The sequence below is a fragment of the Devosia submarina genome, assembly GCF_003056345.1.
Taxonomy (GTDB): Bacteria; Pseudomonadota; Alphaproteobacteria; order Rhizobiales; family Devosiaceae; genus Devosia; species Devosia submarina.
In genome coordinates this window covers 222,258-331,445 of the sequence record NZ_PYWB01000004.1, presented here as the reverse complement: position 1 = coordinate 331,445, position 109,188 = coordinate 222,258, and the positions used below count along the sequence as shown (strand labels likewise).

Here is a 109,188-nt window from a genome sequence, read left to right as displayed (position 1 = left end):
GATTACATCGAAATGTTCTACAACCCAACACGCAAGCACGTCCGCAACGGCATGCTCTCACCCGTCGAATTCGAACGGCGACACCAAATCTAACCCCGAAGGTGTCTACAGAACGCGGGGCTATTCAGAGTACGCTGACCGCCCTTCCGGCAGCAGAGTTTGCTTACTGATTGGAATTTACGCAGCATTGATCATGTGATGGTGGTGGATGGTAGGCCGATTTCAACACGTGCGCCCAAGCTCCTAATGTCACTGCGGGTTTCAACACAACTAAGCTGAATGCAGGAAGACTCGTTGAGGATCGCGCCGCCGGTAGGCTACAGGAAGTAAACCACGATCCCGAACAGCACATATATGGGTGCAGACGCATAAAAGTCGTTGCGGTCTCCAAGCACCCGGTCAACCATGCATCTCAATATTTAAGGGGATAAGCATGGGCTACGAAGTCGATTTTCTCTCTGTGGGAGACAGTAACGGTGACGCCATATGCGTGAGACATGGCCACGCATCAAGTGCGTACCAAATACATGTTACTGACGGTGGCTACGCTGATACCGGTCAGCGCATCATTGATCATATAAATACATATTACGATCACCCAACGCACATCGCGAATGTAGTGTTGTCGCACCAGGACGCAGATCACGTAACTGGCTTGTTAGAGGTCGTGCGGCATTTCAGTGTCGGTGCTCTATGGATGAACAGGCCATGGTTGTACGCGTCCGAAATACTGCCCGCTTTCCATGGGAACTATACTGTGGCCGGACTTACTAAGGCCATCAAAGATGCCTATCCGCTGCTCGTGGAATTAGAGCAAATTGCAGTTTCGAAAGGCACACCGGTTTATGAAGCTTTTGCATATGCCCAGATAGGATCTTTCACGGTGTTAGCACCTTCGAGAGACCGTTACCTTGCGCTAATTCCCCAATTTGACCGTACTCCGACCAGCTACGCCAAGCCGAACAAGAGTTTGTTTGACAAACTTTTTGAATCGGCAAAAGCGTTAGCCCAATTCTTTGAGACTTGGGGTTCTGAGGCGCTGGAGGAAAACCCATCTCCTACTTCTCCATCCAATGAGTGTTGTGTGGTTCAACTCGGGGAGTTTGATGGCCGAACGGTACTGCTCACGGCCGACGCCGGTCCCGAGGCGCTCAATGAAGCCGCTGATGTTGCGCAAATCTTAGGAAGGCTGAGTCCTCCTACATTCGTCCAAGTTCCTCATCACGGAAGCCGAAGGAATGTGACGCCGTCGGTACTGGATCGGTGGTTGGGCTCAGTCCTGCCCCAAGGTTCACCAGAGCGAGGCACTGCATTCTGCTCTGTAGGGGCAAACAAACCTCAATACCCAAGGAAGAGGGTTTCAAACGCATTTCTACGTAGAGGGTATCCGGTGTACCGCACGGAAGGAGCTTGGATCCGTCATAATTATGAGATGCCAGATAGGATTGGCATGACGGGCCTCACACCTGTGCCGTTCACAACGTCATACGAGGAATAACGTGGACTTGCTTGACAGCTACGTGCTTCGCGCACGGCTTTTTCCAGCTATTTTGGCTGCAGCCCCTGCTATAGTCTTTCTTTTGGCCAATGTGGCTGCTTCTCTTGATAGTCTTGGCTTGCCTCAGGTTCTTCTTACGGTAGCTATCGCCGTACTATTCTTCGCCCTAGCAGATCTCGCCAGAAGGCTCGGTCGGCGCGAGGAGAAAAGCTTGTTCAACTCTTCAGGCGGGCGTCCATTTCCGACGGTGCTTAGACATATTGACGAGGTGCTTGATGCGAAATCCAAGGCTCGTTACCTTGCCTTCCTTTCTGAGAAGCTGGGGGAGCGAGCACCGTCAGCGAACGCGGAACTAAAAGATCCCGCCAAAGCTGATGCTTTTTACGTATCAGCGGGGAACTGGATCAGAGAGCACACTCGTGACACGACCAAGTTTCACCTCTTGTTTGCGGAGAACGTTGTTTATGGGTTTAGGCGGAACTTGTTCGGGCTCAAACGCATCGGATTGGCCCTGAACCTCCTAACTGTGATGATATCCTTATGGCTTCTTTGGCACGACAACTGGAATAACATGTCGCAGTACAGCGCCGTACTCGTAGTCGCAGCATTGCACGCCGCGTACTTTTTATTTGGTGTCACGAAGCAAAGTGTGCTGCAGGCGTCTGAACAGTACGGCCGCCAACTAGCGCTTTCCTGTGACACCTTGATGGATATTCAGGCCGCAAGTTCGGCACATTAATCTCCTAACAGCAAAACGTGCATAAGCCACGTGTCACCTCAAGGTTTAAAGATGACGATCGCATGTCACAAGCGGCTGGCTTCAACTTAGATGTGACGGTGGGCTGCGCGTTAGGGTTACGTCACGCCTAGGTACGCCCTTATGTGACGTTCGAATGGGCGCAGTGCTGAACGATCATGGTGGAAACCGCCACTAGTACTTCTAGAACTTCTTCCGAAGGTGATCTGGCATCGGCGCTTTTGCGATTTGCGCAAGCCAAGCACAAAGCGCCCATGTTGCAATCCCTCCTACGATCCCGAAGTAGGCCCACGCAATCAGCCCTGCGAAAAAGGCAATCACTACCAAAATTTGCGATATACGAGCGGTGAGTATGTAGGCTTGAGCAAGTTGACGCTCGGAATGATTTGGATTCGTCATGGCCGCGATACAACACTGAAACGGTTACAAGGATATACACCCAGCAAATACACACTGGGTCTCAATAACCTGTAACACTGCTGCTCGAATTTTATGGATTGTAGGAATGGATGAACCCCATGCCCTTGGTAACCAAGGACCATGCTTTGGTGGCCCTTCAGAATGCATGGCCGTTGATCGTAAGCGAGACCCGACAAGTTCTGGCCGGTGAACTGCACTACCAAGCTATGATCTACCACGCGCTGCGGGTCGCTGGTCCGGTGCCCCTAATGCAGTTGGGGATGAACGTGAAGCAATGGATCACCAACGTTACCACTGATTTGTTCAAACAGCTTGACCTGAGGCACGCGGAAGGATTTGGCGGCGGTTTCGAACCAATTCCAGATGTTGTGATTTTCGGAACAGGTGCAGCAGGGAACTGGCAGCGACGCTCTTACGAGGCAACGCTCCAGCACATGTTATTGGCTGTAGAAGTAAAGGCCTCTGAGCGACACAAGTCTCGCCTCAGATCGAAAGACATCCACTTTGATATCCGCAAGCTGGCTGCTCACAGGGACGAAGTTCGCGCGCGGGGCGGCGATTTCGAGCCGGTGATGATGATAATCGACGTAGCCAAGGATCCACAAGAGAGAATGGACAGCAGGACCTTGGCATTGTCCCGTGAACTTGCTGGTTCAATGGGAGTGTCGCTGTTTTATGTGTCGCCCGACAGTGAGTTTGCCGATTTCCCGAGCGGGGGTGAAAGCGAGCACAGCTGAAGGGTTGTTACTGACTAAGGAATAAACCATTTGGAAACCTGCTTCAGTTCGGCCGCTGAGCCAGCGTTGCAGTATTTGGGTCGTAGACATACTCGGTGATAGTGCCGTTCTTTATCTTCTCCACTGCATCATCGACGACGAAGCGAGGCACAAGAAACCACTCCCGGGGTACAACCGGGCTTCCAAAACGATCTTTGATTTCGATGTGCAGCCGTGCCGGTTCGAAAACACGATGGATCAGGTTTTCCAGTCGGGCGCGGTTGATATTGTAGAGTGTGTAGGTGGCGACAATCTCCGCGTCAGCCATCAAGAATGTGGGGTCCAGCTTTGCGTTGGCAATACGACGGGCAACGTCGCCGCCAGTCACACCGATCTTGTGAAGCACGTCGCGGTTCGCGACCACCATGGGATGGTCAGATTTGCTGCGGAGGACATAGATGGTACCGCTGACGAGGTCACCTTCCTCACTTTCCTTCGCGAACAAGGGACCAGCCACGTGGTCAGTAATGCGCCGCCCGGCTTCGTCTTTATAGAGCGCGCGTTGGAGTGACCTGAGCAGGAGGTTGCTCTCGGTGCCGTTGGAGTAGACGACCCGCAGCCGCGCATCGGATTCGCCATTTGGGGCACGGAACGTTTCGCCGACTTCGGCAACATACGCGACCTGACCGCCAAGGATGAAAAACTGGCCTTGCGAAATTTCTGCCTTCATGAAGCCCGCGTCTTTGACAAACGGCCGTGTTGTTCGAACGTTTTGGTCAAGGTCCAGCCGCACCTGTTCGAACAAGGGCTTGAATCGTTCGAAGTCTGGGCATGGCTCACGGTTTGCAATCTCCTCGGCGGCGCGCTTCTCAGCCGTCGAGCGAACGTGGCGAAGTTCGGTGATTTCGCCACCACCAGCCGCACCGGCGAGTTCCGCCATGAGTGCGTCAGCGTCCATCTCCTCGGCGGGCACAGGCAAATCGCTGTGCGCTAGGTCCAATAAGCCTTGATGATCGATCGGTGAAAGCAGGGCGCGACACTCTTCTAGCTTGCGAAGCCGGTCGAGACGCACCGCATATAGCCGCTCAAAAATGTCGCGATCTTCGCCATGCTGTGGCGCACGGCCATGTTCGTCGGCGAACCGCTGGATATCCTCGAAGCCCGCGATGATGCGCTCCTCGCGCGGCGTGCGTCCACCTTTCTTCTCCCGCTGGGCAAAGTCGGCCAGTTCAGCGCGGAGTTCATCAAGATCGAGGTCACTCATAGCGCCCCTCATCCTTGAAGCGGACGAAGGCGGCAGCACCTTCAGCCATACGCTTCTCCCAAGCGTCGGTTGAACTGATCGAAGGGAGGCGTCCGCGCTCCTTTTTGAACTGCACGGCACGGGCAGCAAGCTGCTTGGCGTCCTCCGGTGTAAGGTTCGTGCGGCGCGCAGCGATGGCGGCAGCTACCTGCTTTAGGCTTTCCTCACTCATTGTTTTCGCGAGGATTGAATAAGCTTCACCAAACGGGTTGATCCGATCGATGAGGTCAATGTCCAGCTCTCGCACGTCCATGGCAAACTTCCGCACACCGTTGATAAGCGCTCGGTTCACGCCCGGTTCTCCATCAGAACCGTCACCACCAAAAGCAATCTTCTTGGCTTGCTGGGTGATGTTGATGGCGGCAATCGCGTGCTGTCGCACCGCCTCCTGATCTTCCTCGTCCAGCTCCGGGTACTTGTCCTTGATAATCTTGCCCAGCCGAACCTGCGTCAGCTCCTCAGGCACCAGCTCCTCATCAAACAAGCCGCGCTCGATGGCAGGCTTATCCTGCACGAAGGCCGCTATCACCTCGTTCAGATCCTGCTGGCATATGCGTTGCGCTTCTTTACTCTTGGGTTCGACAAGCCCCTTGATCTCGATCTGGAACTGGCCTGTCGCCTCGTTGAAGCCAACATTGGTCTTGCTCGGATCATAGCCATCGTCGCCGTAGATGAACCCCTCAACCGGCCCGCTTTGCGGATTTTTAGGCTTGAACTCGAAGCGCGGCGCAAGCACCTGCTCCATGAGCAGACTGGCCGCGATAGCCTTCAGCGTATCGTTGACGGCTTCGGTAACCGCCTCCTCGGAAGCATCCGGTTCGGCGATGAGGTTTGTGAAGCGTGCGCGGGTTTTGCCCGGCGCATCTCGGGTCGCACGTCCAATAATCTGCACGATCTCAGTTAGGCTTGAGCGGTAGCCGACGGTCAGGGCGTGTTCGCACCAAATCCAGTCAAAGCCTTCCTTCGCCATGCCGAGAGCAATGATGATGTCTACATGGTCACGATTGTTCTTCTGGCCCGAGTCCTTGAGCGACGCAGAGACGCGGTCGCGTTTGGCCGCGTCATCATCCACAAGGTCGGCAATGCGCAGCACCCGCCCTTCTGGCGTCTTGACCAACTGGAAGCCCGTTGTCGGATCGACACCTTGCCATTCACCGAGCGCCTCAATGATGTGTTCGACTTCCCTGATCTTGTCCTTGGTGCTCTCCCGCGAATTGACGCTGGGAATATGCACGATTGTTTTTTCGGTAGGCTTCAACACCGCCAGAATGTCGTCGGAGTAAGCGCCGGAATAGAAGAAGTAGCCTATATCAAGCTGCTTCAGGTACTCGTACCCATTAAGCTGCTCATAATAGGTGTAGGTGACTGTCTGAAATTTTGCCTCGTCCTGCGGAGCAAGGACGGCTTCGGCATCGCCACGGAAGTAGGAACCCGTCATGGCGACGATGTGCACCCTATCGCGGGCGATGAACGCGCCGAGGTGAGCACCTAGCTTGTTCTCTTCATTAGCCGATACGTGGTGGAACTCGTCCACCGCAATCAGTCTGTCATCGAATGCCTCGATGCCAAACCTATCCACCGCGAAGCGGAAGGTGGCGTGGGTGCAGACCAGCACATTATCATCGCTCTCTAAGAACGCGCCGACCGACTTGACCTTGCCGCCATCCTCGCCGGGGGCGTTGCAGAGGTTCCATTTCGGCGTCACGGTCCAGTTGGACACGAAGCCATACTTGCTCAGTGGCTCGTCCGCGAAGCTAGATCCGATGCTTTTTTCCGGCACCACGATGATGGCCTGCTTCAGCCCTTGATTGGCCAGCTTGTCGAGCGCGATGAACATCAGCGCACGGCTCTTGCCTGATGCGGGCGGCGACTTGATCAGAAGATACTGCTCGCCGCGCTTCTCATAAGCGCGCTCCTGCATGGGCCTCATGCCCAGAGCATTCGCTTTGGTCGTGGTGCCGTTGCCGGCATAAGAGACGGAGACTGACGGCACAGAGTTTCTGTCGATGATCATGTTGCTGCCCCCGTCTTGCGCTTCTTCGTCGTTCCGGCCGACGTGGTCATCTTAGTGTAAAGGTCGAACAGCTTCTCCAGCCGTTCGGTATCGTTGCGGAACCGCCGCCCAATGTAGATGCGCTCAAGCACTTCGTCGTTTCGCTCATGCGCCTCCCGCAGGTCAGCGGGCATGTTGTCCGGTTCATACAGATCGGCAATCGTCGCGGGGAAATGCGCTTCCCGCGCCAACAGGATTTCCTCGGCGCAACGCGCTAGATCAGCCTTGTTCTTCTCTGTGAGCGTGGGAACTGGGAAGGTGTTCCAGCCGAGCGTGTTGGAATAGCGAATATCTGTTTTCAACTTGCCGCAGACAGCCTCCACCCATGCTGTGTGCAATCGAGATGAAATGAGTGCAAGGGTATATAACTCTTGAGCGGGCGCTTGAAAATGTGGAGCAAGCACAAGGTCATCTTCGGCCAACAATCCGCAAGTTATGTAGTCTCGTGCCTCGGACATCACCTGTGGGACAAACAACTTTTTACCTCTGAAGTGGCGGTCTTCAGGAAATTCAGATGGACGGTTTGCGAACTGCTGCGTAGCTTTCTTTTTACTTGAAAACCGGAATTGCGAAACTCTATCCAGTATAGGTGCGCAAAAGATAGCAACTTTATCGTCGTTTAATGTTTCGCGCGTCGCCTTCACAATCCATCGCGTATTGCCGCGTATGAAGTCGGCACCGCCGATTGCTCTATGGAAAATAGATCGAACTTCAGGATGCTGCGCGACAGCAGCCTCGTACGCCCGCTGGTCAAAAAAGAAAGACCCACCATCGGTTGGCGCACTGCCACGATCTAAGGCTTCAAGACCAGAGACGTGGCTTCCACGAGCCACGACAAATACATCTTTCGATGGTGCGAGATACGCATTGATGTTAGCTACTTCGCTGGCAAGTGCCTCACCTGCCGTTGACGATGAGTATATCTGTTTCGATCGCAAGAGCTGCCTTGATATACCAATCACGACGACAATGACGCCTGCGTTATGGCTGGCGAGGTTGGCCCATTTGAAAGAAGTATGCGCAAAAACAATTTCGTGGCCCGTCCCCAAAATGAGGGGCCAAAGGATAGGAACTTGCTGACCCTGACAAATGGAGTTTGTGGAAACGAAGGCTGCCGCAGCGTTGGTGTGAGTTCCGTAGTCCGCTGCCTTCATGAACCATCCGGCAACATAGTCTAAAACGCCAATACCTTCGGCAGACTTACCAAAAATTGCTATCAAGTCGTCCTTCTGGGCCGGCGTCTGCGCCCGACTTCCGAGATAGGGCGGATTCCCACAGATATATGTCTCCCCACCTTCGTTCTCAAAGTCGATCTGCGCCTGATTCAGCGGCGTATGAAACAGGTCGTCGGCCCTATGCTTCACGCCGGTCCCGGTCGGCGGGCAGATGCTCAACCAGTCGAGCCGGAGCGCGTTCCCGCAGGTAATCCAATTTTGTGCAACAAGCGGCAGGAAGTCCTGCAGGGCATCTTTCTGCCCACGATAGAGCACATCGCATTGAAATTCTGCGATAATCAGCGCCAGTCGGGCGATCTCAGCAGGGAAGTCGCGTAGCTCAATCCCCCGAAAGTTGGTTAGCGGAATATCCGACTTTCTCCCTTCCTCACTACGACGCTCATTGATGATCGCCTCGAAGGCCCGCATTTCCTTGTAGGCAATAACAAGAAAATTGCCGCTGCCACAGGCCGGGTCGAACACCCTAATGCGCGCGATGCGATTGCGCAGGTTAAGGAGCTTGCGGCTGTTGCCGCCTGCTTCTTCGAGATGTTGCCGCAGATCATCCAGAAACAGCGGATTGAGCACCTTCAGGATGTTGGGAACGCTCGTGTAGTGCATTCCAAGCGCGCCGCGTTCTTCATCGTCGGCCACGGCTTGGATCATCGACCCGAAGATGTCGGGGTTGATCTTCCGCCATTCGAGGCCGCCGATGTGGAGTAAATAGGTTCGGGCGATCCGACTGAAGCGCGGCACGTCGGGTCTGCCCCCGAACAGCCCACCATTCACATACGGGAATGTGTCAGCCCAGCGCGGCAGCATCGCCTCTTTCCGCGCTGCAATGGCAGTGTCCATGGCACGGAAAATCTCACCGATCACCTCATGCGTGTTGGACGAGTCGCGCGCGCTCATCTGGTCAACTGTGGTGGTGAACAAGCCGGTGCCGTTGAAGATGTCGGTATCCTCCGCAAAAAAGCAGAAGATCAACCGGGCCATGAAGTGGTTCATGTCCGGGCGGCGCTCGGCCGTGCCCCATTCAGGATTATCTTTCAGCAGTTCGACGTACAGTTTGTTCAGGCGGCTGGTGGCGCGGATATCGAACGAACTGTCCCGCACCTGTTTTACCGTGGTGATACCAGCGAGCGGCAGAAAAAAACCAAAATGGTTCGGGAAGTCGGCGTAAGCGCAGGCGACGGTTTCGCCGGAGCCTAGTTCCTCTGCCTCAAATGTGTCGCCATCGGTCGCCAGTATGAACTTGGCTTTCCAGCGCCCAGTCGCGGCGCTCGCCCTTAGCGCAGCCCGCGTTTGGGTCACTGCACCCGGCGCGGCGACAGCTATGTGAATGTTGTCGCGCTGTAGTACACCGCCGACATCCGACCTGTTCGACTCGCCCTTGCGCAGCTTGCGCAAGGTGGTGTCCTTGGCACCAAAGGCTTGCAGGAAGGCGAACGGGAACTCAGCGGCATCGAACGGCTGTTCAGCCAGCGTGGAGATGGCCTCTTCGATTTCGACAGCGTTCATTTACTTCCTTTCACTCTAAGCGACTCGCCGACCTACCATGTGCACCGGGGTGACGCCTTGGTTTCCGCCACTCGCCATCCCCACCTCAAGTCCATGCAGCTACCATGGTACGCGCACCACGCTAACGCAATTTTTCATGCTGGACTAAGCCGATCCGGTGCGTCCCGTACCGGACGCTTGCGTTAGCTGCACCTAGCGCAACGAACCGAGTTGAAGCGCCAATCCACCTCTGACTGACGGGAGGTCTGGGTATTGATCCATCATTGCGCGTGCCTGCTCGTGCAGGATCACACGATCAAAATAGACAAGCCGCGGATCTTCGATAGTCTCAGCGCCGCAAAAGAGCACCGTTGTCCAAGCGTCATGCGGATTCACGGCTTTCCGTTCGTCGTATGTTTTAGCAAAACAAGCCGCCCGCAGGGGGTAGCCCTCGGGCTGCCCGTAGCGGAAAGCCTCTCCAGCATGTTTAAACTCCACGTGGACTGCGAGAGTGGATCCCCCCTGATTGCGGAAGAAAAAGACTGCGTCGCTTTCGAGCGATTTGCTCCCGGCAATCCGGCAGGTGCACCTACTATCCAGTCCACAGAAATAGTTGGCCCAAAACGGCTGTTTTGTAGGGCGGGCGTGCCATCTGACCAACCGCTGCTCATCTATGAGAACAGTACTTCCAGTGAAGGCATAGGCCGCTGGAGTTCCTGAGATAAGCCAATCCCTGACATGCTGATGTGCAAACACATTAAAGGCGATCACATCCAAAAAGGGCTGTGCCTTCACAGAATAAGAAGCCATCTTTGCTCCCTCACGCATCGCATGACATTGGTGGTTGAAAGATTTTCTGGTGAACTTCATCCTAAAAGCTAATGCTGACAACTGTCCTCACGGCATTGCCCATCCTACGGTGGCCACAGATTGGGAAACAGCGCCCTTTAACGTTCCTCAGCCGAAAGGGCTTGTCGGCACCAAGTCTCAGGTTCCTTCTCCTGAGATAGGCAACGTCGTCCACATCTGGGTTAATCAAGAAAGTCGCAACGTTGCACAGCGGGGTAACGGTTACGCCGGTTGCGGGATCATTTCCTCAGTTGAAGAACGGATTGAGACCAGTAAGCCTTCGCTGAAGCTGATGCTGCGTTCAGTTCGGCTTACAGCAGCCCTAGTCGGTGGCGGGCTATTGAATGACTCTGCCCCGGAGCCGATGCGCTCCCTTCATAAATTCCGTCTTGTGCAATTACTGTACGTCGATGATGCGCTTTCCAAGGTGTTTGAAGAGACAGTTTTGAGGGCGCAGGCTGCAGACACCCGTGCTCAGCTTGAGCAGTACGAGCAGGAAATCAGAAACGCATTCAAAACCCGCGTTGGGCAGGTGTTGTCACGAACTGCTCAGCGGCCTTTCCGTCGCAGTCTCATAGCATCATACGGCCTAAACTGCTGCGTGACCGGGCCTGCACCCGAAGCGGTACTACATGCAGCACATATCATACCTATTGTGGAACATCCGCCACTTCACCGCTTCTTTGGCAATGGCTTGTTGATGAGAGCTGACATTCATTTGCTCTTCGATGCCCAGCTACTGGCAATAAACCCAACAACGTTCGAGGTGGAGATTTCCTCAGTGTTACAAGGAACCTTGTATGAAGGGCTTGCAGGAAAACGCATCGCCGTTCATGCAAGTCAGGTGTTGTTAGATCGCCGGTATCAGCAGTTCCGCATAAGCAATGAGCATCAGCAATGACATCAATTTATCTGCCAAGCCGTGGCGCGGGTGATTGGCAGTTATTGCTCGCTGACCCGGTCAAGCACTGGCGCACCGGCTACTCAGCACGAACACTCGCACATTGCTGGGAAGCTGCTGCCGGTCTACCGCCCGAGATCAAACGTCTCTTCGGAGAACGGGCAGAGTTGCTCATAGCCATTCCCGAGCACAAGGTCCCGCTGCCGCGAGGGCGTGAAAGCCAAAGCGACCTTTTCGCCTTGATCAGCGTCGGCAGAGAGACCGTGGCAGCTACCATCGAAGGCAAGGTGAACGAAAGCTTCGACAAACTTGTCTCAGAATGGCTCGTTGATGCTTCAGATGGAAAACTGGAGCGCCCAGACTACCTGTGCACCATGCTGGGGCTAAACAGCGCAACGGTCGGCCACCTGCGTTACCAACTATTACATCGAACGGCATCAGCCATCATCGAAGCCCGGAGGTTCAAGACTGACCGAGCAGCAATGGTGGTTCATTCGTTCTCACCAACGCGCTTATGGTTTGGTGATTTTGCGCAGTTTGTCGCAGCGATAGGCGGGAAGGCTGAACCGGATGTGCCGTGCGCTGTGCAATTATCGGACGGCATGAGGTTGATGCTTGGTTGGGCGAGTGGTGATGAGCGTTTTTTGCAGGTCTAAGCGAGTCAAACGATCAGTGCTTTGTATGCCGCATCGGAGAATATGTCATAGCATCGCAAAAACGAACAAGAGCAATCTTCTAAGCATTCAAAACCCCTTTATGAACTAAGCGAAACTAACAGTAGCTAGCCTTGGCTCCGGCTGAGCATGGCAGTTTCGCGCCAGCACTTTCCGAGCACACCAAGAGAGAAACATGTCCTACAATGGCGCTACGCAGCAGCGTCAGTTCGTTCCTTCGGCAAAGTTCGTAGCCATAAAACATCTTCTCAGACCAAAGTAACGCGGTTGCGCACCGTTCTGAGGGTTAAGTTCTTAGGATGCGGCTCTTCTGCGCGACGAACTCTTCCTCAGTTAAGACCCCTCTGGCACGAAGTTCTTGTAGCCGTTCCAAGGCATCCACTACGTTGTCTGATCCCTTAACCCTTGACTCGTGATCGGGAAAAAGTTGGGGCTCTCGCCGTTCCGACGCCGCTCCTCGCGATATCCCAACCTGCACCGCTCCCCATGTGTCGCCAGCGTTGCGGCGACCAAGTCCTGTTGGATTGCCCGCCAATGGGTCGGCCCAGCTTTTGTCGCTGGGAAACACTGCCCACACCAAAGCTGCCACCCAGCAGAGGCCGGTCCAGCCACCTGCTAATGTTAGTGCGAATATGACCCACTTGTACGTGTGCGATCGCCTGAAAGCGATGATAGCGGGGAGGAAGTATAAGGCGATTAGCAGCCCATAGCCCACGAGATATAGGAGGACTACTATTAGGCCCCCACTGTCAGATCCGCTCACCTAGCAACGCTCCTCGCAATTCTTCTGTCAGATAGATGACTACCTGAGGCCAGCTTTTCACTCAGAAGAGCCGTCGCAACCCTCTAAAGCATCCTCTAAAGTACCTCGAGCATTACGTGTTGAGAATGTAATTTCTATTTGCGATCGAGGGAACATAGCGGCGAACGTTCGTTCATCTGTATTCCTGAGACTTGAAACGAGACGCATCAGTAGGTTGAAGCCATCGAGCGAGGGGTCCCTAGCGTCGCTTCCCTCCAGTACAAATGGGTACGTTTCGCCATCGAGTAGAACGTTCATCTCCGTAACGCCCGTCTCTTCAAGGTGCGGCGACGAAACTGAAATCCAGCATGGCGGTTCGTCGCTAAGCTCTGCGCCCACCGCATTCACTATGGCGAAGGTGTCACCCTCAAGTGTGCTTATGCCATACTCGCTAATGCCCCTATTGCCGCCGCTGCTCCAAGCTTCGGTAGCGGCTAACGATTGCCCAGTGTTTGTTATGGCAAACATAAATATTGAAACGCCTGAGCAGACGACTTGCAAGAGTGGCTTCATCTTGAAGCTCTCCTTTACGTTCAATCACGTCGAATCAAAGGCTAGTACCGCGAAATTTTCGGTACTATTCAAAGCCACCGTGCCCTATGTGGCTCTCCCTGCTTTCGAAAACTAACGATCAAAGAGCGGGCACATCGCTTCGAATTGGGAGGTTGATGCGGCGTCGTTACACGCACCGCAGCTCCCAATCTCTTCGCGTGCATCTAGGTCAAACCATCGAGCCGTCCCAAACTCATCTTTCCCAACGTATTGCAGCGTTCGACCGGAGGCGTCTTTCAGAAGACCGCGGGAGCAATCGGCAGAAGCAAAAAGGTTCGCTGCGAAGTCGGCGTTGATAGTCTGCTGGACACATTGCTCAAGCGTAAGCGAGCCACCATAGGCAGTGGTCATGCCGCCTGGATCACGCTCGCAGTATTCTCGCGCTCCAACATCAGACACGCGGGCCTGAAGCGTCGCATTGTCAGTACCCACTCCGTTCAGTTCTACAATGCTTGCAGAGGGGCCTTTGCTCGAGATGTAAATTTCCTCGGTCGAAAGTCCCGCGGATACATCGCTGAGGCTGTAGCTTCGCTTCGCGTATTGATCAGCGCATTGGTAGAGCATCGTCAGCGCGCGACTCGAGCCATCAAGCTCCGCCTTCAGGCGGATACCCTCTAATGAGATTTCGATACTACCCGATCCTGCAAATGGAGCGGCCAGACCTCCTTCCTCACCATGCGACTCGAACATAACAAGCTTTGAGTTCTCAACCCGGCCTTCCAACATGTGCGTATGAACGCGGTCGAAGGTAAGGGAGCCGTATATTGGTCGGCTTGCAGATAGGTCCCACGAACCTTTCACAACACCAATGCCGAACCCTTCTTGTCCATTACCGTACGCGACGAGATGAAGGTCTCCTCCCGCGCCCTTCGACATTCGACACCCGAAATCGGGGTCGTCCTCAACCTCGTAGCCCACCCACCCTTGGTACTCGAATACCTGTGCGTTCGCTCCACCAGATAGAGCGAGAAACACGAGCACTGCCGCAAGCGGACATCGCATGGCTTGTTATCCTCTAACCCATGCGAGTATGAGGAATTGTCGCCACTGATCAATAGCCGATGCGGCAAATGGATGATGCAATGTTCTCGACAGAGCAGGAGTAGGATGGCTATGAAACACACAACCATGCTTGGCGCTTTTATGGTCTGCATCTTGCTTACATCTGCCGCACTCGCACAAACCGGGTGGTCTGGAGAATCAAACGAAAGCGGAGGGATCGTAAGCTATGGATATTTGCTGGGTCCCGAAGATCAAGATTTCGACCCAGAGATGGCGGAAAACGAAACTTTTAGCGTGCGCTGCGATGGATTCGATGGTCGGCTATCGATAGCATTCGCTGGAAACGTTGATCCCGCTGATGGGCATAAGCACAACGTAATCTTTGAAATCGATCGCGACAGATTTGAGCGTAGTGGACCAATCGAGGAAGGCGGTCTTTATCCGGGTGCCCCGATCGCGTTGTTGAAGCGCGGAGATCCACTGATCGAAGCCATGATGGCAGGTTATAGCCTGCGCCTACATGTTGGAACGGAGCGACCGTTGCCCGTTATGGAAATAATGCTTACCGGTACCCGGGAGGTGTTCACGCGCCACCTTCAAGCGTGTCTATAGACGCCGCGAATGGAACGTCGTCGCCTAAAAGGTCGGGACTCGGGCGGGCGCACGGTAGCTGACGTCACTTGCGCCGGTTGTCCCGATGCTGGCGACTACATCGTCGCTGACTTTCCACGCCTCGTTCCCATTGCGTTAGAGCGAGCTGAACAGGTTCGGCACCATTGTGGCTTGCAACGCATTGCTGTGGTTTTTGACCGATGAGTCGCTCTGGCGAAGCGAATGAGGAATGCTCGTTTCCGGCGAAACAGTGCATTCGCAGAGCGTCTGCCTAGCTGTTGGCTTCAGCGGCAAGCTCGGGATAGTTCTGCAAGAAAGCGTTGGCATCGCTCGCTTCAGCGAACTCAAGCCAAGCGCTATATGTGGCTATGCGCCCTGAGCGGCTGCGGCTTTGAACAAGCCTGAAAGTGCCATGGCAGCCACTGCGAAGGCCACTGGCGGCCTTTGCACCAACAGCGTGCTTCAACGCTCGAAAACTGGTGAGTACGGTTTGCTCAACCTCGTCCCGGCCTTTCTCAACACCCATGGCAAATACTGGAATGGATCGGGTCACAGGTGCGCCAACAACTAGCCGGTGCGGCAGGTGTTCGATGAGAGTCTGATTTGCCGCTGCGGGGCGGCGTTGACCGGTCGATTGTAGTGGTGCCTTACCCATCTCGCTGCCTCAATATTCTTCAGCCAACATCAGGGTCATCACTCGGCGAGTGACAGCAGGGTCCGCGGGGTCTGGCGAGTGGTAGCGCAGATCGCGGTCATAAGCATCGATCTTAAAGAACAAGGTTTGATCCTCAATCCCGACCGCACCAAAGTCGTGCTCACCATATGGATCGTTGTCAGGTGTGAAGGCGTCAAAACTTGCCACAGCTTGTTGTATCTGCCTGAGCGCGTCTGGTCCAAAGGCAAGTACGCCTCGGGTGATCACAACCCTGCCGCCAATGCCCCGCTGTCGTAGCAAGTCATTCAGGCTGCGTATGGCCTCGCCATTGTCGTTTACTGCCGCCATGGTCGTCCTCTGGGGTTTTCTGATGAGGTGCCCGAGCTGTTGAGGCTCGGGCATGGTAGGTTCAAGCGGGTGGTGTTGGTTCAGGGTCAAGCGCAGGCTCGGGCTGACGTGATGGGTGCAGCAAGCCGATCTTGGACACGTGGTGCACAAAGGCGGGTTCGCTGGGCCAATCGCAGTAGCGAAGTTTGTACTGGTCCTCGCCTTCGGCGCTCAAAACGAGGCACTCGAACCAGTCCATTTCGCCGGGCACCGCAGCCGACAACACGATTGACCCAACCTGAATGTCATGCCAGCCGGTGGGTTGAGGAACCGCCGGTGTCATAGCAACAACTGAAGGTGCAGGTTCATCGTGCGCGGCCAAGGTAGTTGATGCGTTGCTATCGTCCGAGCTGCTTTCAATCACAGGCGCAGCTACGGCCTCGTTGGCTAGCGCAATCGCTTCGATCTTGGCGAACAGGTCGGCTTTCACGAACGGCACAAAGCCCTTGCCGCTAGCGAAGACTTTGCCTTTTGGCACCATGGCGGCAAGTGCTCGCAGATCATCCGTTTGCACAGGCAATAGGCGCATCCCCATCAGGGCAGCCGCCTTGGTCGCCAGCCCAACATCAGGTTGCGCAAATGACGAAGCGTGCGGTTTACCGGTGTCGTCCTTTCCAAAAATCACCAAGGCTGGCGTGTAAGAGGTTTCGGCTTGAACTTGGGCTTCAGCGGTCATTTGCGCCCTCCTGAAACGAAAAGGAGGCGCTTGGCCCCCTTTATCAACTCACTAGCGGTGTACTGGTTTGGTCGCGGTCGCTGACCGCATATGGTGCTCAACATGATGGTATTTCCTACTATGATGCGGCCCAGCCAAATGCCGAGCCGCTGTCAGCATATAGAAAAAAGATATTAAAATCAAGTACTTAGTATATGTTCACGGAATTTCGCCGGAGCGCTGGAGATCAGTCAATCCATTTAGGCTAGCTACGGTCCACGCTACCGTGGTGCCAAATCCCCCAGAAATCAGACCTCGTCTACTTTCCGTCTCCTCTCGGCAATCACCGAAGCGATTGAGTAACTTCAGGGCTTGTCTAGGGCACGGAAGTGCTGGTTTATCGTCGCTACGACAAAAGCAGTTTGAGGCGCTATGACCGATTCACTGGCTCTCCTAATCGATGGAGACAACGCTTCACCCAAGATCATCGGCGGCCTTCTGGCAGAAATAGCAAACTATGGCACCGTCAGCGTTAGACGCATCTACGGCGACTGGACGAAACCCAACCTGAACGGTTGGAAGGAATGCCTGCTTGAGCATTCAATCCAGCCTGTACAACAGTTCGCGTACACCACCGGTAAGAACGCGACAGATGGTGCAATGATAATTGATGCAATGGACCTTCTTTATGCTGGCCGCTTCTCGGGTTTTTGTATTGTCTCTAGCGACAGTGACTTCGCTCGACTGGCCTCGCGTATTCGCGAGCAGGGCGTGACTGTCTACGGGTTCGGCGAACGCAAAACCCCTCGTCCCTTCATCACCGCTTGCGACAAGTTTATCTACACAGATGTCCTCGCCAACCCCGCAGGAGAACCAACGAAGGGTGCCACGCTAGTACCGGCGGCTGCGGAGGAAGCAAAGGCAGCACCAGCGACAACCGTCATGGCGAGTCCAGCGATGCTTCGGCCCATCTTGTCCGGCGCTGCAGGTGGCAAACTGGATAGCGCCGCATTGCAGATGCTGGAAAAGGCAGTTGAATCCTCTGCGGACGAAGACGGTCGTGCCAATCTGGCGCGAGTTGGCGCTCACTTGGCAAAGCAGTCGCCCGACTTTGAAGCTAGAAACTACGGTTTTGCGCGACTAAGTGACCTAGCGGAGGCTTCCGGCATTCTTGAAGTCGAGCGAGTGGGGGATCAACCTAAGGTCGTAATGGTGCGCCTAAAGAAGCGTTAGGTGCGGCATTCCTACCGCCGAGGCTGTGTGTAGCTGGCTTTGTGAGGCACCATTCGATCTGTTGTAATCCCACCAAGGTCATGCTGATAGCTACCGCGTCAACTCTGGTCATACAGCGCTACCCTGTCGCAGTCCCGAAATGCTGGACAGGTAGTGTTCCGGCAGCGGTCGCGGTCATTGATGCGAAGGCCATTGCAATGACTCAACTCGCTCGTCGAGCAGAGCCGCCACACGCCGAACTGAATAAATCGCGGGAAGTGAGCAGGAAAATCGGGGTTAAACTGGCGCGCGTCCACACGTGTGGCTAACCCACGCAAGAGGTCGGAACAGCCACCCTTTGCATAACACCGACTTCCATAAGCGTGGTCAGCAGCGAAGCGCCGAAGTACGCCGGTACGATGCAAAAAGTTGTGCAGCAAGCTATCGACCACGACCATCCCGGCCCCAGTTGTGACCCATCTTTCCCTTTTCGGATCACCAGCCAGAAGCAGGTCGGCAAGCGCCATGCTCCAGACCTTACTACCGATACCTTGTACTTCGGTCAGGGCTTCCAGTACCGCCGTCCCCATCGTCACTGCCCTGTCAGGGTCGTGCAAGCCGGGGTCGGCACCAGCAAGGCGGTCGTCCAGCCATCCAATGAAATCGCCGCCGCAGACGTCCCTAAGAAACAAGTACAAGGAATAGGCTGCGACGATCAGGGCACCCTTGCGAGTTGGGTGGTCCGGCACAGTGCAACGATCAAGATGACGTGGTTCCGAACACCGCTGGAAGCTGGTCTGCGACGCGCTCGGCGTAAGGTTGCCCTTGCGATAGGAGCACTGAGAATAGTGCCAGTAGGATTTCGAGCGCGGACAAGTCGGGGATGAATTGAGCGCCGACTGGATGTCCCAGAAGCTGACCAGTCCGTTTTTAGCAGTGAACGTGGCAGCGCTTCGGTCGCTAATGCCCTGCATTACAGACACGCCCACCAGAGAGTTAAAGATGGATGCGGTGTCATGTCGTCGGACAGCAACAGGGATACCATTGTGAAGCAAGCTGGCCCGTATGTCTGCTAGATAGCTGGGCGGCGCGACCGCCAATGCGGGGCGGGTGACCGCCTCGAAGTGATTCCAAGCTGATGTTCGATTCATGTGTAACCCCGTGCCATCGGCAAATGGTGGCACGGGGTCAATAGTGGAGGTCAAGCGTGGGCCTGCCCGCTGGTCTAGTCTTTCTGATCGCCCAAAGCGCGCAACTGGCCGGGGCTATCAGGCAGGCGAATGCAATAGACTCTGCCAGTGGGGCATAACCACCTTGGAGACTTCGTAGTCAGCTTGGGGAACTTGCCGCCTTCTGTTCGGGCGTGACCACTGTCTCGAAGCGATTGCATCATCGCGCGGTATTCGGGGAACGCTGCCTGCAAGCGACTAGACGGGATCAGCAGTTCGGTTTCGCCATCAGTCTGACGCCAAAAGCCGGGGGTTGCCTCAAACTCGCGTTCTGGTATTGCCTCCGCCAGATCATCAAACGAAATCATCTCGCTCCAGTTTGCTGCGGCATAATTTCTGATGGAATCGAGACCGTCGTTTTCAACATCCTTTGGTGCGGTCGCGACGGTTTCATGAACGCGGCGGATAGTATCGAGCAACTCCCAAGAGGTACCGGGGACAAGCCCACATTTTTGCGCTAGCGAACCGGCAGCGAAGGTGATTGCGAACGTTTTTGTGATCCGCGGCGGACTGCGTTCCGACTGGCTGCGGGCATGTGCTTCGTAGTGTTTCATTCGATGGCGCACGCTTGCCGGTAGGTCGTTCTGCGGGTGGCTATTCCAGAGCTGCAAACGGCGGACGAACTCGCGACCCGCAACCCCGTAGTCAGCATCACTGGCGCTACGAAGAGCTTCGATCACAGCCCTCGAGTTTGTAAATCCGCGCGGCAGACTGTCCAAAACCCCGAATTTGCTTTCTGGAATGATCGTGACCATCCGCTGCTCGATTGCATCTTGAATCGTCTCGCGTGCTGCTACGAGTTCCCTTACGGGCAGGTTGGTCGTGCTCAGGGTAGCGTGCCGAAGATGGTCTGTTGAACCATTGTCAGTGTAGCGGCGCTTTACTTCGGTGCTGAACAGAGCAAACACTGCGATCTGCAGAAGCACACCGCGTTCGCTTGGGTTGCTGCCGAGCAAGTTTCCCTCGTCAAGGGTAAGCTGGCAATCACTGTATGTCCGCCTGATCGGATCTAGTGAATTGAGTGTCACCTTCCAGCTTTCACCACCCCCAACATCACTGCCGGGATTACCACCCCAGACCGACGAGGCCATGACACCCAAAGTTGACTTGCCCGTGCCGGGGTCACCAACGAACTCGACAAGTGGGTTATGGAGATCCGGTGGGGCGAACTGCAACAATGGGCCAATGAAAGAGTACGCCAGCGCGAACATCGGAAAAGTTTGCCCGCGAACGAGCGGGTGAATACCTTGCTTCCACCCCTTCAGAGTTCCACAGGCGTCGAACTTACGATTTGGTTCGAAGCCTACGATCACAGGGCGATCATCATCGGACTGGGCTTCACACTCGCCGTTGCCATATACATACACGCCGCCGACCCAGCCTGGATGCGACGCGACCAATGCCTCGCGGTAGTCTTCATGCGCTTCAATCAGATTCATGAAACGATTTTTGGTCGATGTTGCTAGAAAAACCATTCCGGGACCTGCAAGGCGACCGAAGACGGACTGAGGCGAAAGCTGGAGATCGGGGAGTGAGAACCACAACGCGCGGTCCGACGTGCCATAGCGTATCCAATGGTCGCCATGCTGGTCGCGGACAGCGTCCAAAATGCCCGCTGGGGCTGTGTCCGATAGTTTAGTGCGGACGCTGCCGCCTGTCGCCATTTTGTCCGGTGTGAACTTCTTAGGCTGAGACATGATTACCTCCAAGCGTGGGCACTGCGAGTTGCGGATTACCCACGTTCCCACCCTTCCCCCCGCTGATTTCGAACTGGTGTTTGCATGTTGATGTAAGCTTTGCAGTGTTGCACGAGGCATTTGCCAACAGCCCTCCCGACGCCATCAACACGGCCACCGACACCGCCAACATGGCCCCTAGGCGCATCGCGGCCATTTTCACCCAAGTTTGGTGACGACTAGAAAAATGATGGACCATCACCAGTTCACCTCGCGAACAAGGGTGAATTGGCCAGTGCCGCCACGTAGGCCACGGCGGCGCAAACCCTTCAGTATGAGCCGGGAGCCAAGTGGAAACCGGTCAAGGAACAGCGCCAGTTCCGCGACCTCGGCGCTACGAAGCGACTGACCATCGACGTTCGTAGAACGCTTGCCGGTCTTCCACTTCACTTCGCCGTATTGCGAGCGCCGGTAGAACCTCGCCTTGTAGGCATACAGGAGCTTGGCATTGAACGTTGCGCGGTCACGCGCACTCAACAACAGTGAACGCGATGCGCCATTATGCAGGGGGCAGTGGCGCTTTAGCGCCGACCGAATCCCATCACGGACAGACCGCTTAAAAATGTCGAAGGCTGGCGGCAGGATCACGTATCCGTAAAGGTGCTTGCACCAGTGCGGATCGGCGTTGTTGAAGGTGTTCAACGATATGTCCACGCCGCCGAAGAACATGGCCTCGGCAGGCAGGGCGCGGGCGATAGCCCGCTGGCGGCTCGTCACCCATGTTTTCAGGTCAACGGCTGAGAGTTGCCCAACTTCTACCCGGCAAGTAGCAGGGATGAGCGACATGGCAAGGAAACCAGCACCGATAGGTGCGGCTTTCACCCCTCCTGAGTGGAGTCGCTTGCGAAACGAGCGCACGCATACTGGGCACGCTTCGGAGCCGCATGGTTGGTAATCAACACAGGCGAAGAGTTTATCCGCAAGGCTGTTCGCTTCGGTCGAAGCCAGCCGACGCAGCGCATTGATGATAATCGCAGCGTGGTCGGCGGCATCCTCGATGGACTCAAAGTCTGGGGGAGGTGGAACGGCATATCGTTTTGGTGGCATTTGTTGTCTCCAGTCGCGGCCCTGCCGTTTACCCGAGGAGTAAAGGGCAGCCGCTCTCGATGCCGCAATGAAGCGGCTGGTTAGTTTCACAGGTGAATTGGGAAGCGGGGAGCGGGGAGCGGTAGGTTGCCCCGCCGTTGCCTAGTTGAGCCTAGTCGCTTTTCTTGCGGCGGAAGAAACGTGCCCATTCGAGAATATGGGCGATGTCCGCTGAGGTGAGTTCGTCGTGATCTTCTGGCTCAGACAGTATAAGCGATTGGCGAAACTGGATGTCCGAACAGCATTCGCGGCTCATATTGTCAGACCAACCTTTGATGTCACGCATCGTCCACCGGATCACATGGTACAGCGCATCCGGTAAGTCCGCGTCTATGGGCGCCTTCAAACCATGATCTTTGAGCAGGTCTTGGAAGTCGTACCATGCCCATGAGTCGCGCTTGAGAGCGTTCGCAAGGGGGATGGCCGCAAACAGGCGCTCGCTTACGGCTTGTTCAAACCTATCTAGTGCGGAGCGGCAATCAAGCGCCGCTATGTGGTGAAAGAGGTTCGGGGAAGCCACTGCTGTTGCACTCACCGGCAATCCAGCCTTCAGGCTTTGTGGCTGATCATCAATCGGTTTGCCGAAGCGACCGAAAATAACTTCACCCATGGCTGCCCCTCTCACTGGCAGGGGTCACGTTGGAACCAGTCCTTTCACTCTGATGTATCGAGGTAGGGTTTTCTGGCTTATCGGCAGCATCAGTGAGGGAAAGTGCAACAATTAAGGCAGCAGCTTCCTCCAACATTTCAGTCGTCACGACGGTGCGACGACCAATCTTAGCAGTCTTGATGATCTTGCGTTTGACGAGCGAATAGAAGGTGGTTCGACCAACATCAAAGAAGTCGCAAGCGTAGGCTACAGAATGGAATTTTTTGGAAAGTTGCTGGCTGTTCATGTGCTGATTGAACCGCAGTCGGATGGCAAAATCCAACCAACACGGCTGCAAAATGCGCGAAAGTCTGTTGGATGAATGTCAACGTTCCCTGAGTAGCACAGGAGAAGTCAGGTTTTTTGCCCGCCACTGCCTCACCACCGCACCTGCCAAGTTCCTGAGACTATGCTCTTTAGGAGTTGAAGCTTCCTCTTCATCGATGCCCATAGCGTCAATGTACGCGACGAGCGCGTTAAAAACGTCAGTGACTACCCCATGTTGGTCTTTCGGCTGTGCTATCGCCAAGTACCGCCATGCCGCTGCCTGTAATTCGTATAGAAGCCGCCTCCTATAAATAATCGCGGGGAAGCGTCGCTTCGGCTCCGTCAGTTCAACTAAGGGGAAAATCGCGTCAAGAGACGCATTGGCGTCTAAAACCCGAAGCGGCAATCCTTGAAGATCGCTTAGGTCAGGTCGTAGCTGGTTGAGAGTGCGTACGTTCGAGCGTGACCCTAAGCTCTTTAGTAATGCAGTTAGATAACTTGCAGGCACATCAGCTAGACCAGTTTTCAACGGCTGAGTGTCGCGGTGCTCCTGCCAATAAGAAGCCTCAACTATGAAAAGCCCGTCAACTGGGCCACCAATAGGCTCGACATCGTCGTCATCAAGATCGTCGTCTTTGACGTCTTTACTCGGGTTTGGTGCCTGCCACGTGAGGTCTGCATCTTCAACAGAAGGTAGTTCTAGGCGAATCACACCGGAGGCGGTTTGAGGTTGGTCGTTGCGACAGGCTGGAATCTTTATAGGGACCACGCACCGGACCTCCCCTAAAGCTAGCGCATCTAAAACATAACTTAAGAGCCATGCTTCATTCTTAACGCTGGTCGAGGACTGGCCCATCCACTCAGACACGCTCGGGCTAAAAGCCTGACGTGCATTTTCAACGAAAGTCGCAAGCGTTGGAAGCCCTCCTAGGTTACTTCGCATGATTCAGCCCCACCTATGCTCCCCGATGATACACAGGATCCATGACCGAACAATGCGGCCCCCAAGCGGCCCCCAAGAAGAAAACAAAAAGGCCCGCCGAAGCGAGCCTTTTGTTTAGTGGCTGATAAACAACCAGTTTTTGGAGCGGGCGATGGGATTCGAACCCACGACCCTAACCTTGGCAAGGTTATGCTCTACCCCTGAGCTACACCCGCGCTCCGTTGCCTCCGACCACACTTGATGTCCGGCGACGCGGGCCTATATGCCCAAACACGATTGCCTTTGCAACCCACAATTTTGCCTCTGAGTCATCTTAGAGCATTGTTGTGGGTTCGGGGGCTTGTCACAGGGCCGTTTCCGGGCGCAATAAGTGCCGCCAATACGCCGTCTTTTGCCAAGAGCTGCAAGGATCTTTGCCCCAATGTCCACTCCGTTCACCAGCGCTAATCCTTCTTCTGCCGCCGTGCCGCCCGGAGCCTTGATCAAGGATTCGAGCGATCAGGCCTTCAAGGCCGATGTGATCGATGCATCGCTGGAGCAGCCGGTCCTGGTGGATTTCTGGGCTCCATGGTGCGGACCTTGCCGTGCGCTGACGCCAGCACTGGAAAAAGTGGTCAATGAGAAGGCTGGGGCGATGCGGCTGATCAAGATCAATATCGACGAAAATCCGCAGATTGCTGGTCAGTTGGGCATTCAATCGATCCCCGCCGTGTTCGCTTTTGCCGGTGGCCGGCCAGTGGATGGCTTCATGGGCGCGATGCCGGAGGGGGAAGTCCGCCGCTTCGCCGAAAAGGTGATTGCCGGAGCGCCAGCGCCGCAGGCGGCTGAGGGTTCGCTCGAAGCCCAGATCACTGCGGCCCTTGCCGCGGCCGACGAAGCTTTGGGAGGCGGCGATCTGGGGCGCGCTGCCCAGATCTATGGCATGGTGGTGCAGCACCAGCCAGATCATGCGCAAGCCCTGGTCGGTCTTGCCAAGGTTTACCTGGCGGCTGGCGAAGTGGAGCAGGCGAAGGCGACGCTGGATATGGTCCCCGAGGCCGAGCGCAAGGGTGAGAGCTACAACTCGACGGCGCAATCGATTCGCCTGCTGACCGAGGCGGCGGATCTATCGGAAACAGCGTCGCTCCAAGCGGCCGTTGACGCTGATCCGGACAACCATCAGGCACGCTATGATCTTGCGCTAGCGCTCAATGCAGAGGGCAAGCGCGTGGAAGCCGCGGAGTGCCTCGTAGCCATTTTCAAGCGCGACCGCACCTGGAACGAAGATGGCGCACGCAAGAAGCTGCTGGAGTTCTTTGATGCGTGGGGCCCTAAGGACCCGGCGACCAACAAGGGCCGGCGCATGCTGTCGGCAGCTCTTTTCTCCTGACGGGAGGCCCTATGCTCAAGCGTCCTCAATCAGTGGCTGACCTGCCCAGCTCGGTTCCGCTTTTTCCCCTGAGCGGCGCATTGCTGCTGCCGTTCTCCCACCGCCCACTCAACATTTTCGAGCCCCGCTATATCGAAATGGTGGATGCAGCGCTCCGGGGTGACCGGTTGATCGGGTTGATCCAACCCGAGGATACGGAGGAGGAGAGCCCGCGTGGCCGTTCTCCCTTGCAGGCGATCGGTTGCCTGGGCCGCCTCACGCATTTCGAGGAAAGCGGAGACGGGCGCTATTTTATTATCCTCGAGGGCATAACACGGTTCCGCCTGGCGCAAGAGCTGACCGTGATGACGCCGTACCGGCAGGGCATCATCGATGCGGGGGAATTTACCAGGGATTTCGAGCGTGACTTTGGGGAAGAGCTGGTTGACCGGAACCGCTTCGTCAAGATGATGCGCGACTATGCCGAGTTCGCCAATATTGAACTGAATTGGGAAGAGATTGAGCGGACAGGCACGGCCGACCTCGTCAATTTCTGCTGCATGGTAGGGCCCTATGGACCGGCGGAAAAGCAGGTGCTGCTGGAAGCCAAGACACTGGAGCAGCGCGCGGAAACATTGATTGCCATGACCGAATATGAAATTGCCCGCGGCGGTACCGGCGCGGCGCCACTGAATTGACCGATATGCCAAGCGTTGATCCGCGGCATCAGTTCGATCGCAGGACGCTTGAAATGCTGGTGTGCCCGCTGACCAAGACCCGGCTGACCCTGTCGGCGGATAAGCGGGAGCTGATCTCGGTCGCAGCCCGGCTGGCATTCCCGATCGTCAAGGGCGTGCCGCTGCTGAGCCTGGATGAAGCCCGGACCGTGGATCCCGAAGCCTTGCGGCGCCTGCCCGAGCTCAAGGGCTCGCCGGACTAACCATTCCGGCTAAAGCGGCAGGCCGCTCAGCAGCCGGGGACCATTGCTTGAAACGCCCGATGCTGCACGGATCAGTGCTGATTTGACCGGCCCGGTTCGATCAACCAGTTCCAGGCCGAGATCGCGCGCGGCGCGAAGCGGGGCAATGTCGTTGGAAAAAAGGGCGTTAAGGGCATGGGTCATTGCCGCCATGCTTGATGTGTCGAGCCGACGCCAGCTTTGGTAGCGCTCCAAAACATCATCACTACCGTGATCGAGCCCGAGCCGTATGGTCTCAACGACGACTTCGGCCAGGGCGGCAACGTCCTTGAGGCCCAGATTAAGCCCCTGCCCAGCAATGGGGTGCACCACATGGGCGGCGTCGCCCACCAGCGCCAGGCGCTGGCTTACAAAGGAGCGGGCGATCTGGAGGCGCAAGGGATAGCCCACCAGCGTGTCCTCGAGCTTTACCGAACCCAGGACATGGCCCATCGCCGCCTCGATCTCGGTTGCGTTCTGTTCGGCATCCAGCGCCAGCAGGCGCTTGGCTTCCGCTGTTGTTTCCGTCCAGACCAGCGATGAGCGTTTCCCCGGAAGCGGCAGGCTCGCAAAGGGACCGGAGGGGCGGAAATGTTCATAGGCTACGCCCGCGTGCGGCAGTTCATGGCTGATGGTTGCCACAAGGCCCATCTGTTCATAAGGCTGACCCAGCACCGCAATCCCAGCCATCTCGCGCAAGGCAGATCGGGCGCCATCGGCTGCCACGACGAGCGGCGCGCGTAGCTCAGTCCCATCGGCAAGGGCGAGCCGCCCCCATCGTCCGTCAACGCTCATGCCATGGATCTGTGCGGGCGCGATCACATCGATCTTGTCTTGTACGGCGTTGAGAAGCACCTCTCCCGTGACCCTGTTGGGTACCATGTGGGCAAAGGCTTCGCCCGGCGCGACATCGCCGTCAAAAGTCAAAAAGCTCGGGCGTGTGATATCGCTGACACCGGAATCGGTGATGCGCATCGCCGTTATCGGCTGCGCTTCGCCCAGCATGAGCGGCCAGACACCCAAGGCCTCAAACACACGCCGAACGCCCGCAGCAATGGCCGAGGCACGATTGTCCTTGGGAACGCTGAGGGCGCGCCGATCCACAAGGCCAATGCGCATGCCACGCGCGGACTGAGCCAGCGCGAGCGCCAGGGTGAGCCCCACGGGTCCGCCGCCGACGATCAGTACGTCAAATGTTTTCTGCCCTGACATCCCAAGTCTCCGTTTGCCCTCATTGTGCCGTTCGGCCCCGCTTGCGCAAGCGGCTGCAACGTCACAGCGTGCCTTATTTTTGCTCAAACAAGCGCAGCCTTGCGCAAGAAATAAGCATCCGACGATCACCCAAGACGCCCAGAAAAGCGGCACGAACATAGGCCATTGTTTTTCCTTAATATTTTCACGCTGCTGCCACTTGGCACACTGTTTGACTCTCTTGAGGCATTCAGACCAGCGCCAGCCGAAAAGGGGCATACATGAAACTGGTGATCGCAATAATTAAGCCATCGCGCCTCGAAGAGGTCCGTCAGGCTCTCAACTCCCTGGATGTCCACGGCATGACCGTGACCGAGGTGAAGGGCTATGGCCGCCAGAAGGGGCATTCGGAGATCTATCGCGGCACGGAATATGCCGTCCATTTCCTGCCCAAGCTCAAGATCGAGATCGCGGTCGACGATGCACTCGCCGATGCCGTCTCCACCGCTATTCGTGACAGCGCCCAGACGGGCCGGATCGGCGACGGCAAGATTTTCGTGCTCGATCTGCTTGCCGTTACTCGCATTCGCACCGGTGAAACCGGCGCATCTGCCCTTTAAGCGTCTTGGGAGAGAACTAGAGATGAAGATAACCAAAATCATGGGGAGTGCGGCTCTTGCCTCCCTCTTGCTGGCCTTGCCGGCCCTTGCCCAGGACGCGGCAGCGCCGACTGCCGAGATCGTTGAAGAGGCCGTGGCTACGATCGATACGGGCGATACCGCCTGGATGATCGTTTCGACCCTGCTGGTCATCCTGATGACCATTCCGGGTGTTGCCCTGTTCTATGGCGGCCTTGTGCGCTCCAAGAACATTCTTTCGGTCATCACCCAGGTGTTCGGTGCCTTTTCGATGATCGCGCTGCTCTGGGTTGCCTATGGCTATTCGCTCGCCTTTTCGGGCCCGAGCGAAGGTGGACTCTCTGCCTTCATCGGCGATTTCTCCAACTTCTTCCTGGCCAATGTGAACCCCGACTCTGTGTCGGGCACTATCCCTGAGCTGATCTTTGTGGTGTTCCAGCTCACCTTTGCCTGCATCACCGCCACGCTGGTGGTGGGCGGCATTGCCGAGCGCATGAAGTTCGGCGCGGTGATGGCCTTTCTCGCGATCTGGTTCAGCTTCGCCTATCTGCCCATTGCCCATATGGTGTGGTCGGGCGCGGGCCTGTTCTTCCAGATGGGTGCGCTGGACTTTGCCGGCGGCACGGTCGTGCACATCAACTCGGGCGTTGCGGCGCTGGTGGCTGCCATCGTGCTGGGGCCACGCCTTGGCTACATGAAGGAGCCGATTGCGCCCCATAACCTCGTCTTCACCTATATCGGTGCCTGCCTGCTGTGGGTTGGCTGGTTTGGCTTCAACGCCGGCTCGGCGCTAGGTGCCAATGGCGTTGCCGCACAGGCATTCCTTAACACGATCACCGCTCCGGCGGCTGCAGGCATCGCCTGGGCTGTCGGCGAAAAGATCACCCGCGGCCATGCCTCGGCCCTGGGCTTTGTTTCGGGCGCCGTCGCCGGCCTCGTTGCGATCACCCCGGCAGCTGGCTTTGCCGGCACGTTCGGTGCGATCGTGCTGGGTGCAGTTACCGGCTTTGTGTGCTTATGGGCCGTCGTGACCCTCAAGCCGATGCTGAAGTATGACGATAGCCTCGACGTGTTCGGCATCCATGGCATAGGCGGCATTGTTGGCGCCATCGGCACTGCCATCGTTGCAGACCCTGGCCTGGGCGGCTTTGGTGCGGAGGGTTATGCCATGGGCGGTCAGCTGGTCACCCAGATCATGGCCGTGGTCGTTGCCATCATCTGGTCGGGCGTGGTGGCCCTTGTCGCCATGCTGGTGGTCAAGGCGATCTTTGGTGGGGCTCGCGTCACCGAATCGAGCGAAACCGACGGGCTGGACCTCTCCAGCCATGGCGAGCGCGCTTACAATTAACCAACAAAGCAGGTGGCGTCCTTAGCGCCACCTGCATCTCCCGTTGATCTTGGTGTGCGGCTCGTGTCCCTCTTGGCCCGCCACAGAGGCTTCCCACTCGCAAACTGCACGGGCCGCACTCCACGATCAATTATCCGCTTTCCGCAGCCACCGCCCTCCCTCGCCTGTGCTGCGGCGATCTGGCCCGCCCCTTGTGGCGGGCCTTTTCTTTGCCGGCTTGCCACAAGAGCAAGCGCCAGGGTGGGCATGGTTAGCCTTGGGTTAACCCGAGCCGATTAGTGTTGCGGCACAATGGCCCCAGTCCTTTTTCGGGGCGTATCGAGATTGCCCATGCCCAGCTCACCCTCGCCCGTTCTTGACGAAATTCGCTCTGTTCCGCAGCGCGGTACGCGCAGCGGCAGCAAGCCGGCCGTTCCCGCAGCGCCGCCCGCGCTGGCCATCCGCATCCCGCTTCGCGTGGCGGGCTTTTTCCTGATCGGCGTCGTAGCCGTATGCCTCTTGGCGCTGAGCTCATGGTCGGTGGACGATCCAAGCTTTTCCTATGCCACCACCAAGGCTCCCGCCAATTGGCTGGGTTTCCCCGGCGCGGTGATCGCCGACACGCTGTTTCAGGTATTTGGGCTGGCCGCCTTGATCATGCTGGTGCCACCCGCAATTTGGGGCTGGAATTTCTCGCGCCGCTGCATGCCAACAAGCCTGGGCCTGCGCTTCACCGGCTGGATCGGGGCGACGCTGCTGGGTGCGGGCGTGCTTTCCTTTGTCGCCATGCCGCCCAGCTGGCCGCTGCCAACGGGCCTGGGTGGATTAATCGGAACAGGCTTCACCACGCTTGCAACCATGGTGACTGGCGAGCAGCCGCAGGCGGTTACCGCAGCGTTGTTTGCGATCATCATCGCCATCCCGGCCTTTGCCCTGTTCTGGATCGCCATGGGCCTGGGCAAGTCGGTGTCCACCGGCCCTGCCAAGGGCAAGGCCGCTGCGGCAGCCACAGGGCGCAAGGGCTTTGTGGCTGAACCTGCTGAAGAAGACGAGCCGGAAACAAACCCCCTGGTGGATGTTGCGCTCGGAGCCATGGTGCACATGGGCTATTCCCTGCGTACGGCATTCCGGCGCGCACGGGCGAACCATGCTGAAAAGCGTGCGGCTGATGGCGCGAACTGGCGCGATGATGACCTTGAACCCAGCCTTGATAGCGCCCCCGTGGTCGAGCGTCGGGAGCCGGTTGTGGCCGCGACGCAGCGGCGCATCCATGCGCCCGTCGAGCCAGTCATGGAGCCGGCCTTCGAGCCCGCGCTTGAGTCGGAAATCTCGCCCCGCATCAATGCGCGCCCGAGCTATGACGAGACCGAGCTCGACTATCCCGATGAGCCGCAGGACGAGGACGACATGCCATTCGTGGCGGATCTGCCGACGCCGGTGGTCAACCACCGCCAGCAGGGCGATTCGCGCTTCCATCCGGCCGATCCGACCAAGCCGCGCGTGACGGCACCAGCGCCCCGTCCGGTGCAAGGCAACCGCGTTGCGCGCGAAGCGCAAGCCTCGTTCCTGGACGAGCCCGGCGGGTTCGAGCTGCCACCCCTCACCTTGCTCTCCGAGCCCAGGCATAGCGGGCCGTCGCCCGAGCATGCGCCAGAGCGCCTCGAAGCCATGGCGCGCAAGCTCGAGGAAGTGCTGCAGGACTTTGGCGTTAAAGGTGACATCATCAATGTCCGCCCCGGTCCTGTTGTCACGCTGTTCGAGCTCGAGCCCGCGCCGGGCATCAAGTCTAGCCGCGTGATCTCGCTGGCCGATGATATTGCCCGCTCCATGTCCGCCATCTCGGCCCGTGTGGCCGTGGTGCCTGGGCGGAACGCCATCGGTATCGAGCTGCCAAACCAGACGCGCGAAACCGTTTATTTCCGCGAAATGCTGGCCTCGTCCGATTTCGAGAAGATGAAGGGCAAGCTGCCTATTTGCCTGGGCAAGACCATTGGCGGCGAGCCGGTGATTGCCGACCTTGCCCGCATGCCGCACCTCCTGATTGCCGGTACCACCGGTTCGGGCAAGTCTGTTGGTATCAACACGTTTATCCTGTCGCTGCTTTACCAGATGACGCCCGAGCAGTGCCGTCTCATCATGATCGACCCCAAGATGCTGGAACTGTCGATCTATGACGGCATCCCGCACCTGCTGACCCCTGTCGTGACGGACCCGCACAAGGCCGTGGTGGCGCTCAAATGGGCGGTGCGCGAGATGGAGGATCGCTATCGCAAGATGAGCAAAATCGGCGTGCGCAATATCGATGGCTTCAACCAGCGCGTCACCGAATCCAAGGCCAAGGGCGAGGTCATCACTCGCACGGTGCAGACCGGATTCGATCGGGAAACCGGGGAAGCGATCTTTGAATCGGAGGAATTCGATCTCGAGCCATTGCCCTATATCGTGGTGATCGTCGACGAAATGGCTGACCTCATGATGGTGGCGGGCAAGGACATCGAAGGCGCCATCCAGCGCCTCGCGCAGATGGCCCGTGCCGCCGGTATCCACATGATCACCGCGACGCAGCGTCCATCGGTGGACGTGATCACCGGTACGATCAAGGCCAACTTCCCAACCCGTATTTCCTTCATGGTGACATCCAAGATCGACTCGCGCACCATTCTGGGCGAGCAGGGTGCCGAGCAGCTGCTGGGCAATGGCGACATGCTCTACATGGCCTCGGGCGGCCGCACCAAGCGCCTCCACGGCCCGTTCGTGGCTGACTCCGAGGTGGAGTCGGTGGTGAACCACCTCAAGGCTCAGGGCGCCCCCGATTATCTCGACTCCATCACCGAGGAAGAAGGTGAAGGCGGCGAGTTTGGTGGGGAGAGCGCGGGCGGCGGCGATGATTATGCCGGCTCGGGCGACGAGCTCTATGACAAGGCCGTGCAGATCGTCCTGACGGACAAGAAGGCTTCCACATCCTATGTCCAGCGGCGCCTTGCCATTGGCTACAACAAGGCAGCGACCTTGATCGAGAGGATGGAGCGCGAAGGGGTGATTTCCCAGGCCAATCATGCCGGTAAGCGCGAAATCCTGGTGGGCTCGGACTAGGAGGCAGATCGCAGCAAACTTGAAACCCCGGATCACAAGTCCGGGGTTTTTGTTTGCTCGGCGTCGTGCCGAAGGGCTGGACGGAACCAGCTGTTGCCGCAATTGTTTCCTAGGTTAGCTTCAGCAGTATCTTTTACCCAACGGGACGCCCATTCATGATTCGCCGCGATGCCTTGTTGCTCGGCTTTTCCGCCGCCCTTGCCCTTAGCGTGCCAGCCTGGGCACTTGATCGTGCCCTAACGGCCGAGGAACAGCAGCTGATCGCGGACATCAACGCCCACAACTCCCAGATCCGAACCATGGTGGGCCGATTCCTGCAGATCGATACCGATGGTGGGCGCACTGAAGGAACGTTCTTCCTGGAACGGCCAGACAAGATCGCCTTCCGCTATGCGCCGCCCAGCCGGGAAGAAATCGTTTCGGTGGGTCGAGGCTTTTATGTGCTCAACCGGCGTGACGAGACCTATTATGCCTATCCACAGGACACGATCCCGCTGCGGCAGTTTCTGGGCAATAATATCGACCTGCTGAACGCCAATGTGGTCGGAGTTACGACGGCTGACGGGTATATGACGATCACCGTGATCGACGAGACGGTGGCGGGAACCGTGCAGGTGTCGCTGATTTTCGATACCGATACCAAGGATCTGGCGCAGTGGAGCCTGGTGGAGCCGAGCGGGGCGGAGCTGACCTTTTCGCTTTATGACGTGGAAAAGGGCGTGCAGATTCCGCGGGCGTTCTTCTCGATCCCGGCGACCTACAAGGCTATCGAGCAGTAGGCTTGGCTTAGACTATCCCGGAGGCCTCATGGTGAGCTTGCCGAACCATGAGGTCGGGAGGAGCGGACGCGTGCGTGCCACGACCTCGTCCTTCGGTAGGCTCAGGATGAGGTCTACTGCGGGTTATGAGGTCTCTGCAGTTGGCGGCTAGCGCATGACAAAGAGCGCGACGAGGCCGGCGCCGCCGACGGCGATGCGCCACCAGGCGAAGGGGGCAAAGCCATAGCGGCTGACGAAGCTCAGCAGGTACCGCACGACCAGGGCCCCGGCGACAAAGGCGGCGGCAAAGCCAATAGCGACATTGAGGGCAATGGAAGCGTCGATCAGGTCGCGGCTTTTATAGAGATCATAGCCGAAGGCGCCGACCATGATCGGCAGGGCGATAAAGAAGGTGAACTCGGCAGCGGCGCGCTTGCTGGCGCCAAACAGCATGCCGCCCACGACGGTGGAGCCAGAGCGCGAGACGCCGGGCACTAGCGAGAGCATCTGGAACAGGCCGATGATCAGCGCCAAATGCCAGGGAAAGCGATAGATATCATCATAGCGCGGCTGCAGGGGCAGCCGGTCGACGATGAGGAGGACCACGCCGCCGACCAGCAGCGTGATGCAGATCAGCATGGCGGATTCCCAGAGGTCACCCTGGATGAAATCGCGCAGCAGGACGCCGGTGACCACGGCCGGCAGGCAGGCCAGGACCACCGCTAGCGCGAACTGCCAGGCATAGCGCTTGCCAAGGAGAGCATCGCGGAGCAGCATGCCCAGCTTGGCGAAATAAACGGTGATGACCGCCAGGATAGCGCCGAGCTGGATCAGCACGATAAAGGTGGTCGGCTGGGTCAATCCGAAGAAATGGCCAGCCAAAAGCAGGTGGCCGGTGGAACTGACGGGAAGGAATTCAGTAAGCCCTTCAAGAATTCCAAGGATCAGCGGCACAAAAAGACCTTGATCGGCGTTCATTTGATCCCCTAATCAGCCTATCGGGCTTCGAATTTTGGCAAGCACTAGCGCTGTTCGACCCAAGCGCCAAGCGGCCAGTCGACAGCGGCCCCAAAAAGAGTATGAGCGTCACATGCCAAGCTTGCTGCACCATCCCCTTGATCCATCCTCCCGCCTGATCCGGCTGATGTGCGCCGAATATGGCGTGCCGCTCGACATGGAGGAGATCAAGCCCTGGCTGCGCACGCCCGAACTGCTGGAGATCAATCCGGCCGCCACGCTGCCGATCATGCTGGACGAAAGCGACCAGCCCATCATCGGCGTTCTGGCCAATATCCACACTATCGAGGATCTTTATACGCCCAGCGTCGTGATGGGGCTGGTGCCGGCCGATCCGGTGGCGCGGGCCGAAATGTGGCGGATGATCGAATGGGTGATCTTCAAGCTCAATGATGAAGTGACCCGCTATATCCTGGAAGAAAAGATCATCAAGCGGGACCAGCCAGGGGCGACACCGGACCCGGCCGTGTTGCGGATCGCCAAGGCTAACCTCAACGAGCATATGCTTTATTTCAATTGGCTCTTTGCCAATCATTCATGGCTCGCCGGCCACACCATGACGCTGGCCGACTTCGCACTGGCCGCGCATCTGTCGACGCTGGATTATCTGGGCGACATCGACTGGGGCAAGGCTGGGGAAACGCGGGACTGGTACTCGCGCATCAAGTCGCGCCCGGCATTCCGCACGCTTTTGAACGACCGGGTGGTCGCGATGCCGCCGCAGCGGGGCTATGCGGATCTGGATTTCTGAGACACCCGCACGCTCGCTTGATTGTGCATCGGGCCTTGTTTTGAGCTAGAAGGGCCGGGTTTGCAGGGCCTGCCGGTGCGGGCTCACCATGAGGTCTGTTTGAGCATCGCCCTACCCAATTCCGAAAACCTTGTTGCCGAGCTGCGCGCGCGGGCGATGGCGCTTGGGTTTGGCAGTTTCGGGATTGCGGGCGCCGATGCGCGGCCAGATTTGCCGGAAAAGCTACGGCAGGCGCTTGAGGCGGGCTGGCACGGGGACATGGAATGGATGGCCGAAACAGCGGAACGCCGGGGAAGCCCCAAGGGGTTGTGGCCCGAAGCCAAGTCATTGATCCTGCTTGGCTATAATTACGGACCGGAAAGCGACCCGCTTGGCATTCTCGAGGAGAAATCGCTAGGATCTATTTCCGTTTATGCCCGCAATCGCGATTACCATGAGATCATCAAGGGCAAGCTCAAGGAACTAGCCGGATTGCTGGCGCGGCGTTCGGGTGAAGCGGTCAAGGTGTTCGTCGATACAGCGCCCCTGATGGAAAAGCCGCTCGCGGAAGCGGCTGGATTGGGGTGGCAGGGCAAGCATACGGTTCTGGTCAGTCGCGATTTTGGCTCCTGGTTGTTTCTGGGGGCCATTGTAACCTCGGCGGACCTGCCCGTGGACAAGTCGCATCCGCAAAGCTGCGGGCGGTGCACGCGGTGCCTCGATGTGTGCCCAACACGGGCCTTTCCCGGGCCTTTCCAGCTCGATTCCCGCCGGTGCCTCGCCTATCTCACCGTGGAGCATAAGGGGCAGATCCCGGTTGAATTCCGCGCGCCCATGGGCAATCGCATCTATGGGTGCGATGATTGCCTGGCGGTGTGCCCATGGAACAAGTTCGCGTCGATTGCCCATGAAGCAAAGCTCAGGGCGCGGGATGACCTTGAGCGGCCACGTCTCGCAGATTTGGTGCAGCTGGATGACCAGGGGTTTCGGCAGATGTTTGCTGGCTCGCCGATCAAACGGATCGGGCTGGGGCGGTTTTTGCGTAATGTGTTGATAGCCATAGGCAATTCCAGGGATCAAAGCCTTGTGCCACTGGCCGAAGCAAAGCTTGTGGACGAAGATCCGCTGGTGCGGGGGGCGGCGATCTGGGCCATGCGGCGGCTGGCGCCGGCGCGGGCGGAAATGCTCAGGCTTTCCTTTGAACCGTGGGAAAACGATGCGGCAGTGCGGGTCGAATGGACAGGGGAATTGGCATGAAGGCGTTCTTTTTCGGGCTCGGATTTTCCTCGCTCGCGGCGTTAGCACAGCTGCGTAGATGTCAGCAGACTGTTAACGTTGAAGGCACCGTTCGCACCACCGAAAAGGCCTTGCGGTTAAAGCAGGAGGGCATCGGGGCGCATGTGTTTGACGGCACAAGGCCGGGGGATACGCTGGGGGAAGCGGTGCGGGCGGCGAGCCATGTGGTGTTCTCGATTGCGCCGGGTGCAGAGGGCGATCCGGCGCTGCAGCACCATCGGGCTGATCTGGATGCGGCCGACAATCTGCAATGGCTGTGCTATTATTCCACGGTTGGCGTTTACGGGGATTTCGGGGGCGAGTGGATCGATGAGCGTGCACCGCTGGTGCCGCGCAATGAGCGATCCGATCGTCGGGTTCTGGCCGAGCAGGCGTGGCGCGACTATGCGCGCGAGCGTGGGGTGCCGCTCACTATATTGCGGCTGGCGGGGATCTATGGGCCGGGGCGTTCGACCTTTGACAAGCTTGGGGATGGAACGGCGCGGCGGATCGTCAAGCCGGGACAAGTGTTCAACCGCATCCATGTGGACGATATCGGCCGGGTAACGGCGCTGGCGGCCGAGGCACGGCTCGATGGCACATTCAACCTTGCCGATGACGAGCCGGCGCCGCCACAGGATCTGGTGACCCATGCAGCCGAAATGATGGGGGTGGAGCCGCCGCCCGCCATTGCGTTCGATCAAGCAGAGATGACGCCCATGCAGCGAAGCTTTTACGCGGACAACAAGCGGGTGAGCAATCGCGCGATCAAGGAGGCGCTGGGGATCGAGCTGCTTTATCCCAATTACCGGGCCGGGCTGGCGCAGATCTGGGAGGCCCGGCGATGAGTGTCCAGCCGGCCAAGGGGGCGCCTGAGCGGATCGTGCTCGAGGGGCGCTATGTCAGGCTCGAGCCCGTCGAGCAGCGGCATGCGGCTGACCTTTATGAGGTTTCCACCATGCCAGGCGCGGCCGAGCGCTATCGCTGGCTGCCCTCCGAGCCACCCGAGAGCCTCGCAGCCGTGGCGGCCTGGATCGAGGCGAGTGCTGCGGGACAGGACCGCTATGTTGCGGTGGTGGACAAGCGGACCGGCAAGGCGGTGGGGCGGCAGGGATGGCTGCGGATATTTCCCCAGCATGCTTCCATTGAGATCGGTGGCATCTATTGGGGCTTGCCCATGGCGCGGACGCCCTTGGCAACCGAAGCGCTGTTCCTTTTTGCCCGGCACGCGTTTGATGAGCTGGGCTACCGGCGCTTTGAATGGAAGTGCAATAATCGCAATGGGCCATCCAAGGCCGCGGCAAGGCGGTTCGGGTTTCAGTATGAGGGGCTGTTCCGGCAGGACATGATCGTCAAGGGCGAGAGCCGGGATACGGCTTGGTTTTCCATGATCGATGGGGAATGGCCGGGGTTGAAGGCGGAGTTCGAGCGCTGGCTGGCGCCGGAGAATTTTGACGAGAACGGGATGCAGCGCACGCGGTTGGGCGGGCGGTAGGAAGCTCCACTTGAGCGGCCTCGTGGTTCGACGGGCTCACCATGAGGCCTTTGAGGGGGTCGTGGGTGCGGAGTGGTGGGTTGGTCGTCCACTTTGCCGAAGCTGACATCTCAGGATGGGTGCCGGCTCAGGGCCGGCATGACATCGGGGGTGGGGCAAACCACGGGGACATCGCATCTGACCCTCCACTCGCTCGGCCTCGTGGTTCGACAGGCTCACCATGAGGCCTTTGAGGGGCTCGTGGGTTGGAGGGGCTGGTGAGTTGTTGCTGCGGTCGTTATCACCGCGCTTGGCTTGGGCGCCCTGCATGCTCCGCTCCACGTTTTCTCAGCAGACCTCATGGTGAGCCTGTCGAACCATGGGGGCGTGGCACTTCAAACTGCACTCGCGCAGCCTTGTGGTTCAACGAGCTTATCAGGGGACCTTTGAGAAGTCGGGGTAATGGGGTGATTTCTTGTTGCCGGCCCGATCGTCAACCTTGGGCTTGACCCAAGGGGATTGCACTTATGGTGGGATGGGGAAGTGCAGGGCCTCGGGTCCAGCCCGAGGGTGACGGCCGGTGGGTGAGGTGGTTAGGCCGTCTTACCCGGCCGGACGTGCCGGGTTCTAGGGTTTTCAGTAGACCTCATGGTGAGCTTGTCGAATCATGGGGGCGTGCACGGGGCTCCACTCGCTCGGCCTCCTGGTTCGACGGGCTCACCGTGAGGCCTCTGAGAGGTGGGGTGGGGGCGTATTGTGCTCGACCCTGAGCGCATAGCAGTCAGCGTAAAAAATCCCGGCGCGGGGCCGGGATGTTTTCGTTTTCTAGTTTTCCTCGGCGCCGAAGATGATGTCCATCAGGGTGCGTTGGGCGCGTTCGTTCTGGATGGGCGCGGGCTGGACCATGATGTCGGCGGGGGGCTGCATCTGGGCCGGGGTGCTGGGCACCCAGACTTGCTGGCCGGTGGCAGGGTCGGTGACCAGGGTCATGGGCTGGCCCGTATTGGCGTCGATCGGGGCCTGACCGACGCCTGGGTTCTGCTGTTGAAGCGGATAGCCGGTGACCGGGTCGATGGCCTGGGGCTGGACGACCTGGTTGCCACCCACGACCTGGCCCACGGGCATGCCGGTGGCTGGATCGATCTGGTTGCCATAGGCGTCCACGAGGTAGCCGCCAGTACTGTTGATCGGCTGGCCCGTATTGGGGTCGATCTGGGCGCCATTGCTGTAGGCCGCATTGGGATCGCTGACGCCGGCCTGCCCGGTGGGGGCAAGGGCTGTTGCAGGGTCGGCGGCAACATATTGGCCGGTTGCGGGATCGATGCGCATGAGCTGGCCGGTGGCCGGATCGGTCACGGTCTGGACAGGCTGGCCGGTGCCGGCATCCACATATTGCACCATGGGCTGGCCGGTATTGGGATCGATGGCGACCTGGCCGGTGGCGGGGTCGATCACCTGCTGGGCGACCAGCTGGCCCTCATAGGAGCCGCCCGGAAGCGGCGCGGGCTGCTTGCCGGAATGAGCCTTGGTCATGAATTCGGACCAGATGGCCGCCGGCACGTTGCCGCCCGAGAGGGTGGTTTTGGTGTCATCATCGTTGCCGAGCCAGACGCCGGTGACCATGGCAGAGCTATAGCCCACGAACAGGGCGTCACGGGCGTTCTGGCTGGTGCCGGTCTTGCCCGCGAATTCCCAGCCGCTGAGATTAGCGCCCTTGCCGGTGCCCACTTCCACGGCGGTCTTGAGCATGTCGTTCATTTCGGCAAGAACATTGGGCGCAATGACGCGGCCGGGGCCGGCATCGGAAGCTTCATAAAGAACGTCGCCGTCCTTGCTCTTGATGTTGGTGATGACATTGGGGATGACGCCCATGCCGCCATTGGCGAAGGGAGCGTAGGCCGATGTCAGCTCCAGCAGGTTCACTTCCTGGCTGCCAAGGGCAATGGAGGGAACAGGCGTGAGGGGCGAGGAAATGCCCATGCGCGCAGCCACATCCACCACGACTTCGGGCGTCACGTCGATCGCAAGGCGCGCCGTTATGGTGTTGAGCGAATAGGCGAGACCCTGGCGCAAGGTCACGGTGCCGGCATATTTGCCCGAGGCATTGCGCGGGCTCCAGCCATTGTAGTCGAACTGGGCGTCCTCGGCGAGGGTATCGGGCGTGTAGCCCTTTTCCATGGCGGCCAGATAAACAAAGGGCTTGAAGGTTGAGCCGGGCTGGCGCTTGGCCGTGACGGCGCGGTTGTACTGGCTTTTCTGGTAATCGACGCCGCCCACCATGGCGCGGACTGTGCCGTCCACATCCATGGCAACAAGGGCGCCCTGGCTGAAGCCGCGCTTGGGGCCTTCGGAGGCGACCATTTCCTTGACGATGAACTCGGCGTCGCGCTGCATCTTCCAATCGATGGTGGTCTGCACGACAACGTCGGTTTTGATTTCGCCGAGATAGGCGGTCATCAAGGATTCAACCCAGTCGGCGACATAGGATTCCGAGCCCGCAACGCGGGTGCGTACGCTTTGGCTGGGGTCGATCTGGGCGGCCTGGGCTTCTTCGCGCGTGATATAGCCTTCTTCGGCCATAGCATTGAGCGAAAGGCGCTGGCGCGTGATGGCGCGCTCGGGATTGCTTTTGGGATTATAGGCAGATGGCGCGGGCAGGATGCCGGCAAGCATGGCCGCCTGGCCCAGGGACAGATTGCGGGCGGAAACGCCGAAATAGGTCTGCGCTGCAGCTTCGATACCCGTGGCGCCCGAACCGAAATACACCCGGTTCATGTAGAGCTCGAGGATCTCTTCCTTGGTGTAGTTCTGTTCCAGCCAGACGGCCAGAATGGCTTCCTGCACCTTGCGGCCCAGGGTCTGGTCGGGGGTGAGGAAGAGGTTCTTGGCGACCTGCTGGGTGATGGTGGAGGCGCCGCGGGTGACGTCGCGGGCGCGGATGGATTCAACGGCCACCGCGGCAAGGCCAATGGGGTCGACGCCGAAATGGCTCATGAAGCGGCGGTCTTCCGAGGCGATGATCGCCGCGGGGACATAATAGGGCAGTTCACGATAGGTGATGGCTTCGCCGCCCGTGGCGCCGCGATTGGAGATCAGCGAGCCATCGGCCGCCAGAATGCGGATATTGGGCGGGCGATCGGGAATGGCCCAGGTGTCGGACGAGGGCAGCTGGGCGCCATAGTAAACGATAATGCCGATAACAGCGATGCCGCCCCAAAGGCACGCCACAAAGCCCCACCAGAGGAGGCCCATGAGGAAGCCGCCAGAGCGCGAGCGCTTGCGCTTGGGTGCCGGCAGCTTAGCCTTGCCGCGCTTGGGGGGCTTGGGAGATTTGGGCGCCTTGCCGCGGGGTGCATTGGGCGGCACGCCGCCGGAGCGCTCGTCATCCACAAAAACACCGACCGAGCGGCCCATGGAGGGCTCGACGCGCGAGCCCTGCCCCTTAGGGCGGGTCGTGCCGCGCGGCTTGGTGGCCTTGGCGGGCCGGCCACCAACGCGATCATCGGCGGAAATGCGGAAGTCCATCAAGCATACCCAGTTTCGAATGCCCCTTGCCGCTTCTACTCCGTTCCCGCTGGCTTGGGAATCGGGGACGCGAACGCAAGGTGAAGCTTTGCTGGCCGGCTCGTGTTTTGGCGCCTGTTTGATGGGGGCGCAGCGCACGCGGCCACGAGGCGTGTTTTCCGGGGGAATTGTGGCCGTTTATGGTGCGGCTTTCCCGATGTTGGCGCGGTGTTGCAGGGGGAACACAGGGCGGCAGGTGTCGAGGGCGCCTTGCTTTTGCCGGGGTGAGTGGGCTTATCGCGGTGGTTCTTGGATGGGAGATAAGCGGCGGATGGTCAGGGCGCTGGTGAGGGCTGTGGTTTTGCTGGCGGGGATTAGCCTGGCGGGCCCGGCGACAGCACAGAATAGTGATGTGCTGGAGCGGGCGCTGGCTTCGGCGCTGGACAGTTTCGAGGGGGCGCTGCCAGCATTGGGGGGCGAGGTTTTCGGGGTGAATGTCGCGGAGTATCGGGATGCCTTGAGCTTGCAGCGGTTTTCGTCGGGACGCTGGGGCGGCACGGTAAGCGTTTCAATCGAAATGCAGGCGGACGAAGGCGGGCAATGCGCGCGCTTTGCGGCGTTCACGCGGGTGCCGCCACGGGACGGGGCGGTTCCGCTGGTGCTGTGTCCGCGGTTTTTCGCGCCGGGGGCGGATGAATTGCGGACGCTGACGATCCTGCACGAGATGGTGCATGTGGTGGCAGGAACGGATGAGTGCCGGGCAATGGCATTTGCGGCAGCGGTCGAGCAGCAGGCAAGGGGGCGGTGGACGCCGGTGGATGCGTATTGGCGGGCGAGTGGCTGTGGGGTGTCGGGGTTTCGGTTGCCGGGATAGGTCGGGGCACGACCTCGTGGTTCGACAGGCTCACCATGAGGTCTACTGGGGGATTGAGGCGTCTGGCGGGATGTAGTCGGGCCCTCATGGTGAGCGTGTCGAACCATGAGGGCGGGAGAGTGGAGGCCGTTAGACGTCCAGATTGGACACGCTCAGGGCGTTGTCCTGGATGAAGTCGCGGCGGGGTTCGACGAGATCGCCCATAAGGGCGGTGAAGATCTGGTCGGCTTCGTCGATCTGGTCGATCTGGACCTGCAAAAGCGTGCGCGCATTGGGGTCGAGCGTGGTTTCCCAGAGCTGGGAGGCGTTCATTTCGCCAAGGCCCTTGTAGCGCTGCAGGGACACGCCCTTGCGGCCATAATCGGTCACGGCCTTGAAGAGCGATGAAGGCCCAAAGATCGAGTGGGTGTCGCCCTTACGGGTGAGCGTGGGAACGCCGCCATATATTTCGTCGAGCCGCTCGGCCAGCTGGCGCAGCTTGCGCGCGTCGGCGCTCTGCAACAGGGCCTTGTCGAGCTGGTGGGTTTCGGTGACCCCACGGATGGTACGCGAGAAGGCGAGGCCCTCCTCGTCGGTGATGGCGCCGGACCAGCCGCGTTCGAGTTCGTCTGAAATGCGGTCGAGCCGGTTGGCGATGCGCTCCATGGTGCCCCCGATGCGCTCGGGATCGCCCAGACCATCAGGATCAAGCCCGCCGACAATGGCCGCCTGTTCCACAAGGCTGCGGTTATAGCGCGTGTTGAGATTGTCGATCGCGTTCACGATCTGGCGCGCCTGCTGGACAATGGACTGGAGGTCCGCGCCGGCATGCTGGTTGCCATCGCGGGTGGTGAGGACCGCGTCCTCAAGGCCATAATCGATCAGGTAATCGTTGAGGGCGTCCTCGTCCTTCAAATATTGCTCGGACTTGCCGCGCATGGCTTTGTAGAGCGGTGGCTGGGCAATGTAGATGTGGCCGCGCTCCAGCAAGGCCGGGGTCTGGCGGTAAAAGAAGGTCAGCAGGAGCGTGCGGATATGGGCGCCGTCGACGTCGGCGTCCGTCATGATGATGATCTTGTGGTAGCGCAGCTTGTCGGGGTTGAATTCCTCGCGACCAATGCCGGTGCCGAGCGCCGTAATCAGCGTTCCGACCTGATCGGAGGAGATCATGCGGTCAAAGCGGGCGCGCTCGACGTTAAGGATCTTGCCACGGAGGGGCAGCACAGCCTGGTTGGAGCGGTCGCGGCCCTGCTTGGCGGAGCCACCGGCGGAATCACCTTCCACGATAAAGATTTCCGACTTGGCGGGATCGCGCTCCTGGCAGTCGGCGAGCTTGCCGGGCAGCGAGGAGATTTCAAGCGCTCCTTTGCGACGGGTGAGCTCGCGCGCCTTACGCGCCGCTTCTCGCGCGGCAGCGGCTTCGGCGACCTTGCCGACAATGATCTTGGCTTCGTTGGGATGCTCTTCAAACCACTGCCCAAGCTTGTCATTGACAATGTTTTCAACGACCGGACGGACCTCGGAGGAAACGAGCTTGTCCTTGGTCTGGGACGAGAATTTGGGGTCGGGGACCTTTACCGAGAGAACACAGGTCAGCCCTTCACGGGTGTCGTCACCCGTGACGGAAACCTTTTCCTTTTTTGAAATGCCCGAGGATTCGGCATAGCCGACCACCTGGCGCGTGAGGGCGCCACGCAGGCCGGCCAGATGGGTGCCGCCATCGCGCTGGGGGATGTTGTTGGTGAAGCAGAGGACATTCTCGTGGTAGCTGTCGTTCCACTGCAAAGCGACCTCGACCGTGATGCCGTCTTTTTCCGAGATCATGGTGATCGGCTTGTCGATCACCGGCGCCTTGCTCTTGTCGAGATAGTTCACGAAGGCCTCAAGGCCACCTTCATAGAACAGCTCGACCGAGACAGGCTCGGGATGGCGCAGATCATTGAGCATGATGCGGACGCCCGAATTCAGGAACGCCAGCTCGCGCAGGCGATGCTCCAGCGTCTTGAAGTCGAACTCCACCATGGTGAAGGTTTCGGCCGATGGCAAAAAGGTGATGGCGGAGCCCGAGCGGCCTTCATAGGTGCCGGGCAGCTTGTTAGCCTCGTAGGTGCCGGTCTGCTTCAAGGGGCCATCGGCATTGCCGTGGGTGAAGCTCATCTCGAAGATCTTGCCGTCGCGACGGATGTTGAGCCGGAGCCATTGCGACAAGGCGTTGACAACGGACACGCCCACGCCATGGAGCCCTCCGGAGACCTTGTAGCTATTCTGGTCGAACTTGCCGCCGGCATGGAGCTGGGTCATGATGACCTCGGCCGCTGAAACGCCTTCTTCCTTATGAATGTCGGTGGGAATGCCGCGGCCATTGTCGATAACTGTCACGGAACCATCGGCATTAAGGGTCACCGTCACCAGATCGGCGTGACCGGCCAGGGCCTCATCGATGGCGTTGTCGACCACTTCATAGACCATGTGATGCAGGCCCGAGCCGTCATCCGTATCCCCGATATACATGCCAGGGCGCTTGCGCACCGCGTCGAGCCCCTTGAGCACTTTGATGCTATCGGCGCCGTATTCATTGGGATCGGTCATTTGCGGGTCGGTCATGGGGTCCGAATCAGTCGTTTCAGAGTGGTTTTGTTGTAACGGAAGGGGGCTGAAAGCCCAAGTTAATTGGCCTTTTCCGCCCGGTTTACCGGGGATGAAGGCCGGGGCGGAAATGGCGCCACGCCCCTCGTGGTTCGACAGGCTGACCATGAGGGCTATTGGCGGGGCAGCTTGTCCTCGAAAAGCCGACCATCCCGCACCGTCAGCATCTGTGCCCGAGGCCCAAGGGCCTCGAACAGGAGCTGGTCAGTGCCGGTCAGGAAGCACTGCGTCCCCAGGCTGTCGAGCGCGCCGAACAAGGCGCGGCGGCGGTCGGGGTCGAGGTGGGCGGCAATTTCATCGAGCAAAAGAAACGGGGTAATCCTTGTCCGGAGTTTTACCAGCCGGGCATGAGCCAGGATGAGCCCGATCAGCAGCGCTTTTTGCTCGCCGGTCGAGCCCAAGGCGGCCGGCATGGCCTTTTGCCGGTAGGTCACTTCGAGATCAACACGGTGTGGACCATATATGGTGCGTCCAGCGGCGCGATCAAGGGCGCGGGACTGGCGCCAGGCGGCGGCAAGCGCCGTTTCGAGATCTGCCGAGGAGGCCGGCTCCTCGGCGTTTTCCCATAGGGGCGTCAGGGCCAGATGGGCGGCGGGGAAGCTCTCGTCATCAAGGCTTTGCTCGATCAGCGCCTGGAGGTGGGAAAGACTATCGGTGCGCGCGAGGTGAATGGAGGCGCCGAGCTCGGCCATTTGCCGCTCGATGGCGGTGAGCCAATGGGGATCACCATCTTCCTCCAGCAGGCGATTGCGCTGGCGCATGGTTTTTTCGTAGTCGCCCACCGAAGCCGAATGGGTGGGGATGAGCGTCGTGACGAGGCGGTCAAGGAAGCGGCGGCGATCGCTCGCTGGGCCGGCGAAGAGACCATCCATGGCGGGGGTGAGCCAAAGGACACGCAGGTAGTCGCTCATGGCTTCCACCGAGCGCGCATTGGCGCCGTTGATGCGGACGCGCCGGCCACCATCGGGAGCAGCGCCCGTGCCGATATCGGCAGGACCGTCATCGGTCTCCACCGTTGCAGCCACAGCCCAGCCAATATCGGAGCCTTGCGCCTGGACGGTGTCGAAGCTGGCGCGGCGCAGGCCGCGGCCGGGCGACAGGAGCGAGATGGCTTCAAGCAGATTGGTCTTGCCTGCACCATTGGGACCGGTGAGGACGACGTGGCGGTGGTCGAGGTCCAGGGCCGCCGCGGTGTAGTTGCGGAAGGCGGTGAGGCGCAGGCGGGAGAGGTGGCGGGTCATGGGAGGCGTCGCAGCCTCACTTGGCCTTCGGTCGTCACCCTCCGGCTCGACCGGAGGGGCTTTGCCCATGCTTGGAAAAAGTGCAGGGCCCTCGGGTCAAGCCCGAGGGTGACGACTGGGGTTTGGGTGAGCAAAGGCGCCCTTACACGCGCATCGGCATCAGGACATAGAGCGCCCTTGTATCGCCCTCGTCCTTGACGAGCGTAGGGGAGCCGGCGTCGTTGAACATGAAAACGGCGCTGTCGGAGCGGATCTGGCTGATGATGTCGAGCAAATAGCGGGCGTTGAAACCGATCTCGAAACCCTCGGTGTCGAACTCGACGGCGAGCTCTTCGCTGGCTGTGCCGTGGTCGGGGTTGGTGACGGAAAGCTCCAGCAGGCCATCGCGGGCCTGCAGCTTGACGGCCTTGCCGCCACGATCCGATGCAATGGTGGAGACGCGGTCAACGGCAATGGCAAAGCTCTGCCGGTCGACATTCATCTGCTTGTCGTTGTTCTTGGGCGTAACCCGATCATAATCGGGGAAAGTGCCTTCGATCAGCTTGGAGAGGAGAACCACCGAGCCGACGGTGACGCGGATCTTGGTGTCGGAAACCTCAACCTTGACGTCGCCATCGGCGCCATCGAGGAGCTTTTGCACTTCACCGACGGTTTTTTTCGGGACGATGATGCCGGGCATGCCACGGGCACCTTCGGGCGCTTCGATTTCGGCGCGGGCCATGCGGTGGCCGTCGGTGGCAACGGCGCGCAGGACGGCGCCCTGCCCGGTGATATCAACGGTGTGGAAATAAATGCCGTTGAGGTAATAGCGGGTTTCTTCGTTGGAGATAGCGAACTGGGTGCGCTCGATCAGCTCGCGCAGAGCCGTCGCGGGCATAGACCATTCGTGCCCGAACGAGCCTGATTTGAGATCTGGGAAACTGTCAGGCGACAGGCAGGCGAGGTTGAAGCGCGAACGGCCCGAGGTCAGGACCATGTTTTCCCCGCCATCGGTTTCGAGCCGCACTTCGGCGCCATCGCTGAGCTTGCGCACGATTTCATAAAGCGTATGGGCGGGAACGGTGGTGGTGCCGGGCGTGGAAACCATGGCCGGCACGCCTTCGGTGACCTCGATATCAAGGTCGGTGGCGCGCAGCTCGACCTTGTCGTCGGCAGCCTTGAACAGGACGTTTGCCAGAATGGGGTAGGTATTGCGCCGTTCCACCACCCGATGCACATGGCTCAGCGACTTGAGCAGATGATTGCGTTCGAGCGTGACTTTCATATCGGCATATTCCCTGGCACTACGCAGCCGCCGTGTGGTAGCAAAACCCCCGGCAGGCCGGGGGTTGGACATTTACAATTTCGTAAAGGATTAGCAAGGGCGGGTGGTGGATTGTCGCAGGGATATCCACCTGTGGAGAACAGAGGTTCCCGCTTTCGCGGGAATGACGCGGTGGGCGAGCAGCATTGCTGCCAGTTCCGATCGTCATTGTCCGGCTTGTCCGGGCAATCCAGCGGGGAAGGTAGATCACCGGGACAGGCCTGGTGATGACAGAGGGAGAAGGCAGCGGACCTTTTCCAACATCTCAGGATGGATCCCGGCTCGAGGCCGGGATGACATCGGGGGTGAGGTGAGGCCGAGAGCTCGCTCCTACTCCTCCAGCATGCGCTTGAGCAGTTCGATTTCCTGGGCCAGCTCCACATCGTCCTTGATCATCTGTTCGACCTTGCGGACGGAATGAAGGACGGTGGTGTGGTCGCGGCCGCCAAAGCGCCGGCCGATTTCGGGCAGGGAGCGCGAGGTCAGGGCCTTGGCCAGGAACATGGCGATCTGGCGCGGGCGGACCACGTCGCGCGAGCGGCGGGCGGAGAGGAGTTCGTTGCGCGGCACCTTGTAGTGGCGCGAAACGATCTTGAGGATGTCCTCGATGCGGACGCGGCGCGCTTCATGGGCGCGGATGAGGTCGCCCAGGGTCTTTTCGGCCAGGGGCACGGTGATCAGCTCGCCCGTCAGCTGGTTGGCGGCAACGAGGCGATTGACGGCGCCATCGAGGTCGCGGCCATGGCTGATCACGGCGCGGGCGATGTAGTCGATCACGGGCGCAGGGAAATGCATGCCGAAGCGGGCGCTCGATTGGTCGGCCCGGCGCTGCACGATGGCGCGGCGCAAATCGAGGTCAAAGCCGGTGATCGGGATCACAAGGCCGCCCGAAAGGCGCGAGCGGACGCGCTCGTCGAGCATTTCAAGGTCGCGCGGGGGCGCATCGCCGGCGACGACGACCTGCTTGGCGCCAGTGAGGAGCGTGCCAAGGGTATGGCCGAATTCGGTGGCCGACTTGCCCTGGAGGAACTGCATGTCATCGATCAGGAGGAGATCGACGCGACGGAGCCATTCCTTGAAGCCGAGCGCGGACTGGCGCTGCACGGCCGTGATGAAATGGTACATGAAATGGTCGGCGGTGAGATAAACGATGTTCTTGGACGGATCGGCCGTCTGCACCGCATGGGCAATAGCGTTGAGCAGATGGGATTTGCCGAGGCCAACCGTGGAATGGATATAGACCGGGTTGAAGGTCACGGTGTTGTTGGCCGCCGCGTTGGCGATCTGCTTGGCAACGCCGAACGCCATCTCATTGGCTTCGCCGGACACGAAGGTGTCAAAGGTCATGCGCGGATCGATCGCGCTGCCGGAAAGCGCATCGCCGCCCTTGGCCGTGTTGTCGCGCACGAGGCGCGGTGCGGCTGGCATCTGGACGGTGTTGGCCGAAGGCGCTGCGGCAGGTTCGGCCGCCGGGGCGGCGGCTTCAGGCGCTGGTTGGGCAAGGCGCGGGCGAGCCTGGCCGTTGACGCGCAGGGTCACCTGGACGCGGGCGAGATGGTCGATGTCCTGCCGGAAGGTTTCAAGCAGAAGATCGGAATAATTGCTTTGCACCCACGAACACAAAAAGCGCGTGGGGGCGGACAGGTGGACCACGTCATCGAGCACTTCCTCGAGCTCGAGCGCGGCAAACCAGGAGGTGAACACATCGGTGCCGACCGAAGCCTTGATGCGGGCACGCACACGGTTCCAGAGCTCGCGTTGCGCTTCGCCGGAATCGATGGTGCCCATAACAGGAGTGTCGCCTTTGCTGATCATGGAAGGGGAGGATTTGGGGGCCTTGGCTGCCCAATCATCTCCGCTGGCGGTCGCCTGTCGCATCATAGAAAGCCCCATTTCCTGTTGTCCGGCGCGTCCGCACAATCGCGCCGCTTGTTGAATTCCACATGAGCCGGACCGCGTGGTTCTGGCCAATGCTTTGCCCCAGTGCCCAACGTTGCGGGCACAGCTGTTCTGCCCGGCGGTTGGGCCGCCGGCGTCCTGTTTCTTGGTGTCATGAAGCCAGTCCGAACCTGCGGACCGGTTTGATTATCTACGCCAGACCCTCCGGCCCGGCTGCCAAATACGCTGCCAACACTCTTGCACCAGCTCAAAATACGACGGCAGGTTCCTGCCGCAACCGCCAAAACCTTGACCCATATTGAACCTGCCAGCCTGGCTGGGCGCTCGTTTCTGGCGCCTTGTTTCAAGCTGACGAGATTACTTTAGAGGGTGCGTTTTGGCCCCGCAACCGTGGAATCTGCAAAATGGGGGCTTGACTCTCTGCTTGCTTTTTGGCCCGCCGAAACCCCCTCCGGGCGGGGAAAACCAAGGCCCTGTGACTCAATGGAGAATCGGTTTGAAGGGCAGGCCTTGTTGGTGAAAAATTTATTTTTGCCGGGGTCGCAATTGCCGGCGGAACCTTTGCCATCAAGGCACAACACGCCCTGCCGAAATGCCTTAAGCCCTTCTCTCGCCGAGAAAATCCCGATGCCGCCCCGAAACAGCACTGGGTCAGCAGCGCTGTCATGGCTTTGTCACACCTGGCCAGAAGGAGAAAAGCTTGCCCAAACAGAAGGGCAACAAAAAGGGCTCCGTCTGGAGCCCTGTTCAGCCTTGCGCGGCAATCAATGGTGCGGCGCTTGATGGGAGCGGTTTAGACGCTCAGAGCCTTGACGCGGCTGTTGAGGCGCGAAACCTTGCGAGCGGCGAGATTGGCGTGAACGATGCCCTTGGAGGCCGCACGGTTGATCTCGGGGGCAGCAACGGCCAGGGCTTCCATGGCCAGCTTGTGATCGCCAGCAACGATGGCTTCTTCAACCTTGCGGATAAAGGTGCGCACGCGCGAGCGGCGCGACTTGTTGACGGCAGTACGGGCTGCGATCTTGCGGGTAGCCTTTTTGGCTGAAGGCGTATTGGCCATAATGGTCCTCTTAGCGTCCAACCGAACTTACCTCGCGCCTTGGGCGCAGCAGGGTCCGGGATGAAATGAAATCGGCGGCTATCATGTGCCGCCAAGTTGCGGGGTCTATAGGGGAAGTAAGGGCGAGCGTCAACTGGATTCAGGCGATGGGTGGCTCGTGGGTTCAGTGTGCCCGGCCTCGTGGTTCGACAGGCTCACCATGAGGCCTTCGGGAGTTCAGTAACCGCCTCACACCTTCTTTTGGCAGACGGGGCAGAAGAAGGTGGAGCGGCCGGACTGGACGATCCGGGTGATGGTGCCGGTGCAGAGGGGCGTTGGACAGGGTTCGCCCTCACGGTCGTAGACGGCGAAGCGATGCTGGAAATAGCCCGAGCCACCTTCGGCATTGCGGAAATCGCGCAGGGTGGAGCCGCCCACCTCGATGGCTTCCGTGAGAACCTGGCGGACGGCGCTGGCTAGGTCTTCCAGGACCGGCTTGGGCTTTCCCTTTGGTGTAACGAGGCGGCCGGCCAGAATTGTGGGCAGGATGTGGCTGCGGTGGAGCGCTTCGGCCACATAAATATTGCCAAGGCCCGCAACCACGCGCTGATCAAGCAGCGCCGACTTGATCGGGGTTTTCTTGGCCCTGAATTTTTCCGCCATTTCATTGGCGTTGAAGTCATTGCCCAGCGGTTCGGGACCCAGGCCCTTGAGATAGGGGCTGTCGGCGGGGTCGTCATAAAGATCGATGAAGCCGAAGCGGCGGGGATCGGCATAGATGAGGTGCGAGCGACCGTGGCTGGGATGGTGGATGGTCCAGACCATGTGGTCGTGCTTGGGGACGGGCTCGGTTTCGTAGTAGCGCGGCGGCTTGTCGATGGCGTGCTCGGCAAAGCGCCAGGTGCCGGTCATGCCCAGATGGCTCAGCACCGTCTTGCCGGTGGACAGGCCCAGGAGGAGGTATTTGGCGCGCCGGCCCACCGATCGGATGGTTGCGCCCTCGATCTGTTCGGCCAAACCTTGCGGAAAAGGGAAGCGCAGATCGGGCCGGTGGAGGGTCACTTTCTCGATTATGGCGCCCTCGAGCCAGGGCTCAAGGCCGCGGCGGACGGTTTCGACCTCGGGCAATTCGGGCATCACGGCCTCTTTAAACATGTGCGGCTTTGCGCCATGGCAAAGCCCATATCGCTTCTATATGGTGCGCCGGACCTGTCCAGTACCAGCGAGCTACGCCATGACCGAAGCGCAAGAGACCACTCATTTCGGTGAGCAGACCGTGGCGCTTGATGCCAAGCAGGGCATGGTTAACCAGGTGTTCCACCAGGTGGCGGACCGCTATGACCTTATGAACGACCTCATGAGCGGGGGCGTCCACCGGCTTTGGAAGAATGCCATGGTGGCCGAACTTGCCCCACCCAAGAGCGGTTCGCGGCCCTATCGCGTGCTCGACATGGCGGGCGGCACGGGTGATGTCGCCGAGCGCATCATCAATGCTTCGGTGGGCTATGCCGAGGTCGTGGTGTCGGACATTAACGCCGACATGCTGCGCGTGGGGGCGGAGCGGGCGCAGAAATGGCGCTATCCCGCACAGGCAAGCTTTGTGGAAGCCAATGCCGAGGAGCTTCCTTTCGAAGATCGGAGCTTTGACGCCTATACGATTGCGTTCGGCATTCGCAACGTGCCGCGCATCCAGAAGGCGCTGAACGAGGCGCATCGGGTGCTCAAGCGCGGCGGGCGTATCCTGGTGCTCGAATTCAGCCAGGTCGATGTGCCGGGGCTTGACGCGGTCTACAAGGCGTTTTCGGACCGGGTGATCCCGCCAATGGGGCGCCTCGTGACCGGGGATGCGCAGCCCTACCAATATCTGGTGGAATCAATACGCAAATTCCCCTCTCCTCCCCTGTTCCAGTCGATGCTGACGGAAGCGGGGTTCCGCCGCGTCAAGGCGACGCCTTATACGGGCAATGTCGCCACGCTGTTTTCGGGTTGGAAGCTGTAGCCTCATGCCCATTTCGGCCTATTTTCGTCTGGCGCGGGCCGGGTATGTCTTGGCGCGTGAAGGCGCGTTGTCGATTATTTCGCTTGATGGCTTACCGCCGGCCCTCGCGCCGCTGCGGCTAGGCATTTGGCTTGGGCGGCTGGTGGAGCGGCCCGAAGTGCGCAAGACGGGACATGTGGAGCGCCTCAACAAGGCCTTGAACCGGCTGGGTCCCACTTACGTGAAATTCGGGCAAACGCTTGCGACCCGTCCCGATGTGGTGGGCGCGACCATTGCCAATGACCTTGCCGGATTGCAGGACCGGATGGATCCGTTTGATCCAAGCCTGGTGCAACCCATCCTGCGCGCAGCGCTGGACGACAAGGCCAGCGAGCTGACCGAGCTCAGCCCCGCCATTGCGGCTGCGTCCATTGCGCAGGTGCACCGGGCCAAGCTCGTGCCGCCTAATGCCCCGGCTAGAATCGTGGCGGTGAAGATCCTGCGGCCCGGTGTTGCCGACCGCTTCATGGCCGATATCGAGAGCTTTTATGCCGCCGCTGGCCTTGCGGAGCGTTTCGTGCGCTCCACGCAACGCCTGCGCCCAACAGAGGTCGTCGAAACACTAGATCGCTCGGCGCGGCTGGAGCTCGATCTGCGCCTCGAGGCTGCGGCCATTTCGGAAATGGCCGAGAACATCAAGGATGACACGGGCTTTGTCATTCCCCAGGTCAGCTGGGAGCATGTGGCGCAAAATGTGCTGACCACCACTTGGGTGGACGGCATTCCCATCCGCAATCACGCCGCGCTCGACGCCGCGGGGGTGGATCGCAAGGCATTGGCGGCAAATCTGTTGCAGAGCTTTTTGAAGCACGCCATTCGCGACGGCTTTTTCCATGCGGACATGCATCCGGGAAATCTCTTTGCCGATCCGCGCACGGGCGATGTGATTGCCGTTGATTTCGGGATCATGGGCCGCATCAACCGGCGCGAACGGCGGTTTTTGGCCGATATTCTTTATGGCTTCATCACGCGCAATTACCGGCTGGTGGCCGAGCGACATTTCGAAATCGGCTATGTGCCCCCCAACCAGTCGGTCGATGATTTTGCCCTGGCCATTCGCTCCATCGGCGAGCCGCTCCATGGCCGCACGGCGAGCGACATCTCCATGGCCAAGGTTCTGGGCCAACTCTTTGCCATCACCGAGCTCTTTTCCATGCAGACGCGGCCCGAGCTGGTGCTGCTGCAAAAATCCATGGTGCTGGTGGAAGGCGTGTCGCGCGCGCTCGATCCTGACCTTGATATCTGGACCATTGCCGAGCCGGTGGTGGGCGATTGGCTGCGCCGGGAAGAAGGCCCCATGGGCCGGATCCAGGATCTGAGCGATCATTGGCGCAACGCCACGGATGCGGCGGGCCGTTTGCCGGCTATTCTCGCGCAGGCGGAGCTGGCGTTGGCAGACTACAACATCCGTCGCAACCAGCCACGGGACCGCACCATGCGCGGCATGCTGCTGGCCTTGATCGGCTTGGCGGGCGTGACGCTGCTGGTGGGGCTGTGGCGGCTGCTCACCATGGTGTCATAGGGGCCTGGCTTGTTCCCCCTCCCTGCTGCCCCTAGACTGCCGGTTTGCCGTTCCGGAGTGTGTTTTTCGATGATCCTCAAGGCGCTGGGAAAATTGGCGATGCTTGTCGTGCTCGCCGGATCGCTGGCGGGATGCATCGATGCCAAGGTCGAAGTGGAGCTGCTGAGCGCCAGGACGGCCAAGGCGGTGACGACGCAGATCATGGGTGCCGATTTTTACACCATGATCAAGATGAACGAAGAGGAAATAGGTGAGGACCAGCCCGAGGAGGACCGGTTCTGCGCCCGGGGCGAACTCAGCGAAAACAGCGATGGCACGGCCAGCTGCGTGATCCGGGAAGAGGGCCGGTTTGCCCAGCTGCGCATGGGCGCCAAGCGGCGGCATCTGCGGTTTACGCCGGAGGGCGGCGATCTTGTGCGAGTGGCGCTGCCTATCAGCGGCATGAAGAGCGAAATCGGCGCCGATGAGGCGATGGATGCCGAAACGCAGAAAATGGTGGAAGCGTTTTTCGCCGGCCGTGGCCTTTCCATCCGCTTTAGCGGGCTGGAAGTGGTGGAAACCAATATGAAGCTGTCCGGTAATGGACGCTCGGCAGAGCAGAAGATCATGTTTTTGGACCTCCTGCGGGACAAGGAAGATTTGCCGCAGGAGTATTATGCCGTGGTGCGGGTGCCGTGATGGGGGATGAGTTGGAAATCGGCTTCCGGTGGTTACCGCATGGGCTGGGCTTGCTGGTGCCGGCGCGACAGAGTGCGGGGGCGGCGGGGCTGGATCTGGTGGCGGCCTTGGCTGAGGACGAGGTGCGGGTTCTGGCGCCGGGGGAGCGCGCCCTGGTACCCTGCGGCTTTGCGATGGCCTTGCCGGATGGCTTTGAAGCGCAGGTGCGGCCGCGATCGGGGTTGGCGGCTCGCCATGGGGTGACGGTGCTCAATTCGCCCGGCACGATCGATAGCGACTATCGCGGCGAGGTGCAGGTGATCCTGATCAACCTGGGCCAGGAGCCGTTTGCTGTGCGCCGCGGGGAGCGGATCGCGCAGATGGTGGTGGCGCCGGTCGTGGCAGCTCGGTTCAGCATCAAGGAGGTGCTGGATGCAACGGAGCGGGGCAGCGGGGGCTTTGGCTCGACTGGAAGGGGTTAGCGTGGTGATGCATCGTGCCTGCTGAGCCATTGTCACCCGAGGAAACGCGGCGTTATGCGCGCCATCTGGTGCTCAAGGGCATGGGTGGAAGCGGGCAGCAGCGGCTCAAGGCTGCGCGCGTGCTGGTGGTGGGGGCGGGTGGGCTGGGTAGCCCGGTGATTGCCTATCTTGCCGGCGCGGGTGTGGGGGCGCTCTCGGTGATTGATCATGACTATGTGTCGCTGTCGAACTTGCAGCGGCAGGTGATCCATTCAGCTGTTGGGGTGGGCAAGGCGCAGAGTGCGGCGGGGTTTGCGCATGCGCTTAATCCGCATGTGCAGGTGGAGGTGCATGCCGAGCGGCTGGAGCGGGAGAACGCGCGAGCGATCATGGCAGGGCATGACCTTGTGCTCGATGGGACGGATAATCTCCAAACGCGGCGGGTGGTGGCAGAGGCGGCGCGGGAGCTGCAGATACCCCTGGTCTCGGGTGCAGTGTCGATGTTTGACGGGCAGGTGACGGTGTTTGCGCCTGATGGACCGCAGTTCGAGGCGCTTTACCCCGATGGGGCGGATGACGGGGATCTGCCGTCCTGCGAGGCGACAGGAATCTTGGGGCCGCTTGTGGGGGTGATCGGGACACTGATGGCCATGGAGGCGATCAAGGTGATCACGGGGATCGGGGAGCCGTTGATCGGGCGGGTGCTGACCTATGACGGCAAGGATGCCCGGTTTTCCGAGTTTGCGTTTTAGGGGCGCATGGTGGCACGCCCCGTCCCCCGCTTTCGCGGGGGCAGGCTCTTCGACAGGCTCAGGATAAGGGCTGTTGGGGAGACTGGAGGTGGGTGGACGAGGTGGTCCCGGGCTGCGGTATCATCCCGGACCTGACCCGGGATCCAGCTCTAGATTGTGCCACAGCCGCAAGGGGCTAAACGGGCGTTCGGCGCCTGAGGCGTCCGTCTCAGGATGGATCCCGGGTCGAGCCCGGGATGACATCGTGGTTGGGGTTGGGCCGGTGGGCGGGTACCGACTGGTTCAGGCGTCCGGGTGCTTGAAGACCAGGGCCGCGTTGGTGCCGCCGAAGCCGAAGCTATTAGAGAGGACGATGCCGAGGTCCACATTGTCGCGCCGCTCGCGGATGATGGGCATGTCGGCAAAGGCGGGGTCGAGGTTTTCGATGTTGGCGCTTTCGGCGATGAAGCGGTGCTTCATCATTAGGATCGAATAGATCGATTCATGAACGCCGGTGGCACCCTGCGAGTGGCCGGTGAGCGATTTGGTTGCCGAAATGGGCGGGCATTTGTCTTCGTTGCCGAAAAGGGCGCGGATAGCCTCGATTTCCTTGAGGTCGCCCACGGGCGTCGAGGTGGCGTGGGGGTTGATGTAGTCGACCTTGCCGCGCACGTTTTCGAGCGCCATGCGCATGCAGCGCTCGGCGCCTTCACCGGATGGGGCGACCATGTCGAGCCCGTCCGAGGTTGCGCCATAACCGACCAGTTCGGCCCAGATGGTGGCGCCGCGCGCCTTGGCGTGTTCGTATTCCTCGAGCACGAGGACGCCGGCGCCGCCGGAGATCACGAAGCCATCGCGCGCCGCGTCATAGCAGCGGCTGGCCTTTTCAGGGGTGTCGTTATAGTCCGAGCTCATGGCGCCCATGGCGTCAAACAAATTGGATAAGGTCCAATCGAGGTCTTCGTGGCCGCCGGCAAAAACGATGTCCTGCTTGCCGAGCATGATCTGTTCCATGCCATTGCCGATGCAATGCTTGGAGGTCGCGCAGGCGGCGGTGATTGTGTAGTTGACGCCCTTGATGCCAAAGGCGGTGGCAAGGGTTGCCGATGCCGTCGAGCCCATGGCCTTGGGCACGGCCAGGGGGCCGATGCGCTTGGGGCTGGTGTTCTTTCGGGTGGTGTCGGCCGCTTCCACGATGGTGCGGGTGGAGGCCCCGCCCGAGCCCATGACGATGCCGGTGCGCGGATTGCTGATGTCGGATTCTTCGAGGCCCGCATTGGCAATAGCCTGCTGCATGGCAAGGTAGTTCCAGGCTGCGCCCTTGCCCATGAAGCGGGTAACGCGGCGATCGAGCGTCTCGAATGGGTCCAGGCGCGGATCGCCCTTGACCTGGCTGCGGAAGCCCAGATCGGCATAGTCCTGGGCAAAGATGATGCCGGGCTTGGCCGTGCGCAGGCTTTCGGTGACTTCGTCCAGCGAATTGCCGATGGAAGAAATAATCCCCATGCCGGTGACGACAACACGTCTCATCTTGATACTCGCTCCGTCGAGCGCCCTTGAGGAGGACGCCTCATCTTGTTGGGTAATCAGGGCCGTTAAACGGCGATCTTCTGGTCCTGAAGCTGGCTGTCGGTGAACAGGCCCACCCGGAGATCCTTGGCCTCGTAGATCACCTTACCGTCGGCCTTGACCCAGCCATCGGCAATGCCCAGCGTGAGGCGTGAGCGCATGACGCGCTTGAGATCGATGCCATATTCCACCAATTTGACGTCATTGGTGACCTGGCCGGTAAATTTAATTTCACCACCAAGTGCGCGTCCCCTACCCGGCTGGCCGATCCAGGACAGGAAAAAGCCAGTCATCTGCCAGATGGCGTCGAGCCCCAGGCACCCCGGCATGACGGGATCGCCGACGAAATGGCACTTGAAGAACCACAGGTCCGGATCGACGTCGAGCTCGGCACGAACCAGGCCCTTGCCAAAGCTGCCGCCGGTTTCGGAGATTTCCGTGATGCGGTTGAACATCAGCATGGGCGGGGCAGGCAGGCGCGCATCGCCCTGCCCGGGCAATTCGCCCCGGCTGTGGGCCAGCAATTCTTCGTACCCGTACTTATTTTGCCGCTCGGCCATGCCAAACTTCCCGGTTAACCCTGTTATTTTGTCTCGTATAGAGGCATGGGAGGGGGGTCAAGTCAGCCCTGCCCTGACGCGAGCGTGATTGCCCGTCCATTGCATGGTGCGTGCCGCTTGTGTGATTTTTGCGCCATAGTTATAACAGCCCAATGTTTTCCGGCCCTTTTCAGTTAAGGACCCAATGACTGATCGTTCCCAGACCGTCCGGTCACTTCCCTCGCGCAAGCCTTGCCTCACGGCCGTTTTGCGCATGGCAGGCCTCCGGCCCACCCGTCAGCGCGTCGCGCTTGCCGAGCTGCTGTTCGGCGGCCCGCATCGCCATGTCAGCGCCGAGCAATTGCATGGCGAAGCCAGCGAAGCGCAGGTCAATGTGTCTCTGGCCACAATCTACAATACGCTGCATCAGTTCCACGAAGCAGGGCTGCTGCGCGAAGTGGCGGTGGATGCGTCGCGCTCCTATTTCGATACCGACACTTCGGACCACCACCATTTCTATGTGGAAGACGAGCAGCGCATGATCGACATTCCCGCTTCATCGGTGGAATTCGCGGCCCTGCCCGAAGCGCCGAGCGGGATGAAGGTGAGCCATGTCGACGTGGTGATCCGCGTCCGCAAGATGAGCTAGGCGGCTCCAGCGATGCTGTCGCCCCCGTGACAGCATGGAGCCGATCCAGCATATTGCCCCCGGTTACAACAGCGACAAGGGTGGCCAATGAGCCAAAAGGTCAATCTGAACGGCTATTTCGAGCGAATCGGCTTTGCCGGCTCAATCGCCCCGACCTTGGCGACGCTCGAGCTGATTTCGGCGCTGCATCCCGCCGCTATTGCGTTCGAGAACCTTGATCCACTTCTGGGCGAGCCGGTGAAGCTCGATCTTGCCTCCTTGCAGCGCAAGCTCTTGTCGGATGGGCGGGGTGGCTATTGCTTTGAGCATAACCTGCTTTTGATGGCGATGCTGCGGGAGCTCGAATTCACCGTGCGCGGACATGCGGCGCGCGTGCTTTGGAACAATCCAGAAGGCTTGTCGGCTGCGCCAACCCACATGGTGCTCACCGTCGAGATCGGGGGGACGCAGTATTTGGTTGATGCGGGCTTTGGCGGGATGACGCTGACGGCGCCGCTCAAACTCAAGACGGAAGCGGAGCAATCCACGCCCCATGAAAAGTACCGGTTGATCAACAGCGAAAAGAGCTGGCAGCTGGAGGCGCGGATCGGGGAGGAGTGGAAGGCGCTTTACGTGTTCGACCTCGCCGAGCAGACACTGGAAGACTATGAGGGGCTCAACCGCTTTGTGTCGAGCGACCCCGGTTCAGCCTTTACCCGTGAGTTGCGAGTGGCGCTGTCGCCCAGCGGGAGGCGGCTGGCGCTCCACAATAATCGCTTCACCATCCATGCGGAAGGGCAGGAGCCGGAGCGACGCATGCTGGAAAGCGTTGAGGCGCTGCGCGCCGTCCTGAGCGAGGAATTTGGCATTTCGCTGCCCGAGGCAGAAAAGCTCAACCCCGAGCTCGAGGCGATCCTCGCGGACGCACAGACAGACGGCCGCTGAAATGGCGCCGGTAATCGTGAACCCCAACAAGGTTCATGAGTTTACGCGTTTTGAGCAATTCTACGACTGGCTGGCGGAGCACCATGCCAGCGATGATGAGATCTGGATCCGCATCTTCAAGAAAGCGTCCGGTCGAGACACGATTTCCCCGACCGAGGCTATTGATGCCGTGTTGTGCTGGGGCTGGATCGACGCAATCCGCAAAAGTTGGGACGAGCAGAGTTTTGTGCAGCGCTATGTGCCGCGCGGACGCAAGAGCGTGTGGAGCCAGGTCAACCGCGACAATGTCCAAAGGCTGATTGCCGAGGGGAAGATGACCGAGCATGGGCTTCGGCCCGTGGAAGCGGCCAAGGCCGACGGGCGCTGGGACGCAGCCTACCGGATCGGAATGGAGCCGCCGGCGGATTTCCTTGCGGCGATCGAGGCCAGCCCGGCAGCCAAGGCGACATATGGGGGTTTGACCAGCCAGAACCGGTTTGCCCTCGTGTTTCGGCTGTCTGCCATCAAGACACCGGCGGGACGGGAGCGAAAGATCCGCAGCTTTGTCGAAATGCTGGAGCGCGGCGAAACCATTTACCCGCAAAAGGCGGCTAAGTAAGCAAGGGCGCGCAAGAGCGTCGCGCTAAACGCCGCCATGGCGGCAGGGGAACAAAAGCATGATCACCGTTTTCGGCTCCACCAATCTGGACCAGATCGGCACCGTGAGCCGGCTGCCCAGGCCGGGTGAAACGGTGGCGGGCGGCACCTTCTCCATGGCCGCGGGTGGCAAGGGCGCCAACCAGGCGCTGGCGGCGCGCCGGGCGGGTGGTGATGTCCGGCATGTTTCGGCGGTGGGCGAGGATGCCTTTGCCGAGTTGGCGCTTGAGATGCTCCGGGCAGATGGCGTGGACCTTTCGGGGCTCAAGACGGTTTCAGAGCCAACGGGCATTGCCATGATCTTTGTGGATGAGGCGGGCGAAAACTGCATTGCCGTGCTGCCGGGCGCCAATGGCACTGTTTCTGCGGAGGACGCCGAGCAGGCGTTGAGCGCTGTTCAGGGTGGTGTCTTGCTGTTGCAGCAGGAGATCCCGCAGGAAGCGACGGAGCGGGCGCTGGATCTGGCCCGGCAAAAAGGCATGGTCTCCATTCTCAACACTGCGCCGTTTCTGCCGACCACGCGGGCGGTGGCGCCGAGGGCCTCCATCGTGATTGCCAATGAGACCGAGTTTGAACTGTTGAGTGGGCGGCCGCTGGCGGAGCTGGATCAGGCGATGCTCGACTGGTCCGGGGAGCATGGGCAGGTCGTTATCGTGACCCTGGGAGAGGATGGGGCAAAGGCTGCCATTGATGGGCGGTTGATTGCGGTGCCAGCGCTCAAGGTGAAGCCGGTGGATACAGTGGGCGCGGGCGATACGTTTTGCGGGTACCTTGCGGCGGGGCTGGATGGGGGGCTGGAGCTGGAGGCGGCCATGAGGAGGGCGGCGGTGGCCGCGAGCTTGGCGTGCCTCAAGGCTGGGGCGCAGCCGGCGATCCCGTGGGGGAATGAAGTGGATGAAAGGCTTTGAGGTAGGGCGCTCAGGGCTCCACTCGCTCGCCCTCGTAGTTCGACAAGCTCACCATGAGGTCTTGGGGGGCGGGTAGAAGAGCCCCCGGGTCAGGCTCGAGGGTGACGAATGGTTGGGTAAAGGTGCAGCGCGCCGCCAAACTATCGCGGGGCGCGTTTGGCCAGAATGCGCTGCAGGGTGCGACGGTGCATGCTGAGGCGACGAGCGGTTTCGGAAACATTGCGGTCGCACAATTCGTAGACACGCTGGATGTGCTCCCAGCGCACGCGGTCCGCCGACATGGGATTTTCCGGCGGCTCGGGCTTTTCTTCGCCGGTGGCGAGGAGCGCATTGATGACGTCGTCGGCGTCGGCGGGCTTGCTGAGATAGTCGATGGCGCCAAGTTTCACGGCGGTGACGGCGGTGGCGATATTGCCGTAACCGGTCAGCACGACGGCACGGGCGTCGGGGCGCTTGGTGTGGAGGGCAGAGACGACTTCAAGGCCATTGCCGTCTTCGAGGCGCAGATCCACCACGGCATAGGCGGGGGGCTTGTCCGCAACGGCGGAAAGGCCCGCGGCCACCGTGCTGGCGATGCGAACGTCGAAGCCACGGCGAGCCATGGCGCGCTCGAGGCGCTGCAAGAAGGCCACGTCGTCATCCACCAGCAGGAGGCTGGGGTCGTCGGCCAAAAGTTCTTCGATTGTGCTCATGGCACAGATGTAGGTGTTCCCTGGCCAAAGGTCAAAATCTGGGCACAAGAAAAAAGCGGGTGCGACATTACTGCGCCTCGACAGCGCTTCTTGGCCAGACGATGCGCACGCGCGCATGCCCATTTGGAGCGATGTTGTGGAAGGCGAGGCGCCCGCCAGTGCGCTCAAGAAGGGTCTTGGCGATAAAGACGCCCAGGCCCAGGCCACCACCATCATTGGTGTCGGGCCCCTGAGGATCGCGCGGACGGCTGGTGAGGTAGGGCTCGCCCAGACGGTCGATCAATTCGGGGGCAAAGCCAGGGCCGTCATCGGTGATGGTGACCGATACGGCATCCTCGTCCCAGGCCGCTTCGACCTCGACATTGGTGCGTGCGAAATCGGCAGCGTTTTCGATGAGATTGCCTAATCCGTAGAGCATGCCGACGCTGCGCTTGATGACCGGGGCGGGTCCGGAATCGGCATTGGCGCGCACTTCGATATGCTTGCCGCGCTCCTGGTGGGGGCGCATGACTTCGGCAAGAAGATCCGGCAGCGGCACGGCGGCAAACGGATCGCCCCCGTCATTGCCGAGGTTGCGCAGCTTGGCCAGGATCTGCCGGCAACGGGCGGCCTGTTCGATAATGAGTTCCACGTCGGCGGCGAGATCGCTCCCGGGGGGAGCGTCGGCGCGCATTTCCTTGGCGGCAAGGGCAATGGTGGACAAGGGCGTGCCCAGCTCATGGGCAGCGGCGGCGGCCAGGCCATCGAGGGCGGACAATTGCTCCTTGTGCGACAGGGCCAGTTCGGTTGCGGCCAGGGCGTCGGCGATCTGGCGTGAATCGTGGGCCACGCGCATGGCGTAGGCGGAAATAAAGGCGACGCCGCACACGATCGAGACCCAGATGCCGATCACATAGATGCGGTTGAACACCAGCTGCTCGCCCGGCGCCCAGGGGAGAGGCAGGTGCCAGACCGAAATGATCGAGGCGATCAGCACGGCCAGAAGCGCGATGGCAAAAGTGGGCTGGCGCGGCAGGGTGGTGGCGGAGACCGCCACGGGCGCCAGGAGGAGGATGGAGAAAGGATTTTGTAGCCCGCCCGTGAGCGCCAGAAGGCCACCTAGCTGGGCTAGATCGAACACGATCTGGCTGGCGGCAAAAAGCGGCGAGGGCCGATGGGCGACGCCGAGCTTGAGCACGAGCCAGATATTGAGCGCGGCCGAAGCGGCGATCAGGGCAAAGCAGGCGGCCAGCGGGACCTCGAAGCCAAGGCCAAACGCCACAAAGAAAACCCCAATGGTTTGTCCCGCCACGGCCAGCCAGCGCACCAGCACCAGGGTCTGGAGGCGAAGGGGGCGCCAGGTAGAGGGCAAGGGCAGGCCCGGAGCCTGTGTGATGCTCATTTTTCGGTGGCTCCCGGGCAGGATTTCGCGGCGCTAATGGGAATGAGGGGCCCCAATTTCAAGAGCCAAATAATCACGGTCACAGGATTGATCCTACCCCTTGATGGGCCACGTAATTGGCATCGTGACTGGGAAAGGGAAACAACATGAACACAGCTATCATCAAACCTCAATGGTCGCCCCTGACCATTACCCTGATGGTCCTGGGCTTTATCGTCTTCTGGCCGTTGGGCTTGGCCGTGCTCGGCTATATCCTTTGGGGCGAAAAGTTCGGCGGCACGCCGGAAAAGGCACAAGCCTACTGGAACAAGGGCTGCTCCTTTGTGGGCGCCAACAAGCGTCACTGGAACAAAGGGAGCTATAGCATGAAGTCGTCCGGCAATGCCGCTTTTGATGAATATCGCGCCGAACAGCTCAAGCGCCTCGAAGAAGAGCGCGCCCGGCTCGATGCCGAGATCGATGCGTTCCATGAGTACATGGCGAACCTCAACAAGGCCAAAGATCGTGAAGAGTTCGATCGCTTCATGAACGAGCGCCGCGGTGGTCGCCAGGGTTATGACGAGCCAAACAATGGCTGGAGCAACAATAACGGCTAAGCCCCAGCCCCATCTCCTCCTGAAGACGGTCGTTTTAGCGACTGAACTTGGCGCCCTCGCAAGGGGCGCTTTTTTGTTTGGGTGGAGGGAAGGCGCGCAGCGAAGTGGGAGGCAGCGCCGCATAGTGTTTCGCGCTATTATGCCCGGGCCTGATTCACTGGACATCATGAACCTGTTTTTTCGCGCCAAACCCAAGATTCCGCAAAGCACCATTCTCGAGGTCGATGGCGTGCCGGTGACGATCGCCGTGCGGGTGCATGCGCGTGCGCGCAGCTATCGATTGTCGCTGCCCCATGCGAGCGGGCCGGTGCTGACCTTGCCGCCGCATGGGAAATGGGCGGAGGCAGAGGCATTTTTGCTGAAGCATCGTTCCTGGCTCGCGGCGCGGATCAAGCGGGCGCCGGAGGCCAGCCATTTCGGTGATGGTGGCGTGGTGCCGCTAAGGGGTGTGGAGCATCGCATCGTGGGCATGGGCAAGGTGCGCGGGCGTGTGGAAAGGGTCGAGCTCGATGGGCTGCCAACGCTGCTGGTGCCGGGGGAGCCGGCGCATCAGGCGCGGCGGCTGACCGACTGGTTCAAGGAAGAGGCGCAGGCCGATCTTGCCGCGCGGTCGGCTTTTCATGCGGAGCGTCTTGGGGTCCATGTCCGCTCGATCCGGATGCGCAGCCAGGCGAGCCGCTGGGGTTCGTGTTCGTCGACCGGCAATATCAACTACAATTGGCGGCTGGTTCTCGCGCCGCCCTTTGTGCTGGATTATGTGGCGGCCCATGAGGTGGCGCATCTGGTGGAGATGAACCATTCGGCCGCGTTCTGGGCAACGGTGGAGCGGACGCTGCCGGACATGGACCGGGGCCGGGCCTGGCTCAAGGCGCATGGGCGCCAGCTGATGGCGCATGGCGCTTGAGGGATGGAGGCACCAGCTTTGGCCCATGGAGGCTTGGGTGCCACGACCTCGTGGTTCGACAAGCTCACCATGAGGTCTACTGGCGTGCTCCCGATGGGGTCTAAGGGCGTGGAGTGCCCTAGAGCAACGCCAAAATAGCCTGGCGCAGGCGCTGGAGGTCTTCCGGGCGGCTGAGGCGGTGGTCGCCGTCGGGGATCAGGGTCAGGGTGACCGGGTCGTGAAGAAGGTGCGTTACGAGCTTGATGGCGTGCCTTTGGGGCACGTCGGGGTCCTGGCCGCCCTGGAGGATCGTGACGGGGCAGCCGGTTTCGATGACATTGCCGAAGAGGCGGTGGTTTTCCCCGTCATCGAGCAGAGCGCGGTTGATGCGGTAGGGCTCGGGGGAGTATTGGCTGGGCTGCTCCACATAGCCGTTGTTTTGCAGGGATTCCTGTTCGGCCGGGGTGAAACCGGGGAGCATCAGCTCGTGGGTCATGTCGGGTGCTGGCGCGATCAGGACCATGGCATGTGCCCGTTTTTCGCCGTGGCGCAGCAGGGCGCGGGCCAGAAGAAGGGCAAGCCAGCCGCCCATGGAGGAGCCCACAATGATTTGGGGGCCTTGTGTCGTGGCGAATACGGCTTGGGCTTCCTCGAGCCAGCGCGTAATCGTGCCCTGGTTGAAATCGCCGCCTGAGGCACCGTGGCCGGAATAATCAAAGCGCGTGACGGCCAGGCCCTTTTCAGCGCCCAATTCGTCGAGGCAGAGGGCCTTGCTGCCCATCATGTCGGAGCGAAAGCCGCCCAGCCAGAAGAGGCCCGGCGCAGTGCCGGGGCGCTGGAGAACGGCGATCGGGCGCTCGGCGGCACCCTGCCCGACGGTGATGGTGGTGGCGGATGGCTCGGATATGGTCATGAGATGGGCCCGTTGCGTAAATTGTAGCGCTTGGCAGTTGACTTATGGCCCGGCTAACACGATTTTATGGCGGATTTCACCCCCAGGTAGCAACAACACAAGGATCGTTTGCCATTCGCCGTCCCATGAGACCAGTCGCGCCCCAGAAAGATGGGCCGCTCTCGAACGAAGATATCACCAGCCCCGATGTGCAGCTCATCGATGCTGAAGGCGAGAACCGCGGAATTGTTCGCACCCGCGAAGCTCTCGCAGAAGCGCAGGAACAGGGTCTCGATCTTGTTCTGATCTCTCCCAATGCCCAGCCGCCGGTCGCCAAGATGCTTGACCTTGGGCGCTTTAAATATGCCGCGCAGAAAAAAGCTGCCGAGGCACGCAAGAAGCAGAAGGTGATCGAGGTCAAGGAAGTCCAGATGCGTCCGAACATCGACACGCATGACTACGAGACCAAGATGAAGGCTGTGCAGCGGTTCCTGGATGACGGGGATCGCGTCAAGGTGACCATGCGCTTTCGCGGTCGCGAAATGGCGCACCAGGAATTGGGCATGCAGCTCCTGATCAAGGTCAAGGACCAGACCGAGGCCATCGCCAAGGTTGAATCGCAGCCACGCTCGGAAGGGCGGCAGATGGTCATGGTGCTGGCGCCCAAGTAAGGCGACAATGCGATCCAAAACAAAGGGCAGGTCCTATGGGCCTGCCCTTTTTGTTTGCGTGTTGGTGGCTCTAGCGCGTGGCAGCGGCGGGCCCAGCCTGTCCTTCAGGTGGCGCAAGGCGCCCTGACATGGCCCAGGTGAGCATGAGGAGGGGCAGGAGGATGGCGAACGCTATGCGAACTCCAAAATTCTCCGCCGTGCCGCCGATCAGGGCCGGCGCGCCCAGATTGAGCATCTGGACGATCAGGGTGGTGGCCGCGACGTTTTCGGACGCGGGGCGATCGCCAAGACGGGCTGCGGCGGAGAGCATGAGCGGATACAGCACGCAGATGCCGGCGCCGATCAGGGCAAAGCCGCCAATGGCAAAGAGGTAGTGGGGCGAAAGAACGACCATGAGCAGGCCTGCGATGGCAAGGCTGGTGAGGAGGCGCGCCACCTTTACCGGGCCATGGCGCTCGATGATGGGATCGGCCAGCAGGCGACCGATGGCCATGGTGACCAGCAAGGCTGGAAGCGCCATGGATTCAACCCAGACCGGGGCGTCGAAACTGTCGCGCAGAAGGATGATGGACCAAGCGCGCGAGGCGCCTTCCATAAGGCCTGCGCCCAGCCCAAAGGCGACCAGGCCCATGGTGGCCAGGGTGGGCCAGGCGAGCTTGCGCTTGCCTGTGACGCTGAAGGCGCGTTCGGCGGCCGAGGGCATGGGCAGGACGATCACCAGCAGCAAGGCGATCAGGATCGGCGCAAAGCCCCAGAGATGAATGGCGGGCAAGACATGCATGCCGCGCAAGGCCGCGCCCAGAAGCGAGGTGAGGAGGAACCCCAGGCTCCAGGCGCCATGGCAGGTGTTCATGATGCGCTGGCCGGTGCTGGCTTCCACCCGGTCGGCTTCCACATTGATGGCGATGTTGGTGACGGAAAAGCCGACGCCGTTGATGGCAAGGAGAATAAACATGGCCAGGGGATGGAGCAGCACTGTGACCAGGGCGGCACTGGCGGTCATCACGGGCAGGAGCCAGAGGATGATCTTGCGTGGGCCAAGGGCCTCGATGAGGCGGCTCGAAAAAAGGAACATGCTGAGCGCGCCCAGGGGCTGGCCCATCAGGACCATGCCAAGTTCGGCTTCGCTGAGGCCAATCTGCAGCTGCACATCGGGGATGCGGGTGTGAATGGCGCCAGCGGCCAGGGCATGGACAAAGAACAGGGCCATGATGCGCCATTGTGCGGGGGCCCGGATGGCCATGGCTTTGCTCACTTGGGGCCGGGATCCATCAGGGCGTGGATGCGGTCGGCGCCCAGGCGGGCAAGCTGGAGCATCAGCGCCTTGCGGCGTGCGGGCGCAAGGGGGGTATCGGGGCTGGGGCGCAGGATGGCCCCATCATGCGCATCGGCGACGATCAGCCCTTCGGTTTGGGGGAAGATGGCAGGATCAAGTTCGGGTGGCTTGGCGAAAAAGAAGCGGTCGGAGAAGTCGCGATATTCATGCCATTTCTTGTCGACCTGGAAGTCGATCAGGCTCGACTTGATCTCCACGATCCAGATCTCGCCCTTTGGTCCCACGCCCAGGATATCGGCGCGCCGGCCGCTCCTGAGCGTCACTTCGGCATAGCAGGCCATGTCGTATCGCTCGCGCAGGAGGCGCATGACGCCACGTTGAACCCGCAGCGCCGTAGGCGACTGGCGCAGGTCAACAATGGGCGGCAGATCAGGCATGAGGCGACACGGGCTCCGGAGCCAAGCCATGGGGCGTGTCGAGCTTGCGCGTGCCCAGGGCAAAGCTCGAGGCCCACAGCCCGGCAAGCAGCAGCGGCACGCAGATGAGGTAGGAATTGCGGATGCCCATGAACTCTGCAACAAAGCCTAGGAGCGGCGGCGCAAGGAAGAACACAACGAAACTCACCTGCCCCAGCGCCGCAACATTGACGGCGGCAGGACGATCGGTGCGCTGGGCGGCGGCCGAAACCGCCAGGGGGTAAACGGCGGAACAGCCGATACCCATCAGAGCAAAGCCGGAAAGGGCGATACCTGTCGCAGGAGCCAGGCCCACCATGAGGGCGCCAAATGTCGCCAGGGTGAGGAGCACCATTGCCACGTTGCGGGGACCGAACCGGGCCACTACCGGATCGGCGGAAAGGCGCATCACAGCCATGAAGAAGGCAAAGAGCGTAAGGCCCATGCCGCCTACGAAAGGTTCGGCCGCAAAAACGTCGCGCATATAAATGGCCGACCAATCAATCCCCGCCCCTTCCACAAGGAAAGCGGCAAAGCCGATGAGGCACAAGGGCAGAAGGCCCAGATTTGGGAAGGCAATGCGGTGAGTGTTTTCGCCCAGTGTGCGTTGCGGGGCGGGCGCGGGCTTGATGCCCGAGATCATGTAACCGCCGACCAGAACAACAAAGAGGGCGATAAGGCCCAGATGAGCCTCAACGGACAAGCCGGATTGGCGAATGCCAGCCCCAACCAGGGCCGTTACAAAAAAGCCGACGCTCCAGAAGCCATGAGCGCGGTTCATGAAGCGGCCGCCGGTGTGCATTTCGAGCCGGTCAATCTCGACGTTGAGGTTGATCTCCAGCGCGCCGGAAAGAAGGCCGGTGAAGAACAGGGCGACGAACACGGCAGGCGCGACACCGAGCCAAGGCACAAGCGCAAAGAGCAGCGCAGGGCCGAGCACCGTCAGAAACGCGGTGGTGCGCACGCCGAGGCGCTCGATTATTGCGGCGCCAAAGGTAAGCGAAATCAGCGAGCCGATGGACATGCCAATCATGGTCAGGCCCAGCTGGCTTTCGCTGACACCGAGATGGGTCTGAATATCGGGCAGGCGCGACATCAGGGCGCCCGTGGTGACGGCAAAAAGAAAGAAGCAGCTATAGAGCCGGTGTTGGGGAGCGATCATCATTGTGCCGGCACCATCTTGCCCTGGCGGCGATTGCCCAGAGCGTCAGCCATAAGGAGGCCCAGGAGGACGAGCGGTATGCCCACGCCAAAGGCCCAGCGAATGCCGAAATGTTCGGCGATATAGCCCAGAAGCGGCGGGCCAAGAAGGAAGGAAACAAAGGAAATCTGCGCCAGCGCGGCAACATTGATCGCGGCGGGGCGATCGGTGCGCTGTGCTGCGGCGGACATGGCCAGGGGAAAGAGCGCGCTGGTGCCGACGCCGATCAGGGCCAGGCCCACATAGGCGAGCCACCATACGGGCGTGAAAAACACGATCAGCGCGCCGATGCCGGAAATGGCAAGCAGGGTTCGCGCAACAAGGACCGGGCTCCAGCGCTCCACAAAGCTGTCCGCGAAAAAGCGGGTCACGGCCTGGGCGCCCGCACCCAGGGCCACGGCGAAACCGGCCCAGAAGGGCGCTGCGCCAAATTCGTTGCGCATATAGATGGCCGACCAATCAATACCTGCGCCTTCAAGGATCATGGCGGAAAGGCACACGCCAACCAGAACAAGGATGGGGCCTGTTGGACGGGCAAAGCGTGGCACCTGCTCGGTGCTGCCGCCGGCGCGGTGCTCGGCTGGCTCGAACCGGCCAAGGAGCAGGAGCGACACGACCGTTACCACCGGAACCATGATGGCCAGGTGCAGCTGAGGCGAGATGCCGGTCTGGGCAATAAAGGAGCCCACCATGCCGGCGGAGAAAAAGCCAAAGCTCCAGAAGGCGTGGGCACGGTTCATGATGCGCCGGCCTATGGCGTGTTCCACGCGGTCGGCTTCAAGGTTGATGATGATTTCAATGCAGCCAATGGTGATGCCGACGGGCATGAGCAGCAGGAAAAAGGCCAGCGGACCCTGGGCCCAAACAGCAATGGCGTAGAATACCGACAGCAGCGGGATAGCCGTCAACAAGGTGCGGCGATAGCCGATGCGCTCGATCAGGGGACCCGCAAAGGTCAGGGAGATCAGCGTACCAAGGGCCGCGCCGATCAGCGCCAGGCCAAGAGCGCCTTCACCCACATTCATGGCCGTCTGAATCGCAGGGAGACGCGGATAAAGGCTGCCCATGGTGAACGAATAGATGAAGAACGCCCCGAACACTTTAATCTGGGGCGGCAAGTCGATGCCGAATCTCATGGCTGAAACTACTCGCGAAATCAGTCGCGCGACCCTATGCGAAAAGCCGGCAGCGGAGAATAGGGGTGCGGAAACGTTTTCCCCCTTATTGTGCAACGTTGCAAAAAGGCGTCAGCAGCGGTGTGTCAGCTCGGCAGCATGTGGAGGTCGTCGCTGATTACGGTGATACCGCTTAGGGGATTGCGCAGGATCTCGAGGCGCCGGAACTGCCCGCCAAGGCGCGTTTCGGCTGCCCCTTTCGGCGCGGTCACACGATCGCGGCGGTCTGGTCCAAAATAGCCGGCGGTTTCAAAGAAGGTGAGGTTGCGGCCCAGCTGGCGCTCGATTCGTTCGCGGACGCGCGCCGTGGTGAATGGCATGGTGATCACATCATCAAAGCCCATGGCGATGCAGGCGGTGATCGCTTCAACAGAAGGATTTGCCGCAAAATAGATCAGTGGCGAGAAGCGGATGTGGCTCTTGGGACAGAAGCGGATCGCGTCTGAAATAGGGCCCAGGGCGGAAACATCGGGCACGGCTGCAAACAGGAAAAAGCAGATCGGGGTAACGGCCGATTGTGTTTCGGCCTGCGCGATGCCGCTAAAGGGCGATACATTTTCGAAATCAAGGCGCCGGGCGAGGTCCATCAAGGCAGAGCCTGCGCCATCCAAAGGACCAATAATGTAAGCGCTGGCTTTCACCGTCGCTTTCCCCCGCATTCCCCAAGCGCATGCTAGCGCAACATCCTAAAGGCGGGCTAGCATACAAACGGGCCCCCGCCTTGGCGGAGACCCGTTGGAAAGGCACGTGCAGGGGAAGGATCAGAGCTGGCTGATGCACACGGAAGTGGTGCCGCGGTTGCGGAAGCCCAGCTTGCCGGCAGCGGCCTTGCTCAGGTCGATGATGCGCTTGCCGTGGAACGGACCGCGGTCATTGATGGTTACCTTGATCTGACGACCGGTGTTCTGGTCTGTGACAAGAAGCTTGGTACCGAAGGGCAGCGAACGATGTGCCGCCGTCATGGCGTTTTCGTTGAAGATTTCACCTGACGCGGCTTTTTTCCCGTTGAAGCCGGGGCCGTACCAGGATGCGCCGCCACATTGGGCGTAGGCTGCAGTGGAGAAGGAAAAGAGAGCTGCAACAACAGCGGCGACCGAAATGGCTTTCCTGATCAAACGTCTAGTCTCACTTAAGTTAACGTGAGCAGAGGTTTAACGGTGGCGACTGGCCACAATGTGCCGGCAAGAGCCTTAACTGGCCTTGCGGGCCGTTCTGTTGCGCAGGGAACACAGGAATTTTGGGAGTTTTCTGGCTGTATCGCTGAGCGTTTGCGCGCGTTTGTAGAACATTATTCTACGCGACTGAGAGATCATCCTTCATCTGGAACCACTCAGCGGCGAATCGGGAACCACGTTCCCTTGTGTGCCCATGCGGTAACAGTTCCATCACGAGTTCGCGTTTCCGCAGTTTTCATGTTGAGATCTGGCTGATCAGGGCTGTGGAAAACGCGGTCAGCGGCGGAAGCTGGCCTAATTGTGGCAAATGTGGCAGGGCTTAGCGCAGAGATCTGGTAGTTGATCCTCTAACATGGAACCAGTGAGACTGCTGGAATACAGAGCGGCCTTTACAATCTGTTAACGGGTTGTGTCGGCGACCACCGCGATGCTTGAGTGCATCTACAAAGCTCGGGGATGTAACTGCACGGACGAGCAAGGGCAATTAACCGGCGCGGCGCAGCTTTTGTTGTGATCCAGAGCCGATGCGCTGAACAAGGCCGTGGGCAATAAGCGTCTTGAGGAACTTGCCTTTGAGTCTGGTTGCCAGTTCGGGCGCCGCCGCGCGGACGGCTTGCCCAAGCATAACGTGGTCCACATCGCCGTTCTTGCAAACGCTTGAAACGATTTTCCGCAGCCTCTGCCTTTCGCTGAGCGAAAGCAGCGCTGGCATTTCTGGGGTTGCTTGCTGCAGCAGGTTGAAGCTGGTGCAGGCGGCACGAAAGGCCGGGCTTGGCTCGTTCTGGCTGAAGCCATGAACGGCGACCCCCGCTTCGCGCAGCCGGAACGCCAATGGGGTAAAATCCCGATCCGAGGTCACCAGGGCCAGGGCGTCGATGCAGCCGCGATGGGCCAGGTCCATTGCCTCGATGGCGAGGCGAATGTCGGCGGAGTTCTTGCCCTTGCCCAGGCTCGGCTGCATGACAAGGTCGATGCCGTGCATTCGCGCACAGTCGATCCAGGGCGCCAGGATGGTGAAATCGCCGACAGCGCAGGCGGACTGAACCGTTCCGAGTGTTTCGAGATGTCGAAACACCAGGGGTGCGCTGGTGCAGGCGGTGTTTTCGGCATCAAACAAAACGGCAATGCGCGGCTTGCTCATGATCGGGGCCCCAAACCTTGCCGCAGCCTAGCGCCTGGCTGTGAAACAAGTCCTCAGGATTTGCCGCTCATTTTATCGATCGAACGGGGCCGGGGCGTGAGGCCATAAAGAAACAAGTGCTCAAGGTAGCGCGCGGCATCTTCGAAGCGCCCTTCCCCGCCGCGGCCCGGCCCCAGCACGGCGCGGACCTGTACGTCGAAATCGGCATAATGCTGGGTGGTGGCCCAGATGGAAAAGATCAGGTGATAGGGATCGGTGCGTGCGATCTTGCCCTGATCCATCCAGGCCAGGAGCACGCGCGCCTTTTCATCGACGAGGTTTTTCAGATCCACCTCGATCATCTCGATGATACGAGGCGCGCCCTGGAGCATCTCATTGGCAAAGAGGCGGCTTTCCCGGGGGAAGTCGCGCGCCATTTCAAGCTTGCGGCGAATATAGGAGCGTATCTCGGGAAAAGGATCGCCATTGGCGTCCATTTCCTCGAGCGGGGCCAGCCAGGTCTTGAGCAATTGCCCAATCAGGCGCCGGTGGATCTCGTCCTTGCGGGGGAAATAATAAAGCAGGTTCGGCTTGCTCATGCCGGCGCGCTCGGCAATCTGGTCGATCGTGGCGCCGCGAAAGCCATGAAGGGAAAACACTTCCAGCGCCGCTTCGAGGATTATGTCCTGCTTTTCACGCTGGATGCGCGTGACTGGGCGCTCGGTTTCGCCATCCACCGCCACGACGCTTTTGCGGCGCCTGCGGGGAGCGGCATCGGTCTCGGCACTTTTCAGCTTAGAGGGCGCCATTTTTCGCCTTGCGGGAAAGTTTGGGAGTGCTAACATTTTTCCAACTGGTCAAAATTCTGGGCTTCGAGCCCCGGCGTCAAGTGCCAAAAGAAGACCCAGTGCAGAATCGAGGGGAGCGCCATTCGTGTCTAATTCAACCGCCGCGATGCCGAATGATCTGAGCGCCTTCTGGATGCCGTTTACGGCCAACCGCCAGTTCAAGAAAGCGCCGCGCATGTTTGTTGCGGCCAAGGACATGCACTATACGACGACCGATGGGCGACAAGTGCTGGACGGCACTGCGGGGCTTTGGTGCGTCAATGCGGGCCATGCCCGGCCCAAGATCGTGGAAGCGATCGGCAAGCAGGCGGCCGAACTCGACTATGCCCCGGCTTTCCAGATGGGGCACCCCAAGGCGTTCGAGCTGGCCAACCGGCTAGTGGATATTGCGCCAGAGGGGCTCGATCATGTGCTGTTCACCAACTCGGGTTCGGAATCGGTTGAGACGGCGCTCAAGGTGGCGCTGGCCTATCATCGCGTCAAAGGCGAGGGCTCGCGGACCCGGCTGATCGGGCGCGAACGTGGTTATCATGGCGTCAATTTCGGCGGCATTTCGGTGGGCGGCATTGTCACCAACCGCAAGATGTTCGGTACCTTGCTGGCCGGCGTCGATCACATGCCGCACACCCATAACCTTGCCAAGAATGCCTTCACCAAGGGCGAGCCACAGCACGGCACCGAGCTCGCTGACGAACTCGAACGCATCGTGACGCTGCATGATGCTTCAACCATTGCGGCAGTGATTGTTGAGCCGGTGGCTGGCTCGACCGGTGTGCTGATCCCACCTGTGGGCTATCTCAAGCGCCTGCGCGAAATCACCAAGAAGCACGGCATTTTGCTGATTTTTGATGAGGTCATTACCGGTTATGGCCGCCTGGGCACGCCGTTTGGCGCCGACTATTTTGGCGTTACGCCTGATATCATGGTCACCGCCAAGGGGCTGACCAATGGCGTCATTCCCATGGGTGCAGTGCTGGTTTCCGCAGAGATTCACGACGCCTTCATGGGCGGGCCGGAACACGTCATCGAGTTCTTCCACGGCTACACCTATTCGGGCAATCCGATTGCTTCAGCCGCTGCGCTTGCAACTCTGGAGACCTATAAGGATGAGGGCCTGCTGACGCGCGGGGCGGAACTGGCTCCTTATTTCGAGGAGGCGCTGCATTCGCTCAAGGGCCTGCCGCATGTCATCGATATCCGCAATATCGGGCTGGTCGGCGCCATCGAATTGGAGCCCATTGCGGGGCAGCCCACCAAGCGGGCCTTCTCGGCTTTCCTCAAGGCCTATGAAACAGGGCTGTTGATCCGAACGACGGGCGACATCATCGCCCTTTCCCCGCCCCTGATCGTGGAAAAGGCGCATATCGACCAGATCGTCGGCACGCTATCGGACATTCTCAAGACGCTTGAGTAGAATGGAACAAGGGTTCTATACTTTGGAAAATAGAATTTCTGTTCCCGCGAAAGGGGAATCTTGATGCTGACCATTGAAAACGCCGTTGCCGGCAAGCGCTATGTTTCCTCGGGCCGCCGAGTACCGGTGTTCAACCCCGCTACGGGCGAGCAATCCGCTGAACTGCCTCTGTCGACAATAAGCGAGCTCAACGAAGCCGTAGCTTCGGCCAAGAAGGCGCAGGTTGCATGGGGCAATACCCCGCCGATGAAGCGCGCACGCATCATGTTCCGCTTCAAGGCGCTACTGGATCAGCATGCCGACGATCTGGCACGCGAAATTTCGCGCGAGCACGGCAAGGTGCATGACGACGCACTGGGGGAAGTAGCGCGCGGCATCGACTGCGTCGATTTTGCCTGCGGTATCCCCCAGCTGCTCAAGGGCGAGTTCTCACGCAATGTGGGTCCTTCGATCGACACCTATTCCGATCGCCAGCCGCTGGGCGTGGTGGCCGGCATTACCCCGTTCAACTTCCCGGCCATGGTGCCGATGTGGATGTATCCGGCAGCCATCGCTTGCGGCAACGCCTTCATCCTCAAGCCATCCGAGCGCGATCCATCTGCCTCGATGCTGGCGTGGAACCTCTTCATGGAAGCCGGCCTTCCCGAGGGCATCCTCAACATCGTTCATGGCGACAAGGAAATGGTGGACGGCATTCTCGACCATCCCGACATCAAGGCCGTGAGCTTTGTTGGCTCCACCCCGATCGCCGAATATGTCTACCAGCGCGGCACAGCGGCCGGAAAGCGCGTCCAGGCCTTGGGCGGCGCCAAGAACCACATGGTGATCCTGCCCGATGCCGATCTCGACCAAGCGGCCGATGCCCTGATGGGTGCTGGTTACGGTTCGGCCGGCGAGCGCTGCATGGCCATCTCGGTTGCTGTGCCCGTAGGCAAGGAAACCGGTGACGCGCTGATCGCCAAGCTCAAGCCGCGCGTAGAATCCCTTAAGATCGGTCCTGCCACTGACAAGGACGCCGAAATGGGTCCGGTCGTCACCAAGCAGCACCGCGACAAGATCCTGGGCTACATCGATTCTGGCGTGGAACAGGGCGCCGAGCTGGTGGTCGACGGTCGCGGCTTCTCGCTCCAGGGCTATGAAGGCGGCTATTATGTTGGCGGCACCCTGTTCGACAACGTCACGCCCGACATGACCATCTACAAGGAAGAGATCTTCGGACCCGTCCTGTCGGTGGTGCGCGCCAACGACTATAACGAAGCGGTCAAGCTCATAAACGAGCACGAATACGGCAATGGCACCGCCATCTTCACGCGCGACGGCGACGCCGCCCGCGAGTTTGCCGACAAGATCGAAGTGGGCATGGTGGGCGTGAACGTCCCCATTCCGGTGCCCGTTGCCTACCATTCGTTCGGCGGGTGGAAGCGGTCGCTGTTTGGCGATCACTCCATCTACGGACCTGAAGGCGTGCACTTCTATACCCGGCTCAAGACCGTCACCACCCGCTGGCCCGCCGGCATCAAGGGTGGCGCGGAATTCTCGTTCCCCAGCAACAAATAGGACAAAAGCCCATATGTCTGCCCCAGGAGAAAACCTTCGCATCAATGGTGATCGGCTCTGGGACAGCCTCATGGAGATGGCCAAGATTGGCCCCGGCATCGCCGGGGGCAATAATCGGCAGACCCTGACCGACGAAGACAGCGAGGGCCGGCACCTGTTCAAACGCTGGTGCGACGAGGCTGGCCTTTCCATGGGCGTCGACCAGATGGGCACCATGTTCATGACCCGGCCGGGCACCGATCCCGATGCCTTGCCGGTTTATGTCGGCTCGCATCTCGACACCCAGCCAACGGGCGGAAAATACGACGGCGTGCTCGGCGTTTTAGCGGCCCTGGAGGTCGTCCGTTCGTTGGATGATCTCGGCATCAAGACAAAGCACCCCATTGTTGTAACCAACTGGGCCAATGAGGAAGGCGCGCGCTTTGCCCCTGCCATGCTGGCTTCCGGCGTGTTCGCGGGCATTCATACGCTCGACTATGCCTATAACCGCAAGGACCAGGCGGGCTTGAGCTATGGGGACGAGCTCGCGCGCATTGGCTGGCGTGGCGACGAAGAAGTGGGCGCGCGCAAGATGCACGCCTATTTCGAATACCATATCGAGCAGGGCCCAATCCTTGAGGCCGAGAACAAGCAAATCGGCGTCGTAACGCACGGCCAGGGGCTATGGTGGCTCGAGTTCACCTTGACAGGCAAGGAAGCGCATACTGGGTCCACCCCGATGCGCATGCGCGTTAACGCTGGGCTTGCCATGGCACGTATCCTTGAGATGGTGCAGGCGGTGGCGATAGATCATCAGCCCGGTGCCGTCGGTGGCGTTGGGCAAATGAAGTTTTCGCCCAATTCCCGCAACGTCCTGCCGGGCAGTGTGGTGTTCACCGTGGATATCCGGTCGCCCGAACTGAGCAAGCTCAATTCCATGCGCGAGCAGATCGAAACCCGGGCACAGGCAATTTGCGCCGAGCTGGGCGTGGGCTATGCCATGGAAGCGGTGGGGCATTTCGATCCTGTTGCGTTCGATCCCACGCTGGTGCAACGGGTGCGCGCGGCTGCCGAAAAGCTGGGCTATTCGCACATGGACATCATCTCGGGCGCGGGCCACGATGCTTGCTGGGCGGCCAAGGTGGCGCCATCCACCATGATCATGTGCCCGTGCGTCGATGGCCTCAGCCACAACGAGGCCGAGGACATCTCCAAGGAATGGGCGGCGGCAGGGGCAGATGTGCTGTTCCACGCGGTGCTCGAAACGGCGGAGATCGTGGAGTAATTCACGCCCTCTGAAGGGGCGATCCAGGGAGCCGGCGCCGGGGAGGGTTGCCGCGTTTTACGAGGCGGGCAGGCGCAAACTGGCATTGAACTTGCTAGACAATCTTGCAGGCAGCCAAGGCGAAGCCCGCCGCTGGGACCGGACGAAGTTTGTAGCTAAGGGAGTGAGCAAAAAATGGGCAGCAAGGTCATCAAGAATGGCACCGTGGTTACGGCTGACCTGACCTACAAGGCCGACGTGCGGATCGAAGGCGATGTGATCGTCGAGATCGGGCAGAACCTCTCTGGCGACGAAACGCTTGATGCCACCGGCTGCTATGTGATGCCGGGCGGGATTGATCCGCATACCCACCTCGAAATGCCGTTCATGGGCACCTATTCCGCCGATGATTTCGAAAGCGGCACGCGCGCGGGGTTGGCGGGCGGCACGACCATGGTGGTGGATTTCTGCCTGCCGAACCCCAACCAGTCGCTGCTGGAAGCGCTGCAGATGTGGGACAACAAGACGGGCAAGGCTTCGGCCGATTATTCCTTCCACATGGCCATTACCTGGTGGGGCGAGCAGGTCTTCAACGAGATGGCCGAAGTGGTTGATCGCGGCATCACCTCGTTCAAGCATTTCATGGCCTACAAGGGCTCGCTGATGGTCAATGACGACGAGATGTTCTCGTCATTCCAGCGCTGCGCCGATCTCGGCGCCCTGCCCCTCGTCCACGCCGAGAATGGCGACGTGGTTGCTGCGATGACGGCCAAGCTTTTGGCCGAGGGCAATAATGGCCCCGAAGGCCATGCCTATTCGCGTCCGCCGGAAGTGGAAGGGGAAGCCACCAACCGCGCCATCATGATCGCAGATATGGCGGGCGTGCCGCTTTACGTGGTGCATGTTTCATCCGAACAGGCGCATGAAGCCATTCGCCGCGCGCGGCAGAAGGGCATGCGGGTTTACGGAGAGCCGCTGATCCAGCATTTGACGCTGGACGAAAGCGAATATTTCAACGCCGATTGGGACCATGCCGCCCGTCGTGTGATGTCGCCGCCTTTCCGCAACAAGCAGCACCAGGATTCCCTATGGGCCGGGCTGCAGTCGGGTTCGCTCTCCTGCGTTGCGACGGACCATTGCGCCTTTACCACCCAGCAGAAGCGTACCGGCATCAACGATTTCAGCAAGATCCCCAATGGCACGGGCGGATTGGAAGACCGCTTGCCGGTGCTTTGGACGGCGGGGGTCAATACGGGCCGGCTGACCATGAACGAGTTCGTGGCGGTGACCTCAACCAATATCGCCAAGATTTTGGGGCTCTACCCCAAGAAGGGTGCGGTTCTTGTTGGTGCCGATGCCGACCTGATCGTCTGGGATCCAGCGCGCTCCAAGACCATCACGGCGCAGGGGCAGCAATCGGTTATCGACTATAATGTGTTCGAGGGCTTCGAGGTGAAGGGCCTGCCGCGTTTTGTTCTGTCGCGCGGCAAGGTTTCGGTCGCCGAAAACGAGGTCAAGGCCGAACCAGGCCATGGCAAGTTCGTCGGTCGCGAAGCGAAAAACCCTGTGAACCGGGCGCTATCACAGTGGAAAGAGATCGTTTCGCCCCGCAAGGTGGAACGCAGCGGCATTCCGGCGTCGGGGGTTTGAGGGGTTTGAACGCAGTTGTATCCGCGCAGAATCTGGGGCTGACGTTCAAGACCAATGACGGTGACGTTGTTGCGCTCTCGAACGTCAATCTGTCTATCAACAAGGGCGAGTTCGTTTCCTTTATAGGCCCATCGGGGTGCGGCAAGACAACGTTCTTGCGCACCATCGCCGATCTGGAGCGCCCAACGTCGGGAAGCCTGACCATTAACGGGCAAACGCCGGAACAGGCGCGCAAGGACCGCGCCTATGGCTATGTGTTCCAGGCGCCGGCGCTTTATCCCTGGCGCACGATCGAAAAGAACGTGGCGCTGCCGCTCGAGATCATGGGCTATTCGGCCTCACAGCAGGCTGAACGCATCCGCCGGACGCTTGATCTGGTGAACCTATCGGGGTTTGAAAAGAAATATCCCTGGCAGTTGTCGGGTGGCATGCAGCAGCGGGCGTCCATTGCGCGAGCGCTGGCGTTTGACGCGGACCTCCTTTTGATGGACGAGCCATTCGGTGCGCTCGACGAAATCGTGCGCGATCACCTCAATTCCGAACTGCTCAAGCTGTGGGCCGCAACGGGCAAGACCATCTGCTTTGTGACGCACTCCATTCCCGAGGCTGTGTATCTATCCACCAAGATCGTGGTGATGTCGCCGCGGCCAGGGCGGGTCACCGACGTGATCGAAAGCGACCTACCGCGCGAACGGCCGCTCGATATTCGCGAAACACCGGAATTTTTGGCCATTGCGGCGCGGGTGCGTGATGGCTTGCGGGCCGGGCATTCCTATGAGGAAGTGGCGTGATGGGCGGGCGAGCGTCACCTATGCTGGTTTTTGGCGCTGATCCTACAGTCGACACCCTCCTCACCCGGGCTGCGCCTTGGCGCACCCGAGTGCAGGCTCTTGCGGGGAGAGATCCAGGGTGGGGGTTGAATGGCCTTGGTATCCGAGCTCTCGCACCCCCTCCTAGCCTCCCCTGTCTAGGGGGAGGTATCCGCCGGTGGCTTTTGCAAGATCACGGCACATCCATGCGGCGGAAGTGGCGGCCATGAAGCGCACCCTCCCCATCATCATCGTCCTGCTCGCTATCGTCCTCGTCTGGTACGCCGCCGCCATTGGCATGAACGCCCAATGGCAGAACGACGTTTATCGCCGGGCCGATATCACCAATGTCCCGGCCACCCAGTTCATTCTCGACACCTGGAACCAGGAAAAGCCCGTTCTTCCCACGGCGCATCAGGTGTTTGGCGAGCTTTGGAACGCAACCGTGCTGGTGGCGCCCAACAAGCCACGTTCCCTGCTGTTTCATGCTTGGGTGACCTTTTCGGCGACGGCGCTGGGCTTTGTGATGGGGTCCTTGCTGGGGATCGCGCTCGCCGTGATGATCGTTCACAGCGAAGCCATGAACCGCTCGCTGATGCCTTGGATCGTGGCAAGCCAGACCATTCCCATCCTTGCGCTGGCGCCACTGATCGTGGTGATTGGCTTCAACATCTTCACCGGCACAATGGGTATTCCGACCGATCCGGCACGGCTGATGAGCAAGGCGATCATTTCAGCGTATCTCAGCTTTTTTCCCGTGGCCGTGGGCATGGTCAAAGGGCTGCGTTCGCCCGAGGCCATCCAACTCGACCTCATGCATACCTATAGCGCCTCGGCCAACCAGACCTTCTGGAAGCTGCGCTGGCCGGCGGCGATGCCATATTTGTTTGCCTCGCTCAAGGTGGGTGTCGCGGCCTCTTTGGTCGGTGCCATCGTGGGTGAACTGCCGACCGGGGCCGTGGCGGGCTTGGGGGCGCGGCTCCTGGCCGGGTCCTATTATTCGCAAACCATCCAGATCTGGGCGGCGCTGGTGGCAGCTTCGATCCTGGCGGCCTTGTTGGTGATCGCTGTCGGCCTTGTTGAAAAGCTGGTCAACCGCGCCATGGGGGCACGTCCGGCATGAACCAGTTGCAATTCTTTCTGGCTCTGGTTTCCGGTGGTGTGAGTGCTGCGGCGTTGGCGCTCAGCCTCTTCACACCCCTTGAAAGCGCCTTGCTGCTCAAGATTTTCCTGGCGCTTGGGACATTGTCGCTCGTCCGCTTCCTTGTGCCGCTTGGGCTTTGGTTCGATGGCGGCTTGGCAGTGCTGGGTGCTGTTGCCGTGCTCCTGAGCATTGGTGTCTTCACCCCCTCCCCATCGTTCTTGTGGATGGCGCTTGTGGCGGCATGGCTTTTTGCCTGGTTGTTTGTGGAGCGGCTCAGCAAGACATTGGCGCCCGGGCTTTCGGACAACGCAGGGCTGGGCCTGCTGATCCCCATCATGTTCGGCGTCAGCATCCTCGTGATCTGGGAAGTGGTGACCCGAGCCGGCAATGTCCCGCAGGTGATCCTGCCGCCGCCTTCCATGATCTGGGGGCGCATCACGGCGTCCGTGCCAACGCTTTGGGCCGATTTCCAGCAGACATTCCTGAAAGCCGTTTTGATCGGCTATCTGCTTGGCTGTGGCCTTGGTTTTGTGGTCGCGATCCTGATCGACCGCTCGCCGTTCCTCAAATCCGGGCTCCTGCCGTTGGGCAATTTCGTTTCGGCGCTGCCAATCGTGGGCGTCGCACCGATCATGGTCATGTGGTTCGGCTTCGACTGGCCAAGCAAGGCGGCGGTCGTTGTCATCATGACGTTTTTCCCCATGCTGGTGAACACGGTGGCGGGGCTCAATGCCGCCTCAAGCATCGAGCGCGACCTGATGCGCACCTATGCTGCCAGTTATTGGCAAACCCTTTTGAAGCTCAGGCTTCCCGCTGCGGGGCCGTTTATCTTCAACGCTCTCAAGATTAACTCGACTCTGGCGTTGATCGGCGCAATCGTAGCGGAGTTCTTCGGAACGCCCATTGTGGGAATGGGCTTCCGGATATCGACCGAAGTCGGCCGGATGAATGTCGACATGGTGTGGGCCGAGATCGCGGTGGCGGCCGTCGCGGGATCGGTCTTCTATGGGGTGATCGTTCTGATCGAACGAGGGGTCACCTTCTGGCACCCGTCCGTGCGTGGTGCATAGGACGGGACCAAGCAAGCAGGGAACAAGGGAATGGGAAAACTTCTGATTGGTGCGCTTGCAGGCGCGATGGCCATGAGCAGCGTGGGGGCTGCCTGGGCACAGGACAACTCGGTGACGCTGCAGCTCAAATGGGTCACCCAGGGGCAGTTTGCTGGTTATTACGTGGCGCAGGCCAAAGGCTTTTATGAGGAAGAGGGCCTCCAAGTCGAAATCAAGCCAGGCGGGCCCGACATTGCGCCGGAACAGGTAATTGCCGGCGGTGGCGCCGATGTGATCACCACCTGGATGGCGGCAGGGCTGGCAGCGCGCGAGCGTGGCGTGCCACTGGTCAACATCGCGCAGCCGTTCAAGCAATCGGGCCTTCTGCTCACCTGCCTCAAGGAAGCCGGTGTCGAAAGCACCGAGGACTTCAAGGGCAAGACGTTGGGCGTTTGGTTCTTCGGCAATGAATATCCGTTCTATGCATGGATGGCCAAGCTCGGCTATTCCACCGATGGTGGGCCGGATGGCGTCGAAGTGCTCAAGCAGGCGTTCAACGTCGATCCGCTGATCCAGAAGCAGGCCGCCTGCATTTCCACCATGACCTATAATGAGTATGGTCAGGTGCTGAACGCCGGTATCACGCCTGAAGAACTGACGGTGTTCAACTATCGCGACGAAGGCGTCGGCATGCTGGAGGACGGGCTTTATGTGCTCGAAGACAGCCTCGAAGATCCCGCCTTTGTCGAGAAGATGACCAAGTTCGTCCGTGCTTCGATGAAGGGCTGGGAATATTCCCGCGAGAATCCCGAAGAAGCCGCGCAGATCGTTGTCGATAATGACATGACCGGCGCCATGACCGTGGAAGACCAGCTTTATCAGGTAACCGAAGCCAACAAGCTTGCGGAAGGCTCCACCGGCGTGCTGGACGAAGCCGACTACCAGCAGACGGTGGAAACGCTGCTGTCCGCCGTTTCGGAAGAGAACCCGGCCATCACCAAGGCCCCCGAGGGCGCCTTTACCCATGTGGTGACCGACGGGCTTTGAGGTTCGGGCAGCTATGGAATACCAAAGGCGGGGAGCAATCCCCGCCTTTCTTGTTTGCTTGTGAGGTGGTGCGGAAGGGCGGCCCAGGGTGCCTATCTCTGGTCGTCATTCCCGGGCTCATCCGGGCAATCCGACGAGCGCATCAAGGAAATGGATCACCCGGACGAGCCGGGTGATGCCGCTGGCAGAACCTGCCGGATCAGCGGCAGGGGGTATCAAGAAGCTAAGCCGCGACAGGAGTTTAACAGCCTCTGTCCAGATTCTGCGCAGCCCTGCGGAACGATTCGTTTTGCCTGCTGTTGATTTCACATCTGCGTCAACTCGGAAGGCAATCGAAAATGAACTCGATCATCTATATCGTCGGCCTCATCGTCATCGTCATGGCCATCCTGTCGTTTATCGGCCTCGCTTGAGCCGGTTCCAGACATCAAGAACAGGAGCTGCCCCATGACCATTGATGCGCCAACTGGCGGTGGTATTGCCAAGACGTCCCTTCATGACCGCGAACAGTCGTCCTATGTGGACTGGCCCGCGATTATTGCCGGCATTGTGCTGGCCTCAGCTATCAGCCTCGTGCTGATCAGCTTCGGCTCGGCTGTAGGCCTCAACTTCCTTGATTTCGGTTATGGCAATGAGCCCAATCCGATCTTTGTGGGCATAGCGGCCGCGCTCTGGTTCCTTTGGGTCCAGATCTCGAGCTATATGGCCGGTGGCTATCTGACCGGGCGCCTGCGCCGCCGCTATTTCGACGCCAATGAAGATGAAAGCGATCTGCGGGACGGGGCCCATGGGCTGCTGGTCTGGGCTGGCTCTGCAATCCTGGGCACGATCATTGCGGTCAACGGCATTGGCGCTGCGGCCAACACGATTGGCTCGGCGGCAGCAACCGTAACCAATGCGGCCTCCAATGTGTCAGAAGGCGCGGCGGAAGCGGTCGATCCCAATGCCTACTTCATCGACACCATGTTCCGCTCCAACCAGCCCGCCGATCCGGCTGCGGCGCGCGATGAAGCTGGGCGCATTTTCGCCCAGGCAGCGCTTGGCGATGGCACAGTGCCGGAAGCTGACCGCGCATACCTCGCCAATGTGGTCGCGGTAAATGCGGGCGTTCCGCCCGAGGAAGCCCAGGCGCGCGTCGACCAGGCCATTGCCGGCATCGACAATGCCCGCCAGCAGGCTGAAGATGCGGCACGTATTGCCCGCAACACGGCGATTATAGGCGCATTCCTGCTTGCTGCATCGCTGCTGGTTTCGGCCATCGGCGCCTTCTGGGCCGCCCAGAAGGGTGGCAATCACCGCGACAACAACACGGTGCATCCTGGCGTCTTCCGCCGGTTCTAGGGAAAGGACACAAGCATGCTACGTGGCATCGGACTTTGGCTACTTGGAGTGCCAATCTGGCTGATCATCATCATCGTGCTCTTCCTGAACTAGGAAGAGAAAAGGCGGGGAGCGATCCCCGCCTTTTTTGTTGTGGCACGGCCTCCTCACTCCACAGGATCAGTATGAGGCCTGCTGCAGATTTCGGCTTCTACGGAAGCTCAGAGGTTAAACACCCGGCGGGGCTGGAACTGGCCGAACTGCACCGATCCGGTTGCCACCACTTCGCCGCGGAAGCTTGCCCAGCACTCATCAATGGCTACCGGTGCGCCGGCGCCTGTGAGCAGAACCGCGTTGCCGTGCCGCACGGCGCTTGCCTGGTGAGGGTCGAGCCGGATCTCGGGCAGGTCGGCAAAGCCCGTCCAGACGGGCTTGAGCAGTGCGTCTCGACCATCCAGTTCGAGTGCTTCGAGTTGCTCGATGGTTAGGGCATCTTCGTCGTGGAAGGGACCAACGGCCGCCCGGTGCAGAACCGATACATGGCCGCGTGTTCCCAGTTCTTCGGCTATGTCGCGGGCCAGCGATCGGACATAGGTGCCTTTGCCGCAGACCACTTCCAGGGTTGATTGTTCAGTGCCGTGTTCCACAAGGCTTATGGCGTCGACATCGATCTCGCGCGGCTGCAGGTCCACCGTCTCGCCGGCACGAGCCAGATCATAGGCACGTTCGCCATCGATCTTGAGCGCCGAGAAGATTGGTGGGCGCTGCAGGATGGTGCCGGTGAATCGGGGCAGGACGGCCTCCAACGCAGCCTGATCGGGCCTGATGTCGGAGGTGGCGATCACCTCCCCTTCGGTGTCGTCCGTGGTTGTGGCGGCCCCCCACTGAATGCCAAAGCGGTAGATCTTGGTGCCGTCTTGCACCTGGGGCACGGCCTTGGTTGCCTCGCCCAAGGCAATCGGCAAGATGCCGGTGGCCAGCGGATCAAGCGTGCCGGCATGGCCAGCCTTGGCGGCGCCAAAGAGCCAGCGAATTTTGCCGACGGCTTGCGTCGACGTCATGTTGAAGGGCTTGTTGAGCACGACCCAGCCGGAGATCGAGCGCTTGACCCGCTTGGGCTGGTTCAATTGTCGTCGCCGTCGTCGTCTGCCAGATCGCGCTGCACCTTTTCGGAGCGGAGGAGCGAGTCGATGCGGCTGGCTTCGGCGAAGGTATCGTCCACATAGAAGCGCACTTCGGGCGCATATTTCATGTTGATCTGGGGAGCGACACGACCGCGGATGAACTTGCGGTGGCGGTTGAGCGCCGCAACGATTTCCTCAGCATGCTCGCCACCCAAGGGCATGATATAGGCGTTGGCGATCTTGAGATCGGGCGTCATGCGCACTTCGGGCACGGTGATGACGGCGCCATGCAAGGCATCGTCCTCGACGTCGCCGCGCTGAAACATGTCGGCCAGGGCGTGGCGGACCAGTTCGCCCACGCGCAGCATGCGCTGCGAAGGGCCAGTTGGCTTGTTATCTCTGCTCATATTGCGGAATTAGGCTTTCCCTGCCTTTGCGTCAATCCGCGCGTTGGAGGCGGGGTTCAGCCTGCAGCTGGCGGGCGCGGCTCTCAACGACACTGGTTTGCACCGGCCAGCTCTGCTCATCTCTGGGATCAAAGGCGTCACCGCGCCATTGCTGAAAGATCAGGGCCACCGCATCGCCCTCTTGGCGGAAGCTCATGACCATGACCTCGCCCAGATCGGCATAGCCGCGCAGCCGCGGGTCAAAGGCGCCACACACATAGCCTAGGGGCCCCAGAGTGTCGCCATCGTCGGCGCCGAGCTGGAAAAAGCCTGCGAGACCGCGGCGGCAATTGCTGGAAAAGCCGGCCATGATGGCATCGCGATAGGCCTTGAGTGTATAGCCAGAGCCCGTGCTGATGCGAACGCCGTAAAGCGTTGACCAAAGTGCCTCGCCCTCGCCCTTGGGGTAGATTTCGAGCAGCGCTTCGCCTTCACCGGTGCGGAAAACAGCGTCGATTTGCGTGCGGATATCGCCTGAGGCCTGCTTGGTTTCGTCGAGCCAATCGGGTGGCGGCAGCCAAAGCTCAAGCCCCTGGGCGGCTAAAACGAGACCACCATCGGCGTCATACAAGGGCGGATCGATGCGCAGCTGGGCCAAGGCCGGATGGACCATTGCCCAACCCAGTCCCATGAGCACGACTGCGTAACCTAAAATGTTCAAGACGCCCCTAGATGGCATCACTCAATCCATGTTGCCTATGCCTGCACCTGGGGCAGGATTAGGAGGCAATAGGACGCCTTAGCAAGCGCCTCCATGTCATGGCTGCGAGATGAGCAAGACTGTGCGTATTTGCGGCAACACTTAGGCGCGTGGCACGACGTTCTTGTGCATGCCTTCGGGAAGAACGCGGTGGGGCGGCTGGTGCCCGTCCATGAAGGCGCGGATGTTGACGATCACCGTTTCGCCCATTTCCACGCGTGCTTCCAGGGTGGCCGACGCCATATGGGCGGTGAGCACAATGCGGTTGGCTTCCGCGAGGGCAAGAAGACGGGGATCAATACCGCGCTTGTGCTCGAAAACATCAAGAGCTGCGCCGCTCAGATGGCCGCTTTCTATGGAGTCGAGCAGGGCTGCCTCGTCCAGCAGTTCCGGGCGGCTGACATTGACCACAAAGCTCCCTGGCTTCATGCGGCGTAGCCGGTCGGCCGAGAGGATGTGGAAGGTTTCGCGCGTATAGGGGGTATGGAGCGAAACGATGTCCACCGCCTCCACCATGGCATCAAGATCGGGCCAATAGGTCGCTTCCAGTGGCGCCTCGATTGCGGGCGGCCGGCGGTTGCGGGAAAAATAATGGATGTTGAGGCCGAAAGCCTTGGCTCGCTGCGCAACGGCCGTGCCGATCCGGCCCATACCAACAATGCCCAAGGCCTTGCCACGCAGTCGGTGGCCCAGCATGGAGGTGGGCGACCAGCCGGCCCAGACGCCATCGCGCACGAGCATCTGGGTGCCCTCGACCAGGCGCCGCGGCAGGGCCAGCATCAGCACCATGGCCATGTCGGCCGTGTCTTCGGTAAGAACGCTAGGCGTATTGGTGACGGTGAGACCGGCGGCCCAGGCGGCATCAAGGTCGATATTGTCGAAGCCATTGCCGAACTGAGCGATCAGCCGGACGGACGAAGGCAGGCGGCTGATCAGATCGACATCGATCCGGTCCGTAATGGAGCTGACCAGCACATCCTTGCCCTCGAGCCCGGCGATGATGTCATCGGCGGCAAGAGGAACGTCTGACTCGTTCACGTCGGTTTCGAACAGTGTTCCCATGCGCGCTTCGATCGCTTCGGGAAGACGCCGGGTCACAAGAATTCTGGGTTTATGGCTGGTCATCAAATCCGGTGCGGGAGGGCCTCAAGGGAGTGGAAAACCATGGCCTTCAGCGACCATTAAGGATCATTGGCTAGTGATAGGGCAATTCCAATTCTTCTGCAAAGCCATGTTTCACCAGACCAAGCGCGAAGGCTCTGCCGCTTTGATCCAAGCCCTGTTCCGCCGTGTTGCCTGGCTCCTGCTGGCGCTCGTGTCCCTTCTGGCGCCAAGTCTCGCGCAAGACAATCCCAGCGGCCTGCCCCTGCCCCGGTTTGCCACCACACGATCCGAGCCGATCAATGTGCGCGTGGGCCCGGGTACCAAGTATGAGGTCGCCTGGACGTATCTCAAAGCCGGTATTCCGGTGGAGATCGTTCAGGAATTCGATACGTGGCGCAAAATACGAGATGTGGATGGCACCGAAGGCTGGGTGCATCAGAACCTGCTTTCCGGCACGCGCGCGGGCTATGCGTCGCCGCTGATGGCGAATGGCGAGATCGCCCTGCGCTCCAGCCGCTCCGACGAGGGCAGCGTTCGAGCGCGGCTGGGCCCAGGGCTCAAGGTCGTGATCAAGGAATGCGATGGCAGCTGGTGCGAGGTGACGGCGAGCCACCAGGACCAGAACCAACGTACGGCGAGCTATTCGGGCTTTATGCGCCAGGAAGAGCTTTGGGGCGTGTATCCTGAAGAGGTTTTTGACTGAGGGATGCAGGGAAGGTGAGCTCGTTGTCCCATCCCACAACCTCGTCTTTTGACAGGCTCAGAATGAGGTCCACCAGGAGGTGGTGCTTGCACCAGTGGCATCACCGGATCTCGGCCAAAGCGTTGGCGACCTGACGTCCTATTCGCACCGCGTCACCCTGCTTTGGGCAATTGGCGCAGAGGCGGCCGGGATCGATCCGGTAGTCTAGGCAACAGCCCTTGCGCTTGACGATCAGCAGGCGCCGCCCTCCTGCTTCCATCTGCTCGAGCGTCCCCTGCCCTTCCAGCCCAAGCACAGCGAGCCATTGCGCTGCATAGGCCTCGATCTGCTCGGTGGTGAGCTCGCGCCGCCTTTGACCCAGCCAGAGCATAAGGCCCAGCATGCGTTCGGCAAGGAGGCGCTGGGCCAGCATGGGCCGGAGCTTTTCAACGGCATTGACCTCGGGGAGCAAGGCGTCTGTCATGGCGCGGAGCTGCGCACCGGCTCGTGTAATCATCTCCTCGGTCGAGCCGGTCCACATGGGCGCGGAGACAAGGCGGTAGCGGTCGATGTAGATGCCTGATCTGGCCTGGGAGAGCCCGGCAAGATCCGGCACTGACCCATGCAGATGGACGCTGATCACCGCAAGATAGGCTGGCTGCCAGATGAGATTAGTATAAAGGCGCACGGCCCAGAGTGCGGGGCCGGCGGCGGGATACGCGGCGGCGAGGTGATCGCGCAGGGATGCGAGGAGCGCGCTGTTGTCTGCGCCCCATTGATACCATCCGTCTTGGACCGGCCCCGGCTCACCCTTCATGAAGCCGGTGGCGCTAGCCGCCGTGCTGATCAGGCGCGTCGTGCTGGTGCCGGCATCATCGGCGCCGAAAAGAAAGGATCGTTTGGTCAAGCTCTGGGGTCCGGTAAACCCTGCAGCTTTAACCTTCTATTCGAACAAAGTCATGCCGCCTTGGCGGCAGCGATGGTGCGGCGCACCGCCTCGGTGTCGGTCAGGGTGATCTCGTATTCCCGCTCCAGCGCCGTGCCGCCCATGCCTACGTGGGGGTTGCGGAATGCCATACCGCTCTTGATCGTCTTGAGCGCAGCAAAGTGCATTTCATCAACATTGGTAGCTTGGCGGATCTGGGCGATATTGCTTTCATCGAGCGCGCCACAGGCCATGACAACAATGCGGCCATTGGCGAGCGCGGCGGTTTCCCGAAGAATGTCGATGCCCTCGAAAGCCGTATCGCGCTGGCCGCTGGTCAGCACGCGATCAACGCCGCAGCGGATCAGCGCTTCAAGAGCTTCGCGGAAGTCGGCGGTCATGTCGAAGGCGCGATGGCAGGTCACCTTCATGGGACGAGCCGCTTGTACCAGCGTTTTAGTGCGCTCTTCATCGATGCGGCCGTCGGCCGTCAGGCAGCCAATCACCACGCCGGCAATGTTCATGTCGCGCAGCGCCTTGATGTCTTCCACCATGGCCGCAAATTCGAGATCGGAATAAAGGAAGTCTCCGCCGCGCGGGCGGATGATCACGTGGAACGGAATGGTCGCGACACGCTGTGCTTCGCGAACCACACCAAGGCTGGGCGTGAGGCCGCCTTCAAGCAGGCTGGCGCAAAGCTCCACCCGGTCAGCGCCCCCCTCTTGCGCTGCGACCAGGCCATCAACGCCCTCCACACAGATTTCAATCTTGAAGGGGTGCTGCGACATGACTGGTCTCCAATTGGTATTGCATTGGATAGTTCCTCCTGCGTCCCTCCGCAAGAGCCATGGGAGCACCGAATTCCCCTTGACAGGCCGCCCTGCTGTATTACTTATGTAGCACACTACATAGGCAGAGCACATGGATGACTTTCACACCAGCCAGCCGATCTTTGTTCAGATCCGGCAGCGCCTGGCTGAAATGATCCTGCGCGGGCAGGTGGCAGAGGGCGAGTCTTTACCCTCTGTCCGCCAGATCGCGGGGGAGCTTTCAGTTAATCCGCTTACGGTCACAAAGGCTTTCGAAGCCCTGGTCGATATCGGCGTGGTGGAAAAACGCAGGGGATTGGGGATGTTCGTTACAGCCGGAGCGCGCGAGCAATTGCTTGCGCATGAGCGGGACAAATTCCTGCGGGAAGATTGGCCGCGCATTGCCGCGCAGATCAGGGCGCTCGATCTCGACCTTTCGCTTTTGCTTGCCAAATCGACATCACACCAGGAGCCGGACCATGAATGAGCTATCCACACTCGGCCAGACCGGCGATCTAGCGCCGATTGTTTCCGCACGCGGCCTGCGCAAGCGCTTCGGGCGCAAGGAAATCCTGCACGGGCTCGACTTCGACATTCCGCCCGGCCGCATTTATGGGCTGATCGGGCACAATGGCGCGGGCAAGACCACGACGCTAAACGCCATGCTGGGGCTAACCTCTTGCGAGGGCACGATCCGCGTTTTGGGCGAGGATCCGTTCGCCAAGCGCGCCAAGCTGATGGAGAATGTGGCGTTTATCTCCGACGTAGCGAGCCTGCCGCGCTTCATGCGCGTGCGGGAGTTGTTTGCCCTCCTGACCAACATCCATCCCAATTTCTCGCCGGAAAAAGCGCGAGCCTTTCTCGAGGGCACCGACATTCGCCCCGAGATGAAGATCAAGCATCTCAGCAAGGGGATGATGGCGCAGCTGCATCTGGCGGTCGTGATGGCGATCGATGCCAAGCTCCTGGTGCTGGACGAACCCACGCTTGGACTCGACATCACCTATCGCAAGCGCTTCTACCGGCGCTTGCTGGAAGACTACATGACCGAGGAGCGCACGCTGCTGATCACCACCCATCAGGTGGACGAGATCGAGTTCATGCTGTCCGATATCATGTTCATCAGGGATGGCGAGCTGATCCTCCACATGCAGATGGAAACGGTGAACGACAAGTTCACCCAAGTCGTCGTCAACGATCCTGCCGACCAGCAGGCAGCGCGCGCACACAACCCGGTCTACGAGGAAACGCGCTTCGGCCAGACCGTGATGATATTTGATGGCGTGGACCGCGCCGTGCTGGAGCCTTTTGGCAAGCTGTCGACGCCGACACTGTCGGATCTCTTTGTTGCCCTTATGCAGCGACCCACAGCCAACCCGGAGAGCGCAGAATGAGGGCATTTGCCGCCTTGGTGCATCGCGAGTTCATTGAGCATCGCGGCGCCTTTCTCGTGGGGCCATTGATCCTGGTCGCCGTGCTGTTTGGCGCCACCATCCTGGCTTTCACCGTTGGGCGCGTCGATGCGCGCTTTTCGGGCCAGGTGTTCACGGTCGCGCCCCTGCGCGTCTATGAAGTTGGGTTCCTCGCCTTTGGGGCCGGCTGGTCGCTTTATCTGATTTCGACCTTGTTCTTTTATTCCGCCGATGGCTTTGCAGCCGACAAGCGCAACAATGCCATGCTGTTCTGGAAGTCCATGCCACAATCGGACTTCAAGGTCCTGCTCAGCAAATTCGTGGCGGCCCTGACCATCTTGCCCGGCGTAGTTTATGCCGTGGCCCTGCTCAGCGGCATCCTGCTGTTCGGGGTGGCCTTTGCCACGACGCTGATCAATGGCACCGGAAGTGTCGGCTTCCTGGGGCAGATCGCTATTATCTATGGGCAGGTGGCGCTGGCGATCCTGGCCGTCGTGGCGTGTGGGCTTCTGTGGTACATGCCGTTTATTGCCCTAGTAGGTGCCCTCGCAACATTGGTGGGGCGCTGGGCCATTCCAATTGCGGCCCTGTTGCCGGCCCTGCTGTCGACACTGGAATGGGTGACACTGGGGGGATTTCATCCTTTTGCGACACATGTCTGGGGCTTTCTCGAGCAACGCCTCGCCCTGCCGGACACGCCTTACGCCGAGGCTTGGCTCGTGAGTGCTGAGCCGTTTAGCGGGTGGGCGTTTACGCTGGATCTGATTGCGGGCATTGATTGGATGCAAGTAGTGCTCGGCGGGGTGTTTGCCTTGGTCGTGATTTTTGCGGCGAGCGAGTATCGGCGGCGTGGGAACGATAATTGAGGTTAGCGGCTGTCACATTCGGCCGGAACTACACGGCGCAAGCGCTGTTGTTCCCCCAAGAGCTCCCACAACAGGCAAGCCGATGCAGCCACACCCTGATCTCAGCCCCATTCCCGACCTTGATGAGGATCTGATTGCCGGCCTCGACAGTTTCATTGCCGATCATGTGCATCCCGAAGCCGGAACACTCAGCCGCAATGATGCCATCAACCGCATTCTGCGCGATTGGCTAACGGGCCAAGGCTATGTCGCGCCGGATGCCGAAACGCTCGATTTCGACGATCCCGAACATTGAAACAAAAACCCGCACTGGCAAACCAGTGCGGGCTCCCGAGGCAGGCTCTAGAAGTCCATGCCGCCGCCGGGCATGGCCGGTGCAGCTTCCTTCTTGGGTTTCTCGACCACCAGCGCTTCGGTGGTGATCAAGAGGGATGAGACGGAAGCGGCATCCTGCAGCGCCGTGCGCACCACCTTGGCCGGGTCGATCACGCCATTGGCGACCATGTCCTGGTATTCGCCGATTGCGGCATTATAGCCCCAGCTATAATCGTCCTTTTCAAGGAGCTTGCCGACGATTACCGAGCCGTCCTCGCCGGCATTGGTGGCAATCTGCTTGGCCGGTGCCTGGATGGCGCGACGGACGATGTCGATGCCGGCCTGCTGATCGGAGTTGGCGCCCTTGAGAGCGGAAAGCGCCTTGATCGAGCGCAGGAGCGCAACGCCGCCGCCCGGCAGGATGCCTTCCTCCACGGCCGCACGAGTGGCATGAAGCGCGTCGTCGACGCGGTCCTTCTTCTCCTTGACCTCGACTTCAGTCGCGCCACCGACGCGGATCACGGCAACACCGCCGGCGAGCTTGGCCAGGCGCTCCTGGAGCTTTTCGCGGTCGTAGTCGGAAGTGGTTTCCTCGATCTGTGTGCGGATCTGGGCCACACGCGCGTCGATATCGCTGCGAGCGCCGGCACCATCAACGATCGTGGTGTTTTCCTTTTCGATCACCACCTTCTTGGCGGTGCCCAGCATCTGTAGCGTGACGTTCTCGAGCTTGATGCCGAGATCTTCCGACACGACATTGCCGCCAGTCAGCACGGCGATGTCCTCGAGCATGGCCTTGCGCCGGTCACCAAAGCCAGGCGCCTTGACGGCCGCGATCTTGAGCCCGCCGCGCAGCTTGTTGACCACAAGCGTGGCGAGAGCCTCTCCCTCGACGTCCTCGGCAATGATCAGGAGCGGCTTGCCCGACTGCACCACGGTTTCAAGCAGCGGCAGCATGGGCTGCAGGCCCGAGAGCTTCTTTTCGTGGATCAGGATATAGGGGTCTTCCAACTCCACCCGCATCTTGTCGGCATTGGTGACGAAATAGGGGCTGAGATAGCCGCGGTCGAACTGCATGCCTTCGACGACTTCGAGCTCGGTCTCGGCAGTCTTGGCTTCCTCGACGGTGATCACACCCTCATTGCCGACCTTTTCCATGGCTTCGGCCAGGAAGCGGCCGATCTCGCTGTCGCCATTGGCCGAGATGGTGCCTACTTGGGCAATCTCGCTGTTCGCGGTGACCTTCTTGGCATGAGCCTTGAGGTCAGCCACCACGGCATCCACGGCCAGATCGATGCCGCGCTTGAGATCCATTGGGTTCATCCCCGCGGCCACGGCCTTGGCGCCTTCCTTGACGATGGCCTGCCCCAGCACGGTTGCCGTGGTGGTGCCGTCGCCGGCAAGATCATTGGTCTTGGATGCGACTTCGCGCACCAGCTTTGCCCCGATATTCTCGAACTTGTCTTCAAGCTCGATTTCCTTTGCGACGGTCACGCCATCCTTGGTGATGCGCGGCGCGCCAAAGGATTTCTCGATAACGACATTGCGCCCCTTGGGGCCCAGCGTCACCTTGACGGCGTTGGCCAGCGTGTCCACGCCGCGCAGCATTTTTTCGCGTGCTTCGGTTGAGAACTTGACGTCCTTTGCAGCCATTCTTTCTTTTCTCCCAAAATGAAAGCGGCGTCGTTAGGCGGCCTTGCGGGCCGGCTCGACGCCTTCAATGACACCCAGAATGTCGGATTCCTTCACGATCAGCAGATCTTCGCCTGCGATCCTGACTTCGGTCCCGCTCCACTTGCCGAAGAGGACGCGATCGCCGGCCTTGAGCTCTGGCGCGATCCGCTCGCCCTTGTCGTTGCGGGCACCTGGCCCTACGGCAACGACCTCGCCCTCAAAGGGCTTTTCCTTGGCGGTATCGGGAATGATGATCCCGCCAGCTGTTTTCTCATCGGCATCGATCCGGCGAACGACCACGCGGTCATGCAAGGGTTTGAGCCCCATGCTTTCCTCCATAACAATGATGATGTCAGAGCTTCCTCCGAACACCCCCGGAGGAAGCGATCAGGCAGTTATGAGCAGCAAAAACAGCTTTCAAGAGGTGTGATCAAAATTTTTGGCACTCGGCTTTGGTTAGTGCTGATTTGCCGGTCTGACCGGCTTGTGCTGCTCTATTGGTGGTTACGAAAAGGAGCACGCAATGCCCGATCAGGCTTTCCTCAAGCAGCTCGAAGGCTATGGACTGACCACTGCCGAAATCCACTACCACATGCCCGACCAGCCATCCCTGCTGCAGCTGTTTATTTGGCAGCAATATGATCTGGCCCCGCGCTTTCCTGTGCTGGAAGAGTTTTTGGCCTTCTGGACGCGGGAGATCGAAGGTCCGCTCCATTCGGTCCGCATTGCTCATGCCAAGCTGATCAAGCCGGCTGAACTCAAAGCCGTGCGCGGCATCGTTACCCTGCACTAGCCAGCCGCTCAGTTGCCCTCGGAAAAGCGTGGTCTAACCGTGCCGGGACGATGGCGCTCTCGAAAACTTAAGATGCAGCACTGACGGAACTCCTAGTTGCAAGTGATTTGCAATTGCAATATACCACATGCAGCGAAACATGGAGTTCTTAATGCAGCGCCGCCTGTTTTCCGCCCTGGCTCTCTCGGCCATGCTTGCCGCCACGCTTCCCAGCCATGCCCAGGAACGCCTCAAGGCGGTGACCAGTTTCACCATTATCGCGGACATGGCGCGCAATGTTGCAGGGGACGCAGCGGACGTGGTTTCGGTAACCAAGCCGGGCGCCGAGATCCACAATTACCAGCCGACACCGGGCGATCTGATCGCGGCGCAGGATGCCGATCTGGTTCTCTGGAACGGGCTCAACCTCGAGCAATGGTTTGAGCAGTTTCTAGCCAATCTCGGCGATGTCCCCTCTGTCGTGGTGAGCGAAGGCATCGAGCCGATCGGCATCGGGGAAGGTCCTTATGAGGGCAAGCCCAACCCCCACGCCTGGATGTCGCCCACCGACGCGCTTGTTTATGTCGAGAACATCCGCGCGGCGTTCGTCGAGGCTGATCCCGCGAACGAAGCTGCCTACAATGCCAACGCCCAGCGCTATGCCGAGCAGATTACCGCTGCCGTCGCGCCCATCCGCGCTGCCATTGAGGCGATCCCAGATGAACGCCGCTGGCTTGTGACCTCGGAAGGGGCCTTCAGCTATCTGGCACGCGATTTCGGGCTCAAGGAGCTCTATCTCTGGCCCATCAATGCCGACCAGCAGGGCACGCCGCAGCAGGTGCGGCAGGTGATCGATGCCGTGCGCGCCAACAATGTGCCAGCGATTTTTTCGGAATCGACCATTTCCTCCAAGCCTGCCGAACAGGTTGCGCGGGAAACCGGTATCACCTATGGCGGCGTGCTCTATGTGGACTCGCTGTCCGAAGCCGATGGCCCTGTACCCACCTATCTCGATCTGCTGTCGGTAACTGCCAGCACCATTGTCGAGGGGCTTTCCCAATGAACGATGCCACCGCGCCGGGCCTTGCTGTCAGCGACATCACCGTGGCCTATCGCAATGGCACCACAGCCATCAAGCACGCCAGCTTCACCATTCCGCGGGGATCGATCACGGCTCTGGTGGGCGTCAATGGCTCGGGCAAGTCGACGCTGTTCAAGGCCATAATGGGCTTTGTGCCGCTGGCGGGCGGGTCGGTCGAAATTCTGGGCGTGCCGGGCAAGCAGGCGCTTAAGCGCAATCTGGTTGCCTATGTGCCGCAGTCCGAGGACGTGGACTGGAATTTCCCTGTTCTGGTGGAAGATGTGGTCATGATGGGGCGCTATGGCCATATGGGCTTGCTGCGTCGACCCAAGCCGGCCGACCATCAGATGGTCACCTCGGCCCTGGAGCGTGTCGACCTCCTCCCGTTCCGCCACCGCCAGATCGGCGAACTCTCGGGTGGGCAGAAAAAGCGTGTGTTCCTCGCCCGCGCCCTCGCCCAGCAAAGCCAGGTCATTCTTCTCGATGAGCCGTTCACGGGAGTCGACGTCAAGACAGAGGACTCCATTGTCGCCCTGCTGCGCGATCTGCGCGATGAGGGCAAGGTCATGCTGGTTTCCACCCACAATCTGGGCTCCGTGCCGGAGTTTTGCGATCGCACCGTGCTGGTCAAGGGCACTGTGCTGGCGTCCGGCCCCACCAGCGAAATCTTCACCCGCGAACGGCTCGAGGAAACCTTTGGTGGCGCACTGCGCCATTTCGTCCTTGCCGGGTCGGGGCTGCATGACGACGATGATCCGCGCCACATTTCCGTCCTGACCGACGACGAGCGCCCGCTCGTCATGTATGGCGAAAAGGGCAAGATGAGCACCAAGCAATCGGACCCGGTGGGGAAATGATCGACACGCTGCTGCTCCCCTTCAGCTACAGCTACATGATCAACGCGATGTGGGTTTCGGCCCTGGTGGGCGGCGTTTGCGCCTTCCTTTCTGCCTACCTCATGCTCAAGGGCTGGTCGCTGATCGGGGATGCCCTGTCGCATTCCATCGTACCCGGCGTGGCCGGCGCCTATATGCTTGGCCTCCCCTTTTCCCTCGGCGCCTTCTTTTCCGGCGGATTGGCAGCGCTGGCCATGCTGTTTCTGACCCAGCGCACCAAACTTCGGGAAGACGCGGTGATCGGGCTGATCTTCACCGCCTTTTTTGGCCTTGGCCTCTTCATGATTTCCTTGTCGCCAACATCGGTCAACATCCAGACCATCATTATGGGCAATATCCTGGCCGTAACGCCTGAAGACACCGTGCAGCTGGTGATCATTTCGCTGGTGACGCTTGGCGTCATGCTGGTGATCTGGAAGGATCTCATGGTCACCTTCTTCGATGAATCCCATGCCCGCTCCATCGGGCTTAATCCGCCGCTGCTGCGGGTGATCTTCTTTACGCTCCTGGCCGCCTGCACCGTTGCCGCCATGCAGACCGTAGGCGCCTTTCTCGTCATCGCCATGGTGGTGACGCCCGGCGCGACCGCTTACCTCCTTACCGACCGCTTTGGTCGCCTCGTCATGATCGCCATTGCCGTGGGCACCTTGTCCTCATTGTTCGGGGCCTATCTCAGCTTCTTTCTGGATGGCGCGACCGGCGGCGTGATCGTGGTGCTCCAGACCTTGGTCTTCCTCCTGGCCTTCATATTTGCGCCCAAGCACGGCATGCTGGCCGCCCGGCGCCGTACGGCACGGGAAATCGCGTCGTGAGCGATTTCCTGGTCTATGCCCTCTGGCCGTTCCAGTTTTCGTTCATGACGAACGCCATGCTGATCGCAGTCATGGTGGCGGTTCCAACCGCTTTGCTGTCGTGCTTCCTGGTGCTCAAGGGCTGGTCGCTGATGGGCGACGCCATTTCCCATGCCGTACTCCCCGGCGTGGTGCTGGCCTATATTGCCGGAGTGCCGCTCGGCATTGGGGCCTTTGCCGCCGGCATGGGGTGCGCACTCTCGGTCGGCTTTCTACGCGAAAATAGCCGCATCAAGGAGGACACCATTATGGGCGTAGTGTTCGCCGGGCTCTTCGGCCTTGGCATCGTCCTATACACATCCATCCAGACCGACGTGCATCTCGACCATATCCTGTTCGGCGACATCCTGGGCGTGGGCGCGGACGATCTTTGGCAAACCGGGATCATTGCCATCCTGGTCACCGCCATCGTGCTGGCCAAATGGCGGGACCTCGTGCTCTTCACCTTTGATCCGCAACAAGCCGGCGCCATTGGCCTGCCCGTCCGCTGGATCCATTACGGGCTGCTGACGCTTCTGTCCCTCACCATCGTTGCTGCCCTTACCGCCGTTGGCATCGTGCTGGTGATCGCGCTCCTCGTGGCGCCTGGGGCGATTGCCTATCTCCTTTCCCGGCGCTTTGCGCCCATGATGCTGATCGCAAGCCTGGTTTCGGTCAGCTGTTCGATCCTTGGCATCTACCTCAGCTTCTTTATCGATAGCGCCCCGGCGCCAACCATTGTCCTGCTGATGAGCGCCAGCTTCGTCGTGACCTTTGTTCTGACGACACGCCGCCGGCCAGCTGTTCCCGCCTAAGACCCTCTACCCATCTCGCCTGCGCCGCGCTATGGGACGCGCCATGGCCTTCGACCTTGCCCAAGCTGATCCCCAGATCGCCGCTGCCTCTCCGGCCCTGCTGGACCCGGCGCGCGAACTGCGCCGCGTGCCGCTCGGGCCCGAACTGGACCGGCCGGAGAACTTTTACGAGCGCTTCGACGATTGCGCAGTTTTCTACGACATCTTCCGCGACCATAGCGGGCGGCACGTCTATTTGATCGGACCCATGGGGCTCAATCTCACCCCCCTGATCGAAACACTGGTGATCACGGGGCATCCCTCTGGCACCATCAGCAAGCCGCGCATCCATCATGGCGTGCAGGCTGAAATCCTGCGCGTTTCCTTGCCGCCGAGTGACAACCGCCTGAGCTTTCGCTTCGCCGACCAGCATTTCATCCTGCCAATCCAGCCCAACCGGAGCCGGCATTTGCGAGGGGAGCGGGTGATCTTCACCATCAACAAGGACAACGACCTCGCCTGGATTGCCGATTGGGCAAAATTCTATGTGCGCGAACACGGGGCAACGGCAGCGGTGATCTATGACAATGGCTCGACCACCTATAGCCTCGATGAGCTGCGCATCACTTTGGCCTCCGTTGAAGGGCTCGGCAAATTCCTGGTTATTCCGTGGCCCTATAAATTTGGCTCGATGAACGATGTTTTCAGCTCGAGAGGCATGGGTGGGCGCTGGAACCGGCTAGGGCCGAACTGGGGCATGTTCGCGCAGCCACCCAAATTCACCCAGTTCTTCCGTAAATACGCCATGGAAGCGCGTTCCATACTCAACGTCGATGTTGACGAGCTCGTCATGTCGCCGTTCCGCAAATCGGTGTTCAAGGCCGTGGAGCGGTCGCCATTTGGTTTGCTGCGCTTCAACCGTGTGTGGGTGCTAAACTCCCGGACCGAGACTGGCCCGCCCCGGCACGACCAATTCTTTATCCGCAAGAAGGGAACCGCCGCGCGAGACCGCGGCAAGAAATGGGCCCTGGCGCCGAGCCGGTCTTTTTTTGCCAGCTGGCGCGCCCAGCCTTGGACGCATTTTGTCAAGGGATGGCTCAATCTCTCAGGCGCTTCGGCGGATTTTTATTGCTACCACTTCATCGGCATTTCCCGCTCTTGGTATTGGGATCGCACGGAAAGCATCGGCTTTGATCCCAAGCTTCACGTCAAGGACAAGCTGATGCTCGACACTTTCGCCGATGTGTTCGGCACGGATCGCAAGCGGTGAGCCTGCCCACGATCGTCAGCTTCTGGCACGGACCGATCAGCTGGCTCGAAAAGCTGTGCTTGCGCTCCTTCGTCCGGCAGGGGCATGCCGTCGAGCTTTATGCCTTTGATCCTGTTGCAGACTTGCCAGAGGGCGTCACCTTGCACGATGCGGCCGAAATCCTGCCACGGGACCAGCTGATTTTCTACAAGGGCGTGGGCACGCCCGGCGTGTTCTCCGATCGCTTCCGGCTCTGCCTCCTGCGGCAGGACAAGGGGCTATATTCGGATCTCGACGTTTATTGCCTGCGTCCCTTCAGCGACCTGCCCCCCTATGTGATGGGCTGGGAGACCCAGCGCTCGGTCAACAATGCGGTGTTGCGCATTCCCCCCGAGTCGCCAGTGCTTGATGATCTGCTCGGCATATTTGAGCGGCGAGGCAGACCCCTGCTTGAACCACACCTGCCGCTTGGACGGCGGCTGGAAGTGGCCGCACGGCGGCTCATGGGGGCCGCCGTGCCGCCCGAGCACATGCAGTTTGGCGCAACCGGCCCATTTGCCCTGACCCATTATTTGCGCCGGCATGGGCTTATGGAAATGGTTCAGCCCGCCTCTGTCTTTTACCCCATCCCCTATGAGGGCATTCCCGCGCTGATGCAGCCTGGCAGCATGATTGAGACGGCGATCACGGAGCAGACGCTGGCAGTCCATATCTGGCGTAGCCAGCTGACCCGGCGCGGGCGGGCTGGCATGCCGAACCCCGCGCCCGGCAGTGCGCTGTACATGCTGTGCGAGCGGGACGGGATCGACTTGCCTTAGCGGGCGAGCCGGAGCTTTTTGAGCCACCAGCGCTTCCAGCGGTGCCGCGCGAAACGGTAAAATAGCTCATTGGTCATGACATGCCGGTAGAGCCGGGCATAGGCCACGCTTTGCAGCATGCCAGAGAGAATGCCCCAGGGCTTGGCTTCGCCGGTATAGTGGAGGATTGCCGGATCAAGTCCCTCATGGGCGTGTCGCGCATCGATGGTGTTCCAGCGCCAGGGCAGGATCAGCCAATTATTTGCAAAGACCAGGTTCAGGAAATCCTGGTCGTAATATATGCGCTGCATGATGCCGTCCTTGAGCGCCTGTTCCATGCGCCCCATGATGTCGGCCGCTCGCCATTGCGCGACATCGATCAAAACCATGCCGGCGTTGAAATAAGGATCGGCGATATCGAAGATGTCGCGATTGCCCTTGAGATCGCGCCGCGCGGTGATGAAAGCACCGATGGAGTCGCGCACCGCGGCAATGGGCTTGCCTTCCATGTCGATGTCGAACAGCTTTTCGATATTGTCGCGCACCAGCATGTCGCAATCGAGATAAAGCACCCGCTCGACATCTGGCCCCACCAGCCGGTCAATCATCAGACGGGCATAGACAATATTGCTCAGCCGCTTGTTCTCCGGCATGCGCCTGGCGACGTCACGAAACAGATCGGACGCATCAAGGTCGTACCAACGCAGCTCCACTGGGAATTCGGCGGTGATCGCTTCGAGATCGGCCCGATGCTCGGGCGTCAGCGTACGGTGGCACAGGTGAAACACCAGATCGCTGCGGCGGCGGGTAAAGAGGCACACCGAACGCATGGTGGCATAGGCGGGTGCCCAGAAATTGTCGTCAAACGTCAGGGCAATATGGATGGAAGTCGTCAAGCGGGCAGGTCCTTGCCTTGGCGGGAAAGCGCTGCGATCAGCGACAAGATGACGGCATATAGCGTTGTCTGCGCCAGAACGCCAAACATGGCGTTGGTCAATCCCATGGCGAAATATCCAAGCGGCGTGACAGTGCCAAGATAGATTGTGGCATTGCGCCAGCGGCCTTTATTGGCGAGGCCACTTGCAAACGGCGCCAACACCAGCAGCACATAGCTCAAGAGGCCCAGCGTTCCGGCAATAACGGCAAAGTCTGCCACATCATTGTGCAAATGGCCCCAAGACCGATAGTTCATATCCGGTGGCGCATAGCTCTGAGCGACATCGGTGTAATCCAGAATGCCATGCCCGAAGATCGGCGATGCCCAGAACGCCTGAAGCGCGCTTTGCAGCATGTGGAGGCGCTCATTGGCACTGGCGTCTGCCGTGGTGCCTGTTAGGAGCGTGCCGATTTGCGCGATATCGCCCAAACGCCCCGCAGCGCCTGAGCTGATCAGCGCGAAGCTCAAAATGCCCAGCACGACACCCCCTGCTGCCAGCAGAAGCAGCGCTCGCCTTGTTGGCAGGAGGAGCAGGGCCAGCATGCCCCCGCCCACCACAAGCATTGGTCCGAACGCCAGGAATGGCCCGCGCGAGCCGCTGAACCAGATCGCCACAAGCGCGAACACGGGGCCCAGCATAAAGAACAGGCTCAGCTTTGGCTTTTCGGTGATGCCAACCAGCCCCACAAAGCCCAGCATCAGCGTGAGATCGGCGAAATGGATCGGGTTGTTTACGGAACCGCCGCCGCGTGCCAGGCCAAAGATCAGCACGTCGGCAGCCGCAATGGCAGCCCCAGCGCCGGCTCCCGCAATAGCGAAGCCGCCGACCACGGCGGGGCGTAGCCGCTCACCAAGCTGGGTGAGGAGGGCACTATGGCCGGCAAAGAACCAAAGTGGCGCCAGGATCAGTATGGCGGCAAGATGCATCGCCGAGCTTGCGGTCGCGACAAGCGCCACAAACAGCAAAGCACCTGCAAGAAGAGTCAGCCTTACGCCCCAATCGGCAAGAACCTGCCGTGGTCTTGATTGCACGGCGAGCAGAACAAGGCCAATGCCCATCATGACCAATGTGGTGATATTGGCCCGTCCGGGCGCCATGCTGGGCAGGGTAAGCCCCGCAAGCAGTGCTGCCCAGGCCAGAAGAATCAACAGTCGTGCAAGCAAAATCAAAGGTCCCTGCCGATGCGCGGGGACCATGACCATTGCTTCTGATCCCGTCAACGAATTACCCGCGCATGATGAGCACCTCGGTTCTTTCCCCCCAGAGTGCAGCGCTACCACAACATCAACGCACTCTGTTTGCTGATTCAGGATGGGGGTTGACAGCAGCAGTGTTAAGTATCAACTGATGATACACTAAGGGGTAGCCCGTCAGGGGCCCCACACTTGTTCCTCGCTTCAGGAATCCCACCCATGGACGATGCCATCATTATCGGGGGCAGCTTTGCAGGGCTTGCCGCCGCGCTGCAGTTTGGCCGCACGCTCCGCAAAGCTACGGTGCTTGACACAGGCTCACCGCGTAATCGCTTCGCCAGCCATTCGCATGGCTTGTTTGGACACGACAATCGCACCCCTCGCGAAATCCTCGAGCTTGCCCGCCAGCAACTTGCCACTTACCCCCATGTCTCGCTGGTTGATGCCCGCGCCGTCCACGCCAGCGGCACGCTGGATGATTTCACCGTCGTGTTGGGTAATGGCGAGAGCCTACAAGCGCGCCGTCTGCTGCTCAGCTATGGCAGGACCGATCATTTGCCGGACCTGCCCGGCTTTGCCGAGTGCTGGGGCAAGACAGTGGTCCCCTGCCCCTATTGTCACGGCTATGAGATTGCGGGCCAGCATTGGGGCCTGCTCTACCATTCGCCCATGTCGCTCCACATGCCCCCGCTTTACAAGCACTGGACCGACCGGATCACCCTGTTCACCGATGGCCATGATTTGCCCGCAGAAGAGCGCCAGGCACTTGCCGAACGCGGCGTCCAGATTGTGGATGGGAAGGTCAGCGCCATCCGGCACAATGGTGGCGCGCTTTCTGCCGTAGAGTTGGCCGACGGGCGTGCGGTGGAAATCCACACGTTGTTCGCCCATCCCCCCAGCACGCCGTCGAGCGATCTGCACCAGAGGCTGGGGCTCGCGACGTCTGCATCTCCCATAGGGGAGATCGTCACGGTCGATGAAACGCAGCAGACCAGTGTTCCCGGTGTTTACGCGGCAGGCGATCTCGCCAATCCTATGAGCAGCCTGACCGTGGCCACTCATGCCGGTGCCATGGCCGCTATCCAGACGCAGCGATCATTGATCGTGTGAACTAGAGCAGCCCCAGATAGCGGCCGACGCTTTCGACGTCCTTGTCGCCGCGGCCGGAAAGGCACAGCACGACCGACTGGTCCTTGCTCATTTTTGGCGCAATTTTCATTACTTGGGCCAAGCCGTGGGCGGATTCCAGCGCGGGGATGATGCCTTCTAGCCGCGTACAGAGCTGGAAAGCCTCGAGCGCTTCCTGGTCGGTGATGGGCGCGTAGGTCACGCGCTTTGTATCGTGCAGGAATGCGTGCTCGGGACCCACGCCGGGATAATCGAGCCCTGCCGAGATGGAATGCCCTTCGAGAATCTGCCCATCTCGGTCCTGCAGGAGATAGGTGCGGTTGCCATGCAGAACGCCTGGCCGACCACCCGTCATGGAAGCGGCGTGACCGTTCTCCGTGTCCATACCGTGCCCGCCTGCCTCGGCGCCATAGATGGCGACTTCGGGATCATCGAGAAACGCATGGAACGTGCCGATGGCATTGGAGCCGCCGCCGACACACGCCACCACGGCATCAGGCAGCTTGCCTTCGCTTTCGCGGAATTGTTGCTTGAGTTCAGTGCCGATCACCGATTGGAAATCGCGCACCATCTCGGGATAGGGGTGGGGTCCGGCGGCCGTGCCGATCAGGTAATATGTGGATTCCACATTGGTGACCCAGTCGCGCAGCGCTTCGTTCATGGCGTCCTTGAGCGTGCCAGCGCCAGCGGTCACGGGCCGGACTTCAGCGCCCAGCATCTTCATGCGCAGCACATTTGGCTTTTGCCGCTCGACGTCGGTCGCGCCCATGAAAATGGTGCAAGGCAGATCGAATTTAGCGCAAACCGTTGCCGTCGCCACGCCGTGCTGGCCGGCGCCAGTTTCGGCGATCACGCGGGTCTTGCCCATGCGCTTGGCAAGGAGAATTTGCCCCAGGCAATTGTTGATCTTGTGCGAGCCGGTATGGTTGAGCTCCTCGCGCTTGAACCACACCTTGGCGCCACCGAGATGCTCGGTCAGGCGCTTGGCAAAATAAAGTGGGCTCGGGCGGCCGGCATAATGGACCGAAAGATCGCCCAATTCGGCCTGGAATGCCGGATCGGTCTTGGCCGCGCGATAATGGGCCTCAAGGTCCAGGATCAGCGGCATCAGGGTTTCGGCAACAAAGCGCCCGCCGTAAAGGCCAAAGCGGCCCTGCTCGTCGGGACCATTGCGCAGGGAATTAAGGCCGTCCGTGTCCACGATGCGTGTCCTTTGGTGATTGGCCGCATCCGGCCAAATGACCGAAAGGGCTTGGCTTATTGGGCGCGCGCATTTCGAATGAATGCCTCGACCAGCCGCTTGTCCTTGACGCCCGGTGCGCTTTCCACGCCCGATGATACATCGACGCCAAAGGGGCGAACCAATTGGATAGCGTCCGCAACATTATCCGGCGTCAGGCCACCCGAAAGCATGAAGGCAATGGATGGGTCAAGCGCCTTGAGCAGGTTCCAGTCAAAGCTCCGGCCAAGGCCGCCGGGGCGGTCAGCACCCTTGGGGGGCTTGGCATCGAGCAGGATCCGGTCGGCGACATCGGTGAACTGGCCGACGTGGCCGATATCCTCGGCTGAACCGATCGGCACGGCTTTCATGATTTCAACGCCCGCTTCGGCTCGAATGGCCTCCACGCGGTGTGGCGATTCCGGGCCGTGCAATTGGATCCAGTCGGGTCCAAGGGCTGCAACTTCTGCTACACAGGAATTGTCCGGGTTGACCAGCACCACGCAGGTCTGGACGCGCCCTCGGGCTTCCCCGATCAGCGTTGCCAGATCCTCGATCGAGACATGGCGGGGGGAGCGCGTGAAGTGCATGAAACCCACCATATCGGCGCCGGCATCGATAGCCGCGTCCAGGATAGAAGTGGTCTTAATGCCGCAGATCTTGACGACAACAGGGTCGGCCATGGCGTTTACTAGCGTAGCTCCAGCAGATCATCGACTTCGGCCAGTGGTCCGGCCGGTTGCGCCTGGGTTTTGCGCATGCTTTCCAGTTCGCTATTTAGCATGTGCGCTTCGCGCCGCCAGTGTTTTTCACCGCGGCGGTGTCGTGCCTGCGCGAACCAAGTGGCAATGCCGCCCAGCAGCACGCCGATCAACAGAACAACATAAAGCACGATAAACATCGGCACGCCGTAGCCGGGCGCCGGCGCTGGATCGAGCGTCGCAAAGGGATTGAAGTTGATGCCCACGAAGTGCCGGTTGGCCAGGGCAAAGACGATCAAGCCCAAGCAAAACGGCACCAGGATCACCCAACCGACAATTTTGTTGACCATGGTCTTGGTTGCCTATGGAGCCTTGGCTCCGTTACGAGCGATTGAGCCGCTCGCGAATTTCCTTGCCGGCCTTGAACTGGGGCACGTATTTCTCACCCACATCAACCTGTTCGCCCGTGCGTGGGTTCCGCCCGACACGCGCGGGACGGTTCTTGACCGAAAACGCGCCAAAGCCACGAAGCTCCACCCGATCACCGCGCGCCATGGCATCCCCGATCTCGTCGAGAATGGCGTTGACGATGTTTTCGATGTCACGCTGGAACAGATGCGGATTTTCTGCCGCAAGCTTTTCAACCAGTTCCGACTTGATCATCGTGCGCTCCGTTTGGCGGGCCTTGCACTCCCCCTATCGGGAGTGGGGCACAACCTGCCAAAGGGAAACCAGCCCGTCAAGCACGATAGGACTAGCCGGCAGCCCAAGAAGCGCATGCGCCTCTCCGCCCAACAGCATGCCAAGAAGGTTGAAGCCCTCTTCAGGCTCCGGCCAGACCGTGGCCACAGGCAGGTCGGCTGCGATGGAGCGCTCGGTCTCGAGCCAATCTATGGCTTCGCGCTCGCCGCCGATTGCGTCGATGAGGCCGGTGCTCACCGCAACCCGACCGCTCATGATCCGCCCATCGGCAAGAGCCAGCGCCTGGGGGCGTGGCAAATTGCGGCGCTCGGCAACAATGTCCACGAACCATTGAAAGCTGTCATCCACCAGGGCCGCGATCGAGTCGCGGGGCGGGCCTTCCATGGGCTCGTCGAAATCAGGTTCGGCCTTAAGCGGGCCGGAGGCGACCTTGTCGAGGTCAACGCCGATGGTTTCGAATAGCTTTCCGGCATTGACGTGCTGGTAAAGCACCCCGATGGATCCCACGATGGAGAGGCGCCTCGCCAGGATATGATCGGTGCCGATGGCCGTCATATAGGCGGCTGAAGCGCCCAGTTCCTTGATCACGGAAACAGTTGGCTTGGCCTCACGCAGGCGCATCAGGGCTTCATAGAGCTCCTCGCCGCCCGCCGTGGTGCCGCCTGGCGAATTGATGGCGACGATCACGGCCCTGACGCTGTCGTCCTCGGCAAGCTCTTCGATCAGCTCGAGGCGTTCGGGGTCACTGGCGATAGCGCCATCCACCACAAGCCGGGCGATATGATCCCCTGCAGGTTTTTCGGGCAGCGCAAAGCGGCCCAAAGCCAGCAGGACGGCGAGTGCCAGCGCCAGAAAGGCCAAAAGCCGCCACAGCCCACGCGACCGGCGGAAGCGATCGGCTGCAATCGCGGCGTGCGGATCAAGGGGAGTGGGCTGGTCGGTCATGGGCAGCTCGCGCAAGTGGATGCCCATGGAGGTAACGAGGCTCGGGCCGCCTGGCAAGCGCCTCACTTCGCCTTGTCCGCCGCCCCTCGGCCCCTGCTAAAAGGAGGCTACATATTTGTAGCTACACAAGCCGCTTGCTCATGTAGCGCGCTGCCTTTTCGTAGCTTTGCAGCTTGTCCTGCAGCGCCGGCACATCCACGGCGCGAAAGCCATGCTTGTGCCAGAAGGGGAGCGAGCCATTCACGGCAACAAGGCTGACGCTAGCAAAACCCAGATTTCGCGCGTGGCGCAGGATTTCACCCACAATCATGGCCGCAGCCCCGGTGCCCCGGGCGCGGTTCAGGAGCGCGAGGTCGTGCACATAAAAGGTGTCGGAGAGGGCAGGTAGTGCGCCCAAAAGCGTATTAAGTGGCGGAAAAGCGCCCCAATTCCAGGGATGGCTGAACAGATAGCCCGAAGGAACACCATCGAGTTCAAACAGGCGCGCACCTTCGGGATAAAGGCGTTGTCGTTCGGCGAAAACAGCACTGTCTTCGGGGAAAGCCGGGTGTATCTCGCAGGCCAGCGCCTCCACCACAGGCAGGTCAAGCGTCGACAAGGGGCGCCAGTGCATCGCTTGAATCATCCTTTGCCTCCCGCTGCCTTTGGTAAAGGCATCTGGCGCAAGTTCCACACGCAAATAAAAAGGTCCGCGCTGTTGAAGCGCGGACCCGGTTTCGAGCCACGAAGGCTTAGCTGTTGTCGCGACCCTTGAGGGCGGCGCCCAGGATATCGCCCAGCGAAGCCCCAGAATCGGACGAACCGTAGTTCGCAACGGCTTCCTTTTCCTCGGCGATTTCCAGCGCCTTGATGGACAGCTGGATGCGCGAGGTCTTGCGGTCGTACTGGGTCACGCGTGCATCGACCTTTTCGCCCTTGCTGAAACGCTCGGGACGCTGGTCGTTGCGATCACGCGAAAGATCGGCACGACGGATAAACGCAGTCATTTCGGTGTCGGCAATACGAACTTCGATGCCGCCATCGTTGACTTCGATAACCGTGCCGGTCACCACGGCGCCCTTGCGGATGCCGCCTTCGCTCGAAGCGCCTTCGGCCGAAGAAGCGGTCTCGCCGGTGGCAAGCTGCTTGATACCTAGCGAAATGCGTTCCTTTTCGACATCAACGTCGAGGACCTTGGCCGAAACCATGTCACCGCGGTTGTAGTCTTCCAGGGCCACTTCGCCCGACTTCTGCCAGTCGAGGTCGGACAGGTGGACCATGCCGTCCACATCGCCTTCGAGGCCGATAAACAGACCGAACTCGGTCTTGTTCTTGACTTCGCCTTCGATGACGGAGCCGACCGGGAACTTCTCGGCGAAGGATTCCCATGGGTTCTGCAGGGTCTGCTTGAGACCAAGCGAGATACGGCGCTTGTCGGGATCGACCTCGAGCACGAGCACTTCGACTTCCTGGGAGGTCGAGACGATCTTGCCGGGGTGCACGTTCTTCTTGGTCCAGCTCATTTCCGAGACGTGGATCAGGCCTTCAATGCCGGGCTCGAGCTCAACGAAAGCACCATAATCGGTGATGTTGGTCACGCGGCCAGTGAACTTGGCGTTGATCGGGTACTTGGCTTCGATGCCTTCCCATGGATCGGACTGCAGCTGCTTCATGCCGAGGCTGATGCGATGCGATTCGTGGTTAATGCG

General features: G+C 60.1%; 109 protein-coding genes and 1 tRNA gene (1 of these 110 cut by a window edge). 54 read left to right on the top strand and 56 right to left on the bottom strand.

The genetic code is table 11. The features are described from left to right. The 4 genes from DDE77_RS20120 to DDE77_RS08060 all read left to right on the top strand — a co-directional run. The coding region (locus DDE77_RS20120; RefSeq protein ID WP_342748553.1) for an IS3 family transposase at nt 1-93 on the top strand (93 nt) is incomplete at its 5' end. Nucleotides 94-433: 340 nt separating this feature from the next. Beyond that, complete coding sequence (locus tag DDE77_RS19420) at nt 434-1,498, top strand: ComEC/Rec2 family competence protein (RefSeq protein WP_157959728.1); 1,065 nt, start codon at nt 434-436, stop codon at nt 1,496-1,498. Nucleotide 1,499: 1 nt separating this feature from the next. Beyond that, a complete protein-coding gene (locus DDE77_RS08070; RefSeq protein ID WP_157959727.1) occupies nt 1,500-2,237 on the top strand; it encodes a hypothetical protein in 738 nt (245 codons plus the stop codon). A 536-nt stretch (nt 2,238-2,773) separates the two neighbouring features. Further along, complete coding sequence (locus DDE77_RS08060; protein ID WP_157959726.1) at nt 2,774-3,412, top strand: hypothetical protein; 639 nt, start codon at nt 2,774-2,776, stop codon at nt 3,410-3,412. Between the two features lie 43 nt (nt 3,413-3,455). Here DDE77_RS08060 and DDE77_RS08055 read toward each other — a convergent pair whose 3' ends face one another. The 4 genes from DDE77_RS08055 to DDE77_RS08040 form a co-directional block, all read right to left on the bottom strand. Next, a complete protein-coding gene (locus tag DDE77_RS08055) occupies nt 3,456-4,655 on the bottom strand; it encodes a GIY-YIG nuclease family protein (RefSeq protein WP_108396925.1) in 1,200 nt (399 codons plus the stop codon). Beyond that, nucleotides 4,648-6,708 (bottom strand): DEAD/DEAH box helicase, encoded by a 2,061-nt coding sequence (locus DDE77_RS08050; protein WP_108396924.1) that lies wholly within the window; start codon nt 6,706-6,708, stop codon nt 4,648-4,650. The genes DDE77_RS08055 and DDE77_RS08050 overlap by 8 nt, the downstream gene beginning before the upstream one ends. Then, nucleotides 6,705-9,482: a class I SAM-dependent DNA methyltransferase gene (locus DDE77_RS08045; RefSeq protein ID WP_108396923.1), complete on the bottom strand. Its 2,778-nt coding sequence runs from the start codon at nt 9,480-9,482 to the stop codon at nt 6,705-6,707. The genes DDE77_RS08050 and DDE77_RS08045 overlap by 4 nt, the downstream gene beginning before the upstream one ends. A gap of 192 nt (nt 9,483-9,674) precedes the next feature. Continuing rightward, nucleotides 9,675-10,271 carry a hypothetical protein gene (locus DDE77_RS08040; protein ID WP_157959725.1) on the bottom strand — a complete coding sequence of 199 codons (597 nt, stop codon included), beginning with the start codon at nt 10,269-10,271 and terminating at the stop codon, nt 9,675-9,677. Nucleotides 10,272-10,305: 34 nt separating this feature from the next. Here DDE77_RS08040 and DDE77_RS08035 point away from each other — a divergent pair, with 34 nt between their 5' ends. Beyond that, nucleotides 10,306-11,211: an HNH endonuclease signature motif containing protein gene (locus tag DDE77_RS08035; protein ID WP_108396921.1), complete on the top strand. Its 906-nt coding sequence runs from the start codon at nt 10,306-10,308 to the stop codon at nt 11,209-11,211. Continuing rightward, nucleotides 11,208-11,867 carry a DUF6946 family protein gene (locus DDE77_RS08030; protein WP_108396920.1) on the top strand — a complete coding sequence of 220 codons (660 nt, stop codon included), beginning with the start codon at nt 11,208-11,210 and terminating at the stop codon, nt 11,865-11,867. The genes DDE77_RS08035 and DDE77_RS08030 overlap by 4 nt, the downstream gene beginning before the upstream one ends. A gap of 304 nt (nt 11,868-12,171) precedes the next feature. Here the strand turns inward: DDE77_RS08030 and DDE77_RS20210 are convergent, their stop codons facing one another. From DDE77_RS20210 to DDE77_RS08015, 3 genes are all read right to left on the bottom strand, one after another. Continuing rightward, the gene (locus DDE77_RS20210) at nt 12,172-12,600 is read right to left on the bottom strand and encodes a superinfection immunity protein (protein WP_170116495.1); all 429 of its coding nucleotides are present in this window, start codon (nt 12,598-12,600) and stop codon (nt 12,172-12,174) included. A 105-nt stretch (nt 12,601-12,705) separates the two neighbouring features. Further along, on the bottom strand, nt 12,706-13,224 hold the full coding sequence (locus tag DDE77_RS08020) for a hypothetical protein (RefSeq protein ID WP_108396918.1): 519 nt from the start codon (nt 13,222-13,224) through the stop codon (nt 12,706-12,708). Nucleotides 13,225-13,311: 87 nt separating this feature from the next. Continuing rightward, nucleotides 13,312-14,241 carry a hypothetical protein gene (locus DDE77_RS08015; protein WP_108396917.1) on the bottom strand — a complete coding sequence of 310 codons (930 nt, stop codon included), beginning with the start codon at nt 14,239-14,241 and terminating at the stop codon, nt 13,312-13,314. Nucleotides 14,242-14,352: 111 nt separating this feature from the next. Here DDE77_RS08015 and DDE77_RS08010 point away from each other — a divergent pair, with 111 nt between their 5' ends. After that, entirely contained in the window at nt 14,353-14,853 is a 501-nt protein-coding gene (locus DDE77_RS08010) for a hypothetical protein (protein WP_157959724.1), read from the top strand. A gap of 271 nt (nt 14,854-15,124) precedes the next feature. Here DDE77_RS08010 and DDE77_RS08005 read toward each other — a convergent pair whose 3' ends face one another. From DDE77_RS08005 to DDE77_RS07995, 3 genes are all read right to left on the bottom strand, one after another. After that, nucleotides 15,125-15,508 carry a hypothetical protein gene (locus DDE77_RS08005; RefSeq protein WP_157959723.1) on the bottom strand — a complete coding sequence of 128 codons (384 nt, stop codon included), beginning with the start codon at nt 15,506-15,508 and terminating at the stop codon, nt 15,125-15,127. 9 nt (nt 15,509-15,517) lie between these two features. Beyond that, nucleotides 15,518-15,856, bottom strand: coding sequence for a DUF3768 domain-containing protein (locus DDE77_RS08000; protein ID WP_108396963.1), 339 nt, complete (start codon nt 15,854-15,856; stop codon nt 15,518-15,520). Nucleotides 15,857-15,917: 61 nt separating this feature from the next. Then, a complete protein-coding gene (locus DDE77_RS07995) occupies nt 15,918-16,571 on the bottom strand; it encodes a hypothetical protein (protein WP_108396914.1) in 654 nt (217 codons plus the stop codon). 411 nt (nt 16,572-16,982) lie between these two features. Between DDE77_RS07995 and DDE77_RS07990 the strand changes: the two genes are divergently transcribed. Further along, complete coding sequence (locus tag DDE77_RS07990; RefSeq protein ID WP_108396913.1) at nt 16,983-17,783, top strand: NYN domain-containing protein; 801 nt, start codon at nt 16,983-16,985, stop codon at nt 17,781-17,783. Nucleotides 17,784-17,881: 98 nt separating this feature from the next. On the opposite strand, the gene DDE77_RS07985 is transcribed toward DDE77_RS07990, so the two are convergent. From DDE77_RS07985 to DDE77_RS07955, 7 genes are all read right to left on the bottom strand, one after another. Then, a complete protein-coding gene (locus DDE77_RS07985; protein ID WP_245895123.1) occupies nt 17,882-18,967 on the bottom strand; it encodes a hypothetical protein in 1,086 nt (361 codons plus the stop codon). A 20-nt stretch (nt 18,968-18,987) separates the two neighbouring features. Next, nucleotides 18,988-20,688, bottom strand: coding sequence for a DUF927 domain-containing protein (locus DDE77_RS07980; RefSeq protein WP_157959722.1), 1,701 nt, complete (start codon nt 20,686-20,688; stop codon nt 18,988-18,990). 237 nt (nt 20,689-20,925) lie between these two features. After that, nucleotides 20,926-21,774, bottom strand: coding sequence for a hypothetical protein (locus tag DDE77_RS07975; protein ID WP_157959721.1), 849 nt, complete (start codon nt 21,772-21,774; stop codon nt 20,926-20,928). A 151-nt stretch (nt 21,775-21,925) separates the two neighbouring features. Beyond that, on the bottom strand, nt 21,926-22,423 hold the full coding sequence (locus DDE77_RS07970) for a hypothetical protein (protein ID WP_108396909.1): 498 nt from the start codon (nt 22,421-22,423) through the stop codon (nt 21,926-21,928). After that, nucleotides 22,416-22,745 carry a helix-turn-helix domain-containing protein gene (locus tag DDE77_RS07965; protein WP_108396908.1) on the bottom strand — a complete coding sequence of 110 codons (330 nt, stop codon included), beginning with the start codon at nt 22,743-22,745 and terminating at the stop codon, nt 22,416-22,418. Before DDE77_RS07965 ends, DDE77_RS07970 begins: the two co-directional genes overlap by 8 nt. 42 nt (nt 22,746-22,787) lie before the next feature. Beyond that, nucleotides 22,788-23,498, bottom strand: coding sequence for a hypothetical protein (locus tag DDE77_RS07960; protein WP_157959720.1), 711 nt, complete (start codon nt 23,496-23,498; stop codon nt 22,788-22,790). Between the two features lie 314 nt (nt 23,499-23,812). Beyond that, a tRNA-Gly gene (locus DDE77_RS07955) sits at nt 23,813-23,887 on the bottom strand. A gap of 206 nt (nt 23,888-24,093) precedes the next feature. Between DDE77_RS07955 and DDE77_RS07950 the strand changes: the two genes are divergently transcribed. The 3 genes from DDE77_RS07950 to DDE77_RS07940 are packed head-to-tail and all read left to right on the top strand — an operon-like array spanning nt 24,094 to nt 25,960. Next, nucleotides 24,094-25,041, top strand: coding sequence for a thioredoxin family protein (locus tag DDE77_RS07950; RefSeq protein ID WP_108396906.1), 948 nt, complete (start codon nt 24,094-24,096; stop codon nt 25,039-25,041). Between the two features lie 11 nt (nt 25,042-25,052). Beyond that, nucleotides 25,053-25,718 (top strand): LON peptidase substrate-binding domain-containing protein, encoded by a 666-nt coding sequence (locus DDE77_RS07945; RefSeq protein ID WP_108396905.1) that lies wholly within the window; start codon nt 25,053-25,055, stop codon nt 25,716-25,718. Nucleotides 25,719-25,723: 5 nt separating this feature from the next. Beyond that, entirely contained in the window at nt 25,724-25,960 is a 237-nt protein-coding gene (locus DDE77_RS07940; RefSeq protein ID WP_108396962.1) for a Trm112 family protein, read from the top strand. A 9-nt stretch (nt 25,961-25,969) separates the two neighbouring features. Here DDE77_RS07940 and DDE77_RS07935 read toward each other — a convergent pair whose 3' ends face one another. After that, the gene (locus DDE77_RS07935; protein ID WP_108396904.1) at nt 25,970-27,190 is read right to left on the bottom strand and encodes an FAD-dependent monooxygenase; all 1,221 of its coding nucleotides are present in this window, start codon (nt 27,188-27,190) and stop codon (nt 25,970-25,972) included. Nucleotides 27,191-27,450: 260 nt separating this feature from the next. On the opposite strand from DDE77_RS07935, the gene DDE77_RS07930 reads away from it, so the two are divergent. From DDE77_RS07930 to DDE77_RS07915, 4 genes are all read left to right on the top strand, one after another. Beyond that, nucleotides 27,451-27,789 (top strand): P-II family nitrogen regulator, encoded by a 339-nt coding sequence (locus tag DDE77_RS07930; protein ID WP_108396903.1) that lies wholly within the window; start codon nt 27,451-27,453, stop codon nt 27,787-27,789. 22 nt (nt 27,790-27,811) lie between these two features. Next, nucleotides 27,812-29,155 (top strand): ammonium transporter, encoded by a 1,344-nt coding sequence (locus tag DDE77_RS07925; RefSeq protein ID WP_108396902.1) that lies wholly within the window; start codon nt 27,812-27,814, stop codon nt 29,153-29,155. 330 nt (nt 29,156-29,485) lie between these two features. After that, nucleotides 29,486-32,227 (top strand): FtsK/SpoIIIE family DNA translocase, encoded by a 2,742-nt coding sequence (locus tag DDE77_RS07920; RefSeq protein ID WP_108396901.1) that lies wholly within the window; start codon nt 29,486-29,488, stop codon nt 32,225-32,227. 155 nt (nt 32,228-32,382) lie between these two features. Next, on the top strand, nt 32,383-33,006 hold the full coding sequence (locus DDE77_RS07915) for a LolA family protein (protein ID WP_108396900.1): 624 nt from the start codon (nt 32,383-32,385) through the stop codon (nt 33,004-33,006). Nucleotides 33,007-33,153: 147 nt separating this feature from the next. On the opposite strand, the gene DDE77_RS07910 is transcribed toward DDE77_RS07915, so the two are convergent. Then, a complete protein-coding gene (locus DDE77_RS07910; RefSeq protein ID WP_108396899.1) occupies nt 33,154-33,963 on the bottom strand; it encodes an undecaprenyl-diphosphate phosphatase in 810 nt (269 codons plus the stop codon). 112 nt (nt 33,964-34,075) lie between these two features. Here DDE77_RS07910 and DDE77_RS07905 point away from each other — a divergent pair, with 112 nt between their 5' ends. From DDE77_RS07905 to DDE77_RS07890, 4 genes are all read left to right on the top strand, one after another. Beyond that, entirely contained in the window at nt 34,076-34,753 is a 678-nt protein-coding gene (locus tag DDE77_RS07905; protein WP_108396898.1) for a glutathione S-transferase family protein, read from the top strand. 99 nt (nt 34,754-34,852) lie between these two features. Next, nucleotides 34,853-35,989 (top strand): tRNA epoxyqueuosine(34) reductase QueG, encoded by a 1,137-nt coding sequence (queG, locus tag DDE77_RS07900; RefSeq protein WP_425430733.1) that lies wholly within the window; start codon nt 34,853-34,855, stop codon nt 35,987-35,989. After that, the gene (locus tag DDE77_RS07895) at nt 35,986-36,855 is read left to right on the top strand and encodes an SDR family oxidoreductase (RefSeq protein WP_108396897.1); all 870 of its coding nucleotides are present in this window, start codon (nt 35,986-35,988) and stop codon (nt 36,853-36,855) included. The genes queG and DDE77_RS07895 overlap by 4 nt, the downstream gene beginning before the upstream one ends. After that, nucleotides 36,852-37,502 (top strand): GNAT family N-acetyltransferase, encoded by a 651-nt coding sequence (locus DDE77_RS07890; protein WP_108396896.1) that lies wholly within the window; start codon nt 36,852-36,854, stop codon nt 37,500-37,502. The genes DDE77_RS07895 and DDE77_RS07890 overlap by 4 nt, the downstream gene beginning before the upstream one ends. Before the next feature lie 804 nt (nt 37,503-38,306). Here DDE77_RS07890 and DDE77_RS07885 read toward each other — a convergent pair. Next, nucleotides 38,307-41,006, bottom strand: a complete 2,700-nt coding sequence (locus DDE77_RS07885; RefSeq protein WP_108396895.1) for a transglycosylase domain-containing protein — start codon at nt 41,004-41,006, stop codon at nt 38,307-38,309. Between the two features lie 310 nt (nt 41,007-41,316). Here DDE77_RS07885 and DDE77_RS07880 point away from each other — a divergent pair, with 310 nt between their 5' ends. Then, nucleotides 41,317-41,859 carry a M35 family metalloendopeptidase gene (locus DDE77_RS07880; protein ID WP_157959719.1) on the top strand — a complete coding sequence of 181 codons (543 nt, stop codon included), beginning with the start codon at nt 41,317-41,319 and terminating at the stop codon, nt 41,857-41,859. Nucleotides 41,860-41,988: 129 nt separating this feature from the next. Here DDE77_RS07880 and gyrB read toward each other — a convergent pair whose 3' ends face one another. The 6 genes from gyrB to mutM all read right to left on the bottom strand — a co-directional run bounded on the left by gyrB (nt 41,989) and on the right by mutM (nt 51,103). Then, on the bottom strand, nt 41,989-44,442 hold the full coding sequence (gene gyrB, locus DDE77_RS07875; RefSeq protein ID WP_108396893.1) for a DNA topoisomerase (ATP-hydrolyzing) subunit B: 2,454 nt from the start codon (nt 44,440-44,442) through the stop codon (nt 41,989-41,991). A gap of 155 nt (nt 44,443-44,597) precedes the next feature. Continuing rightward, entirely contained in the window at nt 44,598-45,725 is a 1,128-nt protein-coding gene (recF, locus tag DDE77_RS07870) for a DNA replication/repair protein RecF (protein ID WP_108396892.1), read from the bottom strand. A gap of 142 nt (nt 45,726-45,867) precedes the next feature. Further along, complete coding sequence (gene dnaN, locus DDE77_RS07865; RefSeq protein ID WP_108396891.1) at nt 45,868-46,989, bottom strand: DNA polymerase III subunit beta; 1,122 nt, start codon at nt 46,987-46,989, stop codon at nt 45,868-45,870. A gap of 369 nt (nt 46,990-47,358) precedes the next feature. After that, nucleotides 47,359-48,909 carry a chromosomal replication initiator protein DnaA gene (gene dnaA, locus DDE77_RS07860; RefSeq protein ID WP_342748552.1) on the bottom strand — a complete coding sequence of 517 codons (1,551 nt, stop codon included), beginning with the start codon at nt 48,907-48,909 and terminating at the stop codon, nt 47,359-47,361. 811 nt (nt 48,910-49,720) lie between these two features. Beyond that, nucleotides 49,721-49,987 carry a 30S ribosomal protein S20 gene (gene rpsT, locus DDE77_RS07855; protein ID WP_108396890.1) on the bottom strand — a complete coding sequence of 89 codons (267 nt, stop codon included), beginning with the start codon at nt 49,985-49,987 and terminating at the stop codon, nt 49,721-49,723. A 228-nt stretch (nt 49,988-50,215) separates the two neighbouring features. Beyond that, a complete protein-coding gene (mutM, locus tag DDE77_RS07850; RefSeq protein ID WP_108396959.1) occupies nt 50,216-51,103 on the bottom strand; it encodes a bifunctional DNA-formamidopyrimidine glycosylase/DNA-(apurinic or apyrimidinic site) lyase in 888 nt (295 codons plus the stop codon). 97 nt (nt 51,104-51,200) lie between these two features. On the opposite strand from mutM, the gene ubiE reads away from it, so the two are divergent. The 5 genes from ubiE (at nt 51,201) to DDE77_RS07825 (ending at nt 55,396) form a co-directional block, all read left to right on the top strand. Then, nucleotides 51,201-51,965, top strand: a complete 765-nt coding sequence (gene ubiE, locus DDE77_RS07845; RefSeq protein ID WP_108396958.1) for a bifunctional demethylmenaquinone methyltransferase/2-methoxy-6-polyprenyl-1,4-benzoquinol methylase UbiE — start codon at nt 51,201-51,203, stop codon at nt 51,963-51,965. 4 nt (nt 51,966-51,969) lie between these two features. Continuing rightward, nucleotides 51,970-53,526 (top strand): 2-polyprenylphenol 6-hydroxylase, encoded by a 1,557-nt coding sequence (gene ubiB / locus DDE77_RS07840; protein WP_108396889.1) that lies wholly within the window; start codon nt 51,970-51,972, stop codon nt 53,524-53,526. 69 nt (nt 53,527-53,595) lie between these two features. Continuing rightward, the gene (locus DDE77_RS07835; protein WP_108396888.1) at nt 53,596-54,204 is read left to right on the top strand and encodes a hypothetical protein; all 609 of its coding nucleotides are present in this window, start codon (nt 53,596-53,598) and stop codon (nt 54,202-54,204) included. Further along, the gene (dut, locus tag DDE77_RS07830; protein ID WP_108396887.1) at nt 54,204-54,665 is read left to right on the top strand and encodes a dUTP diphosphatase; all 462 of its coding nucleotides are present in this window, start codon (nt 54,204-54,206) and stop codon (nt 54,663-54,665) included. Before DDE77_RS07835 ends, dut begins: the two co-directional genes overlap by 1 nt. Nucleotides 54,666-54,676: 11 nt before the next feature. Further along, the gene (locus DDE77_RS07825; protein ID WP_245895132.1) at nt 54,677-55,396 is read left to right on the top strand and encodes a HesA/MoeB/ThiF family protein; all 720 of its coding nucleotides are present in this window, start codon (nt 54,677-54,679) and stop codon (nt 55,394-55,396) included. Between the two features lie 282 nt (nt 55,397-55,678). Here DDE77_RS07825 and fabB read toward each other — a convergent pair whose 3' ends face one another. After that, a complete protein-coding gene (gene fabB, locus DDE77_RS07820; protein WP_108396885.1) occupies nt 55,679-56,905 on the bottom strand; it encodes a beta-ketoacyl-ACP synthase I in 1,227 nt (408 codons plus the stop codon). Between the two features lie 65 nt (nt 56,906-56,970). Next, nucleotides 56,971-57,504 (bottom strand): 3-hydroxyacyl-[acyl-carrier-protein] dehydratase FabA, encoded by a 534-nt coding sequence (gene fabA, locus DDE77_RS07815; protein ID WP_108396884.1) that lies wholly within the window; start codon nt 57,502-57,504, stop codon nt 56,971-56,973. A 184-nt stretch (nt 57,505-57,688) separates the two neighbouring features. Between fabA and irrA the strand changes: the two genes are divergently transcribed. From irrA to DDE77_RS07795, 4 genes are all read left to right on the top strand, one after another. Beyond that, nucleotides 57,689-58,132, top strand: coding sequence for an iron response transcriptional regulator IrrA (gene irrA / locus DDE77_RS07810; protein WP_108396883.1), 444 nt, complete (start codon nt 57,689-57,691; stop codon nt 58,130-58,132). An 87-nt stretch (nt 58,133-58,219) separates the two neighbouring features. Further along, a complete protein-coding gene (locus DDE77_RS07805) occupies nt 58,220-59,056 on the top strand; it encodes an arylamine N-acetyltransferase family protein (RefSeq protein ID WP_108396882.1) in 837 nt (278 codons plus the stop codon). Nucleotide 59,057: 1 nt separating this feature from the next. Next, nucleotides 59,058-59,654, top strand: coding sequence for a YdeI/OmpD-associated family protein (locus DDE77_RS07800; RefSeq protein ID WP_108396881.1), 597 nt, complete (start codon nt 59,058-59,060; stop codon nt 59,652-59,654). A gap of 58 nt (nt 59,655-59,712) precedes the next feature. Continuing rightward, on the top strand, nt 59,713-60,600 hold the full coding sequence (locus DDE77_RS07795; protein WP_108396880.1) for a ribokinase: 888 nt from the start codon (nt 59,713-59,715) through the stop codon (nt 60,598-60,600). Between the two features lie 140 nt (nt 60,601-60,740). Here the strand turns inward: DDE77_RS07795 and DDE77_RS07790 are convergent, their stop codons facing one another. Beyond that, nucleotides 60,741-61,292: an ActR/PrrA/RegA family redox response regulator transcription factor gene (locus DDE77_RS07790; RefSeq protein ID WP_157959718.1), complete on the bottom strand. Its 552-nt coding sequence runs from the start codon at nt 61,290-61,292 to the stop codon at nt 60,741-60,743. Nucleotides 61,293-61,359: 67 nt separating this feature from the next. After that, entirely contained in the window at nt 61,360-62,673 is a 1,314-nt protein-coding gene (locus tag DDE77_RS07785; RefSeq protein ID WP_108396879.1) for an ActS/PrrB/RegB family redox-sensitive histidine kinase, read from the bottom strand. 146 nt (nt 62,674-62,819) lie between these two features. Here DDE77_RS07785 and DDE77_RS07780 point away from each other — a divergent pair, with 146 nt between their 5' ends. Both DDE77_RS07780 and DDE77_RS07775 read left to right on the top strand, forming a co-directional pair. Next, nucleotides 62,820-63,269 (top strand): DUF2852 domain-containing protein, encoded by a 450-nt coding sequence (locus DDE77_RS07780; protein WP_108396878.1) that lies wholly within the window; start codon nt 62,820-62,822, stop codon nt 63,267-63,269. A 166-nt stretch (nt 63,270-63,435) separates the two neighbouring features. After that, complete coding sequence (locus DDE77_RS07775; protein WP_157959717.1) at nt 63,436-64,173, top strand: M48 family metallopeptidase; 738 nt, start codon at nt 63,436-63,438, stop codon at nt 64,171-64,173. 118 nt (nt 64,174-64,291) lie between these two features. Here DDE77_RS07775 and DDE77_RS07770 read toward each other — a convergent pair whose 3' ends face one another. Further along, nucleotides 64,292-65,065, bottom strand: coding sequence for an alpha/beta hydrolase (locus DDE77_RS07770; RefSeq protein WP_108396876.1), 774 nt, complete (start codon nt 65,063-65,065; stop codon nt 64,292-64,294). Nucleotides 65,066-65,178: 113 nt separating this feature from the next. Here DDE77_RS07770 and infC point away from each other — a divergent pair, with 113 nt between their 5' ends. Next, complete coding sequence (gene infC / locus DDE77_RS07765; protein ID WP_210204357.1) at nt 65,179-65,715, top strand: translation initiation factor IF-3; 537 nt, start codon at nt 65,179-65,181, stop codon at nt 65,713-65,715. Nucleotides 65,716-65,785: 70 nt separating this feature from the next. On the opposite strand, the gene DDE77_RS07760 is transcribed toward infC, so the two are convergent. The 8 genes from DDE77_RS07760 to DDE77_RS07725 all read right to left on the bottom strand — a co-directional run bounded on the left by DDE77_RS07760 (nt 65,786) and on the right by DDE77_RS07725 (nt 72,854). Beyond that, nucleotides 65,786-66,958, bottom strand: a complete 1,173-nt coding sequence (locus DDE77_RS07760) for an MFS transporter (RefSeq protein WP_157959716.1) — start codon at nt 66,956-66,958, stop codon at nt 65,786-65,788. An 8-nt stretch (nt 66,959-66,966) separates the two neighbouring features. Then, the gene (locus DDE77_RS07755; RefSeq protein WP_108396873.1) at nt 66,967-67,428 is read right to left on the bottom strand and encodes an MmcB family DNA repair protein; all 462 of its coding nucleotides are present in this window, start codon (nt 67,426-67,428) and stop codon (nt 66,967-66,969) included. After that, nucleotides 67,421-68,611: an MFS transporter gene (locus DDE77_RS07750; RefSeq protein WP_108396872.1), complete on the bottom strand. Its 1,191-nt coding sequence runs from the start codon at nt 68,609-68,611 to the stop codon at nt 67,421-67,423. The genes DDE77_RS07755 and DDE77_RS07750 overlap by 8 nt, the downstream gene beginning before the upstream one ends. Continuing rightward, nucleotides 68,608-69,783 (bottom strand): MFS transporter, encoded by a 1,176-nt coding sequence (locus DDE77_RS07745; RefSeq protein WP_108396871.1) that lies wholly within the window; start codon nt 69,781-69,783, stop codon nt 68,608-68,610. Before DDE77_RS07745 ends, DDE77_RS07750 begins: the two co-directional genes overlap by 4 nt. Before the next feature lie 125 nt (nt 69,784-69,908). After that, nucleotides 69,909-70,463, bottom strand: coding sequence for a hypothetical protein (locus DDE77_RS07740; protein ID WP_157959715.1), 555 nt, complete (start codon nt 70,461-70,463; stop codon nt 69,909-69,911). A gap of 120 nt (nt 70,464-70,583) precedes the next feature. Further along, a complete protein-coding gene (locus DDE77_RS07735; RefSeq protein ID WP_108396869.1) occupies nt 70,584-70,937 on the bottom strand; it encodes a septal ring lytic transglycosylase RlpA family protein in 354 nt (117 codons plus the stop codon). A 544-nt stretch (nt 70,938-71,481) separates the two neighbouring features. Beyond that, on the bottom strand, nt 71,482-72,138 hold the full coding sequence (locus DDE77_RS07730; RefSeq protein WP_108396868.1) for an NYN domain-containing protein: 657 nt from the start codon (nt 72,136-72,138) through the stop codon (nt 71,482-71,484). Nucleotides 72,139-72,191: 53 nt separating this feature from the next. Next, nucleotides 72,192-72,854 carry a TetR family transcriptional regulator C-terminal domain-containing protein gene (locus DDE77_RS07725; protein WP_245895130.1) on the bottom strand — a complete coding sequence of 221 codons (663 nt, stop codon included), beginning with the start codon at nt 72,852-72,854 and terminating at the stop codon, nt 72,192-72,194. A gap of 196 nt (nt 72,855-73,050) precedes the next feature. Between DDE77_RS07725 and aptA the strand changes: the two genes are divergently transcribed. From aptA to DDE77_RS07680, 9 genes are all read left to right on the top strand, one after another. Continuing rightward, a complete protein-coding gene (gene aptA, locus DDE77_RS07720) occupies nt 73,051-74,379 on the top strand; it encodes an omega-aminotransferase AptA (protein WP_245895122.1) in 1,329 nt (442 codons plus the stop codon). 63 nt (nt 74,380-74,442) lie between these two features. Beyond that, a complete protein-coding gene (locus tag DDE77_RS07715) occupies nt 74,443-75,936 on the top strand; it encodes a CoA-acylating methylmalonate-semialdehyde dehydrogenase (protein WP_108396865.1) in 1,494 nt (497 codons plus the stop codon). Between the two features lie 13 nt (nt 75,937-75,949). Further along, nucleotides 75,950-77,200, top strand: a complete 1,251-nt coding sequence (locus DDE77_RS07710; protein WP_108396864.1) for a Zn-dependent hydrolase — start codon at nt 75,950-75,952, stop codon at nt 77,198-77,200. Nucleotides 77,201-77,374: 174 nt separating this feature from the next. After that, nucleotides 77,375-78,829, top strand: coding sequence for a dihydropyrimidinase (hydA, locus tag DDE77_RS07705; RefSeq protein WP_108396863.1), 1,455 nt, complete (start codon nt 77,375-77,377; stop codon nt 78,827-78,829). A 5-nt stretch (nt 78,830-78,834) separates the two neighbouring features. After that, entirely contained in the window at nt 78,835-79,620 is a 786-nt protein-coding gene (locus DDE77_RS07700; RefSeq protein ID WP_425430732.1) for an ABC transporter ATP-binding protein, read from the top strand. Between the two features lie 244 nt (nt 79,621-79,864). Then, nucleotides 79,865-80,761, top strand: a complete 897-nt coding sequence (locus tag DDE77_RS07695) for an ABC transporter permease (protein WP_108396861.1) — start codon at nt 79,865-79,867, stop codon at nt 80,759-80,761. Next, on the top strand, nt 80,758-81,852 hold the full coding sequence (locus tag DDE77_RS07690; protein ID WP_245895121.1) for an ABC transporter permease: 1,095 nt from the start codon (nt 80,758-80,760) through the stop codon (nt 81,850-81,852). The genes DDE77_RS07695 and DDE77_RS07690 overlap by 4 nt, the downstream gene beginning before the upstream one ends. Before the next feature lie 30 nt (nt 81,853-81,882). After that, nucleotides 81,883-82,878 carry an ABC transporter substrate-binding protein gene (locus DDE77_RS07685; RefSeq protein ID WP_108396860.1) on the top strand — a complete coding sequence of 332 codons (996 nt, stop codon included), beginning with the start codon at nt 81,883-81,885 and terminating at the stop codon, nt 82,876-82,878. Between the two features lie 447 nt (nt 82,879-83,325). Continuing rightward, entirely contained in the window at nt 83,326-84,219 is an 894-nt protein-coding gene (locus DDE77_RS07680; RefSeq protein ID WP_108396859.1) for a 6TM ABC transporter family protein, read from the top strand. Nucleotides 84,220-84,419: 200 nt separating this feature from the next. Here DDE77_RS07680 and truB read toward each other — a convergent pair whose 3' ends face one another. From truB to DDE77_RS07660, 4 genes are all read right to left on the bottom strand, one after another. Then, the gene (gene truB / locus DDE77_RS07675) at nt 84,420-85,325 is read right to left on the bottom strand and encodes a tRNA pseudouridine(55) synthase TruB (RefSeq protein WP_108396858.1); all 906 of its coding nucleotides are present in this window, start codon (nt 85,323-85,325) and stop codon (nt 84,420-84,422) included. Beyond that, on the bottom strand, nt 85,322-85,729 hold the full coding sequence (gene rbfA, locus DDE77_RS07670) for a 30S ribosome-binding factor RbfA (protein ID WP_108396857.1): 408 nt from the start codon (nt 85,727-85,729) through the stop codon (nt 85,322-85,324). Before rbfA ends, truB begins: the two co-directional genes overlap by 4 nt. Before the next feature lie 31 nt (nt 85,730-85,760). Further along, the gene (locus DDE77_RS07665) at nt 85,761-86,381 is read right to left on the bottom strand and encodes a hypothetical protein (protein ID WP_157959714.1); all 621 of its coding nucleotides are present in this window, start codon (nt 86,379-86,381) and stop codon (nt 85,761-85,763) included. Between the two features lie 189 nt (nt 86,382-86,570). After that, a complete protein-coding gene (locus DDE77_RS07660) occupies nt 86,571-87,593 on the bottom strand; it encodes a 2-hydroxyacid dehydrogenase (RefSeq protein WP_108396855.1) in 1,023 nt (340 codons plus the stop codon). A gap of 106 nt (nt 87,594-87,699) precedes the next feature. Between DDE77_RS07660 and DDE77_RS07655 the strand changes: the two genes are divergently transcribed. After that, entirely contained in the window at nt 87,700-88,275 is a 576-nt protein-coding gene (locus DDE77_RS07655; protein ID WP_425430734.1) for an SH3 domain-containing protein, read from the top strand. 100 nt (nt 88,276-88,375) lie between these two features. On the opposite strand, the gene DDE77_RS07650 is transcribed toward DDE77_RS07655, so the two are convergent. Together DDE77_RS07650 and DDE77_RS07645 are read right to left on the bottom strand one after the other, a co-directional pair. Beyond that, nucleotides 88,376-89,161: a siderophore ferric iron reductase gene (locus DDE77_RS07650; protein ID WP_108396853.1), complete on the bottom strand. Its 786-nt coding sequence runs from the start codon at nt 89,159-89,161 to the stop codon at nt 88,376-88,378. A gap of 50 nt (nt 89,162-89,211) precedes the next feature. Beyond that, nucleotides 89,212-89,967: a copper homeostasis protein CutC gene (locus DDE77_RS07645; protein ID WP_108396852.1), complete on the bottom strand. Its 756-nt coding sequence runs from the start codon at nt 89,965-89,967 to the stop codon at nt 89,212-89,214. A 133-nt stretch (nt 89,968-90,100) separates the two neighbouring features. Between DDE77_RS07645 and DDE77_RS07640 the strand changes: the two genes are divergently transcribed. The 4 genes from DDE77_RS07640 to DDE77_RS07625 all read left to right on the top strand — a co-directional run bounded on the left by DDE77_RS07640 (nt 90,101) and on the right by DDE77_RS07625 (nt 92,561). Next, the gene (locus DDE77_RS07640; protein ID WP_108396851.1) at nt 90,101-90,475 is read left to right on the top strand and encodes a GntR family transcriptional regulator; all 375 of its coding nucleotides are present in this window, start codon (nt 90,101-90,103) and stop codon (nt 90,473-90,475) included. Further along, a complete protein-coding gene (locus tag DDE77_RS07635; RefSeq protein ID WP_108396850.1) occupies nt 90,468-91,382 on the top strand; it encodes an ABC transporter ATP-binding protein in 915 nt (304 codons plus the stop codon). The genes DDE77_RS07640 and DDE77_RS07635 overlap by 8 nt, the downstream gene beginning before the upstream one ends. After that, nucleotides 91,379-92,266: a hypothetical protein gene (locus DDE77_RS07630; protein ID WP_108396849.1), complete on the top strand. Its 888-nt coding sequence runs from the start codon at nt 91,379-91,381 to the stop codon at nt 92,264-92,266. The genes DDE77_RS07635 and DDE77_RS07630 overlap by 4 nt, the downstream gene beginning before the upstream one ends. A gap of 82 nt (nt 92,267-92,348) precedes the next feature. Continuing rightward, nucleotides 92,349-92,561, top strand: coding sequence for a hypothetical protein (locus DDE77_RS07625; RefSeq protein WP_108396848.1), 213 nt, complete (start codon nt 92,349-92,351; stop codon nt 92,559-92,561). A 47-nt stretch (nt 92,562-92,608) separates the two neighbouring features. Here DDE77_RS07625 and groL read toward each other — a convergent pair whose 3' ends face one another. Further along, the gene (groL, locus tag DDE77_RS07620; RefSeq protein WP_108396847.1) at nt 92,609-94,234 is read right to left on the bottom strand and encodes a chaperonin GroEL; all 1,626 of its coding nucleotides are present in this window, start codon (nt 94,232-94,234) and stop codon (nt 92,609-92,611) included. 33 nt (nt 94,235-94,267) lie between these two features. Next, entirely contained in the window at nt 94,268-94,582 is a 315-nt protein-coding gene (gene groES, locus DDE77_RS07615; RefSeq protein WP_108396955.1) for a co-chaperone GroES, read from the bottom strand. Nucleotides 94,583-94,778: 196 nt separating this feature from the next. Here groES and DDE77_RS07610 point away from each other — a divergent pair, with 196 nt between their 5' ends. The 7 genes from DDE77_RS07610 to DDE77_RS07580 all read left to right on the top strand — a co-directional run bounded on the left by DDE77_RS07610 (nt 94,779) and on the right by DDE77_RS07580 (nt 100,695). Next, nucleotides 94,779-95,048: an usg protein gene (locus tag DDE77_RS07610; RefSeq protein ID WP_108396846.1), complete on the top strand. Its 270-nt coding sequence runs from the start codon at nt 94,779-94,781 to the stop codon at nt 95,046-95,048. A 190-nt stretch (nt 95,049-95,238) separates the two neighbouring features. After that, nucleotides 95,239-96,090, top strand: a complete 852-nt coding sequence (locus tag DDE77_RS07605) for a metal ABC transporter substrate-binding protein (RefSeq protein ID WP_245895128.1) — start codon at nt 95,239-95,241, stop codon at nt 96,088-96,090. Then, entirely contained in the window at nt 96,087-96,965 is an 879-nt protein-coding gene (locus DDE77_RS07600; protein WP_108396844.1) for a manganese/iron ABC transporter ATP-binding protein, read from the top strand. Before DDE77_RS07605 ends, DDE77_RS07600 begins: the two co-directional genes overlap by 4 nt. After that, nucleotides 96,962-97,816, top strand: coding sequence for a metal ABC transporter permease (locus DDE77_RS07595; protein WP_108396843.1), 855 nt, complete (start codon nt 96,962-96,964; stop codon nt 97,814-97,816). Before DDE77_RS07600 ends, DDE77_RS07595 begins: the two co-directional genes overlap by 4 nt. A gap of 44 nt (nt 97,817-97,860) precedes the next feature. Next, complete coding sequence (locus DDE77_RS07590; protein ID WP_108396954.1) at nt 97,861-98,649, top strand: metal ABC transporter permease; 789 nt, start codon at nt 97,861-97,863, stop codon at nt 98,647-98,649. A gap of 43 nt (nt 98,650-98,692) precedes the next feature. After that, entirely contained in the window at nt 98,693-99,898 is a 1,206-nt protein-coding gene (locus DDE77_RS07585) for a hypothetical protein (RefSeq protein WP_157959713.1), read from the top strand. Next, nucleotides 99,895-100,695 (top strand): hypothetical protein, encoded by an 801-nt coding sequence (locus DDE77_RS07580; RefSeq protein WP_108396841.1) that lies wholly within the window; start codon nt 99,895-99,897, stop codon nt 100,693-100,695. Before DDE77_RS07585 ends, DDE77_RS07580 begins: the two co-directional genes overlap by 4 nt. On the opposite strand, the gene DDE77_RS07575 is transcribed toward DDE77_RS07580, so the two are convergent. Beyond that, complete coding sequence (locus DDE77_RS07575) at nt 100,692-101,570, bottom strand: glycosyltransferase family 8 protein (protein WP_157959712.1); 879 nt, start codon at nt 101,568-101,570, stop codon at nt 100,692-100,694. The genes DDE77_RS07580 and DDE77_RS07575 overlap by 4 nt on opposite strands. After that, nucleotides 101,567-102,775, bottom strand: coding sequence for an O-antigen ligase family protein (locus DDE77_RS07570; RefSeq protein ID WP_157959711.1), 1,209 nt, complete (start codon nt 102,773-102,775; stop codon nt 101,567-101,569). Before DDE77_RS07570 ends, DDE77_RS07575 begins: the two co-directional genes overlap by 4 nt. 249 nt (nt 102,776-103,024) lie before the next feature. Here DDE77_RS07570 and DDE77_RS07565 point away from each other — a divergent pair, with 249 nt between their 5' ends. Further along, nucleotides 103,025-103,915: an NAD(P)/FAD-dependent oxidoreductase gene (locus tag DDE77_RS07565; RefSeq protein ID WP_108396838.1), complete on the top strand. Its 891-nt coding sequence runs from the start codon at nt 103,025-103,027 to the stop codon at nt 103,913-103,915. A 1-nt stretch (nt 103,916) separates the two neighbouring features. Here the strand turns inward: DDE77_RS07565 and trpB are convergent, their stop codons facing one another. The 7 genes from trpB to rpsA form a co-directional block, all read right to left on the bottom strand. Then, nucleotides 103,917-105,134 carry a tryptophan synthase subunit beta gene (gene trpB, locus DDE77_RS07560; protein WP_211199132.1) on the bottom strand — a complete coding sequence of 406 codons (1,218 nt, stop codon included), beginning with the start codon at nt 105,132-105,134 and terminating at the stop codon, nt 103,917-103,919. 56 nt (nt 105,135-105,190) lie between these two features. Beyond that, a complete protein-coding gene (locus DDE77_RS07555; RefSeq protein WP_108396836.1) occupies nt 105,191-105,835 on the bottom strand; it encodes a phosphoribosylanthranilate isomerase in 645 nt (214 codons plus the stop codon). A gap of 8 nt (nt 105,836-105,843) precedes the next feature. Next, nucleotides 105,844-106,203, bottom strand: a complete 360-nt coding sequence (locus tag DDE77_RS07550; RefSeq protein ID WP_108396835.1) for a lipopolysaccharide assembly protein LapA domain-containing protein — start codon at nt 106,201-106,203, stop codon at nt 105,844-105,846. 31 nt (nt 106,204-106,234) lie between these two features. Further along, a complete protein-coding gene (locus DDE77_RS07545) occupies nt 106,235-106,516 on the bottom strand; it encodes an integration host factor subunit beta (protein WP_035099264.1) in 282 nt (93 codons plus the stop codon). Between the two features lie 33 nt (nt 106,517-106,549). Next, nucleotides 106,550-107,566 (bottom strand): signal peptide peptidase SppA, encoded by a 1,017-nt coding sequence (sppA, locus tag DDE77_RS07540; protein WP_210204355.1) that lies wholly within the window; start codon nt 107,564-107,566, stop codon nt 106,550-106,552. A gap of 55 nt (nt 107,567-107,621) precedes the next feature. Continuing rightward, nucleotides 107,622-108,125: a GNAT family N-acetyltransferase gene (locus tag DDE77_RS07535; RefSeq protein ID WP_108396834.1), complete on the bottom strand. Its 504-nt coding sequence runs from the start codon at nt 108,123-108,125 to the stop codon at nt 107,622-107,624. A gap of 106 nt (nt 108,126-108,231) precedes the next feature. Beyond that, nucleotides 108,232-109,188, bottom strand: the 3' portion of a protein-coding gene (gene rpsA, locus DDE77_RS07530) for a 30S ribosomal protein S1 (RefSeq protein ID WP_108396833.1). 756 nt of this gene lie beyond the right edge of the window; 957 of the gene's 1,713 nt are visible here — the last part of the coding sequence; its start codon lies off the right edge, out of view; its stop codon occupies nt 108,232-108,234.

Excerpts from the sequence above, each read along its gene's own strand:
- DDE77_RS19420 (WP_157959728.1), top strand. The coding sequence starts at position 434 with ATGGGCTACGAAGTCGATTTTCTCTCTGTGGGAGACAGTAACGGTGAC.
- DDE77_RS08060 (WP_157959726.1), top strand. The coding sequence starts at position 2,774 with ATGCCCTTGGTAACCAAGGACCATGCTTTGGTGGCCCTTCAGAATGCA.
- DDE77_RS08055 (WP_108396925.1), bottom strand. The coding sequence starts at position 4,655 with ATGAGTGACCTCGATCTTGATGAACTCCGCGCTGAACTGGCCGACTTT.
- DDE77_RS08050 (WP_108396924.1), bottom strand. The coding sequence starts at position 6,708 with ATGATCATCGACAGAAACTCTGTGCCGTCAGTCTCCGTCTCTTATGCC.
- DDE77_RS08045 (WP_108396923.1), bottom strand. The coding sequence starts at position 9,482 with ATGAACGCTGTCGAAATCGAAGAGGCCATCTCCACGCTGGCTGAACAG.
- DDE77_RS08040 (WP_157959725.1), bottom strand. The coding sequence starts at position 10,271 with ATGGCTTCTTATTCTGTGAAGGCACAGCCCTTTTTGGATGTGATCGCC.
- DDE77_RS08030 (WP_108396920.1), top strand. The coding sequence starts at position 11,208 with ATGACATCAATTTATCTGCCAAGCCGTGGCGCGGGTGATTGGCAGTTA.
- DDE77_RS08015 (WP_108396917.1), bottom strand. The coding sequence starts at position 14,241 with ATGCGATGTCCGCTTGCGGCAGTGCTCGTGTTTCTCGCTCTATCTGGT.
- DDE77_RS08010 (WP_157959724.1), top strand. The coding sequence starts at position 14,353 with ATGAAACACACAACCATGCTTGGCGCTTTTATGGTCTGCATCTTGCTT.
- DDE77_RS08005 (WP_157959723.1), bottom strand. The coding sequence starts at position 15,508 with ATGGGTAAGGCACCACTACAATCGACCGGTCAACGCCGCCCCGCAGCG.
- DDE77_RS08000 (WP_108396963.1), bottom strand. The coding sequence starts at position 15,856 with ATGGCGGCAGTAAACGACAATGGCGAGGCCATACGCAGCCTGAATGAC.
- DDE77_RS07995 (WP_108396914.1), bottom strand. The coding sequence starts at position 16,571 with ATGACCGCTGAAGCCCAAGTTCAAGCCGAAACCTCTTACACGCCAGCC.
- DDE77_RS07990 (WP_108396913.1), top strand. The coding sequence starts at position 16,983 with ATGACCGATTCACTGGCTCTCCTAATCGATGGAGACAACGCTTCACCC.
- DDE77_RS07980 (WP_157959722.1), bottom strand. The coding sequence starts at position 20,688 with ATGTCTCAGCCTAAGAAGTTCACACCGGACAAAATGGCGACAGGCGGC.
- DDE77_RS07975 (WP_157959721.1), bottom strand. The coding sequence starts at position 21,774 with ATGCCACCAAAACGATATGCCGTTCCACCTCCCCCAGACTTTGAGTCC.
- DDE77_RS07970 (WP_108396909.1), bottom strand. The coding sequence starts at position 22,423 with ATGGGTGAAGTTATTTTCGGTCGCTTCGGCAAACCGATTGATGATCAG.
- DDE77_RS07950 (WP_108396906.1), top strand. The coding sequence starts at position 24,094 with ATGTCCACTCCGTTCACCAGCGCTAATCCTTCTTCTGCCGCCGTGCCG.
- DDE77_RS07945 (WP_108396905.1), top strand. The coding sequence starts at position 25,053 with ATGCTCAAGCGTCCTCAATCAGTGGCTGACCTGCCCAGCTCGGTTCCG.
- DDE77_RS07940 (WP_108396962.1), top strand. The coding sequence starts at position 25,724 with ATGCCAAGCGTTGATCCGCGGCATCAGTTCGATCGCAGGACGCTTGAA.
- DDE77_RS07935 (WP_108396904.1), bottom strand. The coding sequence starts at position 27,190 with ATGTCAGGGCAGAAAACATTTGACGTACTGATCGTCGGCGGCGGACCC.
- DDE77_RS07930 (WP_108396903.1), top strand. The coding sequence starts at position 27,451 with ATGAAACTGGTGATCGCAATAATTAAGCCATCGCGCCTCGAAGAGGTC.
- DDE77_RS07925 (WP_108396902.1), top strand. The coding sequence starts at position 27,812 with ATGAAGATAACCAAAATCATGGGGAGTGCGGCTCTTGCCTCCCTCTTG.
- DDE77_RS07920 (WP_108396901.1), top strand. The coding sequence starts at position 29,486 with ATGCCCAGCTCACCCTCGCCCGTTCTTGACGAAATTCGCTCTGTTCCG.
- DDE77_RS07915 (WP_108396900.1), top strand. The coding sequence starts at position 32,383 with ATGATTCGCCGCGATGCCTTGTTGCTCGGCTTTTCCGCCGCCCTTGCC.
- DDE77_RS07910 (WP_108396899.1), bottom strand. The coding sequence starts at position 33,963 with ATGAACGCCGATCAAGGTCTTTTTGTGCCGCTGATCCTTGGAATTCTT.
- DDE77_RS07905 (WP_108396898.1), top strand. The coding sequence starts at position 34,076 with ATGCCAAGCTTGCTGCACCATCCCCTTGATCCATCCTCCCGCCTGATC.
- DDE77_RS07895 (WP_108396897.1), top strand. The coding sequence starts at position 35,986 with ATGAAGGCGTTCTTTTTCGGGCTCGGATTTTCCTCGCTCGCGGCGTTA.
- DDE77_RS07890 (WP_108396896.1), top strand. The coding sequence starts at position 36,852 with ATGAGTGTCCAGCCGGCCAAGGGGGCGCCTGAGCGGATCGTGCTCGAG.
- DDE77_RS07885 (WP_108396895.1), bottom strand. The coding sequence starts at position 41,006 with ATGGACTTCCGCATTTCCGCCGATGATCGCGTTGGTGGCCGGCCCGCC.
- DDE77_RS07880 (WP_157959719.1), top strand. The coding sequence starts at position 41,317 with ATGGTCAGGGCGCTGGTGAGGGCTGTGGTTTTGCTGGCGGGGATTAGC.
- gyrB (WP_108396893.1), bottom strand. The coding sequence starts at position 44,442 with ATGACCGACCCGCAAATGACCGATCCCAATGAATACGGCGCCGATAGC.
- recF (WP_108396892.1), bottom strand. The coding sequence starts at position 45,725 with ATGACCCGCCACCTCTCCCGCCTGCGCCTCACCGCCTTCCGCAACTAC.
- dnaN (WP_108396891.1), bottom strand. The coding sequence starts at position 46,989 with ATGAAAGTCACGCTCGAACGCAATCATCTGCTCAAGTCGCTGAGCCAT.
- dnaA (WP_342748552.1), bottom strand. The coding sequence starts at position 48,909 with ATGATGCGACAGGCGACCGCCAGCGGAGATGATTGGGCAGCCAAGGCC.
- rpsT (WP_108396890.1), bottom strand. The coding sequence starts at position 49,987 with ATGGCCAATACGCCTTCAGCCAAAAAGGCTACCCGCAAGATCGCAGCC.
- mutM (WP_108396959.1), bottom strand. The coding sequence starts at position 51,103 with ATGCCCGAATTGCCCGAGGTCGAAACCGTCCGCCGCGGCCTTGAGCCC.
- ubiE (WP_108396958.1), top strand. The coding sequence starts at position 51,201 with ATGACCGAAGCGCAAGAGACCACTCATTTCGGTGAGCAGACCGTGGCG.
- ubiB (WP_108396889.1), top strand. The coding sequence starts at position 51,970 with ATGCCCATTTCGGCCTATTTTCGTCTGGCGCGGGCCGGGTATGTCTTG.
- DDE77_RS07835 (WP_108396888.1), top strand. The coding sequence starts at position 53,596 with ATGATCCTCAAGGCGCTGGGAAAATTGGCGATGCTTGTCGTGCTCGCC.
- dut (WP_108396887.1), top strand. The coding sequence starts at position 54,204 with ATGGGGGATGAGTTGGAAATCGGCTTCCGGTGGTTACCGCATGGGCTG.
- fabB (WP_108396885.1), bottom strand. The coding sequence starts at position 56,905 with ATGAGACGTGTTGTCGTCACCGGCATGGGGATTATTTCTTCCATCGGC.
- fabA (WP_108396884.1), bottom strand. The coding sequence starts at position 57,504 with ATGGCCGAGCGGCAAAATAAGTACGGGTACGAAGAATTGCTGGCCCAC.
- irrA (WP_108396883.1), top strand. The coding sequence starts at position 57,689 with ATGACTGATCGTTCCCAGACCGTCCGGTCACTTCCCTCGCGCAAGCCT.
- DDE77_RS07805 (WP_108396882.1), top strand. The coding sequence starts at position 58,220 with ATGAGCCAAAAGGTCAATCTGAACGGCTATTTCGAGCGAATCGGCTTT.
- DDE77_RS07800 (WP_108396881.1), top strand. The coding sequence starts at position 59,058 with ATGGCGCCGGTAATCGTGAACCCCAACAAGGTTCATGAGTTTACGCGT.
- DDE77_RS07795 (WP_108396880.1), top strand. The coding sequence starts at position 59,713 with ATGATCACCGTTTTCGGCTCCACCAATCTGGACCAGATCGGCACCGTG.
- DDE77_RS07790 (WP_157959718.1), bottom strand. The coding sequence starts at position 61,292 with ATGAGCACAATCGAAGAACTTTTGGCCGACGACCCCAGCCTCCTGCTG.
- DDE77_RS07785 (WP_108396879.1), bottom strand. The coding sequence starts at position 62,673 with ATGAGCATCACACAGGCTCCGGGCCTGCCCTTGCCCTCTACCTGGCGC.
- DDE77_RS07780 (WP_108396878.1), top strand. The coding sequence starts at position 62,820 with ATGAACACAGCTATCATCAAACCTCAATGGTCGCCCCTGACCATTACC.
- DDE77_RS07775 (WP_157959717.1), top strand. The coding sequence starts at position 63,436 with ATGAACCTGTTTTTTCGCGCCAAACCCAAGATTCCGCAAAGCACCATT.
- DDE77_RS07770 (WP_108396876.1), bottom strand. The coding sequence starts at position 65,065 with ATGACCATATCCGAGCCATCCGCCACCACCATCACCGTCGGGCAGGGT.
- DDE77_RS07760 (WP_157959716.1), bottom strand. The coding sequence starts at position 66,958 with ATGGCCATCCGGGCCCCCGCACAATGGCGCATCATGGCCCTGTTCTTT.
- DDE77_RS07755 (WP_108396873.1), bottom strand. The coding sequence starts at position 67,428 with ATGCCTGATCTGCCGCCCATTGTTGACCTGCGCCAGTCGCCTACGGCG.
- DDE77_RS07750 (WP_108396872.1), bottom strand. The coding sequence starts at position 68,611 with ATGATGATCGCTCCCCAACACCGGCTCTATAGCTGCTTCTTTCTTTTT.
- DDE77_RS07745 (WP_108396871.1), bottom strand. The coding sequence starts at position 69,783 with ATGAGATTCGGCATCGACTTGCCGCCCCAGATTAAAGTGTTCGGGGCG.
- DDE77_RS07730 (WP_108396868.1), bottom strand. The coding sequence starts at position 72,138 with ATGAGCAAGCCGCGCATTGCCGTTTTGTTTGATGCCGAAAACACCGCC.
- DDE77_RS07715 (WP_108396865.1), top strand. The coding sequence starts at position 74,443 with ATGCTGACCATTGAAAACGCCGTTGCCGGCAAGCGCTATGTTTCCTCG.
- DDE77_RS07710 (WP_108396864.1), top strand. The coding sequence starts at position 75,950 with ATGTCTGCCCCAGGAGAAAACCTTCGCATCAATGGTGATCGGCTCTGG.
- hydA (WP_108396863.1), top strand. The coding sequence starts at position 77,375 with ATGGGCAGCAAGGTCATCAAGAATGGCACCGTGGTTACGGCTGACCTG.
- DDE77_RS07695 (WP_108396861.1), top strand. The coding sequence starts at position 79,865 with ATGAAGCGCACCCTCCCCATCATCATCGTCCTGCTCGCTATCGTCCTC.
- DDE77_RS07690 (WP_245895121.1), top strand. The coding sequence starts at position 80,758 with ATGAACCAGTTGCAATTCTTTCTGGCTCTGGTTTCCGGTGGTGTGAGT.
- DDE77_RS07685 (WP_108396860.1), top strand. The coding sequence starts at position 81,883 with ATGGGAAAACTTCTGATTGGTGCGCTTGCAGGCGCGATGGCCATGAGC.
- DDE77_RS07680 (WP_108396859.1), top strand. The coding sequence starts at position 83,326 with ATGACCATTGATGCGCCAACTGGCGGTGGTATTGCCAAGACGTCCCTT.
- rbfA (WP_108396857.1), bottom strand. The coding sequence starts at position 85,729 with ATGAGCAGAGATAACAAGCCAACTGGCCCTTCGCAGCGCATGCTGCGC.
- DDE77_RS07665 (WP_157959714.1), bottom strand. The coding sequence starts at position 86,381 with ATGGTCCATCCGGCCTTGGCCCAGCTGCGCATCGATCCGCCCTTGTAT.
- DDE77_RS07660 (WP_108396855.1), bottom strand. The coding sequence starts at position 87,593 with ATGACCAGCCATAAACCCAGAATTCTTGTGACCCGGCGTCTTCCCGAA.
- DDE77_RS07655 (WP_425430734.1), top strand. The coding sequence starts at position 87,700 with ATGTTTCACCAGACCAAGCGCGAAGGCTCTGCCGCTTTGATCCAAGCC.
- DDE77_RS07645 (WP_108396852.1), bottom strand. The coding sequence starts at position 89,967 with ATGTCGCAGCACCCCTTCAAGATTGAAATCTGTGTGGAGGGCGTTGAT.
- DDE77_RS07640 (WP_108396851.1), top strand. The coding sequence starts at position 90,101 with ATGGATGACTTTCACACCAGCCAGCCGATCTTTGTTCAGATCCGGCAG.
- DDE77_RS07635 (WP_108396850.1), top strand. The coding sequence starts at position 90,468 with ATGAATGAGCTATCCACACTCGGCCAGACCGGCGATCTAGCGCCGATT.
- DDE77_RS07630 (WP_108396849.1), top strand. The coding sequence starts at position 91,379 with ATGAGGGCATTTGCCGCCTTGGTGCATCGCGAGTTCATTGAGCATCGC.
- DDE77_RS07625 (WP_108396848.1), top strand. The coding sequence starts at position 92,349 with ATGCAGCCACACCCTGATCTCAGCCCCATTCCCGACCTTGATGAGGAT.
- groL (WP_108396847.1), bottom strand. The coding sequence starts at position 94,234 with ATGGCTGCAAAGGACGTCAAGTTCTCAACCGAAGCACGCGAAAAAATG.
- groES (WP_108396955.1), bottom strand. The coding sequence starts at position 94,582 with ATGGGGCTCAAACCCTTGCATGACCGCGTGGTCGTTCGCCGGATCGAT.
- DDE77_RS07610 (WP_108396846.1), top strand. The coding sequence starts at position 94,779 with ATGCCCGATCAGGCTTTCCTCAAGCAGCTCGAAGGCTATGGACTGACC.
- DDE77_RS07605 (WP_245895128.1), top strand. The coding sequence starts at position 95,239 with ATGCTTGCCGCCACGCTTCCCAGCCATGCCCAGGAACGCCTCAAGGCG.
- DDE77_RS07600 (WP_108396844.1), top strand. The coding sequence starts at position 96,087 with ATGAACGATGCCACCGCGCCGGGCCTTGCTGTCAGCGACATCACCGTG.
- DDE77_RS07595 (WP_108396843.1), top strand. The coding sequence starts at position 96,962 with ATGATCGACACGCTGCTGCTCCCCTTCAGCTACAGCTACATGATCAAC.
- DDE77_RS07590 (WP_108396954.1), top strand. The coding sequence starts at position 97,861 with ATGACGAACGCCATGCTGATCGCAGTCATGGTGGCGGTTCCAACCGCT.
- DDE77_RS07585 (WP_157959713.1), top strand. The coding sequence starts at position 98,693 with ATGGCCTTCGACCTTGCCCAAGCTGATCCCCAGATCGCCGCTGCCTCT.
- DDE77_RS07565 (WP_108396838.1), top strand. The coding sequence starts at position 103,025 with ATGGACGATGCCATCATTATCGGGGGCAGCTTTGCAGGGCTTGCCGCC.
- DDE77_RS07555 (WP_108396836.1), bottom strand. The coding sequence starts at position 105,835 with ATGGCCGACCCTGTTGTCGTCAAGATCTGCGGCATTAAGACCACTTCT.
- DDE77_RS07550 (WP_108396835.1), bottom strand. The coding sequence starts at position 106,203 with ATGGTCAACAAAATTGTCGGTTGGGTGATCCTGGTGCCGTTTTGCTTG.
- DDE77_RS07545 (WP_035099264.1), bottom strand. The coding sequence starts at position 106,516 with ATGATCAAGTCGGAACTGGTTGAAAAGCTTGCGGCAGAAAATCCGCAT.
- DDE77_RS07535 (WP_108396834.1), bottom strand. The coding sequence starts at position 108,125 with ATGATTCAAGCGATGCACTGGCGCCCCTTGTCGACGCTTGACCTGCCT.